This is a genomic window from Gymnodinialimonas sp. 57CJ19 (assembly GCF_038396845.1).
Classification (GTDB): Bacteria; Pseudomonadota; Alphaproteobacteria; order Rhodobacterales; family Rhodobacteraceae; genus Gymnodinialimonas.
Genome location: NZ_CP151587.1, coordinates 864,815 through 977,361, shown reverse-complemented (window position 1 = coordinate 977,361; position 112,547 = coordinate 864,815). Strand labels below are relative to the sequence as shown.

Sequence of the window (112,547 nt, the reverse complement as noted above, 5' to 3'; positions counted from 1 at the left end):
CCCCCGAACCCGGGGCCTCGAACGGCTGCACCATGCCGATCAAGCGATGGGGCGTTTTCATCGTGTCCTCGATCATCTGAAGATACCGAGGTTCAAAGATGTGCAGCGGCAAGCGCGAGCGAGGCAGCATCAAAGCGCCCGGCAAGGGAAAGATCGGGACCGTGCCCGGAAGGTCAGCGTGTGTCATCATGCGCATGAACGTAGGCTGATCCTTCCCTCAGGCAAATATCATCGAGCTCAGACGGCGGCGGCCGTTCAAGGCGATGGGATCTTGCGGCGGCAAGGCCTCAAAAATAGTGAATAGTTGCGTCTTTGCAGCCTCGTCATTCCAGGTGCGATCCCGGCGGAAAAGCTCCAGCAGATTGTCCACGGCCTGTTCCACGTCGCCCCCTGCATGAAGCGCCTGGGCCAGCTCAAAGCGCGCGGCGTGGTCATCGGGGTTGGCGTCGACAGCGGCTTGAAGCTCTGCCAAGGGACCGGCGCTTTCGGCCTGTCGGGCAAGCTCGATCTGGGCCCGGATGGCTTCCAGCTCGGGCGCGTTGAAGATCTTGTCGGGCGCCGTGCTGAGCAGTTGCTCGGCCTCATCGGTCTGCCCCATGGCCAGATGCGCCCGGGCAAGGCCCGCCATGGCGGGGGCATTCTCGGGCTCTTCCCCAAGGATCGCGGCGAAGGTTTGGGCGGCATCATCGTGATCGCCCGCGGCCAGCATTTCCTCAGCCGCCTCCAGCGCTTCACCAAGCCCACCGTCTTCCTTCGACATGGCGGCAAGCTTATTCACGAATTCCTTGATCTGGCTTTCCGGCACGGCCCCTTGGAACCCATCGACGGGCTGACCTTCGTGGAAGGCGTAAACCGTTGGGATGGATTGCACCCGAAGCTGCGCGGCGATCTGTTGGTTTTCGTCCACGTTGACCTTCACCATACGCACCTTGCCTTTGGCGGCGGTCACGGCGGCTTCAAGCTGGGGCCCAAGGGTCTTGCAGGGGCCACACCATGGGGCCCAGAAATCCACAATCACAGGGGTGGTTTGGCTCGCCTCTACCACGTCCGTCATGAAGGTCGCGTCAGTGACATCCTTGATAAGATCGGTGGGTGCTGTTGCGTCTGGTGTTGTGCCGAATTCGAGCATTTTGGGGCTCCGTCAATGAAGATGCTACGGGCTATATGCGGCGTCAGGTGGCGCACGCCAAGGGGCTAGAGGTCAAAAGTCGCAAAGACAGGCGCGTGATCCGAGGGCTTTTCCCACCCCCGCGCATGCCGCGCCACCCGAGAGGAATGCGCCGCCGTGGCAATATCCGATGTCGCCCAAACGTGATCGAGCCTACGCCCCTTGTCGGCATTGTCCCAATCGGGAGAGCGGTAGGACCACCAGCTATACAACTTGCCATCGGGGATATCGGCACGGGTCACGTCCACCCAACCGCCGGCCTCCTGCGCCTGGGCCATATGCTCGACCTCGATCGGCGTATGGGAAACAACTTTCAGCAGTTTCTTGTGATCCCAGACATCGTCTTCGCGGGGCGCGATGTTGAGATCCCCCACAAGGATGGATTTCTGTGGTTTGTCTGCATGGGCCCAGTCCCGCATATCTGTCATGTAGTCGAGCTTCTGCCCGAACTTGATGTTCTTTTCGCGGTTCGGCTCATCCCCGCCCGCGGGCACGTAAAAGTTGTGGATTGTCACCCCGTTTTCCAGCTGCCCGGCGATATGGCGGGCATGGTCGAGGCCGGCGAATTCATGCGATCCCGTTTCAACCATCGGAATTTTCGAGTAGATCGCGACGCCGTTGTAGCCCTTCTGCCCGCGCGCCACGACATGGGTGTAGCCAAGGGCGGCAAACACGTCCGAGGGCATTTTGTCGACGGGGCTTTTGCATTCCTGAAGGCAGAGCACATCGGGCGCCTCTTCCGTCATCAGCTGCGCCACAAGGGTCTGCCGGAGGCGGACCGAGTTGATGTTCCAGGTAGCGAGGGTGAAGGGCATGGGGCTGGCTCCGGTTGTGAGGTGCGGCGACGATAGGGATTGGGGCAGGCGTGTCTAGGGGGCGCTGCCCCCTGGGTGCATCGGAGATGCCCCCACCCCCGCGATACTTTTGAAAAGGTGAATGGGGGGGGGGGCGTTATCGGAGGGTGGCGAGCGCCGAGAGCAGGGCCGCGTCGAAGGCCTGCGGGTCCTCGATCATCGGGATGTGGCCGACATCGGGAATGACGGTGAGGGTGCTGTTTGGGATCAAGCGGTGCAGGTTTTCGCCTTGGGGAAGCGGGGTTGTGGTGTCTTCTGCGCCCCAGATGATCGCGGTGGGGAGGGTGATATTCCCGTAGGCGGCCGAAGCGCTTGAGGGGAGGTCGGTGGGGGCGATGAGAAGCGTGGGGAGCCAGGCGGCAAGCGCCTCGGTCGCGCCCTCTAGGCGGCTGGGGCGCGAGAGGACCGAGAGAACCTCATCGGTGGCGGTGTTTTTGCGATGCAGGAAGGCTTGCAGCAGGCGCCGCGACAGGAGTGGGTTGGTGACGGTGGCGGAGACCAGCGTCTCGCGCAGCCAGAGGGGGCGCAGGGGAGCGGGCAGTTGGGCGGCATCGGGGTCCAAGGGGAGCGCGCCGTTGATGATGGTGAGCGAGGCAAAGGCCTCGGGTCGTTGCATAAGTGCCTCGACGGCGGCCCCTGCCCCGAAGGAGTGCGCGACGATATGGGGAGTGATCCCTTCGGCCTCGGCAAATGCCAGGATCCGCGCCGCAGTGGCCGCGCGCCCGTAGTCTTCGCTTGGATCACGGTCCGAGAACCCCATCGGCGGCAGGTCTATGGCGATGGCACGGTAACCCTCTGCCCCCAAAACATTTAACGTGTGCCGCCAAGACCCGGACCAGCCGACAGATCCGTGGATCAACAGCACCGTAGGGCCATTTGCGGGGCCGCGTTCGATGGCGAAGATGCCTTGCAGCGCCGTCGGCACCAGGTGCCCATCGTCAGGGGCGACGTCAGCGGTGACCTCCCCCTCGCGCAGATGAGCGGCAAGACGGAACCCGCCCAGTGTCAGCGCGGCGAGGAGGCTTAGGCAGAGGAGCAGTCTGAAAAGAAATCTCATGGCGTGCATTGTGCCTGATCCTTTTCCCGGCGCAAGCTTGCCCGAAAGGAGATGCCGATGCCCGCCTTGATCCGAGAGAACCGCAATTTCCGCCTGCTGATGTCTGGCGCGGGGCTGTCGAACTTGTCCGATGGCATTGGCGTCCTTGCCTTTCCCTGGATGGCGACGCTTATCACCACGGACCCGCGCGCCCTTGCTATGGTGGCCTTCGCGACCCGGTTGCCGTGGTTCCTTTGGTCCCTGCCCGTGGGCGTTTGGACGGACAGGGCGGACCGCCAGAAAATGATGGTCCGGGCAGATTTGGCCCGCATGGCCTTGGCGTTGGCTGTTGTCGCCTTGATCGTCGCTGGCCCGAGAGAGGCCGCCGGGCCACGACAGATCATGTGGATGATTGGCGGGCTGTCGGCGCTCGCTTTTCTGATGGGTACGGCGGAAGTGTTTCGGGATAACGCCGCGCAAACGGCGCTTCCCAGCATCGTTCACAAGGATCGGCTAGAGGAAGCCAACGGCCAAATCTGGTCGGTGGAACAGGTCATGGGGCAATTCGTTGGGCCACCTCTTGCGGGGCTGTTGATCGCCCTCACCGTTCCCGCGCCATTCGCGTTCGAAGCCCTTGGTTTCGCCTTTGCCGCCTTTGCCGTTTGGGCCATCGCCTTCCCCGCGCGGGGCGCGTTGGCCCCGAGAGACGGCTTCTGGAGAGAGATGCGCGCAGGCTGGATCTGGATCAAAGAACATCGCGTGATCTTGCAACTGGCCCTGATATTGGGCGGGCTGAACGCCGCCCACATGGCGGGCTTCACGGTACTGGTTCTCTATAGCCAAGAGGTCTTGGGCCTTGGCGCGTTCGGGCACGGCATGTTGTTGACCGCAGGCGCGGCGGGGGGCGTTGCGGGCGGTTTGCTGTGCCCCTGGATCGCCGCGCGGCTTGGGTCGTCTCGTAGCCTTTGGATGGCTTTGGCGCTTATGCCGCTCCCGTTTCTGGGCCTTTATCTGACGTCGCAGGTCTGGGTTGCCGTGACCCTTTTGTTTCTGGAAACCTTCGTGGCGGTACTTTGGAACGTCGTTACCGTATCTTTCCGCCAACGGGTCATCCCCGATGCGCTTTTGGGCCGGGTCAACTCCATCTACCGGTTCTTTGGTTGGGGGATGATGCCCCTTGGCGCCTTGGCAGGCGGCTGGATCATGGCGATTGCAGAGCCTTCGATGGGCCGGGAAGGCGCCCTGCGCCTTGTGTTCCTGCTATGTGCGGGGCTGTTTGTGGGGCTATTTCTGTATGGCGTGGCGCGGTTGCGATTGCCCCGCGCCTGAGCCTGTCAGTATTGAACGACTTCAATCTCCAACCCGTTGGCGTCATGGAAATAGAACCGTCGCCCCGGCGCATAGTCCCCGTGGCTATGGGGCACCATTCCAAGGCCTTTCACCCGCGCCTCGACCGCGTCCAAATCGGCCACCACAACGCCCAAATGGTTCAGCCCATTTACTCGCCCGTATGAGCTTTCCGCCCGCTGCAACGGAGCCTTGGGCGCATAAAGGGCGACGTAGCTGTCATCGCCCCCCACATGCACCGAATGGCCGCCATCCTTGGCCGGGCCTTGCCAACGGATTTGCCAGCCAAAAAGGGTGCGTAGCATGTCAGCCGTCGCCTCTGGCTCGGGGACAGTGATGTTGAGGTGTTCAAGTTGCGATTGCATCGGTCGGCTCCTGTTTCATAAGACGACTCACCTGATACGACCTCAGGTAAACTTGAGGTAAAGCGATTTCTCAAAAAAAAGCCCGGACGCAAGGTCCGGGCCAGTCAACAGGGAGAGTGGTGCCATTCCCGAGGGAGGTCGGGACACCCGGCACCGGGGGATCTGTTGCTCTTTACGTACATATGAACGCTTAAAGAGTCGTTAAAGTCTACGCGACCAATCGATATCCGCCGGATTCGGTCACAAGAAGGCGAGCATTTGACGGATCAGGCTCAATTTTTTGGCGCAAACGGTAAATATGCGTCTCGAGCGTGTGGGTCGTGACGCCGGCGTTGTAGCCCCAAACCTCGTGCAGCAGCACTTCGCGGGCCACCACGCCATCTTGGGCACGGTACAGGAACTTGAGGATATTGGTCTCTTTCTCAGTCAGGCGGATCTTCCGCTCATCCTCGGCAATCAGCATCTTCATGGCCGGTTTGAACGTATACGGCCCAAGCTGGAATACCGCATCTTCCGACTGTTCATGTTGGCGCAACTGGGCGCGAATGCGGGCCAGAAGAACCGGGAAGCGGAAGGGTTTGGTGACGTAATCGTTGGCACCTGCATCAAGGCCAAGGATCGTGTCCGCATCGCTGTCATGGCCCGTCAACATCAGCACAGGGCATTTCACACCCTGCTTACGCATCAGGCGGCACAGCTCGCGGCCATCGGTGTCGGGCAGGCCCACGTCTAAGATCACCAGATCGTAGATACCTTCCTTGATCCGTTCCATCGCCTGCGCGCCGTCGGCGGCCTCAAACACGTCGAAGTCTTCGGTCATCACCAGCTGCTCAGACAGCGCTTCGCGCAGGTCGTCTTCGTCATCGACCAGAAGGATTTTCTTGAGGTTTGCCATTGGTTGGGCTCCCGTCTACGTGTTCCGTTACCCTGACATGACGCGCCGCCGCATCCGTTGTCTATGGATGTAACCATGTCTCACGCCTGTGTGTGCACCCGTGAGGAAATGTTTCAGTCCGTGACAGCGTTTCAATTTCCCCGCCGGGCGGGCTATGTCAGGGGCATGAGTCTTTTGCCCTCCATATCGGATCTCGTCGCCCGTGCCCGTAGTGACCTGCGCGTGGGCCTGCCCGTCGTCCTGCAAGACGGCGACGCTGCCCTGATCTTCATGGCGTGCGAGACCGCCACTGATGATCGTTTGGACGCCCTGCGTGCCCTTGGTCCCGTCGTGGCCGCCATTACCGGTTGGCGGGCCGAGACGTTGAAGGTCCGCGTCTACGACGGTGATATCGCCCGAATCGTCATGCCCGCCGATGCCAGCGCGCGCTGGTTGTCCGAGCTGGCGGACCCCGCAAGCGATATGAACACGCCCCTGAAAGGCCCCTTCAAAGAGGATCGCGACAGCACCCCCGTCTTCCACCGTGCCGCTGTGTTGCTGGCCAAATCGGCACAGCTTCTGCCCGCCGTTGTCGGCGTTACCGTCACCCAATGGCCCGAAGGCCTGACCGTGCTGCCTTTGACTGCCACGCTCAATGACCTTGCCACCGCCACCCCCCTTTCCCCCGTTGCCGCCGCCCGCCTGCCCATGGCGCTGGCTGGGGTCGGGCGGTTGCATATCTTCCGACCCGACAATGCCGAGATCGAGCACTACGCCATCGAAGTCGGTCGCCCGGATCGCGCCAAACCTGTCCTTGCGCGGCTCCATTCCGCTTGCTTCACCGGCGACGTCTTGGGCTCGCTCAAATGCGACTGTGGCCCGCAATTGCATGGCGCATTGGCGGCTATGGGGGCCGAGGGCGAAGGGGTACTGCTCTACCTCAACCAAGAGGGGCGCGGGATCGGGCTTGCCAACAAGATGCGTGCCTACGCTTTGCAGGATCAGGGGTTCGACACGGTCGAGGCCAATCACCGCCTTGGGTTCGAGGACGACGAACGCGATTTCCGCATCGGCGCCGATTTGCTGCGCCGCATGGGGTTTGACGTCGTGCGCCTGATGACCAACAATCCCCGCAAGGTCGAGATGTTGGAAGGGGAAGGCATCACCGTTGCCGACCGCGTTCCCCTTGTGATCGAATCAAATCTGCACAACGCCGCCTATCTGGACGTGAAGCGCGACAAATCCGGGCATTTGCTGTGAGCCCACATGACATCGTCCTGACCCCAACGGGCCTGCGGTTCTGGGGCGCTTCGATACCCTACACTGTGGGCCGGGGCGGCGTGGTGGCGGATAAACGCGAAGGCGATGGCGGGACGCCCGTTGGCATCCATCGCGTTGTGGGTTGCCTCTACCGTGCGGATCGCGGCCCCAAGCCCTGCCCCTGGGCCGAGCCGATTGGCCCTAATGACCTTTGGTCCGATGATGACACGCATGCGGGCTACAACCTGCCAACCCGCCGCCCCTTCTCCGGATCGTCCGAACGTTTGGCACGGGGTGATTCCCTCTATGACATCGTTCTGGTCACCGATTGGAATTGGCCCGATGCGCAACCCGGCAAAGGCTCTGCCATCTTCATACACCAGTGGCGCGGCCCCTTCCGCTCGACCGAGGGGTGCGTGGCCGTCAGCCGGGAAAATCTGCGCTGGATGATGCCGCGCATCGCCCTTGGCACAAGGTTGATCGTGCCCGAGGCGATGGCGTTGTAGGTCCGATGGCTTAGTACCCGGGCCGAGGCCCGGTCTACGAATGTGCCCGTTCACCAAAGATCGCTGATCCCACGCGGATATGTGTCGCGCCTTGGGCAATCGCTGTCTCAAAATCTGCTGACATGCCCATCGACAGGCCGTCCAACCCGTTACGTGCCGCGATTTTCGCCAGAAGCGCGAAGTGGAGAGAGGGTTCCTCCTCCACCGGGGGGATGCACATAAGGCCCCGCACAGGCAGGTCCATCGCCTTCGCCTCGGCAATGAAACCGTCTGCCTCGGACGGCAAGCATCCGGCCTTCTGAGGCTCCTCCCCCGTGTTCACCTGAATGAACAGGCCGGGGCAATCGCCGCGTTCCTGGGCGAGGCGGGCGAGGGTCTTGGCCAGCTTGGAGCGATCAACGGTGTGGATGGTGCCGAACATCTCCATCGCTTGGCGGGCCTTGTTGGTTTGCAACGGCCCGATCAGATGCAGGTCAATCCCATCGAACTGCGCTTGGAACGCGGGCCAACGGCCCTGCGCCTCTTGCACGCGGTTCTCTCCGAAAATGCGGTAGCCCTGGGTCAATACGGCTTCGACGCGCTCGGCGGGCTGAACTTTGGAGACGGCAATCAGGGTGATGTCGCTTGGATCGCGGCCATGGGCCTGCGCGCAAGCGGAAATGCGGGTGGTGATATCGACAAGGGACATACAGCCTATGTCACAAACGAAAAGAGCGGGCACAAGGCCCGCTCTTCCCAAATCACGCTAATCCGGTTGGATTAGAAGGACATTGCAACGCCCAGGGACCATGTGGAGGTGGTACCCAGAGCAGCAACAGGTGCACCTGCGCCCGTGTTGATCGCGTCAACGGTGCTGGAACCGTAGCCGAGCTGTGCGGACAGACCGCCACCCAGGTCGTATGCGGCAGAGATACCGTAACCCGATGTGTCATGTGCGGCTGCAGTCGCGTCCCAGTCGTATTGACCGTAGTTCACACCAACGGTGATTGCGTCGAACGCGTAGGATGCGCCGATCGCAGTGTGTGTACCGTCAGAGCCAGCTGTATCGGACGAAATTGTGGAGTAGTTCACGCCAAGTGCCAGACCGGAGTCCAGAGTAACCTGAGCGGAAACACCCATGACGTCGAAGCCTTGATCGCCAGCAGTTACAGTGTCGATGTCAGCAACAGTCTGGTAACCGGCACCGATTGTGTAGGAGCCGCCACCGAAGGAACCAGCGTACTGAGCACCGATACCGTAGATGTTGTCGCCTGTGATGCCGTCGCCAGCAGTCTCAAGCCCAACAATTTGGGTGCCCATAACTACACGGTTTGCTGCATAGCCGCGGTCATCTTCCATCTCAACCGAACCAGTGATGGTGAAGCCGGATACGGAGTAGCTGTAGGACAGGATCTGACCATCGTACAGGCCGTCGAGGCCGCCGTTGCCGTTCCAACCAGCGTGGCCGGTGTGCGCGTCGTTGATGGAGCCTGGGCCCGCAGGAACTTCAACCATACCAGCGTCGAAGCCGCCGTCGGTGTCGCCCATGGTCAGCGTACCGAATTCGCCGGAGATGAATACGGATGTGCCCCAGTCATCGTTGGCTGCGCCGCCGGCACCGCCAGCGATTTCGTCGAGGTCAACGCGTGCACCGAAAGTGATGCCGCCGTCTGTTTCGCCGGACATCGTGAAGGTGATGTCGAGGTCTTGGTGGAATTGGGTTACGGTCGCGCCGGAACCACCAACAACACCCATTTCGGCGGAGCCGGACAGAGCGATGTCTGCGGAAGCAATACCAGCAGTCGCTACGAGCGCTGTGGATGCGAAGAGAACCTTTTTCATGGTTTTTCCCTTGTGTTCACTTGAAAAACTTAACCCCAAAGCGGAACGCCCGAATTGGGTATGCATGGTGTTTCGCCTTTCACCCCCCCGATTGCAACAATGGCCCAAAGCTGCCCGAAAGGTTCGCCTTCGCATGGTGCAGACATGTCACAGTCGGTTTTCGCCAGTAAAACCACCTGAACCCAATAAATCATACGCCGTTGGGACTTAGGCCCCGTGCAGCGCGGTGGACCTTGCGCAGAATGCTGCCGACCGATTGCCCCTTTCCCGATGGGGCCGCCGCCATCCCTCCTGAGTCGCGGCAGGGGTTTGCCGCAGCATTCCCCCGAATCGAGGGGGGGGCTTTTCGGGCCGTTTGAGGCGCGAACAAGCGGAGCGCGAAAAAAGGTGCGTATAAAGGTGTGTGTATAGATAGTGCACCGCTCGGCCCGCCAAGGGTGGTTCCCGCGCCCAAACAAGACCGCCCCTTGCCGCAAGGAAGGTGGTTCTATAAAAGTTGCCTCAACAATTGGGCGGGACCAGTGAAGATGTTGAAACGACTTGCAAACTATCTGGGCGCAGCCTTGATCATCGGGGCGCTGACCGCCTGTGGCGACTATGCCAACGACACCGAGGCTGCCAATGAGCGGCTTTCGCAGCAAGGCTTCCTTGTGGATTCGGAACGCGAAACGATCTGGGATCTCTTCGGCAACAGCGATGATCCCTCGGTGACCGTAGAAGTGAACCGCTACCTTTGGCGCGCGTCACTGGAGATTCTCGACTTCATGCCGCTGGAAGCCGCTGACCCGTTCACTGGCATCCTTGTGTTTGACTACGCCACACCGCCCGGCGGCAACCGCGCTTACCGCGCGACGGTCTATGTCAGCGACCCTGCGCTAGAGGCCCGGTCGTTGCGGGTTGCGCTGCAAGGGCGCGGCGGCTCGGCGGTTAGCCGAGAGACTGCGCGTCAAGTTGAAGATGCGATTCTCACACGCGCCCGTCAGCTGCGCGTTGCCGACGGCAACCTCTAGACCCCAGCGCGTTAGCTTTCTAAACACAACGCCGGGCGCACTCCTGTTCATAGGGGGGCCCGGCGTTTTTATGTCTACATGCCGCAAGGAATACCCTGATGTCCCGTTACGACCCCTCCGAGATCGAGAAGAAGTGGCAAGAAGCCTGGGACAGCGCCGGAACGTTTACCGCCACGATGGAGGGCGACCGCCCCAAGTATTACGTGCTGGAGATGTTCCCCTACCCGTCGGGGCGTATCCACATTGGCCACGTCCGCAACTACACGATGGGCGACGTGATCGCGCGGTTCAAGAAGGCGATGGGTCATAACGTACTGCATCCCATGGGGTTTGACGCTTTCGGGATGCCGGCGGAAAATGCGGCGATGGCCAATGGCGGTCACCCCACGGATTGGACCTACGCCAATATTGAAACGATGGTCGAGCAGATGAAGCCCCTTGGCTTCGGCATCGACTGGTCGCGCATGTTCGCCACCTGCGACGCGGAATATTATGGCCAGCAGCAGGCGCTGTTTCTGGATTTCCTCGATGCCGGGTTGATTGAACGCAAGAACGCCATCGTGAACTGGGACCCGGTCGATATGACCGTTCTGGCGAATGAGCAGGTCGAAGACGGCAAGGGCTGGCGCTCCGGCGCAGAGGTAGAGCGTAAGGAACTGACCCAGTGGTTCTTCAAGATCAGCGATTACTCCGATGAATTGCTGGAGGCGCTGGACGGGTTGGATGATTGGCCCGCCAAGGTGAAGCTGATGCAGGCCAACTGGATTGGCAAATCACGCGGGCTTCAGTTTGCGTTTGGTCTGGTGGACCCTGTGGGCGGCCATGACCGGGTCGAGGTTTATACGACCCGCCCCGATACCCTGCTGGGGGCCAGCTTCGTGGGGATCTCGCCCGATCATCCCATCGCCAAGCAGCTAGAAGCCGATAATCCCGAGATCAAAGCCTTCTGCGAGGACTGTCGCAAAGGTGGCACCACCGCAGCCGAACTGGAAACCGCCGATAAGCGCGGCTTCGATACCGGCCTGAAAGTGCGCCACCCCTTCGATACGGCGGCGGAATTGCCCGTCTACATCGCCAACTTCATCCTGATGGATTACGGCACCGGCGCGATTTTCGGCTGCCCGGCCCATGATGAACGCGATTTGGAGTTTGCCCGGAAGTACAACCTGCCTGTCGTCTCGACCTTTGTGCCGGTAAACGATGAAGGCCACATTCGCCCCGAGGACGGCGGCGCGGCCTATGTGCCCCCCAAACCCGACCCGGTGCGCTACATCGCGGGCTTTGCGGGCGAGGATGTGCAGTCCGGTAACGACGCCATCGACGCTGCGGTGACATTCTGCGAGGAAAAAGGCGTGGGCCAGGGCGTCACCAAGTTCCGCCTGCGCGATTGGGGCCTGTCACGGCAACGCTATTGGGGCTGCCCGATTCCCGTGGTCCATTGCGAGGCCTGCGGTGTGGTCCCCGAGAAGAAAGAGAACCTACCGGTCGAACTGCCCTACGACGTGTCTTTCGACGTTCCCGGAAACCCGCTGGACCGTCACCCCACATGGCGCAACACGCCTTGCCCCTCCTGTGATGCGCCTGCCCTGCGCGAAACCGACACGATGGATACTTTCGTCGATTCCAGCTGGTACTTCGCCCGCTTCACCGCACCCCGTGCCGAGACGCCTACGTCGGCGGAAGAGGCCGCGTATTGGATGAACGTCGATCAATACATCGGCGGGATTGAGCACGCGATCCTGCACCTGCTGTACTCTCGTTTCTTCGCCCGCGCGATGCACGCCACGGGCCACCTGCCCGCCAAAGCGATCGAGCCGTTCGACGCGCTATTCACCCAAGGCATGGTGACCCACGCGATCTACAAGACCGAAGGCGCCGATGGGCGGCCCGTTTATCACTACCCCGAGGACGTGAACCTGCGCGACGGCAGCGGCTTCTTGGAAGACGGCACCAAGGTAGACATCATCCCCTCGGCGAAAATGTCGAAGTCGAAAAACAACGTCGTCGATCCGATCGAGATCATCAAACAATACGGCGCCGACACGGCCCGTTGGTTTGTTCTGTCCGACAGCCCCCCCGAACGGGACGTGGAATGGACAGCCTCGGGCGCCGAAGCGGCCTACAAGCATCTGGGCCGCGTTTATGCCCTGTCCACTCGTATCCAGGAAGCTGCGAAGACATCTGACCATATGGATGAGGCGGCCGACACAGAACTGCTGCGTGAAATGCACAAGGCGATTCGTGACGTGTCGAACGGGGTTGATAGCTTTGGCTTCAATGCGGCGATTGCGAAACTTTATGCGTTCACCAACACGCTTTCCAAGTCCAAGGCGTCCCATAGTGCGCAGCGCGAAGCCGTTATGGTGCTGGCGCAGCTGATGGCCCCCATGACCCCGCATCTGGCCGAGGATATCTGGGCGCAACAAGGCGGCGAAGGTCTGATCGCCAACGCGCCTTGGCCCAAGGCTGACGAGGCGATGTTAGTGGAATCCACCGTGACCTTGCCCATCCAGATCAACGGAAAACGCAAATCCGAGATCACTGTCGCCAAGGATGCCAGCAAGGAAGAGGTTGAAAAGATCGCGCTTGCAGACGACGCTGTGGTCAAGGCGCTTGATGGGGCCGCGCCGAAAAAGCTGATCGTTGTCCCCGGACGGATCGTGAATGTCGTTATTTAACCGCCGAACCCTTTTGCTATCTCTCGGTGCGCTGCCCTTGGCGGCGTGCAACTTCCAACCTGTCTACGGGCCGGGCGGCTCGGGCGAGGTGATCCGTAACCAGATCCGGGTAGCCGAACCCGATAGCCGCCTTGAATTCGGGCTGGTGGCCCGGTTGGAAGATCGTTTGGGCACCGGCACGCGCTACACGCTGGATTATACCATCGAACGTTCTTCGCGGGGTCTGGCGATTGACGAAGATGAAGTCATCAACCGCATCAATCTACGCGGCACCTTGTCGTTCACCCTGCGCGATGCCGCCAGCGGACGCGTTGTGCAGACCGGTGAAGTGGCAACCTTCACCTCCTACGCGACCACGGCATCACCGGTTGCTACGGAATCTGCGCGGCGCGATGCAGAAGACAGGCTGGCCGTCGCATTGGCGGATCAATTGATCACCCGCCTGATCGGCTCCGCGCAATCGTGGTCATGATCTCCCCATGAAACTGTCCACCCGTGACGCAAATACCTACTTCAAACGGCCCGATACCTCGGCGGCGGGGTGTTTGATCTTTGGTGATGACGCCATGCGGGTCGCCTTGAAACGGCAGGATCTAATGGCCGCCCTTCTGGGAGAGAACGCGGAGGAGGAAATGCGCCTGACGCGGATGACCGGGGCTGACCTGCGCTCGGACAGTGCGGGGCTGCTGGATGCCGTAAAGGCTGTGGGCTTCTTTCCCGGCCCCCGTGCCGTTCTGGTCGAGGGCGCGACGGATGGCTTGGCCAAAGTCTTTACCACCGCGTTTGAGGAATGGCAGCAAGGTGACGCGCAAATCATCGCCACCGCCGGGCGGCTGACCGCAAAATCTGCCCTGCGCAAAGTATTCGAGGGCAACAAACTCGCCTACGCCGCTGCGATCTACGATGATCCGCCGGGACGCGCCGAGATTGAAGATATGCTCAAGGCCGCAGAAATCACCGACGCGGACCGAGAGGCGATGACAGACCTGGAGGCGTTGGCGAGATCCATCGGGCCCGGCGATTTCCGCCAGATGATCGAAAAGCTGGGGCTGTATAAACGTGGCGATGCGACGCCCGTGGTGCCCGCCGATATCGAGGCCGTGGCCCCCCTGACCCAGGAGGCAGAGCTGGACGATATCCTCCACGCGACTGCCGAGGCAGAGACCGGCGCGATCGGCCCCATTCTGGTCCGCCTGAAACAGCAAGGCACAACGCCGGTGTCCCTGTGCATCGCGGCCCTACGCCACTTCCGGGCGTTGCACATGGCCGCCGCCCATCCCAACGGCCCCGCTGCGGGCCTGCAAGCGATGCGGCCCCCAGTCTTCGGCCCGCGCCGCGATCGGATGGCACGACAAGCGGGCCGCTGGGGCCGCGACGCGTTGGAAGCGGCCCTATCGATGTTGATTGAAACGGATCTGACCCTGCGCTCCGCAAGCACCGCGCCGCAGATGGCGGTGATGGAGCGCACGTTGATCCGGCTGGCGATGCTGCCAGGGCGCGGCAGGCGATAGAGGGCGACCCGAGCCGTAAAGGCGGCGGCGGTCTCAAGCCCGCCCTACATGTTCGCCCTTAGTACATCGCAGCGTGCAACCCGGCCCATCGGCCCGTGGCGAAGCAGCCATTAATCAAGTAGCCGCCTGTGGGCGCTTCCCAATCCAACATCTCTCCCGCGACGAACATGCCGGGGATCGCTTCAAGCATCAGTCCCTTGGTGAGCGCAGATTGCGGGACACCGCCAGCGGTCGAAATCGCCTCGTCCATCGGGCGCGGGCCGTCGTGCTTCACGGGCAGCGCCTTGATCAGCGCGGCAAGGGTGGCGGGATCGTCGGGCAAGGGGCGGGCGAATTCTTGCAGGAGCGCGCGTTTGAGAGGGTCGAGCCCCAACCCGGTGAGAGCTTTGGTCAGGGTCTGCTTCTTCGGACGTTTCTTTAGGCGAGAGATGAGCCCATCGACCGCGCGGTCGGGCAGCAGATCGAAGGTGAGCGCAGCCCCATCACGCACGGCGGAGGAGATCGCGTAGATGCCGCCACCTTCCAGGCCACGGTGGGAGATCACGGCCTCCCCTCGTTGGCGCATGTCGCCGGCATGCAGGGCAATGTTCTTCAGGGGCGTGCCCAGATGCGCTGTCATATGGTCAGACCAGGTAACGCAAAGGCCCATATTGGCAGGCTTGAATGGCGCAAGGCTGACGCCCTTCGCGGCCAAGATGTCGGCCCAGGCACCGTCAGACCCCAACCGCGACCAGCTGGCACCGCCAAGGGCAAGGACAGTGACCTTTGGCGAGAGGGTTTGCGGGCCATCCGGCGTGTCGAAGGCCAGCGCGTCGCCGTCAAACCCGGTCCAACGCCAGCGCAGGAACATTTGCGCGTCCAGCCGTTGCAGCCAAGCGCGCAGCAGGGGCGAGGCCTTCATGGCTTTGGGAAACACCCGCCCCGTGGTGCCCGTGAAGACAGGTTGGCCAAGATCCTCGGCGAAGGCCATGACCTCCACCGGGTCCAGTTGCGCCACCATGGGATAGAGCCAATCAGCAGCCCCCCCATAGGCGCGAATGAAGGTATCGAGCGGCTCATCCTTGGTGAGGTTGAGGCCAGATTTGCCCGCCATCAGAAATTTGCGTCCGGCAGAGGGTTTGGCCTCGATGATCGTGACCTTACGGCCCGCTTTCACGAGCGTTTCAGCCGCCATGAGGCCAGCGGGGCCGGAGCCGATAACAAGGGCATCAAGGGGCGTGTCGATCATGGGTTGGGTCCTAGTGGGGGGCCAGCCCCCCTGACGACTTTTCCGGGGAAAAGCCGTCTCCCCCCGGAGGTGTATGGCCAAGGTGAAGGGGGGAGCGGGGCGCTTAGGGTATCATCGTCTTGATGGCATGGAGGTTTGCGGGGGCGCCTGCAAGGGAAGTTGCACAAAGGGCGCGGGCAGAGGGGAGGAGGGTTTCGGGTGGGCAGATCCGGTCGACCAAGCCAAAGGAGAGGGCCTCTGGGGCGGAAAGTTTCTCCGAGGCGAGGAGGATGAGTTTTGCACGGGACGGTCCGATGAGCGCGGTGAGGCGGGCCGGATCGGAGGGTTGCGGCAGGAAGCCGAGTTTGGCGACGGGGTAAAAGAAGGAGGCGGCGGGCGTACTGAGGCGGATATCACAGGCCAGAGCCATGCCGAATGCGCCGCCCGCGAGCGTGCCGTTGAGTGCGGCAATGGAGAGGCAGGGCAAAGCGGCCAGAGCAGAAGACGCCTGTTCCCAGAGCGGAGACGTGGCGAGGCCTGCGTGGGCTTCTTCCAGATCAGCACCGGCGGAGAAGACTTTGTCGCCTGCGCCGGTCAGGATCAGGGCTCGGGCGCTTTGGCTTTCGGCGAAGACGCGGACCAGTTCGGTCAGCATGTCGGCGGTCAGGGAATTGGCCTTATGGGGGCGATTGAGGGTGACGATACGCAGGCCACCCTCGTCCGCGACGTCAATCACGAGAGGCCCACAGCCGCACGGATGCTCTCATCGCGCAGGGATATGTCGCCGCCGAGGTGCGGATCTGCGGCCTCGGTGCACATCCAGGCCAGCGTCTTGGCCGGCCATTCCGGCGGGATGTGATCGGACCATTCCAAAGCGGCAACGGGGTTCATGCCGGTGGCCTTGATCTCTACCTGCATTTGCGTGGCGACCGTGCCGGGCGACAGGCCCAGGACGCGGATGCCCTTATCCCCCATCTCCTTGTGCACTGACCGGGTCAGCATCAGCGCCGCCGCCTTGGAGGCGCAATAATGGGACCAGCCCTCAAGCGGATTTGTCGCCGCCCCGGAAGATATGTTCAGGATCGTGCCGCCCTTGCCCATATGAGGCAGAGCCGCGCGCACGCCGTTGAAAGTGCCCTTGAGGTTGATGTCGATCACTTGGCCCCAAGCGTCCGGGTCGGAATCCTCAATGCGGGCCACCGGCTCGATCACGCCCGCGTTGTTGATGACCACATCGAGGGAGCCGAAGGTCTGGACGGCGGCGTTGAAGGCGGCCTCCACCTCCCAATAGCGGGCCACGTCACAGGGCACGGCGAGAGCGTTTTCGCCGATTTCGCCCGCCAGTTCGGCAATCGCATCCCGCGAACGGGCCAGAAGCACCACCTTCGCGCCCAATGCCGCGAATTCGCGGGCCGCTGCTGCGCCGATGCCGCGACTTGCTCCGGTGATTGCCACCACTTTTCCACTTACCACATGCGCCATGAGCAATTCCCCTTTGGTCCTTATCAATCGTCGGGAACGTAGCGCCCACAATCGGCGGCGACCAGCCATATACGGTGATCCTTACTTGACGCCCCCGGCCTGGCCCGTGATCATCCGGGCTTTACATCCCTGTTTGCTGGAGCAACCCCTCCGATGAAACGACTTTCCTCTACGATTTCCCTGCTGGCACTGGCAATCGCCTCGCCCGCCTTGGCAGATACCTCTGCGGCGGATTTGTGGGCCGAATGGCAGGCCCAAGCCGAAGCCACCGGTCAAACCATGAGTGCCGAAGTCTCTGAAACGGGCACGGGCCTGACCCTGACCAATGTCACCACGCGTTATGCTGACGAGACCCTTTCGACCAATGGTGTGATTGAGCAGATTGACCTGATCGAGAATCCCGACGGCACCGTATCTGTCGCCCTGTCCGAGCTTTATACGCTGACACTCACCTTCGAGATTGACGAAGGCGCCCCCCCCGCCAATATCGAACTTCTGGTGCGTCACGAGAACCTTGATATCCAGATTTCCGGCGATGCCGGGGCGCGGGTCTATACCTATGCGGCCGATCAGATCAGCCTTCACGAAGGGCGCCTTTGGGGCGGCGATGGAGAGCCGCCAGAGGTCAACCTGGAGATGATAATCTCGGACCTTGCCTCTACCTACAACATCACCGGTACAGACCCGGAGACCATGCGGTTTTCCACATCCGCCACCGCGGGCGGCATGTCGATGGAATTGGATGTCGCCCCTGCGAACGCATCGGGTCGCTTCAAGACCGGCTTGCATATTGGCGCGATGACATCCAGCAGCGAAGGTACGCTGCTGTCGTTGACCAGCATGAACCAATTCGACAGCACCCTTCCTGAAGGGTTCGAGCTTTCCGGCACCACGACCTATGGCCCCCTCAACTTCGAGATCATGTTTGAGGAACGCACCGAGGCCTTCTCGGCCACATACTCCAACGATGGCGGCAGCATCGGAATGTCGATCTCGCCTTCTGCGATGGCCTACGATGTCGCGGCGTCGGGGGCGAACGCCCACATTGAAGGCACCGAACTTCCGGTTCCGGTGGAGCTTTCAGTCGGGTCCAGCGAATTGGCCCTGTCCTTCCCCCTCGCCGCCGGAGACACGCCGCAAGACATGGGGCTTCGCCTTGGCGTGCAGGATTTTGTAGTGGGCGAGAGCCTGCTCAGCATGGTTGATCCCGCCAGCGCGCTGCCCCGCGATCCGATGAGCCTTCTGCTGGACACCACAGGGCAGGTGCAATTGTTCATGGATCTCGTGAACATCAACCCAGAAGAGTTGACCGGCCCTCCCGGAGAATTGCGGGCGGTGACCGTGAACGAGTTGAGCCTTTCGGTTGGCGGCGCGGCCCTGACCGGTACGGCAGATTTCAGCTTTGCGCCGAACCAGATGATCCCCATGCCCGTCGGCGCGGCAGAGCTTGAGCTTTCGGGCGGCAACGCCCTGCTGGATGCGTTGATTGCCGGTGGATTGCTCCCGAACGAGCAGGGCGCGTTCATTCGGGGCGCGGCCAACGTCTTTGCCCGTCCCGGCGCGGCCCCTGACACCCTGGAGACAACAGTGGAATTCGGGGCCGACGGCTCCATCACGGCCAACGGTATTCCACTGCAATAAGCGTGTTCGTTAACGTTCCCTTGAGCGGCCCGGGGTAAATTCCTCGGGCCGTTTCGCTTGCAAGCCCGCCGTCCCGGCTCTACCTCCGTTGAAACCCTTCGCCTTGAGGATGCCCATGACCGATACCGCGCTTGCCCCCCTTGCCGCCGCCTTGCTAGAGGCCGCAACCCGTGCCGGGGCCGATGCCGCTGATGCGTTGGCCGTCGATGGCACCTCGGTCAGCATTGGTGTCCTGAACGGCGCTTTGGAACAGGCCGAACGGTCCGAAGGGATCGAAATCGGTCTGCGGGTGCTGGTGGGCAACCGCCAGGCCTGTGTGTCGGCGTCCGACACCTCTGCCGATACCCTGCGCGAAATGGCGGAACGCGCCGTTGCCATGGCGCGGCTTGCGCCGGAAGACCCCTACGCAGGCCTTGCCGAGGCAGCGCAACTGGCCACGGTGCGCGATGGCGCGGCGCTGGACATGAACGACACGGGCGCGGACCCGGACCCCGCTACGCTGGAGGCGATGGCGCTGGAAGCCGAGGCCGCAGCGCTGGCCGTGGACGGCGTGGCGCAAGTGTCCAACGCCGGCGCAGGCTTTTCCCGGCGGCAAGTGCATCTGGCCGCCACCAACGGGTTCGCGGGTGGCTATGCCCGCACCGATCACGGCGTTCACTGCGTGGCGATCACCGGCGAAGGCAACACGATGGAACGTGATTACTTCGGCGACGGGCGCAACCACGCCAGCGATCTGATGTCTCCTTCCGAAATCGGGCGCTTGGCGGGCGAACGCACGGTGGCCCGCGCCGGGGCGAAAAAGCCGCCCACGGGCGCGTTCCCGGTGATGTTTGATGAACGCATTTCCTCGGGCCTGATCGGGCACCTTCTGGCTGCCACCAACGGCACGGCGATCACCCGTGGCGCGTCCTGGGCGCGGGATTTGTTGGGGGAGCAGGTGCTGCCCAAAGGTCTTTCGATTATCGAGGAACCCCACCGCCCGCGCACCTCGGCCAGCCGTCCCTTTGATGCCGAAGGTCTGCCAACCGCCGATCGGCTGATCGTGGACGATGGCATGCTGACCGGCTGGACGCTCGACCTTTCCAGCGCCCGCAAACTGGGCCTGACCTCTACCGCGTCGGCCACCCGTGGCACCGGTGCGCCGCCCTCTCCTTCCGTGGGGAATGCGCGCCTGACGGCAGGCGATCTGTCGCGCGACGCGCTGTTGCAACAGATGGGGACGGGGCTGCTGATCACCTCGCTGATCGGGTCTTCGATCAACGCGACGACGGGCGATTATTCCCGTGGTGCCTCGGGCTTTTGGGTGGAAAACGGCGAAATCACCCATGCGGTGAACGAATGCACGGTGGCCGGCAACCTGCGTGATATGCTGCGCGGCATTATCCCCGCCAACGATGCCCGCCCCCACCTGAGCCGCGTCGTGCCCTCGCTTCTGGTGGAGGGGATGACGATTGCAGGGGCCTGAAGATGACCTGAAACTGCTTTGCGACGCCGCGTTACAGGCTGGTGCGATTGCGAAGCAATTCTTCGGCAATGACCCCGCCGTTTTCGACAAAGGCCCGGAGGGCCCGGTGACCGAAGCTGATTTGGCCATCGACGCCATGCTCCATGACGTGCTGCGCACAGCGCGGCCCGATTACGGCTGGCTGTCGGAAGAAACCGATGATGACCGCGCCCGCCTTTCGGCCGAGCACGTGTTCATCTGCGATCCCATTGATGGCACCCGCGCGTTCATTGAGGGCAGCACGAGTTTCTCCCACTCCCTCGCGGTGTCGCGGAACGGAAAGATCACCGCCGCTGCTGTCTTCCTGCCCATGCGCGACAAGCTCTACAGCGCAGCCCTCGGCGCGGGTGCAACACTGAACGACGCGCCTTTGCAGGTGACAACCACGGCGCACCTGGCCGAAGCCACGGTTCTGACAACGAAGGCCAACATGCAGGCGCATCACTGGAAAGAAGGCGTGCCGGAGGTAAACAAAGCCTACCGCCCCTCGCTGGCCTACCGCATGTCGCTGGTCGGCGAGGGCCGCTTTGACGCGATGATGACGTTCCGCCCCACGTGGGAATGGGACATCGCCGCAGGGGCGCTGATAATCGCAGAGGCAGGCGGCATCGTGACTGACAGCTTCGGGGTGCCGCTGCAGTTCAACGGTCCCCGCGCACAGGTGGACGGCGTGCTGACGGGCAGCGCATCGGTGCATCAGGCATTGCTGGACATGCGCCCTTTGAAGGCGGGTTGATCCCCGCCCAAGCGCGTTATCGGCCGCTGACGCGGTACACCACAATGTTCAATGGGCCCGTGGCCATGATCCGGCTGGCGGGAAACGCATCTTCCTCGGCCGGGTTGCCGGTGTGGGCTGTGGCAGTTTCGGGAAGGGCTGCAAGCACAGTGACGATCAAGAGCGGGGCCAGACGAGAAAGGGATTTTGAAAAGGGCATGGCAGCTATGAAGTCTCTGGATAATTGGGGTGGCGAAATCTCTTGATGGTCGTTGTGCTTGCCCGACGACCATAGCATTTTTGAGCTTTCTGCGCGAGTAAGGCTGTCCTTACCTCCGAAAACGAAACCCCGCCGCGGGGACACGCGACGGGGTTGTTTGGCAAGACGACCCTAAGGGAGAGAAACGGCAGAGAGCGGAAAGGGCAGCGTCTTGTCAGGTCAGGTCAGGGCTTACCGGCCAGAGCCGAGATCACCGTTTGCTATCCGGCCAGAGCCAAGATCGCCGCCAGAAATACGGCCCGATCCCAGATCACCATTCGAAATACGGGTGACATCTCCGGTTGCGGTGAAGGCCGAAACGGGGGTGGTCACAGCCGTAAGAGAGGCGGAAATTGCCAAGGCTGCGACAAACGAGGATAAAGATTTGGTCATTGAAAAACCCTCCGTTTCGATGGGATCAATATGCCCCTTCTGCCCCGCCCTCGCTATGGCGGGAAACCTGACCCCATGCCCGCGCCCCGCGACCCCTCGGCGCTTGACGCCCCCGCCCTGCCCCTTAAGGGTGCAGGCGCAATCTAACCTATCGGACTAACCTGTCGGAGATCCCCATGTCGCAACGTCTGCACCTTGTATTCGGCGGAGAGCTGAAAGACCCTCAGAAGACGGAATTCGAGAACCCCGAAGACATTCACGTCGTCGGCATGTTCCCCGATTATCAATCGGCCTACGACGCCTGGAAGTCCGAAGCGCAACGCACCGTGGACAATGCCCACATGCGGTATTTCATCGCCCATATCCACCGCCTGCGTGATGAGGGGGCAGAAGCCTCTCCCACCGAAGAACTGGGCAGCTGACCACCATGGCGCGGTCCCTTTTCCTTGGCCTGTATCTTGCGTGGTCCGCGCGAGGCGCGCGCGCTTTTGCAGAGCGTAAGCTGCGGGAGCGTCTCGCCGACGGGAAAGAGGACGCCGCTCGTCTGGATGAACGCCGTGGCATCGCCACGACGCCGCGCCCCGAAGGGCCGCTGATCTGGTTCCACGCGGCCTCGGTCGGGGAATCTCTGGCGGTGCTGGAACTGATCCGGCGCGCCTTGGATGAACGCGAAGACCTGACGGTGCTGGTGACCACGGGCACCGTCACATCCGCCGCCGTGATGGCCGAACGGTTACCGGACAGGGCGATCCACCAATTCGCGCCGCTGGATGCGAAGCCTTTCGTGGCGGCGTTTCTGGACCATTGGAAACCCGATGTGGCGATCTGGACCGAAAGTGAGCTTTGGCCCACCTTGGTCGTGGAAACCCATGCCCGCGGCGTTCCCATGCTTCTCCTCAACGCGCGCATGTCCAAGGCCAGCCACGACAAGTGGCGTTTCGCCCGTGGCATGATCCGCAGTCTTCTGGGGCGGTTTCAGGCGGCCTTGGTGCAGGATAATCTGACGATGGTGTATCTGCGCCGTTTGGGGATGCCTGTAGACCGAATGAAGGTGATGGGCACGTTGAAGGAAGGCTCTGCCGCACTGCCCTGCAATGAGGATGACCGCGCCGCGATGGCGGCCAATTTGGCCGGGCGTCCGGTTTGGCTGGCGGCCTCGACCCATGACGGGGAAGAGAAGATGGTTCTGCAAGCACACCGGATGGCGATGCGATCTTCGCCCCGGTTGCTGCTGATCCTCGTGCCCCGCCACCCCGAACGCGCCGAAGAGATTGCCGCACTGTTGCAAAGCGACGGCTGGCGTTTCACCCGGCGCAGCGCCGATCAAGAACCCGCAGATGAGGCGCAGGTCTATCTAGCCGACACGATGGGCGAAATGGGCCTTTGGTATCGGCTATCCCCGATCAGCTTTGTCGGCGGCAGCCTTGTGGCGATTGGCGGGCACAATCCGTTTGAGCCTGCCGCCCTTGGCTCTGCCATTCTGCACGGGCCTTATGTGACGAACTTTGTCGATATCTATGACCGCCTGCGCGACGGCGGCGCGGCGCGGTTGGTCTCTTCGCCCGAGAAGCTCGCCGGACAGGTGGCCGAATTGCTGAACCCCGATGAAGCCGCCACCATGGCCGCCGCCGCGTGGCAGGTGATCTCGGACGGGGCGGACGTGACAGACCGGGCACTGGCGCTGGTGATTGACACATTGGAAGAGGCGGAGACACCCTGATGCGCGCGCCGGGGTTCTGGCATGAGCCTGCGGGGATTATGGCCGCGGCCCTGTCGCCCCTGGGGGCACTCTACGCTGCTGGCACTGCGCGGCGCTTGCGGAAGGGACCGCGCGAAAGTGTTGGCGTGCCGGTGATTTGTATTGGCAACATCAATGCGGGTGGCACCGGCAAGACCCCCACCGCCATCGCCGTGGCGCAGCGTCTGGCGGCGCGGGGTGTGGCTGTTCACGCCGTGACACGGGGCTACGGCGGAGAAATCAACGGCCCTGTTCAGGTCGATGAGCGCTCCCACGATGCCAAACAGGTGGGGGATGAGGCGTTGCTCTTGGCCGCCTTCCTGCCAACCTGGGTTTCGGCAGACCGCGTCGCCGGGGCCAAGGCCGCCGTGGCCGCAGGGGCCGAGTGCCTGATCCTTGACGACGGCTTCCAGAACCCCGGCTTGGCCTATGACCTGTCGGTGGTGGTGGTGGACGCATGGCGCGGCTTCGGCAATGGAAAGGTGATCCCCGCCGGGCCGCTACGAGAGCCGGTGGACGTGGGGCTGACGCGTGCCGACATGGTGGTGAGCATCGGGCCGGAAGCCGCGCAGACACGATTCGCCGCGACCTGGGGCGCTTGGGTGAAGGTGCCCCAACTGACCGGTGCGTTAGAGCCGTTGGCCACGGGAATGTCCCTCGACGGCGTGCCGGTTTTGGCTTTCGCCGGGATCGGTCATCCTGAGAAATTCTTTCAGACGCTACGGGGGCTCGGCGCGGATTTGCACGCGACCCACGCCTTGGCGGATCATCAGCCGTTGAGCGACACCTTGATGACGCGGCTGTTGCGTGAGGCGTGGCAGCGCGGGGCGCAGGTGGTCACGACCGAAAAGGACGCGGTGCGCCTATCGCCCGAGTTCCGGTCTCGGGTGATGACGGTGCCGGTCAGGTTACAGATGGATGATTGGGCACCGCTGGATGCAGGGTTGGATCGAGTGTTGGCGCGAAAATAGCCGCCGCGTTTTTGGGCAGGCGTTGCCCCAGAAGAATCGATATTTATGAAAAGATGAAGGGGGGGCGGCGCGTTTGATCGCGAGCCAAAGGGGGTGACCCGCGCCGGGTTAGGGGCGCGGGTCTAAGGCGATCAGCCTGCCGCTTCGATGGCGGAATCGAGAAGGGCGCTCATGTCGGTGAAGTTCATGTTGCCATGGAGTTCGTCGTTGAGGATGAACGCGGGTGTGCCGGGGATTTCATGCACTTCCATGTTCGCCTCGTAGCTGGCGATCATGGCCTCGGCCATGGCGGCGTCGGTCATGCAGGCATCGAGTTCTTCGTTGGTGAGGCCAGCCGTGCGGCCAATGCGCTTGAGGTTTTCAGCGATTTCAGCAGGCGAGCCTTGGGTCCATTCGCTTTGCTGCGCATAGAGCAGGTCCACGATACCGAAGTAGCGCAGGGGGCCACCGCAGCGGGCGACCATTCCGGCCCAGAGGCCATAGCGATCGAAGTAGACTTCCCGGTAGACGAAGTTGATGAGTCCCGTGTCGATGTAATCACGGGTCAGTTGCGGCATGACGTTGGCGTGGAAGCTGCGGCAATGGGGGCAGGTGAAGCTGGCGTATTCGATCAGCGTGACGCCGCTGTCGGGGTTGCCTTTAGACATCTCGATCACTTCGGGGAGGTCGCTGACTTCCTGGGCGTTGGCCGCCGTGAAGGGTGTCAGGGGGGCCTCGGTCTGGAAGCGTTGGCCACCGCGGCCGTTCCACAAGAGGTAAGCGCCGGCGCCCAGGACGCCCGTGGCGCCGCCCAACATCATGGCTCTGCGATCCATATTAATCTCCTTAACGATTTGTCTGAGTAACTATGTTCCCGGCCAGCTTTCGCAAGGCGTCGCGCAGCACGGGATCGTTGATGTGATCGAGGCCTTGGGTGGCCTGTTTCAGCCGCGCCGGGTCGGGAGCGGGTTTTTTCTTTGGTTCAGGCGGGGCGAAAGCCACCTGCCCTTCGGCGAAACCGGTGGGGGCGGTTTGGGTGACTTGCAGGTCCTTGATCGCCGAATAGCCGTAGCAGGCGTTCACGCGGGTGATGATCGCTTCGCGGCTCATCTCCAGCATCGGAGCTTTGGCGCCCGTGGTCAGAAGGACCAGAGTACCGCCGAAGCCACGGCCAAATTTCACTTTTACCGGGACGGCCATGGCGGAAATCTCGGGTCCGACGATGTCCGCCCAATGGGTAAGCAGCTTGGTTTCCGCAAAGCCGCGCTTTTCGGCGGGGGTGCGCAGCTCGGCCCCGACCAGCGTCACGGCACGTTCAAAGCCCCGCCTGCGGCGCGGATTGGGCTGTGTCGTTTTGGTCGGTCGGGCGGCCATGGGTTGAACCTTTCGTTGCACGCACTCTATGCCTTCATGAGATGCTAACCAATATCAAGCGACACAGATTGGATAACGGGTGCGTGAAGATCAGATAGGGCGCGCGTTGTTGCAGTGGTATGACGCCCATGCGCGGGATTTGCCATGGCGGGTTCCCCCCAATTCAGGGGAAACCGCCGATCCTTACCGGGTGTGGCTGAGTGAGATCATGTTGCAGCAGACCACTGTTGTGACGGTGAAGGCCTATTTCGAGAGGTTCACCGAGCTTTGGCCAACGGTGGCCGATCTGGCAGCGGCGGAAGATGCCGACGTGATGGGCGAATGGGCGGGCCTTGGGTACTACGCCAGGGCGCGAAACTTGCTGAAATGCGCCCGCGCCGTGGTCAGCGATCATGGCGGGACGTTTCCAGGGACCGAGGCCGCCTTGCTGAGCCTGCCGGGGATTGGGCCCTATACGGCGGCGGCTGTCGCCTCGATCGCGTTCGATCAGCCCGCGCCGGTCATGGATGGGAACATCGAGAGGGTGATGGCGCGGCTTTTCGCGGTGGTGAAGGCTTTGCCGGGCAGTAAGCCCGTGTTGAAGGCCCACGCGGCGCGGCTGACCCCGGAACAGCGGCCCGGGGACCACGCGCAGGCGCTGATGGATCTGGGGGCGACGATCTGCACGCCAAGATCACCTGCCTGCGGGATATGTCCGTTGATGGCGGGATGCGCGGCCCGAAAGCAGGGCATCGCGGCGGAATTGCCGAAGAAGGCCCCGAAGAAGGTGAAGCCGATCCGGTATGGCTACGTCTATGTGGTGCGTCGGGAAGATGGCGCGGTATTGCTGGAGACCCGCCCCGAGACGGGTCTGTTGGGCGGCATGTTGGCCTTTCCCAGCAGCGACTGGTCCGACGCGCCGGTTGAGGCCCCACCCTGCGATCTGGATTGGCAGGACCCGGGCTTGGAGGTGCGCCACACGTTCACTCATTTCCACCTGCGCCTTGCCCTGAGGTTAGGGCAAGCCCCCCTAGACACGTCGCCGCAACGGGGTGACTTTGTGCCCAAGGGCCAATTCAAGCCATCCTCTTTGCCTACGCTGATGCGTAAAGCCTATGACCTGAGTGAGATAGACCATGATCGCACCTGAAACCGTCGCGAAGTTTCAACGCGCGCTACCCTTCTGGGCAAGCCTTTTGCTGATCCCGTTGATCGCCGTTCTGGCCACGCAGGGCGGTTGGTGGCTTTTGGGGATACCCTTGGCGACGTGGTGGTTGTTTGCGGTCTTGGACCAGATCACCGGATTGGAGTTGGAAAACGCCGACCCCGGCACGGCGGACGATCAGTTGTATTGGTATCGGGCGATCACTCTGATGTGGCCACCGTTGCAGTTCACGACGCTGTTTGCAGTCATTTACTATGCCACCCGCGCCGATCATTTGAGCGGGGTCGAACTGGCGGGGCTGGCCTTTGGGATGGGCGTGCTGAGTGGCACGATCGGGATCAACTACGCCCATGAGTTGATGCACCAATCCTCCAGACTGGAGCGTTGGTTGGCGGATTTTTTGCTGGCGAGCGTGCTATATTCCCATTTCCGGTCCGAGCATTTGCTGGTGCATCACCGCTATGTGGGCACCGGGCGCGATCCGGTCACGGCGCGGTTTAATGAGGGGTTCCACCGCTTCTTTCCGCGCGTCTTGCGGGAGTCTTACGGGTCATCGTGGCGGGCGGAAGCGGCGATGCTGGCCCGCAAAGGGCTGCCTGCACTGGATGGGAGAAACCCGTTTTGGCTCTATATTGCGTTGCAGGGGATATTCCTGGCCCTGGCGTTTCTGGTGGGGGGATGGGTCGGCTTGGCGATGTTTCTGGGGCAGGCTTTAACGGCCGTGTGGCAGTTGGAGCTGACCAATTACATCGAGCACTATGGTTTGACCCGGAAACATCTGGGCGAAGGGAAGTATGAACACGTGCGGCCAAGGCATTCGTGGAATGCGGCCCACAAGGCATCGAACTGGTTATTGATCAATTTGCAGCGCCATTCGGACCATCATTACAAGCCGGACCGGCGATTTCCCTTGTTGCAGAATTATACCGAGGCCGACGCGCCGCAGTTTCCCTATGGCTACCCGGTCATGACCACCTGCGCGATGATACCGCCGTTGTGGAAGCGGGTGATGAACCCAAGGGTGAGGCGGTGGCGGACGATGTATTACCCGGAGATCACCGACTGGAAGGCCTACAACAAGATGAAACATCCCTTGCCGCGCTAGGGGGCGGGCATTGCGCCCGACGGGGCCGGTCGCTGAAGCGGGGGATTTCATCCCCCGGCCCCCCTGAGAGTTGTATGGCCAAGATGAAGGAAGCGGAGGCGCTATCGTTGCAGTGCCGGGGTTTGGTGGATGTGGCTGGCCTGCTCGGCGGCGGTGACGAGGAAGTCGGCCACATCAGCGCGGTTGATGAGTCCGTTGCGCCACGTCTCTTTTTCGACCAGCACCTTGTAGGCATTTGATTTGCGGTTGTCGGTCAGGATGCCGGGGCGGACAATTGTCCAGTCGAGGGCGCTGTCTCGGATCAATTGCTCTTGCAGGTCCTTATCGGCGTAAGCACGGCCCAGAAGGGCTTTTTGGATGAGACGTTCGGGGGTGGAGAGTTTCTCGGCGCTATCGCCGGCACCGAAGCCGGTGACAGTCAGAAGGCGTTTCATGCCGTTTGTTTCCATTGCCGCGATCAGGGTTCGGGTGGCATCGGAAAACAGGGTTGTGGGTTTCAGCACGCTGGCATCTCTGGGCAGGCCGAGGGTGAGGATGACCGCATCGGCCCCATCAATTGCCGCCGCGACATCGGTGGCATTCGTGGCATCGCCCGAAAGCGTGGTGAGGTTTTCGTGGTGGGTCGTGGCCGTTTCCATGGAGCGGGCCATGGCGGTGACTTTGTGGCCGCGTTCAAGCGCCTCTGTCACGACCTTGCGGCCGATACCCCGGCTTGCGCCAATGATAGATAGTTTCATCGAAAGCACCTCCTGTCTTTCAAGATAGGGCTGATTTCCCTGCTTCCAAACAGGAAAACGGCGATATCTTTTGCCGGAGCGATTGCAGACGCGAAAAGACCCGCCGGTATGGAACCGACGGGCAGAGTTGGCCCACGCGCCAAAATGGTAACATGCGCGGGCGGCAAGGTTCTGTGCCAAACGCAGGGCGCGCATGGAGAGAGCGCCCTACGAGAGGTGTTCCTGAAAAGGGGATGTTACTCGGACATTTCCGCCCGAATTTGCTGACGCAGCACATCAATCGAGACGTTCTTGCCGTCGCGTTTGAAGTTCCAATACGTCCAGCCATTGCAAGAAGGGGCGCCTTCAAGCTCGGCGCCGACCTTGTGGATCGAGCCTTTCACGTCATCGGCGATCAGGGTGCCGTCGGCACGCACTTTCGCCAAGTGACCGCGGGGGCTGGTCAGCATTTCACCGGGGCGCAACATGCCACGCTCGACCAGCTGGCCGAAGGGCACCCGGGGCTCGGCGCGTTTGGGGGTGGTGACGGCGATCGAGGCCTTGTCGAACTTCCGCACCCGAGAGATGCGCTTTTCGGCAACCTTACGGTAGGCCTCTTCACGTTCGATCCCGATGAATTCGCGGCCAAGGGCCTTGGCCACGGCGCCGGTCGTGCCGGTCCCGAAGAACGGATCAAGGACCACATCGCCGGGGTTGGTGGAGCCGACCAAGACGCGGTGCAGCAACGATTCGGGTTTCTGGGTGGGGTGCGCCTTGTCACCCTTGTCGTCTTTCAGACGCTCGCCGCCGTTGCAGATTGGCAGAACCCAGTCCGAGCGCATTTGAATGCCCTCGTTCAGCTCTTTCAACGCCTCGTAGTTGAACGTGTATTTGGACCCTTCGTCCTTGGAGGCCCAGATCATCGTCTCATGGGCGTTGGTGAAGCGCTTGCCGCGGAAGTTCGGCATCGGGTTGGACTTGCGCCAGACGACGTCATTCAAGATCCAATAGCCTTGGGTCTGCAACTCAGCACCCACACGGAAGATGTTGTGGTAGCTGCCGATCACCCAGATCGCGCCGCCGGGCTTGAGAAGGCGCTTTGCAGCGGCCAGCCAGGCGCGGGTGAAGGTGTCGTAGGCTTTGAAGCTGTCGAACTGGTCCCAAGCGTTGTCGACCGCATCGACCTTGGAGTTGTTGGGGCGATGGAGGTCGCCTTTCAGCTGCAAGTTATAGGGGGGATCTGCAAAGATCAGATCAACCGATGCTTCGGGCAACGCGTTCATCACGTCGATGCAATCACCGGCAAGAATCTGGTTCAGGGGCAGTGTCGCCACTGCCTTCTCTTTCGTCTTGGTTGTCATGTTCAGCCTCGCAAAGGCGCCTCTTTTGGACGCTCATTTCTGCCCACGCCGGGTTAGGCGCAGATCTTTTTATTGAGGCTAGAATCCACGATCATCGATTCCCGGTCAATTTGCATCGAATCGAACTGGTACGATTTCATTCACACAATATCTTGCGGATTGGCGCAAAGCTGCGTCGGTGATGAGGGGTGACCCCTAGATGATGTAGGCCAGCGGTGTGTTTGGCGGTGCCGTAACCCATGTTTGTGTCCCAACCGTAACCCGGATGCATCACTGCAAGCTCTTTCATCAAAGTGTCCCGCCGTACTTTGGCCACAATTGAGGCCGCCGCGATGGAAACCGACCGCCCGTCGCCCTTCACAACGCAGGTGGCAGGACAAGGCAGGCCCGGCGGGATCGCGTTGCCGTCGATCAAGGCATGGGTGGGCGTGGCTTTGAGGCCCGCAATGGCACGGGTCATGGCAAGGAAGGTGGCTTGGCGGATGTTGAGGGCGTCGATCTCTTCCACGCTGGCCCATCCCAGTGAAACGTCCGCCACCTCTAGCACGGCCAACGCCAGCGCATCGCGGCGCGCTTCGGTTAACTTCTTGGAATCATTCAATCCTTCGGGGATATGGGCCGCGTCCAATATCACCGCGCAGGCCGTCACCGGCCCCGCCCAAGGGCCACGCCCGACTTCATCCACACCCGCAACGATTCCGCCCAGGTCTTGCTCTAACTGATAATCTGGTCCCATGGCCCCGAAGTGCGCCAAAGAAAAAGGCGGCGCAACCCTGTGGTCGCGCCGCTCCGTTCTGACTGCTCGGAAAACTCGCTGACTTAGCCTTGGGTCCAGCCATTATTGGTCAGGCAACGGGCGCGGTAGATGGTGCGCTGGCCGTTCGGCGTCCAGACCCGGCGCAGACAGTTCTGCGGCAACAGGTGGGTGTTCTGCGCGTGGCGCTGCATGCACTGCTGGCGATAGCCCCGGAACCGGCCATTGCCGTCATGGCCTTGGATCAAGCAGCGGGAGGGGGCCACACGCTGCACCGGTTGCGGGCGTGGCTGATGGATCACCGGCGGATTGCCCCGGTGGCCGTTGTTCCGGCCCACTTGGCTAATGCCATAAAGAAGCAGCAACCCGCCCAAAATAGCGGCCGCTTCGCCGCCATTGTTGCGGTGCCCGTTGGCCGCCGCCGGAGAGGTCGAGGCCGCTACACCCGTAAGAGCCAACGTCACAGCCAAAAGGCCTGCGGTCATGGTTCTGGAGAATTTGTTGAGCATAATCTTGTTCCCTTGTCTTGTTCACATGGTCAATCTTGGGGTGTTCAGAACAGGGCGGGCTTGGGTTCCTGCCTTGCCTGAACGGGGGAGCGCACTCATTCGGCGCCTGTAGGGGAACTTTCGGCGCTCTGATCTTGGCCATGCAATGACGGGCGCGCGATATCGAATATTGCTTCGGGTGCTATCGGATAACGCCCCGAATTCAGGGCGCATTTTCACAGCGGTCAATCCCATCCCATAGCGCGGGGATTGCCCGTCAACTCTCGCATTCCATAAACGAGGCAAAGGATTTCCAGGTGACCGACTGTGGGGGCATCACGCGCCATGCTGCGTCGGATGATGACCTACCCTTCCGGCATTAGAGCCGGAATTAGGCCCACGTAGCCTAGCCCCGGCAGGCTGCCGTGATAGGGCAAAACCTGCTACCCCCAGCACACCCAGACCCTACGCTATACCTATGGAACGCTCCATCGCCTCCGACGGAACGTCGCTGATGGGCGCGTCGCTTTCGATCAACGAGGCGCGTCTTGGCTGTTGTCTATTCGCGCGGACTGTTGGGGATCGATTGACTCGGCCAGCGGAACCAGACCCCACCTATTTTCTCGCGCTACATAGCTGACGTCACATGGCTGCCGCGAAAAGAACCCATCACTCGTGCATACAAAAGGCTCGTCCAGGACGATCGGGGTGATCGAATCCGGCGTCATCACCTCGAAGCAATGCGCGAACAACATATCCCCACCGATAATGACGTCTTCCACCCGAGAGCATACCGTGCCCAACGCCCATTCGCCAGCAACCGGGTACCGCGGGCTGGATCGGACCGGGGATCGCGACGGTAGCGCATCCGTGCTGCAGGGGGTCGACGACATCATGCCGAACAGTGCGCACGAAGGAAGCTCACCTGCGGCGGGTCGAGGAATTGCGGTGGCGTTCCAACCGACATATCCGGCCACTTCGCCCGTGGTGTTCGCAGCGGCACCGGTTTGGATGCTCACAATATTCTGTGCTGAAGCCGTTGAGGCGATGCAGCCGATAATGACGACACCGGCAAGGGCGGTAATAGATTTGGTCATGAAAATCACTCTGAAAAAATGGCGGTGCGTCGAAATCTGGTCTGATAGCAAAAATGGTCTTGGTCCGGCAGCAATTGCCGATGTGTAACGGTCCTGCAATCCAACCCCGCAAGGCAAAAACCGATGCCCGCTATCGGATAACAGCCCCCCCGGCGCCCCCCCGATATTGAATGACAGAGCCTCTCCGGCACATATCCGTTCGTGAAGCTGCCCCTTTCAGCACAATAGATGAGCACTCCATTATGACCCGAACGATAAAATCTCTTTTCAGACCACTCCTCGCGGCCCTTGCCCTCTCGGTTTTGGCCGCCCCCCTGCACGCCGCTTGTTACGCGGACTATCGCGCAAGGATGGATAACCCTTTGCGTCTGCACTACGGTGTGATCCAAGTACCTGATAGCGCCTGTTCGGTCGGTGCCGCCTCTGGCGTCATCGCAAGCCGTTTGGCCGCTCAGGGTTGGACGTTGGTGAATGTGAGCTCGGTCTTTGACGATTCCGGCCTCGCATCAAGGAGATCGGATGCCGGACAATACTACCTCCGTTTCTGACACACGGATCGCGTCTACGCGCGTCGTACAATTAGGCATTCTGGCGGTCGTCGCGGTTCTCGTGACCTCCGCCGTTTTATTGTTCATGAACCTCCCCGACGCAGACGCCTTTAACGAGGCGGTGGTCCAGGTGTTCGAGGTCAATGACGTGCGCAACCCCGATGCCATTGCGATGCTCGAAGTGCTGGCCCAATCAGGCACGACCTTCTCTAAGGTGCTGGCCAGCTACCGGGCAGTGATCTTCGTCCTGATGATCTTCGCGACGGCCCTTCTGGTGGCGTGCTTGGTGTTCCTGATTACCATCATCACCCTCAACCGCCGCATGGGCGAGATCGAGCGTCAGGGCATTCAGGTGTCCTCCCTGATCCTGTCGCGTGAAGAACGGGTGGTGCTGATCAACAACCTCGAATTCAAATTGACCGATGCGGCGATGGAAACGCTCTCGGTGCTGGCCGAGGCGCGGCTGGACGATGACGTGCTCTCCGGTGCCCAGATCGAGGCGATGGTCTCTGGCAAACTGGAATCCGACGTGGATGAAGCCGCCGGGGCCACGCGCATCAAACGCCTGCGTGATACGCTCGGCAACCAGATGGTAAGCGAGTTGCTGGTCAAGAACATCGCCCGGCGCGGCTACATTCTGGCGATCGACAAAGACGTCATCAAGATGATGTGACCATGGGCGACGCGGTTGCCCCCTACCCAGACCTGCATCCGGACCTCTGGCCCCTGGTGCGGGCCATGGAGGCTGACCCGGACCCAACTCCGGATCACCTGCGCTCGATCGCGACCCTGCGCGCCGCCGTCGCCGCGATGGAGACCACGCTGCCGCCCCTCCCCTCTGATGTCACCACCCACGACTGGTCCCTGCACTGCAACGGCCGCAACGTGCCCCTGCGCAGCTACGCCACCGCCAATCCCCGTGCCGAGGTGCTGCTCTATATACATGGCGGCGGGTGGAGCCTTGGTACCCTGCGCGGCCATGACCATGTCTGCGCAGACATCGCCCTTGATACCGGCATGCGCGTGGTCAGCATTGACTACGCCCTCGCCCCGGAACAGCCCTACCCCACGGCCCTGAACGAATGTGTAGCGGCGCTGAATCGTCTCACATCGGGCCAATCCCCCCTCGGCGCTGCGCCCCTGATCTGGCTCGGCGGCGATAGCGCGGGCGGCAACCTCGCCCTCGGCACCGCGCTCAAGACCAATCGCGCGGCGGGCCTCTTCCTGATCTATCCCGCCACGGACCCCATCTGTCGGGCCTCCAGCTACGCCACCCACGCCGATGCGCCCTACCTGTCACGTGCCATGATGCATCGCTGCTGGCGCGACTACCTCGGCACCGCGCCAGCCGATGCCTTCTCTGCCCCCGCAACAAGCAATCCCGCAAACCTCCCTCCCGCCATCCTCCTGACGGCGGCGCTCGACCCGCTCCTCGGCGACGGCGAGGCGCTCGCCGCCACTCTCCTCGCCGCGTCCAAACTCATCTGGCACGAAAAGGCGGAAGGCATGATCCACGGCTTCATCCGCTGGCGCTCTCAATCACCCGCCGCAGCCTCCGCCTTTAGCCGCGCAACCCAAGCCCTCGCCCGCGCCATGGACCGCACATAGAAAGAGCGGGATGACCTCTCCGCCATTCCCGCTCTTCATCTTTTCATAAATATCGAAAAAGCAGGCCTCTCAGCCCGCGCCGATATCAGCAGTAAGGCGCACCGCGACCGGCACCCGGCGCGTCTGTCCCGAGAGAGCCGTTGTCGGCATCGGTGATCCCGGTGGAATAGCCACCGCTACCGCGCCCGCAACCGGCGGAATCGGTCCAGGAACCGTTGTCGCTGTCGGTGCCCTGGGCTTGTGCGCCCGTCGGGATCAAAGCAGCGCCAACACCAGCGGCCCCCATGACGCCCAGAACCGTGCGGCGGCTGGTGGGGTGATCTGTTGTAATCTCTGCGTCTGTCAGAGTTTTCTTCTTATCATCGCTGGACATTGGTAAATTTCCTCAATGCTATTCTGGCTACATATGGGAAATTTTTGGCCGATCCGCCGGTTTCAGTCAATGGAGGTGATCCCTTACCCGCACAAGTGATTGATCCCCGCCCCCTTGCGTGCTCAGACTGACACAACAGATTTTCCATATGTCTAGCAAACACCACGATTTAACAAACGGACGCCAGATGACCGCTACCTTCAGCTTTGATTGGGCCATTGCCCCCGAAACACCTGAAACCTTCTTCAAGGATTACTTTGAAAAGAAGCCCATGCTGATCAAGCGTGGCCAACCGGGGTACTTTTCGGACCTTCTCAGCTACGCCGAGATTGATCGCGTCGTCTCGACCATGGGCCTGCATGTCCCCGAGATCAACGTGACCCGGGCCGATGGCGAGATCACACCCGCGGACTTCGCCTATGAAACCGGCCAAGTGGACCCGGTTCGGGTCAACCAACTCCATGCCGATGGCGCAACGGTGATCCTGTCGGGCCTGCACGAACGCCTCCCCACGCTGGCGCGTTACTGCCGCGCGATGGAATCCGCCATGTCGGCCCGTGTTCAGACGAACATCTACATGACTCCTCCCGGCAATCAGGGCTTCAACCCCCATTACGACGGCCACGACGTGCTGGTGCTGCAAGTCTCGGGCACCAAGGAATGGCGCATCTACGGCACGCCCGTGGAACTGCCCCTGCCCGATCAAGCCTTTGAACGCGGTATGGATGTGGGCGAAGAAGAACACCGCTTCGTTCTGGAACCGGGCGATGCCGTCTATATCCCCCGTGGCATGGCCCATGACGCCGTCGCCACCGACGAGACGTCGCTCCACATCACCACCGGCCTGATGTTCCGCACCTGGGCCGATGCTTTGGCCGAAGCAGTCATTGCCAAAGCGCACCGTGAACCCGCCATGCGCCGCGCTCTGCCGCCCGGCTACGCCAGCTATGGGGCCGATCTGGATGCCTACAACGATACCTTCGCCGAGCTTGTCGCGATGGTCGGAGACGCCCATGTGGGCAAACTGCTGTCGGGGTTCCGGGAAGAATTCCTGACCGCCCGTGTGCCCCGCGTCGAAGGACAGATGGCGCAACTGGCGAAGCTCGATGGCCTGACCATGGACAGCCGCGTCGGGGCCCATCCCCATATCGTCTTCGGCATCCATAACGTGCCGGATGAAGATCAGGTCTGCCTCGTTGCCCAAGGGGCCGAGATCATCCTGCCCGCCCACGCGAAAGAGGCGATGGCGTTCTGCGTCACCAATACCGATTTCCGATTGGGCGACATGGAAGGCGATCTCGATGACGACGGGAAAATGGTCCTCGCCAAGCGCTTCGTGCGGGAAGGGCTGATGCGGGTTTTGTAATCCGGTCCCCGGGCCAAGGCCCGGTCTACGCAACGTCCATGTGGACCGGGCCTTGGCCCGGGGCGGCGTCTCAAAATCAGGTAGACCGGGCTTTAGCCCGGATACGCCACCTTGCTACCAAGCCCCCGCACAGGCGCCTTGGTGGCAGGACATCACCTCGGCCAACATGCCGGGGTGGGCATCATGGAAGACATCCCACGGGCAGGCATTTTCGGTCAGCGTGTAGGTGCCATCCTCGACACTGAAGAATATCAGCCCATACGCCACGTCCGAGGCCTGCCCACACCATGCCGCAGCGCAGGTCACATCGACAGTGACAGGCACGTCACGGCTGGAGTCAAAACCACTCCCCGTGAAAAATTCGCCTACAAAGCGCGCGGGCTGTGTGTAGCCCACCATCTGGTTGATATCGCCGCCCTGCGCCACCGCCCCCTCGGGTGGTGTGCTTTGACCGGTCAGGGTCAGCTGCCCCACGCCAATCACATAGTCGATGGGGCTTTCCGCTGCCCGCTGATAGGTGCTTGCCACGGATGGATTCACGCAAGACAGGGCCGAGGCCGGAACCGCATTCAATGTGGCGGCAACAAGCGCTGCACCAAAGGCAAGCTGGCGGATCACAGGGCAAACTCCTTGAAGACTGCCTTGTAGATACCGCGTTTGAACGGGACGATCACAGTCAGGATATCCCGCTTCGTCATCCACCGCCAATCGCTGAACTCCACGTCCTTGTGGTTCAGGTTGATGACACTATCGGGCGCATCAAGGCGCACATGCACCCACATCTGCTTTTGTCCGCGATATTTGTCCTTCCACCGCCCCAAGGCCAGCTCAGGCGGGAAATCATAGGTCAGCCAGTCAGCGGTCTTGCCGATGAAAGTGACATGATCCCGGCCCACGCCGGTTTCTTCCTCAAGCTCTCGGTAGGCGGCATCGACGGGGTCTTCGCCCTCGTCCAGCCCCCCTTGCGGCATCTGCCAGGCGGGCGTGTCCATACCGGCCCTCTGGCCCGCAAAGATGCGCCCCTCCGCGTTGGTCAAAACGACCCCCGCGCAGGGGCGATAGGGTAGATCAGCGCTCACCTCAGTTTGGGCCCAAAGCGCCAAGACCGGTCAGGATATCAATGGCATAGGCCAGTTGATAATCCTCGTTGCGCAGGGCGGCGGTGGCTTCTGCGGCCTCGCGCTCTTCCTGCAACTGCTGCAACTGGTCTTCGGTCAGGGACGAATTCTCGATCGCGCCGCGCAGACCTGCTTCGGTCCGGGCGGGACGGCCCTCGTCGTCTTCCTCAACTTCTACGGGATCACGCTGTTCCACGATGATGTCCGGGGCCACGCCAAGGGCTTGGATCGAACGGCCCGAGGGTGTGTAGTACAGCGAGGTCGTCAGACGCATAGCCCCGTCACCGGCCAACGGCATCACCGACTGGACCGAGCCTTTGCCGAAGCTGTTGGTGCCCACGATTACCGCGCGGCGGTGGTCTTGCAACGCGCCGGCCACGATTTCCGATGCGGAAGCCGAGCCGCCGTTGATCAGCACCACCATCGGCAGGCCTTCAATCAGATCGCCGGGGGTTGCGTTGTAGCGCTCTCCATCCTGCGGCTCGCGGCCACGGGTCGAAACGATTTCGCCTTGCTCCAGGAATGCGTCAGACACGCGGATCGCCTGGTTCAGCAACCCGCCGGGGTTGTTGCGCAGGTCCAGCACGACACCATTCATATTGTCGAGCCCGCCCACTTCTTCGATCAGCTCAAGCAAGCCGTCACGCAAGTTGGGGAACGTCTGGTCGCTGAAGGTGGACACCCGCAGAACGGCGGTGTTGCCCTCAAGGCGCGCCCGCACAGCGGTCAGCTGGATACGGTCCCGTGTGATCGTCAGGTCGATCGGCTCCTCTGCGCCTTCGCGCACGATGGTGATGACGATATCGCTGCCCACCGGGCCGCGCATCAGGTCCACCGCTTGTTCCAGCGTCAGACCCAACAGCGCCTCTCCGTCGACGGCGGTGATGAAGTCACCCGCCTCAACACCCGCTTCCATCGCTGGCGTGTCATCCATTGGCGTGATGACCCGCACAAAGCCATCTTCCTGCGTCACTTCAATGCCAAGTCCGCCGAACTCGCCGCGGGTCTGCACCTGCATGTCTTCGAAGTCGCTGGCCGAGATGTACGAGGAATGCGGATCGAGTGAAATCAGCATGCCGTTGATCGCCGCTTCAATCAGCTCTGCCTCGTCCACTTCTTCCACGTAGTTCTGGCGGATACGCTCGAAAATATCGCCGAACAGGTCCAACTGCTCATAGACCGAGGCATTCCGCTCGGCTTCTTGCGCCAGCAACGGGCCCGCGACCTGAGTGCTCAACAACACCCCGCCTGCAATGCCGCCCACGGCGGCCATCATCAGTTTCTTCATAGATCGTCGTCCTCTGTTTGCCGTATCGGGCCAAGCCTTCCTTCACGCATCCGCCTGAAGGGGCCTATGGGGAAGCGAACCAATCCATCGGGTTCACTGGGCTCCCGCCCTGTCTCAGTTCCATATAAAGCGTTTCCGTAAGCCCGGCGCCACCGCCAAGAGCGTCAGAAACGATCAATTCCGCTTCAGTTTCGGTTTCTTCGTCCGGCATCAGGCCCAAAGGCGCCCCCGAAGGCACCAATTCGCCCGCAGTCACGAACAAGTCACCCGCGCCTGCCAAAACAAGTAAATAGTCTTCGTGGGGCTCAAGGATAATGACATTTCCGTAATCCAGCAGCGGCCCCGCATAGCGGACCGAGGCAGGCCAAGGGGCGGTCAGCAGGGCATTTTGCGGCACCGCCAGCAAAACACCGGGCCGGTTGATGCCCGCGGCGTCGGCCTCGTTGAAGCCGCGCACCAAGGTGCCAAGGGCCGGTAACGGCACGGTGCCCTGCACAGCGGTGAAGTCGGCGATCTCCCCTTCGGCAGAGGTCGGCGTTTCCGCCAGCATCGCGGCGAAACTGCCCAAGCTGTCCACACTATCGAGGATTTGCGCCATCCCCGCCGCATCGAGAGAGAACCGTTCAGGCAATTCCACCCGGTCCGCAATCGCTTGGCTAAGGGCCGATCTTGCATCCTGCACGCCGCTTACGGCAGCCTCCAGTTCGCCCACCGCGCCATCTTGCAGGGCGCGAAGCACGGCGAGTTCTTCCAGCTGCGCCCGCAAGGCGCGGGCCTCTCGGGCGACGGCAGGGGTGACATCGGCCACGATCATCCCCAATCGCGCGGTGCCCAAGGGGCCCTCGGGGTGCAATAATGTGGCTGGCGCAGGGGCTTCTTCGATCCGCTGCAAGACCCCCATCAACCGGGCCAAACGCTCTCGCTCGGCCTCGAACACCAACAGGATCGTGCGTTCGCGCAGGGCGGCGCTGCGGATACCGGCCCGCAGCGCGTCGAGCCCGTGTTCATAGGCGCGCACCGTTTCGGTCAGCGCCTCCACCTGATCCCTTGCGCCATCGGCATCACGCAACGCGCTGGCGGCATCCTCCAACATCCGGCTCGCTTCCCGTGCCGTCATCGCCGGATCGCTCTGCGCCCCCGCCCCTAAGGCTGCGAGGAGGCCTAGACCTAGGCCGAGGAGTGGCCGGAGGATATGCAAGCGCAGCGTCCTCACGAAATCAAACTCTCACCTGTCATCTCGGCGGGCTGCTCCAGCCCCATCAGTTGCAGCAACGATGGGGCCAAGTCGGCCAAACGTCCGTCGCGCAGGGCCGCGCCTTCGGGTCCGCCGACCAGCACCACCGGCACCAAATTCGTTGTATGGGCCGTGTGTGGCCCGCCGGTTTCGGGGTCCACCATGGTTTCGCAGTTGCCGTGATCCGCGCAGACGATCATCGCGCCGCCCACGTCCTCTAGCGCCGCCACCGCTTGCCCCAGGCCCTTGTCCACCGCCTCACACGCCGCCATCGCCGCCGCCAGATCGCCCGTGTGGCCGACCATGTCGGGGTTGGCGTAGTTCACCACGATCAGGTCGTATTGCTCTCGGATCGCGGCCACGAGCAGGTCTGTCACTTGGTCGGCGCTCATCTCGGGTTGCAGATCATATGTCGCCACATCGGGCGATTTCGGCATCTGCCGATCCTCTCCCGGTTCCGGCACTTCCACGCCGCCGTTCAGGAAGAAGGTCACATGGGGATATTTCTCGGTCTCGGCCACCCGAAACTGCCGCAGACCCGCTTTTGCAACCCATTCGCCAAGGGTGTTCACAATCTGCTGTTTCGGGAAAACCGTGGTCATATAGGCGTCGTGCGCCTTGGAGTAGTCGACCATCCCCAGCTTCCCGGCAAAGTCGGGCCGCCCGGTCACATCGAACCCGTCAAACTCTGGGTCGCCCAGGGCTGCAAGGATTTCCCGCGCCCGGTCGGCACGGTAGTTGAGCATGAAGATCCCGTCGCCATCTGCCATTCCGGCAAAATCTCCGACGATGGTGGGCGGAATGAATTCGTCCGTGTTATCCGCCCCATAGGCCGCAGCGACCGCGCCCAATGCGTCGTCGGCCCGGTCGCCTTTCCCGCGCACCATCGCGTCGTATGCGCGTTCTACCCGGTCCCATCGGTTATCCCGGTCCAAGGCGAAGTAGCGCCCGCTGACCGTTGCCACAAAGGCCCCTTTGGGCAGGGTCAAATCACGCAGGAACCCTTCGGCGGATTTCGGGGCCACATCGCGCCCGTCGGTGATCGCATGAACCGCCACCGGCACGCCCATCGTGACCAGCACTGCCACGGCGGCCTCCAGATGCGCCAGTTGCGAATGAACGCCGCCGTCGCTGACCAATCCCATCAGATGCGCCACCCCGCCCGAGGTCTTCAGCGCCTGCCCAAAGGCCACCAAAGCCTCGCGCTGCGCGAATTCTCCGGCGTCGATGGAATCGTTGATCTCCACTAGGTCCATCTTCACTACACGACCGGCGCCAATGTTGGTGTGTCCCACTTCCGAATTGCCCATCTGCCCGTCCGGCAAGCCCACGTCGCGCCCGTGGGTCAGCAACGTGGCGTGGGGGCAGCGGGCCATCAGATCATCCATCACAGGGGTCTTGGCCAACAGCGGCGCATTGTCCGCTTCAGTCTGCCCAATGCCCCAGCCATCCAGAATGCACAGAACAACGGGGCGGGGCTTATCGGTCATTGGTCAGAACTCCTTTACCAAATTGTTCTACGGAGGGTGCATCGGCGCTGCAACCTCCCGCGGTGTCGTTCGGTGAAGACACGCGAGGGAACGCGCAATGAACGGTCAAGAGGTGTCAGGCAATGCGCTGGATGCGGCGACGCCTGTGGCGCGACCCTCGGGGAATTTGCTGACCTCTCAAGCGGACCGAAACAATTGGCGCGGCTGGTTGGCGCAGGCCCGGGCCTGCCCCGACCCGGACGGGGACCGCATCGGCGATATCCTTGCCCACCACCCCCGCGCCTCTGCCCTTGGCCAAGGCTTCACCCTGCCCGCCTACCTTGCCCATAACACCGATGTCGCCAACGCCATCTCTGACCCGGCTGAAGCGGTGTTTCACTACCTTGAATTCGGAATACCCGAGGGCCGCTCTGCTACCCCCACGGCTTGGAACGCGGATTTCGTTGCCCGCACGACGGGCCACAGGCTGTCGCCCGATCTCTCTGCCGAACAAGCCGCTACCGCGCTGTCTGATCTTGGCATCCTGCCCGATGCACTGGCCCTGCGGGAAGCGGACCTCTGGTTGATCCTCGGCCTCCATGGCCCCGCGCTGGCCCCGATCTTTCACCACGAAACATATCTCGCCGCGCTCGATGCGGCGGGGCTGGACCTGCTCGCCCCGGACCGTGTGTCTTGCATCCGCCACTTCGCGCAAGTGGGGCTGGATGCGGGCGTTCCGGCCCACCCCGATCACGCCCTTGATGCCAGCTACTACGCCGCCACCCTGTCGGAGAGGGGAATAAGCGCGCCCCCTTCGCCGCGCCATTGGGCCAGCGTCGGGCTACGGGCCAACGTCCATGCCAACGCCAAGGCGCAGGCGCTTGCCTGCTATGGCCTCAACCTGCCCTCTGCGATCTCGCCCCCCTCAGACGGGCATTTGACGCGGTTCATCCTGCACCCGATGGAAGGCGTGACCGCCCTTGACCTGACCGACACCGCCCTGCGCAGCTTCGTGATCGACCTTGCGCGCCACAAACGTCGGCGTGGTGACATTGGCGGGGCCGAGGCGCTGTTGTCCCATGTCCTTCACATCTGCCCCGGCGACCCCCGTGCCAGCGTTGATCTTGCCGACCTGATCCACGGCACGCGGCAAACGCCTCGGGAAATCGCCCTGCGCCAAACCGCCCCGCCCGACTTTGATGAAGGCGAAAACCGGATGCGGCTGGCCCGGCTGTTCCTCGACCAAGGCGACCATGACGCCGCCCTGACCCATGCCAGCACCCTGCCCCCAGCGGCCCGGGGCCATGTGGGCCTCTGCGCCCGCGCCCAAACCCTTGGCCGCGATGTGTTTGAGACGCTTTTTCGCGACCTCAAATCTCACCTCGCCCGCTATTCCGTCCCAGACCTGCAAGATCTTCTGACCCGTGCCATCGCCCTTTATGCCCCGACGCCCGACAGGGTGGCGCGGGCCGGGGCGATCAAGCGTGTTGCGATCCTTGCCAATGACGACCTTTACCAATGCAAGCTCTACCGGGCCGATCAGAAGGCCGATCAACTGCGATCCCAGGGGGTGCAGGTCTCCACCTTTCTGCAAAGCAAGGACGTGGCGCAACTGCACGGCCAATTGGCGCAATTCGATGCCGTGATCTTCCAGCGAACGCCCGCGTTCCCGCCCATTGCGGCGCTGATGGTGGATGCCGCCAAGCAAGGCATCGCAACGTTTTATGACATCGACGACCTGATTTTCGACGCAGGCACTTTTCCTCCGCCCCTTGCCACTTACGCGGGCCAGATAACCGCCGAAGTTCACGCCGCCATGGCCTGTGGCGTGCCGCTGTTTGCCGCCGCCGCGCGGCTTTGCGGGGTTGGCATCGCTTCGACCGCGCCGATCCGGGCGGCCCTTGCGCCGCTCACCCAGTCGGGTACCGCTTTCACCCACCGTAACGCCCTTGGCCTTGCCCATCTCGCCGCAATGAAACGGCCAAAGCCCGCCGCCGGGGACCGGGTGGTTCTGTTCTATGGCACCGGCACCAAGGCCCATAAGGCCGAGTTCAGCACCCTTCTGGAGCCCGCCCTTGCCCGCGTTCTGGCCGCGCGTCCCGACCGGGTCGAGGTCCGCTTGATGGGAGATTTCCCTTCCCTCAGACACCTCTCTGCCAGCGATGTGACGCTCATCCCGCCCACGTGGGATTTTGAATGCTACGCAGAGGAATTGGCCAAGGCCGACGTCGCCCTCTCCGTCCTGTCCCCCTCCCCCGCGACAGATGCCAAGTCCGAGATCAAGTGGATGGAGCCCGCCGTCTTCGCCATCCCCGCCGTCGTCAGCCCGTCGCCGGTGATGAATGCCGCCATCGACAACGGCCTGACCGGACTCATCGCCCCGGATGAAGACGCATTCGTTCAAGCCCTGTTGCATCTGATCGACGATGACGCCGCGCGCATCAGCATCGGCCATGCCGCGAAGGCGCAGGTAATGCGGGACTATGCGCTGCCCGCCATGGGGGCCGATCTGCTGCGCCAGATGCAAGCCACACTGCCTGCGGCGAAGCCTAAATTACTGGTGGTGAACGTTTTCTACCCGCCGCAATCCATCGGCGGCGCGACCCGTGTCGTGGCCGATAACGTAAGCCATATTCTGGCCCACCACGGCGACCGGTTTGAGGTTGATATCCTTACCACCCTCGACGGTGAAAAAACCGCCCATCAGTTCTGTGCCACCAGCCATTCCGGCGCGCGCATCTGGTCAATCAGCAACGACAAGAAGCTGCCCGAACGCGCCCTGCGCGATCCGGTGATGGACACGCGGATCAACGCCCTGCTGGACCGCATCGCCCCCGATATCGTCCACATCCACTGCGTTCAGCGCCTTGGAGTAGGGATCATTGATGCCTGCCGTCAGCGGGGCATCCCCTATGTTTTGTCGCTCCATGACGGGTGGTGGATCTCCCCGCATCAGTTCATCATCGACGCCGGCGGCGCCCCCTCTCTTCACGATTTCACGATGGTTGACGCCCCCGCCCCGGTTCAAATCGCCCGGCGCTGCATCCAGGACGCCGCCGCCGCCCTCGCGGTGTCGGAGCCCTTTGCAAAACTGCATCGGGACGCCGGTTTGACCAACGTTCGCGCTCTGCCTAACGGGGTCTCGGCCCTGCCGTCGCGCGAGCCGACCGCCGCGCCCCCCGGGCGCGTGCGCCTTGGGTTGATCGGCGGCGCGTCTCGGCACAAAGGCTACGACATCCTGCGCGCGGCCCTGACGGCGCGGGCCTTCCAGAAGCTTGATCTTATCGTCTCAGATCACGCGCTTGCGCCGGGGGCCGAGGTGCACGAGACGTGGAACAATACCCCCGTCCTGCGCGTCCCGCGCCATCCGCAAACCCAAGTGGGGCACCTTTATGGACGCTTTGATGTGCTGCTGGCCCCCTCGATCTGGCCCGAGAGTTTTGGCCTCGTCACCCGAGAGGCTTTGGCACTGGGGCTATGGGTTGTCACCTCGGACCGGGGGGCGATCGGGGCGGACATCATCGAAGGGGTGAATGGCCACGTGGTCCCGGTCGAGGATCACCGTGCCTTGGCTGCCGTCTTGGCCCGCATTGACGCCGATCCCGCCCGCTACACAAGCCCGCCGGAAAGCAGCCAGCCCCAACGCACGGCCGCGCAACAGGGGGATGAACTGGTGGCGCTGTATCAGGATATTTTGTCAGGCCATGCCGCTAAAAGGTGAAATCCGCGGCGTGCAAATCAGCCAGCAAGACGTCCTCCAGCAGGATCGAATTGCCGCTGCCCGTATCAATGAACACATCCGCTCCCTGCTGCACCGCAGCCGTCATCACATCGGCATAGGTGTTCATGGTCGAAAGCTCGGTAAACACCAGCTTTTCGCCGTTGTTGGTGGCGTTGAAGTCCAGGATCACATCGGCCCCGTGGCCATCCTCAAATACGAACAGGTCGGCGTTCACGTTGCCTTCCATCGTGTCGTTTCCAGCGCCACCGATCAGCGTATCGTAACCGCCTCCACCGACAATATAATCGTCGCCCGCGCCGCCGTCGGCATAGTCCGACTGATACCCCGCGCGGATCAGATCGTTGCCGTTGCCGCCTAGAATCGTATCTTGGTGCTCGGCCCCGAACAGGCGGTCATTGCCCTCTCCACCGACCACAAGATCCGCCCCGTTGCCGCCGCGCAGCACGTCGTTTCCTTCCTCGCCGTAGATCGTATCGTCACTGTTATCGCCCAGGATCGTGTCGCGCCCGTCGCCGCCTTGGATCAGGTCCTTGCCCTGCTGACCCCGGATCGAGTCATTGCCCGCGCCGCCGTAAACCGTGTCGTTCTGGCTTCCGGCCCAGATCTCATCCCGGCCACTGCCGCCGTAAATCAGGTCTTCCTGACCTCCACCCTCGGCGTAATCATTGCCATCCCCCAGCATGATCGTGTCTTTCCCCAGATCGCCGTAGATCACATCGTTGCCGTGGCCCGCGTTCACGTAATCGTCGCCCGCATAGCCAGTGACCGTGTCCGCACCGTTGCCCGTATCCACCGCATCATTGATCGCGGTGCCGTCAATCGCGTCATCCCCGTCATTTCCCCCATATAGCGAGAAATCGGGCACCCGGTGCGCCGTCTTCAGGATCGCCGCGTGGACTTGGGTGAAGCTTAACGTCTGCCCATTGCGCGAGAACACCTCCAGCGTTTCGCCCCGCCAATCCAGCAGCGCCCCTTGGGTCGTGGCCGTGTAGCCGATCTGCGTCACATCATAGAGCATCGGCCACGCCGACAGGTCGATCCGGTCCACGCCGACTTGGAAATCGTGAATCTCGTCATGGGTGAAGTCGGACCGCAGAACGAACAAATCCGCGCCGTCGCCCCCGTGCAGCGTATCGACGCCCAATCCGTCTTCCAGCAGATCATCGCCCGCGCCGCCCACAAGGCTATCGCTGCCCGCGCCGCCGATCAGGATGTCATCTCCCGCGCCGCCGGCAATTGTCCCGCCGCCGTGATCGCCCTCGATGATATCGCCCTGCGCAGACACATCGACGGTTATTTCCGTCACGCCCCCCTCCATCTCGGAGGCGACAAAAAGGTGCAGGCTGCCCCCGTCAAAGGACGCCGCCATCGAGGCTATGTTTTGCAACCCGGCGTCGCCGCTGACCGTGCCCAAAAGCTGCAACCGCCCGTTAGGCATCATCACAAACAAGGTCACGCCATCATCGCCGCCCCCCGCCATCACATAGGTGCGCCCGTCGGCCTCCACGACTTCCAGGGTCTGGACGTTGCCAAAGTGCGTATCCGCCGTGTCGATGATGTGGTCGGTGTCCACCAGGCTGCCATCTTGCGCCAGTTCCATCACGGTGATTGCGCCCGACTGCCCCTGCCCGTCGCCGGGGGCCGAGGCGAGGATGATGAAGTTCCGCCCGCCAATCTCGACCACTTTCATGTCGGTGGGGGTCATGATGCCAAGCCCCTCATTCACCCCGGCGTTGCCCGTGTTCACCAGCGTGTTGCCGTCCAGGCGATAGGCGGACACGCCCTTTTCAGTCTGGCTGGCGCTGATGACATATTCGTTGCTCATCACCGAGGCCGCACCGATGGACATCACTTCCGAAGCATAGGTCGTGCCGGTGTCCGACACCTGCATCGCTTGGGAAAGGGCGCCGTTGCTGCCGATCTCGTAGGCGCGGATCAGACCGCTGCCGGTGTCGGCCATGAAGACGGTCTGCGGGTCCGCCTGGCTGACCTCCAGAAGCTGCGCCATGTTGGAGCTGATGCCAGACATCTGCTGCGCCGCGCCCAGGGTGCCGTTGGCGTTCACATCGTACAGGTGCAACTGCTCCGAGCCTGAGCCCGCAACCGCGATGCACATCGCGCCGTTAACCTCCATCAACGACATTTCCTGCAACGCTGCCCCGGCCCACGCGGCGTTGTACAGAGCCGAATCCAGAACGCTGACCGTCCCGTTCGCGTGCAATTCATAAGAGGAAAGACCGCCGGTCTGGCCCGAGGTGGCGTAGAGAATGGATTTGCCGTTGTGCTCGGTCACCATCAGATCGGTGATGCCAACGTCCAACGCCGCCATCCCGATTTGAAACTGCCCCTGAATGACCATCTGCGCCATGACGCACCCACTTTCCTTTGCACTCCTCGGAGATATGCCTTGGAAAGGGGGACGAAGATTATGCCGGTTTGTGGCGGCGTCGTGACGAATAGAACGAAATGTCGGGGCTTGGCTTAACCCTGGCGTTCGGGCGCGGGCCTAGGCGCCCATGTTTTCCTTATGGTGGGCAATCGCCTCATCCAGATCATTAAAGTAACGCAAGCGGCCCTTTTCCAGCACCAGCGCCGCGTCGCAATACTCGCGCAGTTCGGCCAGGTTGTGGTTTACCATGATGGCGCCAGACCGCTCCATTCTGGCGGCGAAGAGCGCCTTGGACTTGCTTCTAAACGCAGCGTCGCCCGCTGCCGTAACCTCATCCACAAGGTAGGTATCGAACTCGATTCCCATCGACAGGCCGAACGTCAGCCGCGACCGCATCCCCGATGAATAGGTCCGTACCGGCATGTTGAAATGCGCGCCCAGCTCCGCAAAGCTGCGTACGAAATCGGCCAACTCTCGGGTATCGACACCGTAAACCCGCGCGATGAAGCGGGTGTTCTGCGCCCCCGTCAGCTCTGGATGGAAAGAGCCCGCAAACCCCACCGGCCATGAGATCGTGCCATCGGTCACCACCCGCCCGCGATCGGCGTTCATATTGCCCGCGATGATCTGCATCAGCGTGGATTTCCCCGCCCCGTTGCGCCCCAACAGCGCCAGCGATCTGCCCGTGGGCAGGGTCAGATTAAGGTCGTCAATCACAACCCGCCGCTGCCCCGCGACCCGAAAACTTTTGGTGAGGTTCTCAAACCGGATCATCGCGAGCGCTACTGTCTGTCGCGGATCGAGTAATAGACCAGCGCCAAGATCGCCCAGCCCAGCAGCAGGAATAGCGAGCAAAGGCCCAGCACGACCTCTCGGCGCGGGAATTGGGCCAGTTCGGGGAACGTCGGCTGGATGAAGACCGCCAGATAGCGGCTTTGGCGGGTCGTGTTTGTTCGGGCAAGGTCCAAGGCCGTCAAGGCTGCGCGATAGCTTCCTTCCGCGAATTCCCGGTCCACCACCAGCCCTTCATATTCGGCGATCAGGGTCGGGTAATCTTCCCCCCCGACCTGAGCGTCGGCCTCGGTGAAGTTTTGCCGTTCCAGCGCGATACGTTCGCGGATCACCCCGATGCGCTGTGCTGATTGGCGCAGGCGGGGGTCGTTGGGATTGCCCGTGTTCTCACTCAACAGATCATTCTCAATCAACGCCTCGGCCAACTGCTGTTGCAGATTGTTCAGCACCCCCATCCGCCCCTGCAAATCGCTTTCCGGGTCCACGATCTGCGTGCGGGTGCGAAACGCTGTCAGGGCTTCGCGCGCGCCCCGAAGGCGCCGCAAGGCCGCCTCCAGATCCTGCTCGGCAAACTGCATCGCATCATTGCGGGCGGTGCTGTTGAGCGCATTCACAAGCTCTTGGCTTTCCTCGATAATCGCGCGGGCGATGGTACGGGCCATCTCTGGTTCAAACGCCAGAACGCGCAGTTCGATAAGCCCCGAGGACTGGCTGTAACTGATCCGCACTATGCGTTGCCAATGGTCCACCAACCCTTCGATCGTCGTGTCAGGCGGCAGGGCAAAAACCGGGTCCACATCGTAAGGGGCCGCGTAATGGCCCACTAGGTCCAGCCGTTCATCCAAACGCTGCACCAGTTCCTGGCTGACAATGTATTCAAACAGAATATCGGCATCGGCCTGCCCGCTGCCCCCGCCGCCCGCAAAGGCCGCCAACCCGCCCAAAACATCAGTCGCAGCGCCGGTTTCATTCTGCCGGACCGTAAACCCGGTGGTCGAGGCGTATTGATCCACCGCCACCCGGTACAGGTAGAACGCCGCCGCCCCCAAAGGGGCCAGCACCAACACGATGAACGAGATCACGATGCCCCAGTGCCGCCACCGCATCCGCGCCCGTTGCGCGGGCACCGTATTAATCCGAATGCGCCGCTGCACCGAGGCAGGGGGTTTTTGAATTATGGTGGCTTCAGTCAACGGTTTGGCAATCCTTGCGTGGTTAATCTCAGGGACACCGCGCAACCCGCTACCGGATCACCTGTCGTTTCCCTTCTGGAATCATCCCTACGCAAAGAGGTTTAATAAAACATGATGGACCCGGCATTTTGACCAGCCTCACAACCATCCACGCCCCCCTTGGTCGCGCCAAAGCCCGTACCACAAGCTTTGCCTCGGCCCGCGCGATCATCGCGCTGATGCTGCGCGAAATGTCCACGCGCTATGGCCGGTCTCCGGGGGGCTATATCTGGGCCGTGGTGGAACCGGTTGGCGCGCTGATCGTGATGTCGTTCGTCTTTTCCATGCTGATCCGCAGCCCCAGCTTGGGCAGCTCGTTCCTGCTGTTTTACACCACCGGATACCTGCCGTTCCTCCTCTATAGCCTCACCCTGTCCACGGTGATGAACGCGCTGACGTTCTCTCGGCCGTTGCTGATGTATCCCGCCGTCAGCTGGATCGACGCGGTTCTGGCGCGGTTCATCCTCAACACGCTGACAAGTGTCGCCATCGCCAGCCTTGTGCTGTTCGGTATTCTGGAGTTCACCGACACAACCGCCGTGCTGGAAATTCGCTACATGATCTCGGCCATGGCGCTGGCGGCGCTGCTGGGGCTTGGCCACGGCACCTTGAACTGCGCCATTTCCGGGCTTTTCCCGGTATATGCTCAAATCTGGACGATCGCCTCGCGGCCCCTGTTGATCGGCTCGGGCGTCTTCTTCTTGTATGAGGATTTGCCCCCCACCATCCAATCCATCCTTGATTGGACCCCGTGGATTCACTTCACCGCACTGTTTCGACAAGGGGTCTATCCCACCTATGGACCCGATTTCATCTCGGTCCCGCTGGTGCTGATCTGGGGGTTGGGGCCGCTGGCCCTTGGCTTGCTGATCTTGCGGCGCAACAGTCAGCGGATATTGATGCGGTAGGGCGCCGGTCACACCCGGTGGTAGGGGCTTCCCGCCAGAATGGACGCCGCGCGGTACAACTGCTCGGTCAGCATCACCCGCGCCAGCATGTGGGGCCACACCATCTTGCCGAAGGAAATCGCCATCCCGGCTTCAGCCCGCAGCGTCGGATCAATCCCATCCGCGCCACCGATCACCAGCGCCAAATCGCCCACGCCTTTGTCCCTTTGCGCCCCCAAACGGTCCGCAAAGGTAGGAGAAGTCATAACCTCCCCCCGTTCGTCCATGACCCAAAACGCGGCACCGGGCAGGCGGGCGCGAATCAATTCCGCCTCCGCCGCCATGCCGCCGCCCTTGCGATCCTCGACCTCGATCAACTGTCCAAGCGACAGCCCAAGGCCCCGGCCCGTCTTGTCGAAGCGTCTCAGATAATCGTCGATCAACGCCTTCTCGGGCCCGCCTTTCAGGCGGCCCACGACGCACAGATGAACCTTCAGCCGTCTGAACCCGGCGCAGGGGCCGATTCTGGCGCTTCGGGCTGCCACATTTTCTCTAGCTGATAGAACTCTCGTACTTCAGGGCGGAATATGTGGACAACGACATCGGCGGTATCAATCAATACCCAGTCGCCCGTATCCTTGCCTTCGATCTTGGAATACAGGCCGTATTCCTGCTTCAGCCTGTCCACCAGCTTCTCGGCGATGGCCGAAACCTGACGGGTAGAGCGACCAGAAGCCACGACCATATAATCGCCAATCGAAGATTTTCCGCGCAGATCAATCTGCACGACATCTTCGGCTTTGTCGTCATCAAGGGATGTCAGAATGCGCTCTAGCAGCTCTTCGCTGGTATAAGCGGTTTGAGTCCGGGCCCGTTTAGAAGTTGTGGGCGCTGCGGATGCAGAGGTCTTGGCCTCCGCCTGGTTAAGTCCGGTCAGGACTCTATCCTCCATTACAATGCACCTGTTGAACCCCGGCGCCGGGCATAAGGGATAATAACACTCCGCGCCCGTGTTCTCAACCACGCCTTACGCATGGTTCTTTGCCCTGTTGCAGTAACGATTTGTTAACCATGTCACGGAAATGCTGAACCATGCGTTTCTTACTCCCCCTCCCCGCCGTCCCCGCCCTGATCCTCTCGCTTGCCGCCTGCGATAGCCCCTCCCCCGCGATGATGGGCATTCCGCCCACTTACGTCGCCGTGGATGGGGCCGAGTTCTCTGTCCGCCGCAACGGCCACCGGGCCGAGGCGATCCGCACCAACCCCATGCCCTTCCCGTCCATCGGGGCAATTGTGCATCGCGCGGGCCAAGCGATGGAGCAAGCCACCGGTTGCGCCGTTGACACCGACAGCCTGCGCGGCGATCAGAACGTGATGCGGGCGAATTTGATTTGTCCCTGAGGCGGTCTGTAGGGCGAGCCTGGGCCCTCTGCCCGTCCGCAGGGGAAAAGCCAATTGATATACCATTGAGATACTTGTGCTGGCCCGCCTCCCCAAACATAGATTTCGCCCTAACGCGCATATCTTGGGGATAACCCGCCGAAACACACGATATACGCCCCACGTCCGTTGACTCGGCCCGCTGCCCTTCGCGTAGACTGCCCCTTAGCAGAATCGCCATCGAAAAGAGGCAGCACAGGTGCGTTTCACAAAGCTCAGATTGAACGGCTTCAAGTCCTTCGTCGATCCGACAGACCTCGTGATTGCCGATGGTTTGACCGGTGTTGTCGGGCCCAATGGCTGCGGAAAATCCAATCTTCTCGAAGCGTTGCGTTGGGTGATGGGCGAAAACCGCCCCACCGCGATGCGTGGCGCTGGCATGGAAGACGTCATCTTTGGCGGTGCCGCCACCCGCAACGCCCGCAACTTCGCGGAAGTCTCGCTTCAGATCGACAACACCGACCGCCTCGCGCCTGCTGGTTTCAACGATGAAGACCAGATCGACATAATCCGCCGCATCACGCGCGACGCCGGAAGTGCTTATAAACTAAACGGAAAAGACGTTCGCGCCCGCGATGTCTCGATGCTGTTTGCTGACGCTTCTACCGGCGCACACAGCCCCGCTTTGGTCCGCCAAGGCCAGATTTCCGAGCTGATTAACGCCCGCCCCAAAGCCCGCCGCCGCATCCTGGAAGAGGCCGCGGGCATCTCGGGCCTCTATCAACGCCGCCATGAGGCGGAGTTGAAATTGAAAGGGGCCGAAGCAAACCTGTCACGCACCGATGACGTTCTCGACCAACTCAGCGGGCAGCTTAACACCTTGGCAAGACAGGCAAAACAAGCCTCCCGCTACCGCGAGATCGGGACGGAACTACGCCTGACGGAAGGCCTGTTGCTGTTTGTGCGCTGGCGCGACGCGGACGCCGCTCGTCTCCGCGCTGAAGAGGCTTTGCGGGCGGGCCTCGCCACTGCCGCGCAGGCAGAATCAGCCGCGCAAGAGGCCGTGAAGGCCCGCGAAGCGGCCGAAGAAGCCCTGCCCCCCCTGCGCGAAGAAGACACGGTCGCCGCCGCGATTCTTCAACGTTTACTGGTAGAACGCGACAGTTTGCAGGCCGAAGCAGACCGCGCCGCCGCCGCCGTGGAAACCCTGACCAACCGGATCACCCAGATCGACAAGGACCGCGAGCGGGAGGAGGCATTGAACGCCGACGCCGGCGAAACTGTCTCTCGGTTGCAGGATGAACGGGCCGATTTGCAGCGGGCGCAAAAGGGCCAGGATGATCGCCTTGGCGACGCCCGCGACGCGGTCACCGACGCCCGCAGTGTTTTGGCCGGACAAGAAGCGGAACTCTCTGATCTTACAGAGCAATCTGCCGCTTTGGCTGCGCGCTACCAAGCCATTGAGCGGCGGATGGGAGAGGCGGAAAAAGCCGTCACCCGCAACATCGCAGATGCCCAGGCCGCCGAGAAAGCCGCCAACGATGCAGCGGATCGGTTGCAGACCCTCAAGCGCGAAGCGGAAGAGGCCACAGACGCCCTCACCCGCGCCACAGATCTTGCGGCCCGCGCCGAGGAAACCCTGCTGGAAACGGAATCTGCCCGCGCAGACGCCCAAACCCACGAGACCGAGGCCCGCTCTGCCCGGTCCGAGGCCGAGGGCCGCGCGGGGACACTGGATGCGGAGGTCACGGCGCTGGCACGCGTGCTGGAACGCGACCGGGGTGACGGTGACCAAGTCCTTGACGAAATTAAAGTTTCCCCCGGTTTTGAGGCCGCGATCGGAGCCGCCCTTTCCGATGATCTAAAGGCCGCCCGTGCGACATCGGCGGGCGCAACAGGCTGGACAGACCTGCCCGGATACGACGCCTCAGCCGCTTTGCCGAAGGGTGCGCAGCCCGCCGCCGAGGTCGCGCAAGCCCCCGCCGTTCTGGGCCGCCGCCTGTCGCAAGTCGGCATCATCGACGCCGCCGACGGTCCCCGCTTGCAGCCCGAATTGCAGCCCGGTCAACGTCTTGTCAGCCGCGAGGGCGATCTTTGGCGTTGGGACGGTTTTGCCGTCGCCGCCGCCGATGCCGTGTCCACCGCCGCGCGGCGGTTGGAGCAGGCAAACCGCCTGTCGGAACTGGAGGAAGAACGGCTCCGCGCACGGGGCAAAGCGGATGCTGCCAAGGCCGCCCATGAAGACTTGGCGCAGCGCCTTAACCAACTGACAGAGGCCGATAAATCCGCCCGCACCGCCCGGCGCGACGCGGAAACGCAGCTGAGCCAAGCCAGCCGCGCCGCCGCCCGCGCCGAGGCCGATCAAAGTGTGCTGGACGGCAAGCTGGAAACCCTGCGCCTGACCGCCTCGCGCCACGCGGAAGAGGCTGATACGGCACGGGCTGAGCTGACCCGTGCCCAAGATGCCTTGGCCGAATTGGATGATCTGGACGCCGTGCGAGGCCGTTTGGCGGACGTGAAGACCACCGTGGAAGCCGCACGGATGACCATGCTCGCCAAGCGCGCCGCCTTTGATGAGGTCAAGCGCGACGGTGAAGATCGCGTGTCGCGCATCGCCAAGATCGGCACAGAAATTACCAACTGGCAGAACCGCCTGACCAACGCCGCCTCGCGTCTGGCCGAGCTGGAGAAGCGCCGCGGGGAGGCCGAAGCCGCCCTGATAGACGCCCGCCAGAAGCCCGGCGAAATCGCCATGCGGCGCGAGCAGTTGGCCATCCAGATCTCTGAGTCCGAGACCCGCAAGACCACCTCCGCCGATGCCCTGTCAGTGGGTGAGATGAACCTGCGGGCCGCCAGCGGCGCCGAGCGCGACACCGAGCGCGCCGCCTCCGAGGCCCGTGAGGCCCGCGCCGCCGCTGAGGCCCGCCGCGATGCCGCGCAGGAGGCGGTCCAGGCCGCCGCCGACCGCATCACCGAAGAGATGGAACAGACGCCCGAGACCCTTCTGGAAACCCTCGGCGACCTGCCCGCACCGATGCCCACCGCGGACCAGATTGAGCAGAACGTCCTCCGCCTGCGCCGTCAGCGCGACGCCCTCGGTGCAGTGAACCTTCGGGCGGAGGAGGATAGCCGTGAGGTGCGGGAGGAGCATGACATGCTGGCTTCCGAGAAGATTGACCTCGAGGAGGCGATTGCGAAGCTTCGGACAGGGATCAACAGCCTCAACAAGGAAGGGCGCGAGCGGCTCTTGAAGGCGTTCGACGAGGTGAACGAGAACTTCGCGCGGCTCTTCACGCACCTCTTTGGGGGGGGTGAGGCGCGGTTGGTGCTGGTGGAATCCGACGATCCGCTGGAGGCCGGGTTGGAGATCCTGTGCCAGCCTCCAGGCAAGAAACTCTCGACCCTCTCGCTGCTATCGGGGGGGGAGCAGACGTTGACGGCGCTGGCGCTAATCTTCGGGGTGTTCCTTGCGAACCCGGCGCCGATCTGTGTGCTGGACGAGGTCGACGCGCCGCTGGATGATGCGAACGTGACGCGGTTCTGTGACATGCTCGATGAGATGACCCGCTCCACGAATACCCGCTTCCTGACGATCACCCACCATGCGGTCACGATGGCCCGGATGGACCGCCTTTTCGGGGTCACGATGGGGGAGCAGGGGGTATCTCAACTCGTCTCGGTGGACCTGAAAGCGGCGGAGACTCTGGTGGCCTGATTTGGGCTCTGTGTGGGCTGCTCAAGCTTGAGCAGAGGGTTAAGCTGTGGTTTTTATTGTGTTTTTTTATTTGTTAAGGTTTGAGCAGGTGAATTTCGGGCGAGTTACTGGGGTTTCACGGCACGGACAATTGCCTCTTGTACCATCACAGACTACCACGAATGCTATGAATGCGCTTTTCCACAAAGCAAGTGATTTTCATTTTGTGTAAGCAAAGCTTACCGCCACTGTTCCACCGGCACACAAGAAACGGAAAAGTAATTGTGGCCGCATTGGCCTCCGCTGATTGATATGACTTGATCAACTCCAACGGCCCGATATCCATTCGGGCATTGATTTCTTAATTCGTATTGATCTTCACAACCATAGCTTAAATCTGGTTGAGTAATACCAACGTTTATGGAACCAGTTGGACCGAACCCGTGTGCACTTCCATCACCATCATAGATAGATAACATCAACGATGAAATACTTTCATAGCGAGCCGCTGCACCATCAAGCCTAGTTTGTAGCCCAAGGGCGTTTACTCTACTATCTTCCAATTCCCGTTGGACAGCATCATATGCTGCCACGGCTTGGCTTGCGAGGTCAAAATTGTATCTTATTTCAGACGCAAGAGATATTGGATATGAGGAGGAAATTCTGTCTGTAGAGATTGTTAAGGTAACGCTAGGTAAGAAAGTATTACCACTCTCCAACGGAACAGGAATACGCTCACACGAAATAGCGAAAGAACCAGTTGGTGCGGTAACATTACTAAATTGATCTAGGTTTATGGTTTCGCCATCTTCCGAAAAGCTGCCGCTTTCACACGTTAGAAGATCTGTCGGATAGTTAAGTGCATTTACTTCAACTGGGGTTGCCACCCCTAGACTAGAGCCATTTATCACAACACCAAACGGATGATTGGTTGTATGTGTGATCCGGTAGCCGAATTGATTTTCAATCGCGACGCAAGCGTTGAAACTTTGCATTGCCTCATACACGGGGGAATACGTAGAGGAAAAACTTGCGCCTTCAATCTGTCTAGCCTCAAATGAAGTGGAACAGAAACGGCGAACTTCCTCACTACTTCCTGAAAAATTTAGATCTGCGCCCAAAACCTCGAATACTTCAATGCCACCAGAAAGTGCTCCTTCTCTAGTCGATCCAGTCGCATCGCAGTAATGATCGTAGAGAAAACTTGCCTGAGCTGAGCGACTATTTGCATTTGCAATTTCAGCCAAATTACCCTCGTATACAATAGCGCATGAGCTGGCAACTTGGGCGAAAGCGGGCATGGCACAAGAGACTGCGTTCAACATGAGAACCGCGCCGATACGTATCACCTTCGCTTCAACGCCCATTAAATCACCCCAAAAATTGGCTGTATTACGTCTAAACCACACATAAAGCAGCAGGGGCAGAAATAAAGCAAGCTTTTTAAGATTCAGCAAGATAACCGGCATTGTGTATTCTACTGGTTACTAGCATAAAGGGGAATTTTATTTATGCTTTTCAATACTATGACAGCCGCCTCATGAAGAATGTAGATCACAGCTTAGGAACGGCATTAACTTCTTGCAGATGATAGAAATCGTCTCCAGATAGCTTTGCGATTCGCAGCATGTTTGTAGCTTACGCTTACTCTAACGGGTGTAGTTTTGATACTTCGTGACGAAATCCCAAGGCATCACCCCTCTGAAAGACGCCTTAATGCCAAATAAAATTTTTTGGGATTTTACGTTCCGCGGGCGTAACGAGGTACCGGCTTAGAGTCCACGTTGCGCCACACCCGTTCGCCATCCCCCTCCCGGCATCTTTTCTTGCGGAAAAGAGCCTACCGGGGCGGCGACCCGATTTCATCTGGTCTGGCCAAAATCCCGCTCCACGGCGTCCATAATATCCTCCATCAGCGGCCCCGTTGCCTCGGGGCCTGTGAAGCGTAGAGACCAGCCGTCGGGGGTCATTTCTCGTCTTATGTGCAATTTCGACCGTACGTGGGCCATGCGGCGGGGGCGGTTTGGGCGGTAGAGGGGTTTGGTGGGCGTGCGGGCGGCCTCTTCGGCCTCCAGCAGGATCGGCAGGATCGTCTTCCATTGGGCGTCGGGGGATTTCTGTTTGGAGGTACGCAGGGCGGTGGTGATGAGGGGGCCGAGGTCGGCGCGCAGGGAGAAGGCAATGCGTGTGATCTGGTTCTGGCTGAGGGTCTCGGGCGAGGTCAGCAGGTGGTCGCCGATCTCAGCCACGACCTCGGCCATGGAACGGATGCGGGCGCGGCGGTGGCGGTCGAGCGTGCGGTAGAGGCTGTCGGTGGCGGCATCGAGGGTGGGAAAGAGGCCCTCGGCCACGGACTCGGTGACAAGGCGGCCCTTCTCCCACGGGGAAATGGCGGCGCGGATCTCATTCTCGGCGACCATACGGGTCATGGCCTCGGCGATGTCGGAGGGGTCACGGATGAAGGCGGGAATGGTGGTGTGGCCGAGCGCACGGGTGGCGGTGAGGCGGCGCAGGCCGGAGATCAGGCCATAGGGCGCGTCAGAGGCGGTGTGCTTGCGCCAGACCTCGATCGGGTGGGTGAGGCCGAGGGACGCGATGGAGGCTTGCAGCTCGGCCAGGGCTGCGGGCGCAAGGGAGATGCGGTCACGGGGGAGGGCATCGGCGTCGATATCGGAGAGGGGGATCTGGGTGGTCTGGGTCATGGGCGTATCCTGTGGCTTGGGGGCTGACAGGATACGCCGGGGTGGGGGGGTGTTGCGCGCGGCGCGGAGTCAGAGCGCGTTGAGGAGCGCTGTGGTGGGCCAGGCGTCGGCGGGCAGGCCGAGGCGGCGCTGTTCCTCACGCACGGCGGCACGAGTGCCTGCGCCGAGGATGCCGTCGATCTCGCCCACGTCGTGGCCACGGGCGGCAAGGGCCTGCTGCAAGCGCCGCATCTGGTCGCCGTTCAGGCCAGCGTCCGGGTTGCCGGCGTCAAACACCGGAGCGCCTTCGAGGCGGGTGGCGAAATAGGCGGCGGTCAGCACGTAGGTGAAGGACTGGTTCCACTCGAACAGGACGGAGAAGTTGGGGTAGGCGAGGAAGGCGGGACCGTTGCGGCCCTGGGGCAGCACGACGGAGGCCTGGGCGTTGCGCATGGGCAGGGTGCCGGTGCGGGCGGCGACGCCATCGGCCTCCCACTCGGCGACGGTGCGGGTGGTGTGGATGCCGGTCTGATACCAGTCCAGATCGGAGGGCACGGTGATTTCCACCAGCCAGGGCTCACCCGCGCGCCAACCGAGGGACGAGAGGATGTTGGCACCCGACATCAGCGCATCGGGGGCGGAGGTTTGCAGGGACACATGGCCATCGCCATCGCCGTCCATGCCGTGGGCCACGATATCTTCGGGCAACATCTGCACCATGCCGATCTCACCGGCCCAGGCGCCGACGGTGTTGACCGGGTCGAAATCGCCGTTCTCATACAGCTCCAATGCGCCGAACACTTCGGGGCGGAACAGCTCAGGCCGACGGCAATCGTGGGCCAGCGTCACAAGACTATCGAGCGTGTTGTAATCCCCTTGGAACGCGCCGTAGTCCGTCTCGAACGCCCAGAAGGCCAGCAGGATACCGCGCGACACGCCGAAGCGACGCTCGATCTCGTTGAAGGTGGCGGCCTGGCGTTCGGCGTTGCGGCGACCATTGTCCATGCGGCCCTGGCTGATCAGGCGGCGGGCGAAATCGGTGAAGGGCACGGTGAAAATACCCTGCCTGCGGTCGGCATCCAGCGCGCGCTGGTAATAGCTGGCGTGACGGAAGAAGCCGTCGATGGCTTCCTGGCTATGGCCGCGCTCTGCCGCCTCGGCGCGGAGGCCCTGGACGAACTGGCCAAAATCACCGCCGCATTGCTGCGCGGTGGCCGTGGTGCCGAGGGTGAGGGTGAGGGAAAGAAGAAGCGGGGCAAGAAAGCGGCGCATATGAAAAGACCCTGTGTTAAGCGTTTCGCGCGAAGATACAGGGCGGGAGGCACGGCGCAAGGGGGCTGGATGGCCCAGGCGAATGCAGGCGCGACTTTGCGGACGAAGCTGCCGTTCATTGATTAAATTCAAAGGGCCGCTATTGACGCTTCCATACCCTGTTTTCAGGCTGTTCCTAGGTCAGTTGAATAACCAAAGCTGCGTTCAATTTTCACAGTGGGAGGAGCGCGCAGAGTTTGCAGGATGACACAGCTTTGCTCTGCTGCATCGATCAGCGCGTGTAGATGCGGCTTTGCCCTGTCACACTCTGTCTTCAGATCAACCCCGATGTGCACAGTTTGAAATCCGACGGGCACATTGTCGCCTGTCATCAAGGTTCCGCGGACATCCGCGCCTAAGCTGACCTTCACATCAAGGTGGCTCAGTTCAATGCCCTTGAGGTTGGCAATCATGCGAATGGCGGTATCAAGGCAGCTGGCCAAGGCTGCGGCCAGAATTTCGCCGGGGCATGGAAAGTCACTTTCGCCGCCGACAGCTTTGTGGACGGATACAGGGATGTCCACCGGGATGCCTGTCCCGCAGACCACATGCCCGTGGAGCGGATGGTTTGCGGAAACCTGCGCATCAACGGTTCTTGCGTGATCATGCACCCATGCCGCGTCAGGCGTCTCTTGATAGCGCTTTCGCAAGGGGCGTTGCCGATCACGGATGCTTTGCGGTTCTACATCCGTGAATGACTGAATGTGGCGCAGGTGTTCAGGGGCCAGTGTCATTTTGAAGCCCGCCGTCCAATGCCAGGAACAAACGCCGGAACCTCGCGCTGATACGTGATGTAGTCATCACCGATCTGGGCAATCAGGTCCTTCTCCTCAAGACGTAGCACAGCGATGACGATGTATCCTGTGGTCACCAACGTGAACAAAAGATGCCCCACGGTCATGGTTGGCGCTGCCCAAAAGGCGATCAAAAAGCCGGTCATGATTGGATGGCGCACCAGTCGATACAGGCCAATCTTGATGAACCCGGGTTGTGATGCCTGGCGCTTTCTCAAGTTCGCGTAGATTTGCTTCACGCCAAACAGATCAAAGTGATCAATCATGAAGGTTGAGGCCAAAACGACCAGCCAGCCGACCCAAAACAGAACGGTCAATACTGTGCCGAGGACCGTGTTGCTGACGTCCCATATGACCGCCGGAAGCGGCTGCCAGAACACGAAAATCAGGATCAGGGCAACGCATGTCAAAAAGATATAAGTGCTGCGTTCGGCAGCTTGGGGAATAACTCTGGTCCAGACACGTTTGAATGCTGGACGCGCCATGATGCTGTGCTGAAGAGCAAAGACGGACAGCAACATCAGATTGATCACCAGCGAAGCGACGATCGGTCCTTGCACGCCGGAATCGATGGATTTTGGCACCAGCACATTCCCAACAAACCCGATGGCATAGAGGAACGTCACCAGAAAGATAACGTAGGTGGCGATGCCGTAGATAAATGTAATTGAGCGGCCCATGGAAAACCCCTTTTAATAGAAAATCACCCGAAAAACCGGACAGGGTCATAGGGTGCACGCGGCGTGCATCGGGGGATACTTCGCAATCCGTACCAAAGCGCTACGGAATCCGTAGTAGTCACACGGCCCGGGGCCGCTGTAGGCTTGAGCGATGGACAGCGAGACAAAAAACACATCGGGCAGCTTGTGCCCTGCCATGGCATCGGCCGACATACTCGGCGACAAGTGGACCCTTTTGTTATTGCGAGAGATGTTTCTGGGCACGACGCGCTTTGGCGGTTTTCAAAAAGCGATTCCGCGCATGTCTCCTTCGATCCTGAGCAAACGGCTCAAAACATTGGAAGCTGCAGAGATCATCACCCGCAAATCGGCACCGACCAGCCAAGCCGCAGACTACAAACTGACGCGGTCGGGACGAGAACTTGGGCCAATTGTCGAAAACATGGCCATCTGGGGAATGCGGTGGCGCAAACGCAGTATCGCGGCGCAGGATTGCGATGTTGGTGGGTTCATGTGGGATTTCCATCGCACATTGAATACCGAAGGCTTGCCGGATGGGGAAACCGTGATCCTTGTGCAAATTTCCGACCGTACCGATCTTAATGCTTGGTGGGTAATTGCGAGTGGTGAAACCGTTGATCTGTGCCCCAAAGACCCTGGTCATGATGTCGACGTGTACCTCACGGCTACGCTCGCGAATCTAGTAGCGCTTTGGCTGGGGGATGTGGGCGTGCGCGAGGCTGTTGATGCCAAGACTGTCTTTCTGGACGGGCCACGACATCTGACAAGCACAGCGCAGGACTGGATGGCGCAGTCCCCTTTGGTCGGGGTGAAATCGGGCTTAGCGAGTAAATGACCCCTTGAGGCAGCAACTTTTTTCGCCTTGTCGTTTTTTGTCGTTTTCAATGGTGCGCCGTCCGGTGGAAACAAAAAAACCAGCATAGCTTCCGTTCATGGGAGATGCAGCATCGGTGACTTTGCGCTCGAAGCGGACTTGCGGCGGTGCGAAACGGCGACTTTCGGATAGGTCGCGTCGGGAGAAGGCCGCTACACAACCGCCAAGACAACCACCGCCAGCAACATCGCCGCCCACACGCGCCACAAGACAGAAACCGCCGCCGAGATGTCGCCGGGCGCCGCCTGCCGCGTGCCGCCTTCGTTCAGGGCCGCGTCAGCGGTCATCTCGCCGCCGTAGGCGCGCGGTCCCGACAGGGACAGGCCGAGGGTTGAGGCCATCGCCGCCTCGGGCCACCCGGCATTGACCGAGCGATGCTTGCCGCCGTCGCGATAAGCGCAGCGCAGAGCGGCGATGCCGTGGGTCAGCGCAATCAAAAGCGCCGTCAGGCGCGCGGGGATGTAATTGAGCACGTCGTCCAGACGGGCGGCGGCCCACCCAAACGCCTCGTGCTCGGGCGTGCGGTGGCCGATCATCGAATCCGCCGTGTTCGTCACTTTATACAGCAACAGCCCCGGCAGCCCGCCCACCAGAAACCAGAACGCCGGCGCAACCACGCCGTCGGACATATTCTCGGCCGCGCTTTCAATCGCGGCGCGGGCCACGGCGGCGGCATCCAAGGGGCCGGTATCGCGCCCCACGATCATCGCCACTTCCCGCTTCCCCTCGCCAAGCGAGCGGCGCAGGCCATCGGCCACGGCCGCCACATGCTGCACCAGAGATTTCTGCGCCAGAAGGGCTGCGGCAATCAGGATTTGCCACAGCCATCCAAGGGGAAGTGCCGCGATCAGCCCACCAAGGGTCAAGGCCCCCAGACCCAGACCAGCCATCACCACCACGCCGTTGCGCCCCTGCGCACCCTTGTTGAAACGCCGGTCACACCAGCCTATCAAACGCCCGATCAGCACGATCGGATGGGTCACACGGGACCAGAGCCAACGGGGCTCTCCCACCAGCGCATCCAGCGCCATTGCGGCCACAAGCAGGGGGGCCGTCGCGATCACAGGGCGGCCTCTAGTCGGGTCCAATCGACCTCGGTTCCCGGCAGGCCGAGGCGAATCCAGTGGTCGGAATAGGGAAAGATGCGGGTCCAGATATGGTGTTTCGCCAAACGCGCCTGCATCGTCGCTGCATCAGGGAGGGCATAGGTGCGGAACAACGTGGTGCCGCCGACAAGCTCTGCCCCTGAGGTCAGCAGCATCCCATCAAGGCGCGCGGCGTCTTTTGCCAGTCGTTCGCGGGTGGCGTCGGCCCAATCGGCGTCCCGCAAGGCCCGAGCACCAATCTCCAACGCCGGGCCAGACACGCACCACGGCCCCATCAGGTCATGCAAGGGCGTGTTGTTTTGCGTGGTCCGAAACGTCTCGGGCAGTGCCATCGCGAACCCCAGCCGCACCCCGGCCAGCCCCCAGAATTTGCCAAAGCTCTTCAGCACCACGACACCCGGTTCCGCCGTGCGGGCGATGTGAGATTGTTCCGGCACGACGTCGCAGAAACTTTCGTCGATCACCGTCAACCGCCGAGGCCCACCCACATCGGGCCACATGCGGCCATCGGGGTTGTTGGGATGCACATAGACATGGACGGGGTTGGCGCTGTTTTGCGGGTCGTTCAGCTGCCCCCGAGCCGCGAAGGCGGCGGCGTGTTCATTGTAGGTCGGGGTTGGAATATAAGCCTCGGCCCCGCGCGCCAGCTCCGGCATATGGGCGATCAAAGGAGAGGCCCCCGCGGCGGCGATAATCTCCACCCCATCGGGCACACGCCAAAATTCCCGCGCGGCCTGCGTAAGCTGCGCCATCGCGCCGTCACCGGGCAAGCGCCCCCAGATCGACGCGGGCAAATCGCCAACGGGATAGGCCACGGGGTTGATCCCCGTGGACAGGTCCAGCCAATCGGCAGGGGCACCGCCGAACGCGGCGGCGGCGGCGTCCAGACCCCCGCCGTGGTCGCGTTTTTTCGACGATGCGCTCATGCGCTCCGTTGAAACGGAAAACTACGCCGCCCGCAATGCCTCTCGACCATGGGGGGCGTGCCAGTCGATCACCGGGTTGATCGGGATGATCCGGTGCGGGTTAATCGTGTCGTGGCTGTAGTGGTAATGGCGCACGATGTGGTCGAAATTCACCTGATCCGCCACGCCCGGCCATTGGTACAGCTCGCGCGTGTAGGCCCAGAGGTTGGGATAATCCACGATCCGCTTGCGGTTGCATTTGAAGTGCAGGTGATAGACCAGATCGAAACGGATCAGCGTGGTGAACAGACGCCAATCGGCCTCGGTAACCCTGTCGCCCGTCAGGTAGCGGTTTTCGGAGAGGATTCCTTCCAGCCAATCCAGCGCATCGAACAGCGTGTGGACGGCCTTGTCATAGGCCTCTTGAGAGGTGGCGAAACCGGATTTGTAGACGCCGTTGTTCACGTCGGAATAGACGCGGGCGTTGATCTCGTCGATCTGGTCGCGCAGGGGTTCAGGGTAGTAATCGTCGGTGTTGCCGGTGATGTCATTGAAGGCGCTGTTGAACATGCGAATGATCTCGGCGGACTCGTTGGACACGATGGTTTCGCGCTCCTTGTCCCAGAGGATCGGCACGGTCACACGGGTCGTCACATCGGGCTGCACCTTGGTGTAGAGGTCGCGGGCAAACGGCAGGCCGTAAAGCGTATCGCCCGTCGCGCCGTCGAAATCGGTGGCAAAGGTCCAGCCTTCCCCCAACATATCGGGATGCACGACCGAGAGGGAGATATGCTGCTCCAGCCCTTTCAACGCCCGAAAGATCAGCGCCCGGTTCGCCCAAGGGCAGGCATGGGAGACATAGAGGTGATAGCGCCCGCTTTCGGCCTTGAAGCCGCCCTCGCCGCTCGGGCCTGCGCTGCCATCGGCCGTGATCCAGTTGCGAAACTGCGCTTCGGATCGTTTGAATGCTCCGCCAGATTTCTTGGTATCGTACCAGGTATCTTGCCACTTTCCGTCTACCAACAGGCCCATCGTTTGCTCCTCCATTTGCTGAGTCGTATCTAGGTCCGCAGGGGCGGTGCGTATAGGTGAAGGCACGCACGGGCGCCTCCGCACCGGCGCACAGGTCAAAGAATCTTCAACTTCTTCTAGAAAATCTCTGCGCCGCAGCGTGCTCTGGCACCCCAAGTCAGTAAGGAGATATTAACGCTACCGCTGCAAAGTCTCCGAATTGCTGGGACAATGTCCGATATACGTCATTGACCTGTCACGAAAGTTTGCCACCTTGCATGGTAAGCACCCCCATTGGGTCAGAGGTTCCTATGTCTGAATACTTACCGAAAGAATTACGTGACCAGCTTGCCGCCGCCCAACGGCAAGGCAAACGCAAACGCGCCACACGGTCCGTTCATGTGGGGGATGAGGCTTTTGCCATCATCGAAATGTCCGACCGTGGCTTCGCCGTCCTGGCAGAGGAGGCACCGCGTTTGCGCGGGCTGATCGACATCTACGATGGCCCTCAGCATCTCTATCAGGCGTTGATCGTTGCCTCATCGGAAGACGGCGACTTGATGCGCTATGACTTCAAGCGCAACACCGCCACCGCCACGACCGCGCCGGTAGATTTCGTCTTGGCAGACACCCGCCCCGCAGGATTGCTGACGCAGACCTAAGCCTAACGCACGATTTTCGCGTGATTTTCTGATTCACGCGAAAATCACCCGCAATTAGCCTTCGCCACGCCCCATTTTTCGCAGAATGTGCGCCGGAACGCGGCTAATTTGCCGTGACACCTACTTTTTTTCCGCGCAAGGGGCCTCTTCGATGATCGAAACACCGTATCTTCTGTTTCTGGGTGACGCGCCCGATGCATTGGCCGCAAAGGTCGCCCAGGGCATCCGTGATTGGCGCCCCGAGAATGTGATCGGCCAGTTCCGCATGGAGGGCTGCAACGCCGATGTAAAAGTCGCCGATATGGACCTTGCCGCCGCCAAGGCATCCGGCGCGAAAACGCTGGTGGTGGGCGTGGCCAACCGGGGCGGCGTGATCTCCAGCTCTTGGAAGCGCGTGCTGATCGAGGCTCTGGCCGAGGGCTTCGATATCGCCTCTGGCCTGCACAACCTGCTTAACGACGAACCCGATCTGGTGGCTGTTGCCAAGGAATACGGGCGCACCCTGCACGATGTGCGCATCCCCTCGGTTGATTACCCGATCGCCAATGGCATCAAACGCACCGGTAAGCGCTGCTTGGCCGTGGGCACCGATTGCTCGGCGGGCAAGATGTATACGTCCCTGGCGATGGACAAGGAAATGAAGGCCCGTGGCCTGAAGTCCAGCTTCCGTGCCACCGGCCAGACCGGCATCCTCGTGACCGGCGATGGCGTCCCGCTGGACGCGGTGATTGCCGACTTCATGGCCGGCGCCGTCGAATGGCTGACCCCCGACAATGACGAGGATCACTGGGACATGATCGAAGGCCAGGGCAGCCTGTTCCACGTCTCTTATTCCGGCGTCACCATGGCGCTGATCCACGGCGGCCAACCCGATGCGCTGATCCTGTCGCACGAGCCGACCCGCACCCATATGCGCGGCCTGCCCGGCTATTCCCTGCCGACGCTGGAGCAGCTGCGCGACACCGCCCTGCCGCTGGCCCGTGTTGCGAACCCCAAGGCCGAGGTTGTGGGCATCTCCGTCAACACCGCCGCTCTGGGGGAAGACGAGGCGCTGCAATGCCTCGCCGATATCGAAAAACGCATGGGCCTGCCCACTGCCGATCCGTTCCGCCAAGGCGCGGGCCGCCTGTGTGACGCGCTGGAAGCCCTGTGATGCAGATCACCCGAGACAGCTTCCGCTTGGCCGAGGTCTTCACCATCTCTCGCGGATCAAGGACCGAGGCTCAGGTGCTGACCGTCACGATCACGCAAGATGGCCATATCGGGCGCGGCGAATGCGTGCCCTATGCCCGCTATGGCGAAACGCTCGACAGCGTCACGGCGCAGCTCGAGGCATCCCATGGCGATGTCTCGGCCCTGCCCGCCGGGGCCGCCCGCAACGCCCTCGATTGTGCCTTGATCGACCTGGCCGCGAAAACCCAAGGCCGCCGCGTCTGGGATCTGCTCAACATCGCGGCCCCCAAACCGGTCACCAGCGCGTTCACCCTGTCGCTCGACACGCCCGACAACATGCGCGCAGCCGCCGCCAAACACGGCCACCGCCCGCTTCTGAAAATCAAACTCGGCACGCCTGATGATATGGCCCGCCTCGAAGCGGTCCGCGCCGGTGCGCCCAAGGCCGCCATCATCGTCGACGCCAACGAAGGCTGGACCGCCGATGTCTACGCCGACCTCGCCCCGCACCTGATCCGGCTTGGGGTGCAGATGGTGGAACAACCCCTGCCCGTGGGCGAAGACGACATGCTGGCCGAAATCGCCCGCCCCCTGCCCGTCTGCGCCGACGAATCCTGCCATGACCGCGCCTCCCTGCCCGGCCTCAAAGGCAAATACGACATGGTCAACATCAAGCTCGACAAGACCGGAGGCCTGACCGAGGCGCTGGCGCTGCGCGATGCCGCCCGCGCCGAGGGCTACACCGTCATGGTCGGTTGCATGGTCGGCTCCAGCCTCGCCATGGCCCCCGCCATGCTGGTCGCCCAGGGCGCCGAGATCGTGGACCTCGACGGCCCCCTCCTCCTGGCCGAAGATCGCACCCCACCGCTGACCTTCGACGGCTCCACCGTCCATCCCCCAGAACCGGCCCTCTGGGGCTGAGCGCTCCTTCATCTTGGCAAATACACCTCCGGGGAGCGCGAGGGGCTGGCCCCTCGCTCCCGTCCCCTCCTCCACCTCACACGAAGTTAAGGTGCGCCGCCGCCCGAAACAGGTCACTCTCCGACACACCAAACCCGGAGCTTCCCAATGCGCCCAATCCTCTTCGTTGCCCTCGCCCTGTTCACAACACCCGCCATGGCCTGTGGCCCTGACACCGATTGCACCGTTCCGGGTGACCGCACCTATCGCTATTACATGCCCGACGGCCCAACCGAGCCAACCGGCGCGTTCTTCCATGCCCATGGCTACCGAGGCTCTGCCAATGGCGCGATGCGCAACGCCTCCCTGCGGGCCGTGGCCGACCGGCTTGGCATGGCCTTCATCGCGCTCAACGCCGATGCCGATGACTGGAACCTTGCCCATCGCCCGCGCAATCCGGACCAGACGCAAGAGGCCGAGACAGACTACGTCCGCGCCGTCATTGCCGATGTCTCCACCCGGATCGACCTCGACGCCACCCGCCTGATCGCCACCGGGTTCAGCGCCGGCGGCATGATGACCTGGACGCTGGCCTGCGAGATGTCCGAAACCTTCGCGGGTTTTGTCCCCTACGCGGGCACATTCTGGTCACCAACGCCGGCCAGTTGCCCCTCTCCCGCGACCACGATCGTCCACATTCACGGCGACGCGGACACCACCGTGCCCCAGGAAGGCCGCACCATTGGCGGCACCTCGCAGGGCAACATCTGGGAGGTGCTGGAGATGTACGGCACCGCGGGCGGTTACGGGCGCCCCGCCGCCATGCAGGCCCCCGAGGGGATGCGGTGCCTTGGCGGTGAAAATGCCAGCAACGACGCCTTGGTCTTTTGCGAATTCGACGGAGGCCATTCCTATTCCACAGCCCGCGTCGAATGGGCCATTGAATGGATTCTCTCTCGGCTCTAGAGGTGAATTGACCATGAAAGGACCCTGCCCATGACCCGAACCGTCTACGTAAACGGCCAGTATCTGCCTGAAGCTGAAGCCTCCATCTCGATCTTTGACCGTGGGTTCCTGTTTGCGGACGGCGTCTATGAGGTCACCAGCGTTCTGGACGGCAAGCTGATCGACTTCGACGGCCACGCCAAACGTCTTCAGCGGTCGCTGGATGAGCTGGAAATGGGCAATCCTACCACGGAAGACGAGCTGCTGGAGATCCACCGTGAACTGGTCCGCCTCAACGATATCGACGAGGGGCTGATCTACCTTCAGGTCACCCGTGGCGCTGCCGACCGTGATTTTGCCTATCCCGAAGACACGGCCCCCACCATCGTGCTGTTCACCCAGAACAAGCCCGGCCTTGCCGATAACCCGATGGCGAAGACCGGCATGAAGATCATCTCGATCGAGGACCAGCGCTGGGGCCGCCGGGACATCAAGACGGTGCAGCTCCTCTACCCCTCCATGGGCAAAATGGCCGCCAAGGCTGCCGGTGCCCATGACGCCTGGATGGTCGAAGACGGCGTCGTGACCGAGGGCACCTCGAACAACGCCTATATCGTGAAAGGCAACACGATCATCACCCGTAACCTTGGCCATGAGATCCTGTCCGGCATCACCCGGACCGCGGTTCTGCGCATGGCGAAAGAAGCCCAGATGAAGGTGGAAGAACGCCCCTTCACGATGGATGAGGCCAAGCAGGCGGACGAGGCATTTGTGACCTCTGCCACCACCTTCGTCATGCCCGTCATCGAGATTGACGGAGAGAGTGTCGGCACCGGCACCCCCGGCAGTATCACGGCCCGGCTGCGCGAAATCTACATCGACGAGATGCGCAAAGCGGCGGTCTGATTTCCCCACGGGCGCCTGACGAATCACGTGCCCGTGCCCCATTCCCACCCCAAGAACCTGTCCTTTTCGACAGTGGTGCTCGGTTCGTTAACCTTTTATTAACCTTTTACGGTCGCGGCGCCCTGAGTACTGGCAGCCGCCACCCTGGGCAGGGCGTTGTGTACGTTGGCGACCTGCCTGTTTTCGCTCGTTCAGCGACGTTCCCAAAGCCTTACCGCCCCGCCTTAGGAGTGGACCCACCTTAGTCGTTTAACGAGTATCCTTTGGGGGGGGTGTGGTACCGTATGTGGCTTACCTTCTGCACGCCGGTGGGGGCGTGCAGAAGTTCCGGGGGCTGTTTCTGGCGATTGCCGTTCCGACCCTGTGGCAGCCTTAGCTTTGTCTTTGTTATGTCGCCTTCAAACTGTCGTCGTAGGCGACCAGTTCTACCGTGTTCCCTTCCGGGTCTTCGGTGAAGATACCGCGCCATCCAACCCAGCCGAAATGCTCGACCCTATAGGGTTGCCCCAAGGTGCTGTACCATTCCATCACCGCGTCTTGCTCGGCGTAGGGCACGGTCAGTGCGATGTGATGCAGGGATGACTTGGCCCCGGTCCGCGGCGCTTGGCTTTGGTCTTTGTCGTTATCAAACAGAGCCAATATCTGTGTATGGCCGCCAAACCCTTCGGCGATCTTGAAGAAAACGATGTTCGGCGCGGCGTTGCCCGTCATGCGCTCCAGCCCCAAGACATCGCCATAAAACGCGGTCATCCGCGCAAGGTCGTCGCAGCGAATGGCGATCTCCCCTAGGGCGCGGATGCGGAAGGGCGGTGTCATGGGGTCACGGTAGGCAGGACGGCGGGCGCTGGCAAGAACGCGCCCGTCGCTAGCCGAAGTCCCCATGGGCAAACCACCCGCCCGATTGGCCGCCCCCATGGGCGAAATACAGCCACAGCCTTGCGCCATCTTGGGTTGTGACGCGCCAGTAATCCCGCACCCCGGTGCGCCACTGCCGTTCATCCAGCCACCACTCCGGGGCGATTCTTTCTGGGCCTTGGGCGCTGTGGGTCGTGAAATCACGCCCCCGCCAGCGAAACCCCGAGGGCACGTCGGGCGATGCCGGGGCGGTGACAGGTTCGGGCGGGAACAGGGTAAGCGGGCGGGGCCGTGTGGGGGCGGGCCAGGTGCCGGGGGCCTCGGCCTCGGACCATGCGGCGGCGAGGGGAACCGAGGTCTTCTCGGGGATATGGCTATCGGCGGGACGGGCACGGCGGATCGCCTCCAACCCCACCCGTGCCCCAAGCCGAGCGAGCTGGTCGGCCATGTCCTGGTCCAGCGTCCGGGGGGCCGCGCTTTCCTGGGCCACGGCCCATCCGCCCTTATGTTCGGTCGCGTGCAGCGGTTCGGTCACATGGGCGATCACCCGCAAGCGGTCGATGCCAAAGCCTGCGTCCACGTCCCCCAGCTTCATCTCGAACAGGGGTTTCAGCTTGTCCGGCTGGTCCGCCGCCCGCGCAAGGCCGATGTCGATGGTTTGGGTGTCCCCCTCTACCCGGCTGAGTTCCAGCCGGACCCGCCGGGCGCCCCGGCCCTTGGCGCGGAGCTTCTCGCACAGGGGCGGCAGAAGCCTGTCCAGGCCAGCGGCGATATCCGCCTCCAGGCCAATCGGGTCCGGCAAGCTGAGGCGCACCGCAAAATGCAACGGCGCCCCGGCAGGCGAGATCGGCTCTGGCATCGTCCCAAGCGCCTGATCCATCCGCCGGATCAAGCCCTGCCCAAAACGGCGCGTCAGGCTGGCACGGGGCAACGCCAGCACATCGCCGATCTGCCGCAGGCCCAACCGCGCCAGCCCCGCCGTGGTGGCGGCATCCACCCGCAACGCGGCAATCGGCAGAGGCGCCAAGGCCTGCCGCGTGGCCCCCGGCTTGGCGATCCGTTGCACCGGGCCACCCGCCAGTTGCGTGGCAGGCGCAGGGCCGCCCTTCACCCAATGCCGCTTGCTGGCGCGTGACCGCGTGGCGCGGGCTTCTTGATCAATCGCGTCGCCGTTGCGCCCCTGCACAAGGCCCTGTCCGCCGCCCTGTCCGCCGCCCTGCCCGCCGCCGTATCGCGCCAAGGCCCAAGCCGCCCCGGCCGTATCGGCGATCCCGGCGCAGACGGTAAGGCCAAGGTCCCCGCAATCTTCCTGCACTTGGCGAAACAACGGCTCTTCCCCGCCAAACAGATGTGCGCAACCGGTAAGGTCCACCAAAAGGCTTTCGCGGCCCTCTTCTGACACCCAGGGGCTGAACTTTCCCGCCCACCGTCGCAGCGCCATCAAAAGCGCCGCCTCACGTCCCAGATCTTCGGGGCGGGTTACCAGATCGGGGCACAGCACCATGGCCTCGCTCAGGGATTGCCCCCTTGCCAACCCTTCCCGCTCCGCCGCCACGCTGGTCGCGGCCAATTGCCTGAGATTGCCCGTCTCGCTCACCGTGACCAGGGGCATTTCGGCCAGGCCCGGCTCTCCCCTCAGCACCCGCTCCACCCCCAAACGCGGGAACCATAGCGAGAGGATGCGCCGCCGGTTGGCAACGTTATGGCGAGGGGGTGTGGACATGAGCGGCAGCAATTGTTCCTGATTTGTTCTCAAATTAGACTGCCGCCGTTTCGGAGTCGAGTCCCCCATTACAGCCCCGAGGACGCACTTTGTGCGGAGGAGGAAGCGCGGGCGACGGGCGAAGCCCGGCGCAATCCCTAGCCGCGCCGCAAACGCTCCAACAACCGCAGGGAGGCATAGCCATCGGGTGTCACGCCCACAGCTTCCTGGTAGCTGCGCACCGCTGCAATGGTGATCGGCCCAACGATTCCGTCGATATCCTCGTGATAATGCCCCGCCGCCAAGAGCAGGCGCTGCAACTCTTCCCTCTCGGCAAAGGTCAACGCCCGGTCGCCACGGGGCCATCCGGCCTGAAACCCGCGCCCGCCCTCAATCCGATCGCTGAGGTGGCCGATGGCGATCACATAGGCATCGGCGGGGTTATAGCGTTCAATCACCCGGAAGTTGCTGAACACCACCAGGGCCACGCCCTCTGCCCCGCCGGGCAACAGGATCGACGCAGGCCCGTGGTCGGGGATCGGGTCACCGTTGATCTGGCGCACCCCAAGATTGTTCCAGAATGCGGCGCTGATACGCTCCTGCTCTCCGGCAAGGCGGTAGTCGAATCCATCGGGCAGGCGCACTTCCATGCCCCAAGGCTGGCCATAGACCCACCCGTGTTCCGCCAGATAATGCGCCGTAGAGGCCAGCGCATCGACGGGATTATCGCTCCAGATATTGCGGCGACCATCACCGTCGAAATCCTGGGCAAACTCCAGGTAGCTGGTCGGCATGAACTGCGTGTGGCCCATCGCTCCGGCCCATGATCCGGTCATGTTGCGGGCCTGCGTGTCGCCCGCCTCGATGATCTGCAAAGCCGCGATCAGCTGCGCCTCAAAGAAGTCCTGCCGCCGTCCGTCATAGGCAAGCGAGGCCATCGCCTCTACGATCCCTACGCTGCCGCGGGACGCCCCATAGGCGCTTTCCAAGCCCCAGACGGCGACCACAACTTCGGCCTCCACCTGAAACTGTTCCTCGATCCGTGACAACGTCGTGCGCCATTCAGCGCGCGCCTCTTGCCCGTTGCGAATGCGGGTCGCGGAAACAGCCGAGTCGAGATATTCCCAAAGGGTCCGAGAGAATTCGGCCTGATTGCGATCCCGTTCCAACACCCGCGTGTTCAGCTGCAATCCATCGAAGGCTTGCTCGAACGTCGCCGCGCTGATGCCCGCCGCCAGCGCCCTTTCCCTGAACGCTGCAATCCAAGCTCGGAACGCCGGATCATTGGCCCGGATCGGGCGTTGCGCCGCTTCTTCCGCCTCGGCCGAGGCCCGCAGAACGGCGGCACGGGCGGCGAATTCAACCGGCACATCACCCCGCGCCACGGGCAAGGGCGACGCCAATATCGCCAGTGCACTTTCGCCTTCGGGCGAGCGGGTGCCTAGGGTTTGGGCGGTCTCTGTTTCGCCAAGGGCGGGCAGAACTTCGACAGTTACCGCGTCGGGCGCACCCTGGGACGCCTCTTCAATCGCCTCTTCGGCGATGACCTCGATCAACACGCCTCGACGCTCCGGCACCGCAACCTCCGGCGCGGCGACCTCCACCGCCGAAGCCAGCCCCTGCACAGGACCCAAAACGGGCCCCAAAACAGGCCGAGGCATGGGCAACGGCGAAATCGCCGGCGGCGCCGCCATTGCGGGCAGCGTTGAGGCCAGGAAGGCAACAAGGGATGCATATTTAAGAGCAAACATAGGCAGGGCTCGACTATCCACGACAGCGCAACAATATAGGGGCTTCACGGCAAACTTACAGGAAAACCGCGAACAATGCAGGGGTGATGGGCGGCGTTTTGCCGGTCACCCTTGCCCCAATCTGGTTAACATACCGTTAGCGTCAGTCCTTTGTGCGGGTCCGAGCGGTCTTTTTGCGCAGTTTCGCCTTCCGCCCCTTGGACGCGCCCACCTTGCGCCGCGCGGGGGGCTTGCCCCGCCCCCGTCCGCCGCCCCGACCTGCGCCTTTGGCGGGCGCTTTGCCGTCATGTTCAAGCAATTCGAGGATCAGCCCCCCCGTGACTGGCACGGCTTCGGCCAGCTTCACCAAGACCCGGTCACCGATGGAAATCATCGTGCCCGTATCCGCGCCCATCAGGGTTTGCGCCTCGGCATCGTAGTGGAAATACTCACGCCCCAGCGACCGCATTGGCAACAGGCCATCGGCCCCGGTCTCATCCAGTTTCACGAACACACCGAACTTGGCGATGCCGGAAATGCGCCCACCAAACTCGGCCCCGACACGGTCCGAGAGGAAGGCCGCAAGGTAGCGGTCCGAGGTGTCACGCTCTGCCACCATCGACCGCCGCTCGGTGCCCGAAATCAGCTTTGCCGTGTCTTCCAGACGCTCAATCTCCTCCGCGGACAGCCCGTCCTTGCCCCAGCCATGGGCGCTGACCAAAGCGCGATGCACGATCAAATCCGCATAGCGCCGGATCGGAGAGGTGAAATGCGCATAGCTTTTCAGGGCGAGGCCGAAGTGCCCGAAGTTCTCGGGGTTGTAGTAGGCCTGTTGCATCGACCGCAGGGTCGAGATCGAGATCAGCTCGGACGTATCCTCGCCCGCTGCGCGCAACAGGTCATTGAGGTGCCGCGTTTGCAGAACCTGCCCCTTGGCGAGCGTCAGCCCGGCGCTGTCGGCCACTTCGCGCAGGGCTTCCAGTTTCTCGGGCGAGGGTTCTTCATGGACCCGGAAAAGCAACGGCGTGCGCTTGGCGATCAGGGTTTCTGCAGCGGCGACATTGGCCAGAACCATGAATTCTTCGATCAGCTTGTGGGCGTCGAGGCGGTCCTTGAAGGCCACGGAGGAGACCTTGCCATTGTCGTCCAGTTCAATCCGCCGCTCCGGCAGATCCAGTTCCAGCGGCTGCCGCTTGGCACGGGCGATTTTCAGCGCGTCATAGGCTGCGAAGAGAGGGCGGATCACGCCTTTAACGAGGGGCTCGGCCCGCGCCGACGGCGTGCCATCCTGGGCGGCCTGAGCCTCCTCATAGCTGAGCGACGCATGGGATTTCATCAGGCCCCGGTGGAACGTATGGCCGATCTTTTGCCCCTTGGCGTCGATCACCATCCGCACGGCAATCACCGCCCGTGGCACCCCTTCATGGAGAGAGCAAAGATCCCCCGAGAGCCGATCGGGCAGCATCGGCACCACGCGGTCCGGGAAATAGGTGGAGTTGCCACGCTTGCGCGCCTCGCGGTCCAGGGCTGAGTCCGGCGTGACGTAATGGGCCACATCGGCGATCGCGACCCAGATGATATGGCCACCCTTGTTCTTGGGGTCATCATCGGCCTGGGCATAGCAGGCATCATCGTGGTCCCGCGCATCGGCGGGGTCGATGGTCACCAATGGCACGTCACGCAGGTCTTCGCGGCCTTTCAGCCCGGCGGGTTTCGCGGCATCGGCCTGCGCCATCACGGCGTCGGGGAAGCTGTCGGGGATGCCGTGTTCATGGATCGCGATCAGCGACACCGCGCGGGCTTCGCCGGGATCGCCGACGCGCAAGGTGATCCGCGCCCGGGGCGCCCCCATCCGCGCCTTTGGCCCGGCAAGCTCGCCTTCGACCAACTCTCCATCCTTGGCACCGTGGGTATCGCCGGCGCGCACCTGCCATTCCTTGTCGGACCCCTTGGAGATCGGAGAGATCACGCCCCCCTCGTCGCGTTTGCGGAAGATACCAAGGATCTTGCGGGGGTTGGTGCCGATCTTGCGGATCAGCCGGGCGGTGTAGTGATGGTCGTCGCCTTCAGCCTCGAACAATTTCGCCAGAATGCGGTCGCCCTGCCCCACGGCAGGGTCGGCGGTACGGGGTTTATAGAGCACACGCGGCTCGGCCCCTTCACCGTGCCATTCCAGAGGCCGCGCAAAGAGGTCACCGTTATCGTCGGGCGCTTGCACGGAAAGGATCGTGACAGGAGGCAGTTTTTCCGGGTCACGGTAGGTGCGCCCGGTTTTTTCCAGATGCCCTTCGGCCTGGAGTTCCTTGAGGATCCGTTTCAGGTCAATCCGAGCCGCCCCCTTGATGCCAAAGGCTTTGGCAATGTCACGCTTGGAGCGTTTGCCGGGGTTGTCGGTGATCCATTTCAGGATTTGGTCTTTGGAGGGGATGTTGCTCATGCGGTCTCAGGTAGCACGAGCGCGGGGGGGCGTCATGGGCCTAAATCGAGCGGCGGTGGGGAGTGGAGCGTTGGATTGAGTTGTATGGGCCAAGATGAAGGGGGAGCGGCGGGGATGAAGAGCGGCCGGTCGATGACTTGGCGGGCGGGGGTTGTGGGGAGCCTTTGGTGGGGCCTGACCGGGGGGTATCGGCGAGGAGCGCGCGCACCGGGACGGGGGGGCGATGGGGGGAGCGGGCGCCCTGCGCGGGTGCACAGGGCGGCGGCACTAGTCGGCGAAGTAGTCGGTAAGGACACGGGTGTAGACCCGTTTGAGGGCCTCTATATCGCTGATGCGGACGCGTTCATCCACCTGGTGCATCCGGTGGCCGACGAGGCCGAATTCGACCACGGGGCAGTGGTTTTTCACGAAGCGAGCGTCCGAGGTGCCACCGGTGGTGGAGAGGGTCGGGGTGCGGCCGGTTTCGGCCTCGACCGCCTTGCCCACGAGGGTGGAGAGGTCACCGGGAGGGGTGAGGAAGGATTCGCCGCTGAGCTTGGTGGTCATGGTGATCTGGGTGCCGGTTTCCTCGGCGACGCGGTCGGCCTCAGAGCGGAGCCATTCGGTGAGGCTGGCGCCGGTATGGGTATCGTTGAAGCGCAGGTTCACGGTCATTTTGGTGCGGGCGGGGATCACGTTGTTGGCGGGGTTGCCGGTGTCGATGGTGGTGATCGCGCAGGTGGAGGCATCGAAGTGGTCGGTGCCCTCGTCCAGCACATGGGTCGAGAGGCGGTGGCCCAGGAGCGCCACGGCGGGCAGAGGGTTGATGACCTTGTGCAGGTAGGCGGAGTGGCCTTGCTTGCCGATGACCTCGAAGAAGGCGGTCAGGGCACCCCGGCGGCCGATTTTCATCATGTCGCCCATTTCCTCGGGGCAGGTCGGCTCGCCCACGATGCAGACGTCGATGCGCTCGCCGACCTCCTCCATCCAATCCAGAAGGGCGATGGTGCCGTCGGTAGATTCGCCCTCCTCATCGCCGGTGATCGCCAGAACGATCGCCCCGTCGGGAGGCGTTTCACGCACGAAATCAATCGCGGCGGCGGCGAAAGCGGCCACACCGGATTTCATATCGGTGGCGCCGCGCCCATACATCCATTCTCCGTCCACTTCCGCGCCGAACGGGGGGAAGCGCCATGCTGCCTCATCGCCGACGGGAACCACATCGGTATGGCCGTTGAAGCCAAACGCCTTGCCGTTGCCGCGCGTGCCCCAGCGGGCATAGAGGTTGGCGATGCCGTTGCGATCGACCCGGGTGCAGGTGAAGCCTGCCTCGGACAACAGCCGTTCCAGCAGGACCAGAGCGCCGCCTTCCAAGGGCGTCACAGAGTTGCAGCGGATCAGATCAGCCGTCAGTGCGACAGGATCAACGGGGGCCAATGCGGCGGCTTGTGACATGGAAACCTCGGGATACAGGATGTTGTGTTACCATCCTATCGGCGTGGCCAATGGACCACAATGCGGCGGGATGATGGCCTAAGTACGTAGTTTTCTGGAGCAATTCGCCGATCGCGTGTTAACCTTTTTGTAATAATAAATACGCCGAGGCAGGCAGCGGACGCCAAAAATGAGCGCCGCATTGAGCAGTGTAACGAGTAATCAGCATATGAATCGCGGGGGGTTTCCCCCGGTTGCAAGCGTGTGCGTGTGATGTGTAATGCCCGACCTCGGCCCGAAAGGGTGACGGCAGACCATGGCGACGGGCGACGAACTACCAATTTATGAAAACGCCACTGCGATGCAGATGGCCACAACGATCTTTGGCCCCGGCACGACGGTAAACAGCGCGAGCTATTCCGGGTGGAGCCAATCTTCTGGCATCTACTATGACGGCGACGACGTAGCGCCGGAACTGACGCCGTCCGATACGGGCGTTATCCTGTCCACCGGCCGCGCCAGCCATGTCACAAGGTCCAGTGGCGACCCGAACCGATCCTCTAGCACGTCTACCAACACCTCTGGCGCGAACAATGACGCGGATTTCAACGCGGCAGCGGGCACCAACACCTATGACGCCAGCTTTCTGGAGGTGAACTTCACCCCAACGACCGATTTCGTGACCATGCAGTTCACCTTCGCGTCGGAAGAATACCCGGAATATACCGGCTCGATCTACAACGACATCGTGGGCGTCTGGGTCAACGGCAACCTCGTCACATCCCCCATTGTGAACGTGACGCAGATTAACTCGGTCAACAGCCAAGCCAACGCCACGTTGTTCAACGACAACACCAACGACGACTACAACACCGAGATGGACGGCTTCACGGTGACCCTGACGCTGGTGATGCCTGTCAACAATGGCGAAGCTAACGACATCAAGATCGGCATCGCCGATGTCGGAGACAGCTCATACGATTCCAACGTGCTGATCGCGGCCAACTCGATCCAAGGGGAATTCATTGCCGGCGCAGACTCGGTGACCCATTACGAAGGGGTCACAACCGTATTGGACGTGTTGGCCAATGACCCCACCTCCGGCGGCGTGGCCTTTATCACCCACGTCAACGGGATCGAGGTTGATCCCGGCGATAGCGTGACCCTTGCCGATGGCACCGTTGTAACGCTGACCCTTTCCGGTGAGCTGGAGATCGACCCGCCCGCCAGCCAAACCGGCCTGACGGCGAACGAGACAATCAACTTCACCTATACAGCCGATGATGGCACGGGCATTACGGATACCGCCTTTGTCACAGTCACGGCGATCCCCTGCTTTGTGCGCGGCACCATGATCCTGACCCAAGACGGCGAGAAGGCTGTAGAGGATCTTGAGGCAGGGGACTTAATCGAGACCCGCGACAATGGCCTGCAACCGATCCGCTGGATCGGGTCACGGACCATCGCGGCAGAGGGGCGCTTTGCCCCGGTGGCGATTGAAGCGGGCACCTTTGGGATGCATCGCCGCCTTGTCGTTTCGCCTCAGCATCGGATCATGCTGACCCATTGGATGGCCGAACTGATGTTTGGCGAGGATGAGGTTCTGGTCGCTGCGAAGGATCTGGTCAACGATTGCTCGGTCCGGGTGCTGACCGGTGGTGAGGTGGAATACTTCCACCTGCTGTTTGACCAGCACCAGATTGTCTTTTCGGAAGGGTTGGCGACGGAAAGCTTCCTGCCCGGGCCCACGGTGATGCACGATCTGGATGCCGACGTTCAGGATGAGGTGTTGTCCCTGTTCCCCGAGATAGACCCAGAAACGATGGACGGCTATGGGCCCGCTGCCCGCCTGCCCCTGCGCGGTTTTGAAGCCCGCGCGATGCTGGCATAGGGCGGAATTTCGGATGACGTGGCAAGCCATATGGAGCCATGGACGGGCGCATCGGGCCCCGCCCAGGGCGTGCCACACGCCCCTGCGGGCGATGACCCTGTGGCTGGAGTTGATTGGCCCACGCAAACCCGCCCCGCGCCGGGGCCGCGGTGTGGCGCGCGATATTCCCTTGCGGCTTTGGCAGGGTGCATCGGAAGGCCAGGATGCGATTTCCATCTACCTGATGCCCGATGGGGCGGTGCGTTTGCTGCACGGCGAGATTGACCTTTGCTCGGCCCCTGCCACCCTGCGGGCCGGAGAGACCCTGGGCCTGCGCTACATCGCCTGCTCTGAGGGCCGGGCCGATGTCTTCGAGGTCAAGAATTACGACCAGGATACCGTACAATCGCTGCGCTCGGGCTTGCAGAAGCAAGCAACCTTGGCCGATGCGCTGCCCAGGGCCGAGGGGTTTCTTTCCGTCGCCCATGTGGCCGCCGTCGCCTCTAGCGCTGTGACGGCCGCAGACTTGCCGGGCGTGGAGAGCGGCGCCTTGGTGTCCACGATCGAAGGCCCCCGCCCAATTGACGCCCTGCGCCCCGGCGACTTGCTGCTGGACGCTGAAGGCACCTCCCACCCTTTGCGCTGGATCGAGGCGCGTCCGCGCCTATGCCTTGGGCGCACCGCCCCCATTTGCCTGCGCGCGCCCTACTTCGGCTTGATCCGGGATCTGTTGGTGACGCCGCAAACCCGCCTGCTTCAGACCGGACCGGTTGTGGATTATCTGTGCGGGACAGAAGCCGTTCTGGCCAATGCCGCCGATATGGCGACGGGTCGCGCCGTGGTACGGGACCGGTCCAAGCCGATGCGGATTTTCTATCATATGATGCTGGATGACCCGGCTTGTATTCGGGTCGAGAACTCTCCGATTGAAACGGTGCATCTAGGCGATGTCATGGCATCGGGCGATCAGCAGATCAGCCAATCGGCTTGCCCCAACGCCGCAGATACGACGCCGTCGCTGCCGCTTCTGGATCGCGCCGCGGCCCGCGCCCTGGTATCAGCCCACGCCCGGGCGGCCTAAGGACTACGCCGCATAGGGCTCAGGCGTTTGCCGGGTCGGGACCGTCGCCAAAAAACGGTGTCATCTGAACCACGACGACAGAGTTTTCTGCCCGCGCCCGTTCCATCAATTCCCGCTCTTCATCGTTGATTTCATCGCCTTGCGCTTCGCGCTCGGCCAAGGAGCCATAGCCCGTCACGTCCAGTGGCGCGAGGTCGGCTTGCTTGAGCACGGCTACTGTTTCACGGACGGCTTCCGCCTCATCCACGCCGGAGGCAAAGCACAACAGGCCCGCACCGGTCGCTTTCTTCGGCAAGCCATCGTTTTCCTTACGGCCAACTTCCACAAGCAAGGTGAACACCTGGTGGATGGCTTTTGGCTTTTTCGGTTTCTTTTGATCGTTCTCTGACATGGGGGCGAAGTGCGGAGAAAACCGGCCCCTGTCAAGTCTGCCGATGGGGCGGATGCGGCGTTTTAAACTAACGTCCGCGCAATAACCGCAGGGCGGCAATCAGGATGCAGGCGCCGACAAAGCCGACAAACCCCTGCATGATCCATCCGCCCGAAGGGGCAAGGCCGATCAGGCGGAACAGGAAATTGGCGACGATTGCCCCGACGATGCCGAGGATTATGTTCACGAAGATTCCCGTGCGCGCGCCCATGAAGCGGCTGGCGATCCACCCGGCGAGGCCGCCCACGAGGATGGCTGCAAAAAATCCGAGGCCCTGCATGTGGTGTGCTCCCATCAATGACGGGGGCATTGTGCCGGGGGAAGGGCCCGCCTGTCCAGCGTGTTGAGCGGGTCTAGGCAGTGGGAGGGGCTGCCCCCCAAACCGGGTCCGTGATACTTGGGGGGCCAGCCTCTGAAACCAAGCCTATTCTACTTGGGGGGCCAGCCCCCCAAACCCCCGGGAGTTGTAAGGCCAAGATGAAGGGAGGGCCGCGCGCCGTGTCGAGGGGGTGGGGTTAGTCGCGCAGAAGTTCGTTGATCGATGTTTTGGAGCGGGTTCGTTCGTCCACCCGTTTTACGATCACGGCGCAGTAGAGGTTCACGCCGTTTTTCGAGGGCATGGAGCCTGCAACAACAACTGAGCCGGAAGGGACTTCGCCGTACATCACTTCGCCGCTTTCACGGTCCACGATCTTGGTGGATTGGCCGATGAACACGCCCATGCCAAGCACCGAGCCTTCACGCACGATGCAGCCTTCGACGACCTCGGAGCGCGCGCCGATGAAGCAATTGTCCTCGATGATTGTGGGGCCGGCCTGCATAGGCTCGAGCACGCCGCCGATGCCGACGCCGCCCGATAGGTGGACGTTCTTGCCGATTTGGGCGCAGGAGCCGACGGTGGCCCAGGTATCGACCATTGTGCCGGTGTCCACATAGGCACCCAGGTTGACGAAGGATGGCATCAGCACCACGCCGGGCGCGATATAGGCGGATTTACGGACGACGCAGTTAGGGACGGCACGGAAGCCGGCCTGGGTCCAGTCGCCTTCGTCCCAATTGGCCCATTTGCTATCGACTTTATCCCACCAGCTGCCGCCTTGGGCGGAGCCGGACTGCATCTCCATATCCTTCAGGCGGAAGCCCAGAAGCACGGCCTTCTTCGCCCATTGGTTCACGTGCCAGTCGCCGCTGTCTTGTTTCTCGGCCACACGCAGGGTGCCGCCGTCCAGCGCGGCGAGCGTGCTTTCGATGGCGTCACGGGTTTCGCCTGTGGTGGCGGGGGTGATCGTGTCACGGGCCTCCCAAGCGGCTTCGATGGCGGTTTCGAGTTGGGCGTTTGACGCGGTGCCGGACATTGGGACACTCCTTATGGGCAGGTTTGCAGCGCTATAGCGGCGTCGGCTGTGTCTGTCCATGTGCGCTGGACGGACGAGGCTTGACGAAGGGTCATCTAGATTTGCAAGCTGGCCCGATCACAAAAAGAAATGAGTTCCCTTGATGACCTTAAAACTTGCCGCACTTGGCACCGCTTTCGCTGCCCTGTCCCTTTCAGCCTGTGTGATCGTTGATCCGCTGCCGGTCACCGGGCCAAGCGTCAATGGCGTTCCATCCGTCGCCCCTTCCGTCACCCTAGCGAGCCAACTGGGGGGGAGCGCGTTTGTGAACATTCGTACAGGAGAGACTCTGAACCTGTGGAGCGATGGCTCCTACACAGTCGGGCTTCGGAACGGTGGGCAGGCCTATGGCACGTGGCGCGCGCCGATCGACACGGCGACCATGTGCTTTACCGGCCCGGTCGCGGCCTATGCCCGAGGCGCCTGCGTTCCGATCCGTTATGACGGTGATTACCTGTCCCTGTTCGACGCGTCGCAACGGCAGGAAATGGAAGCCTACGCCGCTTAATGAGTTGAGGTGGTTCGTGACTGTAACTTCAAGGATGATTGCCCGATGAAACATGCCAAACTCTGGATTGCGGCCTTTGTAGCCCTTTCCCTGCCTGCCTGTGTCGTCCTCGACACTGTCCCGCCCGAAGCCGTTGGCCCGGGACCATTCCTTACCGGAGGCGGCTCAGGCGCGTCTGCGCGGGCAACATCGCCGGGGCCGGGGCCGGGGGCTGCGTCCTTGCAGCAATTCCTTTCCGGTCAGCAAATCACCCGCCATCAGGAATCCCATAGGCTGCTGCCAGGTAGTCGGGTCGCGGGGCGCTTCTATAGCGGACCGGGCGATTACTACGACGTGAACGGGACATGGTCCGCACGCGGCAATGTCTTTTGCATCGGTGTCGAAGTGTCGGAACCCTTCTGCGGCAACGCTGTGATCAACGGCAACCAGCTGCTGCACTACATCAACGGGCCGACAAGCCCTGACGTCTGGGTCATCGAATAAAAGCGACCCTGCCACCGGGCCGATGCCATGGCCCGGTGGCAGACCCTGTGCGCCCGGTCAGGTCGCAGGCCAATGGGGGGGCGCGTTGAAGCGTTCTTCCAGATCGGCATTGAACTCCTCCAGCGAAACGCTGGTATCCAGCCCACCGTCCAGCCGCTCGATCGTGATGGTGACGTGGCGCCGCCCTTTCTTGATTCCCAGAAAGCTCCAGAACCGATCATGGATGGGGGTGTCGTATTTGCTGAGGCCCTTGATGCGCAGGATCGCAACCGGGCAATCGGGCACGGCGCGGAGGGTATCATAGGCACCACTAAAGTGCGGTTGGATGATCTCACGGGGCTGGCGCTTGGCCTGACCGCCGGGAAACAGCAGCACGAACTTGCCGCGGTTGATTGTGTCGATCAGCTTGTCACGTGCCCAGACCTTCCGTGCGGCGCGGCGTTGCGCGGGCCAGCTTTTCGGAGAGGACAGCGGAATGCACCCCGATGGCATCAAGACGAAGAACTGTGCCGGGTGGTAGTATTCGTTGTAGTGCACCGCCGGAAGAACCCGCCGTGTCGGGTACAGGACCGAGGCCACCATCGGCCCATCCAGCCGGGTGACGTGTGTCGCAAGGATCAACCCGTGGGGCATCGTCTGCAACAGGTGCTTGTTCGAGCAGGAGACGTTGTAGAACAAGCCAAAATATGTCCGCAAACATATGAAGAAGAAGTGCCGGATCACCCGTCCGAAGGTCGCATCCAATAGCCGTAGTACTGCTGTCATCAAACCTTCCAGATGCCAGATCGCGTCGCCCAAGGGTAAAGGCTCGCCCCTGCCCCTCAACTACGGGAAACCATAGTTGGCGCAAAGCCATGGTTTCTGCGGGCGACTTCTTTTCAGGTCCGCGATTGTGATTCAGCTTGGGCGATTTCTGCCATAGAGTACCGCAAACAGGACTTTTCGGGACCACCCAACATGACAAACGAACGCCACCCCCTTCGCGATGCCCATCAAGATCGCGTGGATACCCAAAGACTGCCGGATACGCCGCAGGCGCAATCGCCCTCTTATCGGTTGGCCTTCACCGATGAGGATTTTCTGTGCCGGGATGAACTGCGCCCCGTGCGTCTGCAATTGGAATTGCTGAAGCCGGAACTTGGCCTCGATGCCCACAAGATCAAATCCACGATCGTTCTGTTCGGCGGTGCCCGCATTCCCCGCCCCGCAGACCGCGATGGCGCCCGCAGTGACACCCTGCGCGACATGTCGAAATACTATGAGGAAGCGCAGGAGTTTGCCCGTGTAATCACCGAACGCTCGCTGACCAGCGATTGCACCGAGAACGTCGTGGTGACCGGTGGCGGCCCCGGTGTGATGGAGGCTGGCAACCGTGGCGCGATGGAGGCGGGTGGCAAATCCATCGGGCTCAACATCGTGCTGCCCCATGAACAAGAGCCGAACCACTACGTCACGCCGGAGCTGTGCTTCAACTTCCACTACTTCGCGATCCGCAAGATGCACTTCCTGATGCGGGCCAAGGCGATTGCCGTCTTCCCCGGCGGTTTTGGCACCATGGACGAGACTTTCGAGGCGCTGACCCTGATCCAGACCGGCCGGATGGAGCAGGTGCCGGTTCTGCTGTTCGGAGAGGAATTCTGGCGCGAGATCATCAACTGGGACGCGCTGGTCCGGGCGGGCACGATTTCGGCCGATGACCTGAACCTGTTCCGCTTCGTGGAAACCGCCCAAGACGCGCTGGACGTGATCGACGGCTGGACGTTGTCGGGCAAACGCGGAGAGATCCCGGGCCGTTAATCCGGCAGGGAGTATTCCACCAAGGTTGTGTTCAGCATGGCCAAGAAATTGTCGTCACTGACCATGGTGGCGACAAGCTGCCCCTGCCCGTCGCGCCAGATGCTCAGCCCCTCCAGGTTGCCATGGCGACCGGTGCGGCTGTGTAACAGAACCTCGGCCCCTGACAGCCCGGCTGGTGCAACGTCAAAACGCGTCAGCCGAGACGAAAGACCGAACGGCACCACGACGCGGCGCTCCAGCAGGTAAAGACGCCCGCGGTCGTCGAAATCGAGGGCCACGGGGGACCAACCCGACGATCGGGGCAATTGTGCAAAAAGGCTCCACCGGCCCCGGTCGAGCCGCAGCAGGGGAATGGGGCCTTGGCCCGGCATCGCCTCAGGCAGGGTATAAAGCCGCCCCCGCGCATCGGCGGCAACGCCTTCAAACGCGCCGTTGGGGGGCAAGACGGCAACGCCGGGCACTTCGGGGAAGGTGCGGGTTTGCACCCCGTCGCGGCGATGCACGGCAAGGCGGGCGAAGCCTTGGCCTTCAAAGGAAATGACAATCTCGCCACTTGGCAAGATCGCCAAGCCTTCGCTGTCGCGTTGCGCCGTGCTGAGGTGAACACCTCCGTCCCAGGTGATCCTTGCGCCACAGCACACGGTGACATCCGTGATCGCCCCGGCGGCGCGGGTCAGGGACAGGTCGAACAGCATTCCCCTGTCCGAAAGCACCAGCGCAGTGGTGCCTTCCTCGGACATCTCGATGGCGGAAAGCCCCCCGAACCGGGATGCCTCTGCCGTCGCTTCAAGATGCACTTCGCCCCGAAACACCGCCTGCGCGGCGACCGGAGAGAATTGCAAAAGCGCGGCAAAGGCGGCGATCAGAACCCGCTGAGGATTGCGGCGCATTGGTTTGGCATGTTCCCAAGGGCCACGCGCATGCCCGAAGGGGGGCTGGCGGGGGGCGGATCATTGTTGGGCGGGCCGGGAGGCGGCGGGTTCCTGATACGCTCGGCCCGGTCATAGGCCTCTTGGCAGCCATCGCCCTGGGGCAAGGCCTGATTCTGGCAATTGCGGTCCCCATCGGGGCACTGAAGACGCACGTGGAAATGGTAGTGATGCCCTGTGGCAGGGCGGATGTGCGACAGCCAGCTGCGATCCCCGGTGACATTCTGGCACAGCCAGACTTTCACGCCCGTCGTCACGAAAATGCGCGCAACGCGGGGGTCGGTGGCGGCAAGGCGCAACACTTCGGCATGATCGGCGGTCCAGTTGCCATTCACCGATGCGCCCCGTTCCGCCCGGACCGAGATAGAGGACAGGTTTTCCCGTTCCTCCCTTGTCAGGGTCAGATCCGTGGCGGGCAGCATCCAGATATCCGCATCCAGGCCGCTTTGGTGGCTGGCGTGACCTGTCAGCATCGGCCCGCCGCGCGGTTGCGACATATCGCCAACATAGAGCCCGTCCCACGCCGTATTGCGCGCCACATTCGCGGACAGGGTCTCGACATAATCAATCAGCTCCGAATGGCCCCAGCTGCGGTTCCGCGACAGGCGCATGGACTGCCACGTCGGCCCCGTTTCGGGCAATTGTTGCGCGCCGGCTACGCACCCGTTGGAGTAAAATCCAATCACCTCGCTCTCGCCGCCGGAACCGGTGGTCTCCGCGCCGAAGTATTGCCGGCCTTCGCTGCGCGACTGGGTCGCGGTCAATTCCACCGTAGGCCCGCCCGCCCCACAGGCAGCCAAGAACATCAATGCAAAGGGGAACCATCGTTTCATATCGATATCTCCTGAAATTAGTTTCGGCCTTCGGGATCCACAAAATACAGCAGGATCAGACCAATCGTGAACAAAACCACCAGCGGCACAACCCCCACCTGCTGGCTGCCCGACATTTGCGTGACAAATCCGATCGACAAAGGCGCGATGAAAGAGGTCGCCTTTCCCGCCAGCGCATAAAGGCCAAAGGCCTCGGTCATGCGATCGGGGTAGGCTTGGCGCACCAACATCGTCCGCGACGATGACTGCAACGCGCCGCCGCAAGCGCCGATGAAAGCGCCAAGGATGTAGAAGGCGATATCGGGCAGAGAGGAGCCCTCGGCCACGGGGATACCCAAGACGCTGTCGCGGCTGATGAACACCACCGCCAATGCCACGAACGTCAGCATGACCACGTTCACGACAATCACCGGTTTAGGCCCAAAGCGCCCGTCTGCCCGCCCGCCGAGCCACGAAAAGAACGCCCCCGTCAAAATGGCGAGGATGCCGAAGATGCCAACGTCCACCACGCTCCACCCCAGCACGCCCGAGGCATAGATACCGCCAAACACATACATCCCGTTCAGCGCGTCGCGGTAGAACATGGACGAGGCCAGATAGGCCATTAGCGGCTTCTCCGACGGCAGCCGGCGCAGGGTCTTCATCAGCGCAGGCATCGCCCCGCGCAGGGCGTGCCCCATCGGCACCGCCCCGGGAAGCGGCGTGTCACGCACCCATAAAAAGAAGGGGATCATGCCAATGGCAAACCAGATCGCGGTCAGGGGACCAACGGCCCGCGTGCCTTCGCGTGCCTCGGCATCAAGGCCGAGGATCGGCTCGATCCCCAAAAGGGTTGTGCCCGTCTCGGCGCTTTCGGCGAAGAAAAACAGCATCAAGACAAGGGCCACCAAGCCGCCCACATAGCCCCAGGCAAAGCCCGAACCTGAGATCCGCCCGATGTCTTCTTTCGGGCCAAGGCTGGGTAGCATCGCATTGGTGAAGATTGTCGCGAACTCCATCCCGATCAGGCCGATCGCGAAGAAAATCAGCGTTAGCAGCAGGTTGAAATCCCCCGGCGCGGCCCACCACAAGCCGTAGGCGCCGACGAAATACATCACGGAAAACAGCCTGATAAATGGCATCCGCCGCCCCGAAAGGTCGGCCATCGCGCCAAGAAACGGTGCGGAAATGGCGATCAGGAATCCCGCAATGCCAACGCCGTATCCCCAAGCCGTCTGCGCCTGGGTGCCGTCGCCCAGAAGCTCGTTCACATAGGGGCCGAAGATGAAGGTCAGCAGCAACGTGTTATACGGCTGGCTTGCCCAGTCGAACGCCCACCATCCCACGATACGTTTGCGAAGGCCGGAGGCAGTTTCAGAGGCGGGAGCGGTCATAATCATGCCTCGCACTGTCCTGCGCCGGGCGGCGTTTGTCCATCGCCAAGCGTGTGCCTAGAACTCGGGCGGCCAGATCCGTGTCTTGTCCGCCTCAGCCCAGGCGGTGGCCCATGCCGGAAGCGGGCGACTTTCGCCCTCGACCCCCAGCGCCTTTGCCACATCATCGACCGGCGCCAACCGCCCGTTGGCCGTCACGCCCGTGCGCAACAACGCGTGGTTGCAGCAGGTATCGCCGCGCCACATCGCTTGTTCCAGGTAGAAAAACCTCTCATCCCACCCCAGAAACCGCGTCCGCATCTCGAATTTCTGAAGCGGCGTGATCCGCGACCGATAGCGCACGGTAGAGCCCGCAACGACCAGCCCCCACTTCTGTTGCTTCAGGACATCCATCAGCCCGATACGGATCGACAAAGCAAAGCGCCCCAGATCAAACAGGGTCAGGATGCGGCCGTTGTTCATCTCCATAAACCCGTCAATATCAACGGGTAAGCAGGTCATCGACATCTTATGGGTGTCGTAAATCCCCATCGAGGGAAGACGGCTTTCGCGCAGCATGACGCTGCCAAGTCTGAGGAATGGATACATGGCCGCTGCATCGCGCCAACCGCTGCCAAGTGCAAGGGCATCGCTACGTCAAAACCCGTGCCGCGCCGCATCGCCGCTTGCAGCCAAAGACCCGCGCCCCTATTTGGCAAGCAACTCACACGAACGCGGAACCTTTGCCCATGACCTCTTTGTTTCAGATCCTGCTGCTTTTGATCGGCGTCGTGAAATTCATCGTGATCGCCCATATCATCATGTCCTGGCTGATCAACTTCGGCGTCTTGAACATGCACCAGCCCATCGTGGCGCAGATTTGGGACGGGCTGAACCGCCTCCTGCAACCGATCTACGACCCGATCCGGCGCTTCCTGCCGAACATGGGCGGGCTTGATCTTGCGCCCCTGGTGGTGATCCTCGGCCTCTATGCCCTAGAGATCATCCTACGCAACAACGTGGCCGTCTTCCTGTAGACCGGGCCTCGGCCCGGGGCGCGCGCGTGTGCCCCTCGGCGGGCATATCAACGGTAAATCAATTCAGATGCGCCGCCGCAAAGGCCGCTTCTGATCCCCAGACATCCAACACCCGCTGATCGCGCCCGCAGGCGGCGCGATACAGCTCATACGCCACCGACTTCCGGCGCGGGCCAAAACGCGTCAGAACCAAGGCGTCCGAGCGGTAGTAATCCTGATGGTAGTCCTCCGCTGCGTAGAACGGCGCGGCATCAAGGATCGGGGTCACGATGCTTTGGCCAAGACTGCCCTCGGCCTCCATGATTGCGCCGCGGGCGATATCCCGCTCCCGCGCGTCATCCACGAAAATCGCGGTCGTATAACTGTGGCCCCGATCGCAAAACTGCCCGTCCGCGTCCAGCGGATCAATGGAGCGCAGGAACAACCGCAACAGCCCCGCATAGGGCAACACATCGGCATCATAGGTGATCTGCGCGACCTCCAGATGGCCGGTGCCACCGCTCACGACATCGCGGTACGACGGGTTCGCCACGCTGCCGCCCGCGAAGCCGGACACAACTTCGATCACGCCGTTAACGCCCTCAAAATCGCTCTCGACACACCAAAAGCACCCCCCCGCCACAACCGTGGTCCGGATGTCTTCGGCATGGGCGCGACCGCCGTGCAATACCGCCCCCGCAAGGATCGCAAGGGCCAGGGCGATGGGCTTGATGCTCTCGTTGATCGGGCTTCTGGGCATGGGCACCTCCGTTTCTTTCACAAGGCTCCTCAAAGTGCTCTTGCATTGCAAGCCCGAGGGGTGTGATCTCACGCGGAAATGAACGGAGGTGTCTATGCGTATCGCCATGTGGTCCGGCCCGCGAAATCTGTCAACGGCCATGCTCTATGCCTTCGGCAACCGCGCCGATTGCGTTGCTGTGGATGAACCTTTCTACGCCGCCTATCTGGCGCAATCGGGCGTGGAACATCCGATGCAGGACGCCATCCTTTCCAGCCAACCGACCGACCCCGCCCGCGTGGTGGCGGCCCTCTCAACCCCGGCCAAGCCGGTGCAATACCTCAAGGTCATGGCCCACCACATGCTGCCCTCGTTCCCTCTGGATTGGGCCAGGGACTGCGCAAACGTCCACCTTCTGCGCCACCCGGCCCGTGTGATCGCCAGCTACGCCGTCAAGAACGACGTCGCCATCACGCTGGACGATATCGGCTTTGCCCAGGCGGAACGCATCCACGCGGCCCTTCCCGGCCCGATCATCGACAGTGCCGATATCCGCGCCAACCCCGAGGCCATGCTGCGCGCGCTGTGCGCCGCCATCGACCTGCCCTTCGACCCCGCCATGCTCTCCTGGTCCAAAGGCCCCAAACCCTACGACGGCGCCTGGGCCCCCCATTGGTACGACGCCGTCCATAAATCCACCGGCTTCGCAGCAGCTGAAGGCCCCCTCCCCACGCTTCCCGACCACCTGCAACCCCTCCTGCAAGAGGCGCTGCCGATCTACACCGCCCTCCACAAAAACCGCCTCCGCGCCTAAGCACACCCCCCATTCACCTTTTTATAAATATCGAATCCCAACGCCTGAACCAGACGTTGGGGCCTGCCACATAAACGTCACTTGCAGCGCCCCTTCGGCTCTGCAAAATTGGGACATGGAACATACCCCCTTTCCCTCTTGGCAAGACGTCGCAAGCGACCTTGTTGCCGTCGCCGCTGGCCGTGCTGCCGCTGATCTGGTTCTGCGCGATACCCGTGTCGTTCTCGTCCAGACCCGTGAGGTCATGGACGGCTGGCAAGTCGCCGTTAAGCACGGGCGTTTCGCCTATGTCGGCCCCGACGCCAGCCATTGCATCGGCGAGGACACGACAGTGGAGGAGCTGTCTGGCCGCTACCTGATTCCCGGCCTCTGTGACGGGCACATGCATATCGAATCAGGGATGCTAACCCCGGCGGAGTTTTCCCGTGCTGTCATTCCCCACGGCACCACGTCGATGTTCACCGACCCCCATGAAATCGCCAATGTTTTCGGCCTGCGCGGTGTTCGCCTGATGCATGACGAGGCGCTGATGCAGCCGATAAACGTGTTCACCCAGATGCCGTCCTGTGCGCCCTCGGCGCCGGGGTTGGAGACCACCGGGTTTGAAATCGGCCCCGATGATGTCACCGCTGCCATGCAATGGCCCGGCATCGTGGGGCTGGGGGAAATGATGAACTTCCCCGGCGTCATCAACGGCTCGCAACAGATGCTGGCCGAGATCGCCGCGACCCAGGCCGCGGGCAAGACCGTGGGCGGGCATTATGCCTCTCCGGATCTGGGGCCGAACTTCCACGCCTATGTGGCCGGCGGCCCCGCCGATGAACATGAGGGCACCTGCGAAAAAGACGCCGTGGCCCGGATGCGTCAGGGGATGCGGTCGATGATCCGCCTCGGCTCCGCATGGTACGATATCGAGTCGCAGATCACCGCGATCACCGAGCGCGGCCTTGATCCGCGCAACATGATCATCTGCACCGATGATTGTTTCGCCAAGACGCTGGTGGAAGACGGCCACATGAACCGCGCCGTGCGCCACGCCATCGACTGCGGCTGTGATCCGCTGATTGCGCTACAAATGGCGACGATCAACACCGCCACCCACTTCGGGCTGGAGCGCGAGATTGGCCAGATCGCGCCGGGCCGTCGGGCCGATATGATCGTGACCAGCGATCTGAACACCCTGCCGGTCGAGGTCGTCTATGGGCGCGGCGTGAAAGTGGCCGAGGGCGGCAAATGCCTTGCCGATTGCCCCCACCTCGACTGGCCCGAAGATACGCGCCAATCGGTCAACCTTGGCAAAACCCTGACGGCGGCGGACTTTGAAATCCGCTCTGATGCCGACCAAGTCACCGCCAACGTCATTGGCGTGGTCGAAAACCAGGCCCCCACCAAGGCGCTGCAACTGGACCTTCCCGTGCACAATGGCATCGTCGAGCCTGCCCAATCTGAGAAAGGTGGCATCGCCCAGATCGCGCTGGTGGAACGCCACCGGGCCACGGGACAGGTCACCAACGCCGTTGTCAGCGGTTTCGGCTACGGGCCCGGAATGGCCATGGCCTCTACCGTGGCGCACGATAGTCACCATATGATAGTTGTCGGCACCGACCGCGAGATGATGGCGAAAGCCGCCATGCGCTTGGGCGAGGTCGGCGGCGGCGTTACCCTTTGGCAGGACGGCGAAGAAAAGGCGCTGGTGGAATTGCCCATCGCAGGCCTGATGTCCGACCGTCCCGCCGCCGAGGTGGCCGCCAATGTAACCGAGCTTGTCGATGCCATGACGGCCGCAGGCTGCACTTTGAACAACGCCTATATGCAGCACTCGCTTCTGGCCCTTGTAGTGATCCCTGAATTGCGGATTTCCGACCTTGGCCTTGTGGACGTGCGCACCTTCCAACTTACCGATGTCATCGTAGAATGACGCCGGCCTGACCTATGATCGAGACCTTATGACCACCCATCCTCCGCTCCACATCAAGACCCCTGACCACGGCGAGCCTCAGGCCTACGCCGAAGCCGCCGCCGCCGTGGCGCAGGTGCAGGCGCTGTATAAGGAGGCCACGCGCTTTCTATGTGACCACTTTACCGAGACACTCGCCAATGGCGCGACCGAGGGCACGCGGTTTCGGGCCTATTACCCCGAGATCCGCCTGCGCACGACGTCCTTTGCCGCCGTCGATAGCCGCTTGTCCTTCGGCCATGTGTCCGAGCCCGGCACCTATGCCACGACAATCACCCGTCCCGATCTGTTCGAGAATTACCTGACGCAGCAGATTGACCTGCTGCTGAAGAACCATGGCGTCAGCATCTATGTCGGCCCGTCCATGACACCGATGCCTGTCCACTTTGCCGTGGCGCAAGATACCTCGATCACCGTGCCACAAGAGGGCGCGGGCGACTTCGTTCTGCGCGACGTTTTCGACGTGCCCGATCTGGCCACGACCAACGATGATATCGTCAACGGATTCGGCTTCATGTTTGAGGACGGCGCTTGGCCGCTGGCGCCCTTCACGGCGCAGCGCATCGACTATTCCCTTGCGCGGCTGGCCCATTACACCGCCACCGACCCCAGCCATTTCCAGAACCACGTTCTGTTCACGAACTATCAGTTCTATGTGGATGAGTTCGAGGCCTACGCCCGTGCGCAGCTGGATGACCCCGACAGCGGCTACACCAGCTTTGTCGCCACCGGGAACACGATCATCACCGACGCAAAAACCCCCATCGCGCAGCCTGCGAAGATGCCGCAGATGCCGACGTATCATCTGGTGCGCGAAGATGGCTCGGGGATCACCTTGGTCAACATCGGCGTCGGCCCGTCGAACGCGAAGACGGCGACGGACCATATCGCGGTTCTGCGCCCCCATGCATGGCTGATGGTGGGCCATTGCGCGGGCCTTCGCAATTCCCAGCGCTTGGGGGATTTCGTGCTCGCCCATGCGTATCTGCGCGAAGATAAAGTGCTGGATGACGATCTGCCGATCTGGGTGCCTGTCCCGGCCCTTGCCGAAATTCAGGTGGCACTGGAAACCGCTGTGGCGGACGTGACCGCGCTGGAAGGGTTTGAGCTGAAGCGCATCATGCGCACCGGCACTGTCGCCAGCTTTGACAACCGCAACTGGGAACTGCGCGATCAATCCGGTCCGGTGCAGCGTCTGTCGCAATCGCGCGCTGTCGCCCTGGATATGGAAAGCGCCACGATTGCCGCCAATGGATTCCGCTTCCGCGTTCCCTACGGCACGCTTTTGTGCGTGTCCGACAAGCCCCTGCACGGAGAGCTGAAGCTGCCCGGCATGGCCTCGGACTTCTACAAGGACCAGGTCGCCCGACATTTGCAGATCGGTATTCGCGCCATGGAACACCTGCGCGACATGCCTTTGGCGCGTCTTCACAGCCGGAAATTACGCTCTTTTCAGGAGACCGCGTTCCTCTGACCAAAGAAAAACTCACTTTAACCCATGTTTTTCAACAAAACATGGGTTTGCTCCGTTGTATGGCCCCGCAAAATACGGTTAGTTTCGCGCCAACCGGCCCTAGGGCTCGGGGGATAGACAGCAGGAGAATAAGCACATGGCAACTAAACCCATGACTAAGACACAACTCGTTGCCGCACTGGCCGAGGAAATGGGCGGCGACAAGAAAGCCGCTGGTGCAGCACTCGACGCAGTAACGTCCGTGGTCACCAAAGAAGTGGCAAACGGCGGCGCCGTGACCCTTCCTGGCATCGGCAAAGTATACTGCCGCGAGCGTCCAGAGCGTATGGTTCGCAACCCCGCCACGGGCGAGCAGATCAAAAAAGAGGCCGACAAGCAGGTGAAAGTCACCATCGCCAAGGCACTCAAGGATTCCGTGAACGGCTAATATTGCTGTCCACGAAAAGACATGAAAGGGTCGCGCCGAAGGGTGCGGCCCTTTTTCGTTGAAGGGACACTCGATGGACGTGCGCGCGGTAATCATGGGGCTGACATTCGCCCTGATCTGGTCGTCGGCTTTCACCTCGGCCCGCATCATCGTAGAGGCCGCGCCGCCGCTTTATTCGCTTTCCGCGCGGTTCCTGATTTCCGGCATCATCGGCGTCGGCATTGCGTTTGCCTTGGGACAACGCTTCAACCTGACCCGCAACCAATGGCGGGCGGTCATCATCTTTGGCCTGTGCCAGAATGCGATCTATCTGGGGCTGAACTTCGTCGCCATGCAGACGATTGAGGCGTCCCTTGCGGCGATCATCGCCTCCACCATGCCGTTGTTGGTGGCGCTCGCAAACTGGACGATCTTCAAGGAACGGCTGCCCGCCATGGGTATCCTTGGGATGGTGGCAGGCTTTGCCGGGGTTGCCATTATCATGGCGCAACGCTTTGGCGGCGGCGCGGACCCCTTTGGCATTGCCCTGTGCCTGATCGGCGCTGTGGCGCTGGCGGCGGCAACGCTGACGGTCAAAAGCGCCTCGTCCGATGGGGGCAATCTGCTGATGATCGTGGGGTTGCAGATGATTGTGGGCTCAGCAGCGTTGCTTTTGCCCGCCATGGCGTTCGAGACGTTGGCGGTGGAATGGACCCAACCCTTCATCCTTGCCTTCGTCTATACCACGCTGATGCCCGGCCTTGCGGCGACACTGATCTGGTTCCTTCTGGTAGGGCGGATCGGCGCGACGCGGGCGGCGACGTATCACTTTTTAAACCCCGTCTTCGGCGTTGCCATTGCCTTCGTGTTCCTGTCCGAGCGCCTGAGCTGGACCGACGCCCTTGGCGTGGCCATCATCGCGGGGGGCATCTTGGCGGTGCAACGATCCCGGATCAAAAGCTGAGCCGCCCCAGCCGCGCCCCGGTCAGGGCTGCGTCGCCCCATCCCCGCTGGTGGCCACCACCGTCAGGTTATCCAACGACCACAGTGCCCCGTCGCCGTCGACATCCGCGTTCAGGCGCAGGACCAGGGTTTCCGCCGGATCGGCCAAGGTCATCCGTACCCGCAAGCTGGCGAAAGCCTCTGCTGTTTCGGGAAGGGCCGGTTCAGACGGACGGGGCTGGATCAGATCGCTTCGCACAGCGATGTTGACCGAGTCCGTTTCGGCGGTTTGGAAGGTAACATCCCCAAGGCTCGCACCCTCGGGGACATTGATCGTCAACACCTGCTCTTCGCCAAGCGAGATATGGACGCCGCCCTGCCCCGCCCAGCCACCGATCAGATGGATGTCAAAGGTGATCTGCGCCGTGGTCGCATCCGTGTGCATCACGAAAGAGCGTTGCACAGCCGTGTCAGAGAAAGGGCCAAGAACCGGGCCAAGGCCCGGCAGACGATCGCTGGTTTCAGCAGGGCTCCACCCCGGAGCGCCGAAGTTGAAATCCTGATACGCCAGAAGCGTATCTTGCCCCGCAAGTTGGTTGAAACTGCCCGAGTTGATGTCGTCGGCATCGACGGTGGTGCGCAGTAATGTCCCCAACAAAAACAACAGCGCGACACAGGCCACCGTCAGAACAAACCAATCAATCGTTACATAGCCGCGATGCGACTTACTGCTGTGAGCATTCTGCCCCATCAGACATCCAATTCTTAAGTCCCCAGAACCGCCTTATTTTTCGCCAAATGTGGCAAAAACATGGCCCATTCGGGACGGTTTTGCCACATTGTTCCGGTGTTGGCACCAAAGCCCTAAACAGCCAAGGATTGGATCAATAACACTATATAACTTAACGAAATCTTACCCGATTTTGCCCCGGGTCTCGCCCACGTTGCCACCAATTTGCCCTCGTTGAAGCATAATGTGGTCCAGTAGGACGCAGGCCATCATCGCCTCTCCGACCGGCACGGCGCGGATACCCACGCAGGGGTCGTGACGGCCTTTGGTGATGATCTCGGCAGGCTCTCCTGCCTTGGTGATCGTCGCACGGGGCGTGAGGATCGAGGACGTGGGCTTTACCGCAAACCGCACGATCACGTCCTGGCCCGTGGAAATACCACCAAGGATGCCGCCCGCGTGGTTGCTGGAATATTCGGGGCCATCGGCGCCCATGTGAATCTCATCGGCATTGGCGGACCCGGTCAGGGCAGCGGCGGCCATGCCATCGCCGATCTCCACGCCCTTCACGGCGTTGATCGACATCATCGCGGCGGCAAGATCGGTGTCCAACTTGGCATAGATCGGCGCGCCAAGCCCGGCAGGAAGACCGCTGGCCCGAACCTCGATCACCGCGCCGACGCTGTCGCCGGATTTGCGCAGGCCATCCAGATAGTCGGCCCACTCTTCGGCGGCTTTGGCGTCGGGCACCCAGAACGGGTTCTGCTCGACCTGAGCAAGATCGAGGGCGGCGCGGTCAATGGCGTGGGGGCCCATCTGGACCATATAGCCGGTCATCCGCAGGTCAGGCGCCAGCGCCTCTAGCGCCAGACGGGCGATGCCGCCCGCTGCCACCCGCGCCGCGGTTTCCCGCGCGCTGGAGCGGCCGCCGCCACGGGGATCGCGGATGCCGTACTTCTGCCAATAGGTAATGTCGGCGTGACCGGGGCGGAACTTTTCAGCGATGTCGCCATAATCCTTCGACCGTTGGTCGGTGTTGCGGATCATCAACTGGATCGGCGTGCCGGTGGTGTGGCCCTCATACACGCCGGACAGGATCTCTACCTCATCGGCTTCGCGCCGTTGGGTGGTGTATTTGTTCTGGCCCGGTTTGCGGCGGTCCAGCCAGTGCTGAATGGCGGCAGCATCGACAGCAATCCCCGGAGGGCAGCCATCGACTGTCGCCCCCAAGGCTGGACCGTGGCTTTCGCCCCAAGTGGTGACGCGGAAAAGGTGACCGAAAGAATTCATGCTCATAGGCCCCGATTAGCCCCGCGAGGCGCTTTTGCCAAGTCGCTTGCCGACCCGCGCGCTTTAACCTAGGTCTGTAGGCACCTCGGGGGGGCCCGTGTATCGGATGATATTGAGTATCTGACGAAATGCTGGCCTGAGATTGCGAAAGCTGACCCGTTGAACCTGAACCGGTTAACACCGGCGGAGGGAAGGTTATCGCGGCTTGAGCGCCCGGACTTCACTTCGCCCCTAGCTTTGGAGGCGTGAGCCATGACTCTCACCAACACCACCATCATCGCTGCGGGTCTGACCCTTGTGACGGGGGCTGCCTTTGCGCAAGAGCCCGTCTTGACGGTCTACACCTATGACAGCTTCGCGTCCGATTGGGGCCCCGGCCCCGGTGTGGAGGTCGCGTTTGAGGAAATCTGCAACTGCGATTTGCAGTTCACCGCCACTGGCGACGGCGCGGCCCTGCTGGCGCGTCTGCGCCTTGAGGGCGAACGATCCGATGCGGACGTGGTCCTTGGACTGGACACCAACCTGACGGCCGCCGCGGTTGAAGCGGGCCTGATGGCAGAGCACGGTATCACCGCCGAAGGGCTGACCCTGCCCGTGGCTTGGGATGACCCGCACTTCCTGCCGTTTGATTGGGGCTATTTCGCCTTCGTCCACCGCGCGAGCATGGAAAACGTGCCCGGCAGCTTCGAAGCGCTTGCTGCCTCCGAGACCTCTGTCGTGATTCAGGATCCTCGGTCCTCGACCCCCGGTCTTGGCCTGTTGATGTGGGTCCAGAACGCCTATGGCGACGACGCCCCCGCGATCTGGGAAGCGCTGGCTGACAATGTCGTCACCGTAACCCCCGGCTGGTCTGAGGCCTACGGCCTGTTCCTTGATGGCGAAGCGGACATGGTGCTGTCTTACACGACATCTCCTGCCTACCATCTGATCGCGGAAGAGGACGACAGCTACGCCTCTGCCACCTTCAGCGAAGGCCACTACATGCAGATCGAAGTGGGTGGCGTGTTGCAGACCGCCGACAACCCAGAGCTGGCGCAACAGTTCCTTGATTTCATGGTGTCGCCCGCGTTTCAGGCGATCATCCCGGAAACCAACTGGATGTATCCCGCCGCCATGCCCGCCGAGAGCCTTCCAGACGGCTTCGAGACATTGGCGCAGCCCGAAACGGCGCTGATCTACCCTGCGGCAGAGGCGGCAGCCGTGCGGGATGAGGCATTGGCCACATGGCAAAACGCGCTCAGCCAGTAACGCTGATCCAGACCATCGGCGGGGTTTTTACCCTGCTGGTGGCCCTGGCAATTCTTGCCCCCCTCGGCGCGGTGATCTTCCGGGCCGAGGGATTTACGGACCTGCGTGCAGCCGATTGGGCAGCCGTGCGGTTCACGTTGCTGCAAGCGGCCCTGTCGGCGTTCGTGTCCTGCATCGCGGCAATCCCCGTGGCGCGGGCCTTGGCGCGGCGAAAATTCTACGGGCGCGGCGTGTATATCTCGCTGATGGGGGCGCCTTTCATCCTGCCGGTGATTGTCGCCGTCATGGGGCTTCTGGCGATCTTCGGGCGGGCCGGTTGGCTGAATGCCGCGCTGGAGGGCATCGGCGCGGGCACGATTGAAATTTACGGGATGGTGGGCGTGGTGATGGCCCATGTGTTCCTGAACCTGCCTTTGGCAACCCGGCTGTTGCTGCAAGCGTGGCTTGCGGTCCCGGCAGAGCGGATCAGGCTGGCCCATTCGCTGAACTTCACCGCCCAGGACATGCGCCGCCATTTCGGCTGGCCGCTGTTACGGGCCACGCTACCCGGTGCGGCCTTGGTGATTTTTCTGATCTGCACCACCAGTTTCGCCGTCGCCCTGATCCTTGGCGGTGGCCCCGCCGCCACCACGATCGAGTTGGCGATTTACCAAGCCTTTCAGTTCGACTTCGATCTTGGCCGCGCGGCCCTTCTGGGGATGGTCCAGGTGGCCATCTGCGTTGGCGCGGGGTTGATTGTGTGGCGCTTCGCCAATGCCACCGAATTCGGCGGCGGGCTGGATCGTCCGGCGTTGTCATGGCCCGGCGACAGGCCGTTATCGCGCGGCATCGACGGCGCCGCGCTGATCCTTGCGGGCGCGTTCCTTCTGTTGCCGCTGGCCGCTGTCGCCGGGCAAGGCATCGGCGCGGTCACGGGCCTGCCAATCTCGACGTGGGAGGCGGCATTACGCTCGGTCCTGCTGGCACTGGCCTCTACCACGCTGGCGGTGACGCTGGCCCTGCCCATCGCGCTGTTGATCGCCGGCAAGGCCGCCCGTGCGGGGTTGGAGGGCGTGGGCCTTCTGTCCATCGCCGTGTCGCCCCTGGTGATCGGAACGGGCCTGTTTCTGATCGTCTTTCCCATCGCCAACCCGGTGACGCTATCGCTGCCCATCACGGGCCTTGTGAACGCGCTGGTGGCGCTGCCTTTCCTTTTGCGGGCCCTGATCCCCGCCGCCAGACAGGCCGAGGCCACACAGGGCCGCCTTGCCGACGCTTTGGGGATGCGCGGCATGGCCCGCTTGCGCCACGCGATCCTGCCCCGCCTGGGCCGCCCCTTGGGCTTTGGCGCGGGGTTAGCGGCGGCGTTCTCCATGGGGGACCTGGGCGTGATCGCCCTGTTCTCGGCCCAAGGGCAGGAGACGCTTCCGCTGGAGATGTATCGCCTGTTCGGGTCCTACCGCACAAATGACGCGCAGGGAGCGGCGGTGCTGTTGATGGCCCTGTCCCTGGGCATGTTCTGGCTATTTGACCAAGGGGGTCGCGCCAATGCTGCATCTTGAGAACATCCGCGTGCGGCAGGGCAGCTTCACGCTATCGGCGCATCTTACGGTGCCCGAGGGGGCGCGGGTCGCCTTGATGGGCGCGTCGGGCAGCGGCAAGTCCACGCTGCTGTTCACATTGTCGGGGTTCCTTTGGCCCGATGAGGGGCGCGTCACGATGAGGGGCAAAGACGTGACCAGGTTGCCGGTGGCGGATCGGCCCGTGTCGATCCTGTTCCAGGACGGCAATCTGTTCCCGCATCTGAACGCCTTCGACAACATCGCCCTTGGGATTGCCCCAAACCTGAACCTGAGCGTGGCGGACAAGGCGCGGGTGGAGGGGGCCTTGAAGAAGGTCGATCTGGACGGGATGGCGGGGCGGATGCCTGCGGAATTGTCCGGAGGTCAACAAAGCCGCGTGGCCCTTGCGAGGATGCTTCTGCGCGACAAGCCAGTGGCGCTTCTGGATGAGCCGTTTTCGGCCCTCGACCCCGGCTTGCGGCGCGAGATGTTGGGGCTGGTGCGGACCCTGTGCGACGAGACCGGGCAAACGCTGGTGATGGCGACACACGATTTGCGCGATGCGGAGCGCCTGTGCGACCGGGTGCTGCTGCTGGAAGAGGGCGAAGTGGCGTTGAACGCTGATCTGGTCGAGGCGATCGCGGATAAGGCCCCGGCCCTGCATCCTTGGATGTAGGGCGCGTAGCGCGGCAAGCGGGTGGCGGGCACATGGCCGCCCGACAGGTTCCCCAAAACCCAAAACGCGCCCCGAAGGGCGCGCTGCAATCTTTCATCGACGCGAGGCGTCTTAGCTGGCTTTCGCCCGCGCCTTGACCGGTGCCCAGAGGCGCTTGTTGGTCAGGTACAGCAGGACCGAGAACAGGCCGAGAATGATGAACGCCACCAAGCCCAATTGTTTACGGGCCATCAGGTGAGGTTCCGCCGTCCACATCAGGAACGCCGCCACATCTTCTGCCATCTGCTCGACCGTTGCAGGGGTGCCATCGGCATATTCCACTGCATCCTCATAAAGCGGGGGCGCCATGGAGATGTAGCCGCCCTCGAACGTCTCATTCTCATAAAGAATGCTGCCGAACTGCTCCTGCTCTTCGCCGGTGTAGTGGGTCAGAAGCGACGCGATGTATTCAGGACCGCCGATGCCGTAGATGAACTGGTTGATGCCAAGGCCGTAGGGGCCATGGAAACCAGCCCGTGCCTTCGCCATCAGGCTCAGGTCAGGGGCGCCAACGCCGTCATTTGCCGGGAAGTTGTCGTTCGGGGTTGCCGCACGCCAGTCCTGCAAATCGTCGTCGAAGACCTCGATGAAGTTTTCATCAATGTAGGCACGCACTTCGTCTTCGGTCCAACCGATGCCGCCGTGATCTGCCAGCGTCCGCAGAGGGATATACTGGAGACCGTGGCAGCCCGCGCAAACCTGCGTGTAGACCTGAAGGCCGCGCTGAAGCTGGTCCTGATCGAAGGTGCCGAAGGGCCCTTCAAACGAGAACGCATAGTTTTCAACGTGACCACCGCCACCTGCCGCCATTGCGCCGCCGGTGGAGAGGGACAGAGCCGCGATGGCGCTGATTGTAAGTTTCCTGAGCATTGTCAGATCCTCTCTCATTCAGCCGGGGTCGACGCGGAGGTCGAACCGGATGCGCCATGGCCTTTGCCATAGTGCTCGTTGAAGTCATCCTCGATCGTCTCGGGCTGTGGCAGCGGCTTCTCGATCACGCCAAGCAGGGGCAGGATGACGAGGAAGTATGCGAACCAATAGGCCGACGCGATCAGGGCGATGTAGGGATAGATCCCCTCGGCCGGGCGTGCGCCCACCCACATCAGAACCATGAAGTTGAAGGCAAAGACCCAGAACCACCACTTGAACATCGGGCGATAGCGGCCCGACCGAACAGAGGACGTATCCAGCCAAGGTGCCAGAGCCATCACAAGGATCGCCCCGAACATGGCGATCACGCCGAAGAACTTCGCATCGACGATACCGCCGGTCAGGAAGTTCGCCGCGATCACGACCCAGACTTCGCCGTCAAACGCCCGCAGGATCGCGTAGAACGGCAGGAAGTACCATTCAGGAACGATGTGTGCAGGGGTCACCAGCGGGTTCGCCTCGATGTAGTTATCGGGGTGGCCCAGATAGTTTGGCATGAAACCCACGACCGCAAAGAAGATTACCAGGATCACGGCAAGCGCGAACAGATCCTTGATGACGAAGTAGGGCCAGAACGGCAGCGTGTCCGCTTCGGCCTCTTTCTTCGAGGTGCGACGCACTTCAACACCGGTGGGGTTGTTGTTGCCCGTGGTGTGGAAGGCCCAGACGTGGACGATCACAAGGCCCAGGATCAGGAACGGCAGCAGATAGTGCAGCGACAAGAAGCGGTTCAGCGTGGCGTTGTCCACGGCGGGCCCGCCCAGAAGCCAGGTCTGAATGCCTTCACCGATGAACGGGATAGCGCCGAAGAGGCCGGTAATCACGGTCGCGCCCCAGAAGGACATCTGCCCCCAAGGAAGAACGTAGCCCATGAACGCGGTGCCCATCATCAGCACGTAGATCAGCATGCCGATGATCCATGTAACCTCACGCGGGGCCTTGTAAGAACCGTAGTAGAGGCCGCGGAAGATGTGCAGGTAAACCGCCACGAAGAACAGCGATGCACCGTTCATGTGGATGTAGCGAATGGCCCACCCGCCGTTCACGTTGCGCATGATGTGTTCAACCGACGCGAACGCCAGATCAACGTGGGGCGTGTAGTGCATGACCAGCAGCACACCAGTCAGGATCTGCATCACCAGACAGAACACCAGCACGATGCCGAAAATCCACATCCAGTTGAGGTTTTTCGGCGTCGGGATCATCAATGTGTCGTACATCAAAGCAACGACGGGCAAGCGGCGGTGAAGCCACTTCTCTGGCCGAGACTTTGGTTCGTAATGGTCGTGGGGAATACCACCCATGGTTCAATCCTCCCTTAACCGAGCAAAATTGTGGAATCGTCGAGGAACTCTGCTGGCGGAACCGGCAGGTTTTCAGGCGCAGGCCCACGACGGATACGGCCGGCGGTGTCGTAGTGCGACCCGTGGCAGGGGCAGAACCACCCGCCGAAGTCGCCAGCGCCGTCACCGATTGGCACGCAGCCAAGGTGCGTACACACGCCCTGCATCACCAGCCATTCACCGGTGTTCTCGCCATCGGGCGTGACCAGCGTACGGTTGATATCTGCGGCGTCTTCACCGGCGGCGTTGGCGTTGCGGGCGTCGGTATCGACAAGCTCGCTCATCTCTACGGCGCGGCCAGCTTCAATTTCTTCTTCCGTGCGGCGACGGATGAAAATCGGCTTACCAAGAAACAGCACGGTCAGCTGAGTGCCCGGCTCTACCCCCGACACGTCAACGCGCAGCTGGCTGGCAGCCTGCACATCGGCGGAGGGGTTCATGGAGTTTACCAGCGGCCAAGCGGCCGCACCTGTAACAACAACACCAGTACCAGCGGTGGCGTAGTACAGAAAATCCCGGCGGTCGCCGGACGGATCCTGTGTATCTGACACGAGCTCTGCGTCCTTTCTCTCTGGGTCCAAACGTCTTCAGACCTGGAAACGTCTAGTTGCGGCGACGGAATCCCTCCGCCCCCAAGCTGCTGTTGCTGTTACTGTTTGACGGTTTACGCGTCCAGCGGACAAACGCGCACACGGGGGCCGAAATGTGCAAATTTTCGCCCTGATCGCCCCCCTGACGGCGATTCCTCTGGAATTGTCTGGAAATGACACCGGTGCGAGGGCCTGATCCTCGAGCAACGCAATGTGGTGGCTGTCGATGGCTTCCAAAGTCTTGCGCCGCCAGAAACCCCCAGTGCCGCCTTCCCCCAAATCTCCGAAAAAACGGGATCATTTCAACGGCGCAACGGTCGGTTTGCTACGTCTTGAGGGGCGCGACGGGCTCTCGAAAAAGATCCTCGTTTCGAGAATCCGCCGTGTCTCCGCGATCTTGGGGAGGGGTCGCGCGGCCTCTTGCCGTGGGTCATCGCCCAAATGGGGTGCCTTGGCTGTGCCATAGAGCCGCAGAACAAGCGCGGCGCCCGCAATCGCGCAGAACATCGGGGGCATGCGGTCCGATTGTTGCAGATGGCCCGCCCGCCCGTTGCCGATGCCCGGAATGTTGAGCCGCGCCCCCGCCCTGCTACAGCTTTGCACGCATCAAGCGGTGCAGGATGCCAGAGCCGTCGTCATAATCTGGCCCCTCGGCGACGAAGCCCAACCGCTCATAAAACGCAATCGCGTAGACTTGCGATTCGAGTTCGGCGGCGGTGAAGCCCCGCGCCTTTGCGTCTTCCATCAACGTCTGCATGATCCGCGCCCCAAGGCCCGTGCCGCGATGGGCTTTCATCACCGCAACGCGACCGATCTTGGCAGTGTCGCCCCGCGGGATCACCCGCGCCGTGCCTGCGCCATCCCCGGCCAGATAATGCAGACAGGTGGCATCATCGGCGTCCCATTCCTCGGCCTCGGGGATTTGCTGTTCTTCGATGAACACCGCGCGGCGAATGTCGAAACATGCCTGCCGCGCAGCGTCCGTGTCCGCGAGAGCGATCTTCATTCCGGCGCGGTGCCCACCATCGAGGGACGCTCGGCAAACTTGGCGTACCACGTCGCCAAAGCATCGCGCCCGGCCCGCCAATCGCGGTCCTTGTGGCGCAGGTCCAGATAACCAAGCGCACAGGCGACGCTGATCTGGCCCATATCAACAGGACCATACAGATGGCTCATCCATTGCCGTTCCAACGCATCAAGGGACCGGGTGACCTTCACCCATTGAGCGTCGAACCAATCGTTCCACCACAGCTCTTCCGGGCGCAGGCGCTTTTCATAGACGATGCCGACGGCGGCCTCCATGATGCCATCACCCGTCGCCTCCAGCGTCAGACATTCCCAAAGGCGACCCGCCGGGTAGAAGCCCGCTTGCGCACGATCATCCAGAAAACGGCACACGACGTTGCTGTCATAGATCGTGGGGCCATCTTCACGCGCCAACGCCGGAATTTTGCCCAGAGGATTGGCCGAGTTCAGGCGGTCTTCGCCGCCCATGGGCGTGGCCGTCACCTGCACGTAAGGCACATCGATAATGCCCGCCTCTGCCACCAAAACCCGCGCCTTGCGCACGAACGGAGAGGCATCAGAGCCCAGAAGTTCAATCATATCAGTCGCCTTATTCTCAGGCGCGCAAGCGCCGCTCCTTCAACACGGAAGCGCGGACCGAACCGCCCTGCCCGCAATGATCTTGTGATTTTCGCGGCCCCCGCCAATTGCCCCGGCGCCTTGCACAGCTGCACGCCTTCCGGGGCGGCGTTCATTTCAGCCTCCACCGCGGGCGACAAACGCCCACGGGGCGCGAAACGCGCGGCAGCAAAGCCCGCAACGGCAAAAGCCCCATACCGTAGCGCGATGAACGCCATTGGTGGAATGTTCAAAGCCATCCAGGTCATCTCCTTCAAAGAGTGATGTCCTAGATGTAGGTTAGCGGCGCGTCCTTATCAATCGACGGAACACCACCGGTCATCAGCGCACTGAGCGTTTCAACCTCATGCCCGATCGGAGAGTGCTTGATCGCGCCTGCTGCATCTTGCCGGGCCATGTCGGGTTTGTTCTGGTTGAGCTTCCAGGTCCCCTCCACCTCTTGAACCTCAAACCGGAAAGAGATGATTTGCCGCTGCAACTTCTCCAACAGGTCTGCCTGCATCTTCGCCGTGGTCCACGGCTTTTTCGGGGCCAAGCGGTCCTCAAAATGGCCGGAAATCCTGTCAATGTGGGCACGGGTTTCTTCAGGAGCCATCGGGTGCAACAAGCCGCGCATGTGGACAGCTACGTAGTTCCACGTCGGCACCTGATTGGGGATGCTGTACCAATCAGGTGAGACATAGCTATCGGGGCCATTCACGGCGATCACCGCAGGGGTCGCGTCCTTCACCGCCCGCGCAATCGGGTTGGAACGCACCAGGTGAAGCTCGGCCGTGTCGCCGATGTCGTTCAGAAAAAACGGCACATGGGCAATCATTGGGGCGGGGTCGCCATTGAGGCAAAGCGTCCCAAAACCCCGCTTCCGGCACAGGCCGACGTTAGTGAAAGTAGGTTCTTGGCGAAAAGCCGGATTCGGATGCATGGATAGATCCCAGTTAAAGAGCGCGCGTTACCAGAAGCGGGCACGCCGTCAGCTTAACGTTACAAAAGTTAACGAATACGCCAAGCGGTTGATCTCTGACAAAAAAGACCGCGGCGCACCTGCTCCGTTGCCGCGTCGTCGGGCTTTTGGGCAGACTGTTGTTCATTTGACCTACCCGTTTCGACAGGTGCCAACAGTGTCGTAAGCCTCGCGTAAACAAAGAGCGCTTTGCCGCCCGTCTGTTTACCTCAAATTTGAATGATCACGTCTCGCTGAAACCGCCCCTTGGCGCAAGGAATCACCCTTGGGCCCGCAGGCTGTTCCCGTCGATACCCGCAATTTTCGCGGTCACGATCTGGCCCTCCGGCTGATCGCTGGCAAAACGTACTTCGGTAAATTGCTCGGTCCGGCCCATGCGGGGATTCTCCATCAAGATCCGATGAACCTGCCCGACCTGTTTGTTGAGATGCGCCGTGACGGCGGCTTCACCGGCGTCGCGCAACCGCTTGGCCCGCGCCTTGATCGTGGGCCCATCGACAGCGGGCATTCGGGCGGCGGGCGTGCCTTCGCGGGGCGAATAGGGGAAAACGTGGAGCCACGTCAGGTCACATTCTTCCACCAGCTTCAGGGAATTGGCGAAATGGGCGTCGGTCTCGGTCGGGAAGCCCGCGATAATATCGGCGCCAAAGGTGATGTCGGGGCGCAGGCGGCGGGCCTCCTGGCAGAAGGCAATTGCATCGTCGCGCAGGTGGCGGCGCTTCATGCGCTTCAAGATCAGATCATCACCGTGCTGCAACGACAAATGTAGATGCGGCATCAAGCGCGGCTCTGTCGCGATGGCCTGCATCAGGTTTTCGTCCACCTCGATACTATCAATCGAGCTGATCCGCAGGCGCGGCAGGTCCGGCACCAGCTTCAGGATACGCATCACCAGATCGCCCAGCTTCGGCTCCCCCGGCAGGTCCGCCCCCCAAGAGGTCATATCAACCCCGGTCAGCACCACCTCGTTAAAGCCACGATCCACGAGACGTTTGATCTGATCCACCACGACGCCCGCCGGAACCGAACGAGAGTTCCCGCGACCGTAAGGAATAATGCAGAAGGTGCAGCGGTGGTCACAGCCGTTTTGCACCTGCACATAGGCGCGGGAGCGGGTGCCGAACCCGTCGATCAAATGCTCGGCCGTCTCGGTCACCGACATGATGTCGTTGACGCGCACCTTTTCGGTGTCGCCAATGAAATCAGCGGCCATGCCGGTCCAGGTTTCGGGGTTCATCTTCTCGGTATTGCCCAGGACAAGGTCCACCTCTCCCATCGCCTCAAACGTGGCGGGTTCGGTCTGGGCGGCGCAGCCGGTGACGATCAGCTTGGCATCGGGGTTGTCGCGCTTCAGCTTCCGGATCTCTTGGCGGGCCTTGCGCACAGCCTCGGCCGTGACGGCGCAGGTGTTGACCACCACGGCGTTCTGCAAACCAGCGGCATCGGTCATTTCGCGCATCGCCTCGGTCTCGTAGGCGTTCAGGCGACAGCCCAGCGTGTGAAACACGGGCGGCTTATGGTTGGGCAAGCTCATGTCAGCGCATCAAGGAAGGCGGGCGTCAGCGTCGCAGTGAAGACATGGGCCGTGGGGCCTGTCATCCAGACGCCATCCTCGCGCCAATCAATTGCAATCTCTCCGCCGTCCAGCGTCAGGCGCACGCGGCGCCCGGTCAGCCCCCGGCGCACGGCGGCCACGGCCACGGCACAAGACGAAGAACCCGAGGCTAGGGTAACCCCAACGCCCCGTTCCCACACCCGCATCCGCAGATGATCCGGCCCGATCACATGGGCAAACTGGACGTTGGTGCGCTGGGGGAAAAGCGGATCATGTTCAAAGCGCGCGCCAAGGGCTTCCAGGTCGACGGCGTCGGCATCTTCCACGAAGAAGGTGCAATGGGGATTGCCCATGCCCGTCGCCACCGGCGTGCCGTCAATCGGCAAGCTCAACGTATCGCATTCGTGGGCCAGCGGCACGTCCTGCCATTCCAGAAGCGGCGCGCCCATGTTGACCGAGGTCAGCCCGTCGCCCGCGTCAACCGCCTCCAGCAGCCCCCGCTCGGTCCGTAGGGTGATGTGGTCGCGGCCCGTCAACTCCATCTCGCGCCGGGCAACACAGCGGGTTGCGTTGCCGCAAGCACCGGCAACAGAGCCATCGGCGTTCCAGAACGTCAGCCGCAGGTCACTGTCATCGCCCGCTTCAACCACCGCCAATTGATCGAACCCGACACCGCGGTGTCGATCCCCCAAGCCCCGCGCCAGCGCAGGCGTCACCACGCGGCCACCGTCGCGGGCATCAATGACCACGAAGTCATTGCCAAGGCCGTGCATCTTTAAAAACGTCAGACCGGAAGGGGAAACAGGATCAGGCATTCGCCGCATATACGAGAACCCGGCGACAGTTCAAAGACCCCACGGGGATTTTCGCTTGACGCGCCCTAGAGACGACCCTAGTAAGCGCGACTTGAGCGGGCCCTTAGCTCAGTTGGTAGAGCAGTTGACTTTTAATCAATTTGTCGCAGGTTCGAATCCTGCAGGGCTCACCATTTTCCCTTACTTATCAGCCAGTTAAGCACGAGGCGTGCTGCGAGTTGGGCGAGCTCCCAATTCTGGAAGCATGGCGGAAGCAGCAGCACGCGTATTTAGAGCGTGGTGAGGCCGCAACAGACAAGCGTTTCTCGTGATTCGATGGCAGCAGGTGGGCAGGCCGCACCTACCCTCACTCCACTCGGCGCGTCGTTCGCGCGGGATGTCGGCCCACCATCATCCGGGGCACCATGAGGCAACCCTGGGGGGGACCATTCCGCCGATCTCCCGCAAGGCATCGAATGTCTGCACCGAGTTTTGAGGTTAACGCCACTGCCTCTGATTGGTCTCGCGGGCAAATACCTGTTCTTGGGCGCGGGTCGCGTCACGTCTGGTTCAGCATCTTTCGATACTTGGACACAAACAGGTCCTTGCCCTTCATGAGGCGTGTAATCGTGTCTCCGGCGGTGAACATTACGAGATAGGAATTCCCTTTTTGCGGCCCCAGGGGGACCAGGAAAGGCGCTTTGCTCCACGGCTTGTACTTGGCCACTTCCTCGACCTTCTTACCTTTGATCAGCGATGTCAGCATCTTCTCCAACCAAGGTGCTTGGCGGCTGACGGCAACGATTGTCATCGCATCTCCTGCCTCAACAACATCACCAGCGGCAAAGACATTGGGCAGGTCGGAAGGACGTAACCACGGGTCAGTCTTGACCCTATTCGCGGCACCTTTTGTGCTGCCAGGCAGAGTCTCAAAAACGGCTGACGAGGCGCGAGACCCAATCGCAGGGAAGATCAAATCGGCAACAATACTGTCACCGTTGCTAAGTTGAAGTGCCCCAGCATAAGGCTCTGTCATACTCTCAAGGTTTTCGGCCCGCGCACCGAAAATCGTCGTCACGCCAGCTTCCTTGAGTTTACCATTCGGGGCAGCCCCAAGTTTTGATGGCATGGTCGGAAATAGCGACGGTTCTGAGGAAATCAGCGTGACCTTCTTATCTGGCATGAAATGCGCGATTTCGCCGGCCAATTCTGTCCCGACAGCACCCGCGCCAACGATGGCTACACTTTGCGCGGTTTCCAGCATCCCATGGATACGCGCGTTTTCCGCGCGAAAAGCGTCAATGTCATCACCTACAGGCTTGAACGGCATCGCATTGCTAGATCCTGTCGCGACGACGATGTAATCCCCGGGCACGTCGGTCCCGTCTTCAAGCGTGACACCTGCGGCATGGATGCTTTTGGCACGTGCCCGAAGCATTTCACCGTTCTTGAGCAATTTATCATAGGGGACCAATCCCTGCTCCAGAACCTGTGGATCAACAACTGCCCGGATCATTGCAGGGGCGTGGACAAAGTGGCTGCGAGGCTCAATCAGCGTCACATCTGCCTTGCCATCTAGCGCCTTGGCCAGTTGCACGCCAACATAGCCCCCACCGACGATAATGATGCGTTTTGTCATGAACGTTGTCCTCAGTCCTCAAGAGATTGCAATTTCACACCTTTGATCGCACATAGAGGGTGTAGGAATAAAAACAATAGACCTTTGTCCATAGTTTGAGGTTTGGCGATGCGCATAGGCGAACTTGCACAGAAATCAGGCGTTAGCCGGGACACCATCCGGTTTTATGAACGCAACGGTCTTCTCACGTCGACCGTCGAAGACAGTGAGACAAACAGCTACCGCAACTACAGGGATGATTGCCTCGTCTGGTTGCAGTTTTTCACAGGCGCACGAGATGCGGGCGTGTCAGTTGCTGATCTGCGCTCCATTGTGGAGGCCACCGCAGAAAGTTGCGATCGTGAGGTCGCGCGCGGCGTCATCCAACACAAGATCGAAGAGTTGAAAGAGCGGGCAGACCAGATCGGGCAGGTAATCGGGTTTCTTGAGAACACTTTGTCTGGCTCGGAATGAAGAACCTATTGCCTCAAGGGGTAGCTACAGCAACGTCTGCTGCCCCTTAGGTTCCTTTCCAGCGTCGTTATTAACGTATAGCAAGTCGGTGCTATCGCGTTGAAATCGAGCGGATCACGTTAGTTGGGGCCCATGTTTCTGAGTATCTTCGATATCTTCAAGGTCGGCATCGGCCCATCTTCTTCGCACACGATGGGGCCTATGACGGCGGCGGCGCGGTTTTTGGATGACCTGCGCTCGGGCCGCGAGAAAGAACCCGGCGCGGGGGAGCTTGGCGGTTTGGGATGCTCCTTGCATGGATCGCTCGCCTTTACCGGCAAGGGTCACGCGACGGATCGGGCGGTGATTCTCGGGTTTGCCGGGTTTGAGCCTGCCACCCTTGATCCTGACCGAGCCGAACCGCTGGAGGCTGAGATTCGTGCCTCGGGCACGGTGGCCCCCGATGGGTTGCCGCCGCTGAAATTCGCACCCGACACCGACCTGATCTTTGACTACGACACCAACTTGCCCGGCCACGCCAACGGGATGGTGCTGCGCGCGTTCGACACCAATGGGCACCTCTATCTGGAGGAGACCTACTATTCTGTCGGCGGCGGATTTGTGGTCACGGCCAAAGAGTTGAACGCCCAGAACGATGGCCCCGACGCGCTTCACGCCGAAAAAGCCGACGCAGGCTTTCCGCATCCCTTCGGGTCAGCCGCCGAGATGCTGGAGATGGGCAAAAAATCTGGCAAGACCATCGCCCAGATGAAGTGGGAGAATGAATCCGCCCTCTCCCCCCGAGCCGACGTCCGCCAGCGGCTCGACACGATTTGGGCCGCGATGAACGATTGCATCGACCGAGGCCTGCGGATGGAGGGGGAGCTGCCCGGCGGGCTGGCCGTTAAGCGCCGCGCGAAACACATCCACACGCAGTTGCAGGCCGAAGCGGGCACCAATCAGGCGCAACCTCACGTGGCGAACGATTGGCTGTCCGTCTACGCCATGGCCGTGAACGAGGAAAACGCCGCGGGGGGGCGTGTAGTCACCTCGCCCACCAATGGGGCGGCGGGCGTTGTTCCGGCGGTGCTGCGCTATTATCGCGACCATTGCATCGGCGCGACGGAAGACGGCCTGCGCGACTTCATGATGACTGCCGCCGCGATCGGCGGGCTGATCAAGCACAACGCCAGTATTTCCGGTGCAGAGGTCGGCTGCCAAGGCGAAGTGGGCAGTGCCTCGGCCATGGCGGCGGCGGGGCTGTGTGCCGCCCTTGGCGGCAGCAACGCACAGATCGAGAACGCCGCAGAGATTGCCTTGGAACATCACATGGGCATGACCTGTGACCCCGTGGCGGGCCTTGTGCAAGTGCCCTGCATCGAGCGCAACGGCCTAGGCGCGATCAAGGCGGTATCGGCGGCGTCCCTTGCCCTGCGCGGCGACGGCACCCATTACATGCCGCTGGATAATTGCATCGAGGCGATGCGCCAAACCGGCCTTGATATGAACACCAAGTATAAAGAAAC

General features: G+C 62.0%; 110 protein-coding genes, 1 tRNA gene and 1 riboswitch (2 of these 112 running past the window's edge). Of the genes, 46 read left to right on the top strand and 65 right to left on the bottom strand.

Translation table 11 applies throughout. The features are described from left to right. The 4 genes from AADW23_RS04775 to AADW23_RS04760 all read right to left on the bottom strand — a co-directional run. A protein-coding gene (locus tag AADW23_RS04775) for an LON peptidase substrate-binding domain-containing protein (protein WP_341864274.1) crosses the window boundary here: on the bottom strand, positions 1–190 show its 5' end (the start). The gene continues 455 nt to the left of window position 1, outside the view; the window shows 190 of its 645 coding nt (coding positions 1–190); it begins with the start codon at positions 188–190; its stop codon lies beyond the left edge, outside the window. 27 nt (positions 191–217) lie between these two features. Then, positions 218–1,129: a thioredoxin gene (trxA, locus tag AADW23_RS04770; RefSeq protein ID WP_341863387.1), complete on the bottom strand. Its 912-nt coding sequence runs from the start codon at positions 1,127–1,129 to the stop codon at positions 218–220. Between the two features lie 65 nt (positions 1,130–1,194). Continuing rightward, the gene (locus AADW23_RS04765) at positions 1,195–1,983 is read right to left on the bottom strand and encodes an exodeoxyribonuclease III (protein ID WP_341863386.1); all 789 of its coding nucleotides are present in this window, start codon (positions 1,981–1,983) and stop codon (positions 1,195–1,197) included. 136 nt (positions 1,984–2,119) lie between these two features. Continuing rightward, positions 2,120–3,079, bottom strand: coding sequence for an alpha/beta hydrolase (locus AADW23_RS04760; RefSeq protein ID WP_341863385.1), 960 nt, complete (start codon positions 3,077–3,079; stop codon positions 2,120–2,122). A 57-nt stretch (positions 3,080–3,136) separates the two neighbouring features. Between AADW23_RS04760 and AADW23_RS04755 the strand changes: the two genes are divergently transcribed. Then, entirely contained in the window at positions 3,137–4,387 is a 1,251-nt protein-coding gene (locus AADW23_RS04755; RefSeq protein WP_341863384.1) for an MFS transporter, read from the top strand. A 5-nt stretch (positions 4,388–4,392) separates the two neighbouring features. Here the strand turns inward: AADW23_RS04755 and AADW23_RS04750 are convergent, their stop codons facing one another. Beyond that, on the bottom strand, positions 4,393–4,770 hold the full coding sequence (locus tag AADW23_RS04750) for a VOC family protein (protein ID WP_341863383.1): 378 nt from the start codon (positions 4,768–4,770) through the stop codon (positions 4,393–4,395). A gap of 208 nt (positions 4,771–4,978) precedes the next feature. Next, entirely contained in the window at positions 4,979–5,665 is a 687-nt protein-coding gene (locus AADW23_RS04745) for a response regulator transcription factor (protein WP_341863382.1), read from the bottom strand. Positions 5,666–5,830: 165 nt separating this feature from the next. On the opposite strand from AADW23_RS04745, the gene ribA reads away from it, so the two are divergent. Together ribA and AADW23_RS04735 are read left to right on the top strand one after the other, a co-directional pair. Further along, positions 5,831–6,904 carry a GTP cyclohydrolase II gene (gene ribA / locus AADW23_RS04740; protein ID WP_341863381.1) on the top strand — a complete coding sequence of 358 codons (1,074 nt, stop codon included), beginning with the start codon at positions 5,831–5,833 and terminating at the stop codon, positions 6,902–6,904. Then, complete coding sequence (locus AADW23_RS04735) at positions 6,901–7,410, top strand: L,D-transpeptidase family protein (RefSeq protein ID WP_341863380.1); 510 nt, start codon at positions 6,901–6,903, stop codon at positions 7,408–7,410. The genes ribA and AADW23_RS04735 overlap by 4 nt, the downstream gene beginning before the upstream one ends. Before the next feature lie 34 nt (positions 7,411–7,444). On the opposite strand, the gene AADW23_RS04730 is transcribed toward AADW23_RS04735, so the two are convergent. After that, on the bottom strand, positions 7,445–8,098 hold the full coding sequence (locus AADW23_RS04730) for a YggS family pyridoxal phosphate-dependent enzyme (protein ID WP_341863379.1): 654 nt from the start codon (positions 8,096–8,098) through the stop codon (positions 7,445–7,447). A gap of 71 nt (positions 8,099–8,169) precedes the next feature. Next, complete coding sequence (locus AADW23_RS04725; RefSeq protein ID WP_341863378.1) at positions 8,170–9,297, bottom strand: porin; 1,128 nt, start codon at positions 9,295–9,297, stop codon at positions 8,170–8,172. Positions 9,298–9,758: 461 nt separating this feature from the next. On the opposite strand from AADW23_RS04725, the gene AADW23_RS04720 reads away from it, so the two are divergent. From AADW23_RS04720 to holA, 4 genes are all read left to right on the top strand, one after another. Next, positions 9,759–10,241: a DUF3576 domain-containing protein gene (locus AADW23_RS04720; protein WP_341863377.1), complete on the top strand. Its 483-nt coding sequence runs from the start codon at positions 9,759–9,761 to the stop codon at positions 10,239–10,241. 98 nt (positions 10,242–10,339) lie between these two features. Further along, entirely contained in the window at positions 10,340–12,919 is a 2,580-nt protein-coding gene (gene leuS, locus AADW23_RS04715; RefSeq protein ID WP_341863376.1) for a leucine--tRNA ligase, read from the top strand. Next, positions 12,906–13,391, top strand: coding sequence for an LPS assembly lipoprotein LptE (gene lptE, locus AADW23_RS04710; protein WP_341863375.1), 486 nt, complete (start codon positions 12,906–12,908; stop codon positions 13,389–13,391). Before leuS ends, lptE begins: the two co-directional genes overlap by 14 nt. A 7-nt stretch (positions 13,392–13,398) precedes the next feature. Then, positions 13,399–14,430 carry a DNA polymerase III subunit delta gene (gene holA / locus AADW23_RS04705; RefSeq protein WP_341863374.1) on the top strand — a complete coding sequence of 344 codons (1,032 nt, stop codon included), beginning with the start codon at positions 13,399–13,401 and terminating at the stop codon, positions 14,428–14,430. A gap of 58 nt (positions 14,431–14,488) precedes the next feature. On the opposite strand, the gene AADW23_RS04700 is transcribed toward holA, so the two are convergent. The 3 genes from AADW23_RS04700 to AADW23_RS04690 form a co-directional block, all read right to left on the bottom strand. Next, positions 14,489–15,658 carry a TIGR03862 family flavoprotein gene (locus AADW23_RS04700; protein ID WP_341863373.1) on the bottom strand — a complete coding sequence of 390 codons (1,170 nt, stop codon included), beginning with the start codon at positions 15,656–15,658 and terminating at the stop codon, positions 14,489–14,491. Positions 15,659–15,761: 103 nt separating this feature from the next. Beyond that, positions 15,762–16,373, bottom strand: a complete 612-nt coding sequence (locus tag AADW23_RS04695; protein ID WP_341863372.1) for an enoyl-CoA hydratase/isomerase family protein — start codon at positions 16,371–16,373, stop codon at positions 15,762–15,764. After that, the gene (locus AADW23_RS04690; protein WP_341863371.1) at positions 16,370–17,119 is read right to left on the bottom strand and encodes an SDR family oxidoreductase; all 750 of its coding nucleotides are present in this window, start codon (positions 17,117–17,119) and stop codon (positions 16,370–16,372) included. The genes AADW23_RS04695 and AADW23_RS04690 overlap by 4 nt, the downstream gene beginning before the upstream one ends. 153 nt (positions 17,120–17,272) lie before the next feature. Between AADW23_RS04690 and AADW23_RS04685 the strand changes: the two genes are divergently transcribed. The 3 genes from AADW23_RS04685 (at position 17,273) to AADW23_RS04675 (ending at position 21,000) form a co-directional block, all read left to right on the top strand. After that, complete coding sequence (locus tag AADW23_RS04685; RefSeq protein ID WP_341863370.1) at positions 17,273–18,760, top strand: DUF2125 domain-containing protein; 1,488 nt, start codon at positions 17,273–17,275, stop codon at positions 18,758–18,760. 115 nt (positions 18,761–18,875) lie between these two features. Then, positions 18,876–20,225 carry a metallopeptidase TldD-related protein gene (locus tag AADW23_RS04680; RefSeq protein WP_341863369.1) on the top strand — a complete coding sequence of 450 codons (1,350 nt, stop codon included), beginning with the start codon at positions 18,876–18,878 and terminating at the stop codon, positions 20,223–20,225. Then, positions 20,212–21,000, top strand: coding sequence for a 3'(2'),5'-bisphosphate nucleotidase CysQ (locus AADW23_RS04675; protein WP_341863368.1), 789 nt, complete (start codon positions 20,212–20,214; stop codon positions 20,998–21,000). Before AADW23_RS04680 ends, AADW23_RS04675 begins: the two co-directional genes overlap by 14 nt. Before the next feature lie 16 nt (positions 21,001–21,016). Here the strand turns inward: AADW23_RS04675 and AADW23_RS04670 are convergent, their stop codons facing one another. Then, the gene (locus AADW23_RS04670) at positions 21,017–21,199 is read right to left on the bottom strand and encodes a hypothetical protein (protein WP_341863367.1); all 183 of its coding nucleotides are present in this window, start codon (positions 21,197–21,199) and stop codon (positions 21,017–21,019) included. A 231-nt stretch (positions 21,200–21,430) separates the two neighbouring features. Next, a complete protein-coding gene (locus AADW23_RS04665) occupies positions 21,431–21,631 on the bottom strand; it encodes a hypothetical protein (RefSeq protein ID WP_341863366.1) in 201 nt (66 codons plus the stop codon). A gap of 176 nt (positions 21,632–21,807) precedes the next feature. On the opposite strand from AADW23_RS04665, the gene AADW23_RS04660 reads away from it, so the two are divergent. Genes AADW23_RS04660 through lpxK form a run of 3 tightly spaced genes read left to right on the top strand, consistent with a single transcriptional unit; the run spans position 21,808 to position 24,340 of the window. Next, on the top strand, positions 21,808–22,053 hold the full coding sequence (locus AADW23_RS04660) for a DUF4170 domain-containing protein (protein WP_341863365.1): 246 nt from the start codon (positions 21,808–21,810) through the stop codon (positions 22,051–22,053). A gap of 5 nt (positions 22,054–22,058) precedes the next feature. Beyond that, a complete protein-coding gene (locus AADW23_RS04655) occupies positions 22,059–23,351 on the top strand; it encodes a 3-deoxy-D-manno-octulosonic acid transferase (protein ID WP_341863364.1) in 1,293 nt (430 codons plus the stop codon). Then, positions 23,351–24,340 carry a tetraacyldisaccharide 4'-kinase gene (gene lpxK / locus AADW23_RS04650; protein WP_341863363.1) on the top strand — a complete coding sequence of 330 codons (990 nt, stop codon included), beginning with the start codon at positions 23,351–23,353 and terminating at the stop codon, positions 24,338–24,340. Before AADW23_RS04655 ends, lpxK begins: the two co-directional genes overlap by 1 nt. 131 nt (positions 24,341–24,471) lie before the next feature. Here the strand turns inward: lpxK and AADW23_RS04645 are convergent, their stop codons facing one another. Then, entirely contained in the window at positions 24,472–25,155 is a 684-nt protein-coding gene (locus AADW23_RS04645) for a DsbA family protein (protein WP_341863362.1), read from the bottom strand. Between the two features lie 10 nt (positions 25,156–25,165). Continuing rightward, entirely contained in the window at positions 25,166–25,693 is a 528-nt protein-coding gene (locus tag AADW23_RS04640; protein WP_341863361.1) for a DUF721 domain-containing protein, read from the bottom strand. Between the two features lie 79 nt (positions 25,694–25,772). Between AADW23_RS04640 and mutY the strand changes: the two genes are divergently transcribed. Then, positions 25,773–26,822 (top strand): A/G-specific adenine glycosylase, encoded by a 1,050-nt coding sequence (gene mutY, locus AADW23_RS04635; protein WP_341863360.1) that lies wholly within the window; start codon positions 25,773–25,775, stop codon positions 26,820–26,822. Then, positions 26,809–27,942 (top strand): alkane 1-monooxygenase, encoded by a 1,134-nt coding sequence (locus AADW23_RS04630; protein WP_341863359.1) that lies wholly within the window; start codon positions 26,809–26,811, stop codon positions 27,940–27,942. The genes mutY and AADW23_RS04630 overlap by 14 nt, the downstream gene beginning before the upstream one ends. A 101-nt stretch (positions 27,943–28,043) precedes the next feature. Here the strand turns inward: AADW23_RS04630 and AADW23_RS04625 are convergent, their stop codons facing one another. The 5 genes from AADW23_RS04625 to AADW23_RS04605 form a co-directional block, all read right to left on the bottom strand. Beyond that, the gene (locus AADW23_RS04625; protein WP_341863358.1) at positions 28,044–28,679 is read right to left on the bottom strand and encodes an SDR family oxidoreductase; all 636 of its coding nucleotides are present in this window, start codon (positions 28,677–28,679) and stop codon (positions 28,044–28,046) included. A gap of 236 nt (positions 28,680–28,915) precedes the next feature. Beyond that, entirely contained in the window at positions 28,916–30,019 is a 1,104-nt protein-coding gene (locus AADW23_RS04620; protein WP_341863357.1) for a site-specific DNA-methyltransferase, read from the bottom strand. Positions 30,020–30,155: 136 nt separating this feature from the next. After that, positions 30,156–30,755: a ribonuclease HII gene (locus AADW23_RS04615; RefSeq protein ID WP_341863356.1), complete on the bottom strand. Its 600-nt coding sequence runs from the start codon at positions 30,753–30,755 to the stop codon at positions 30,156–30,158. Between the two features lie 83 nt (positions 30,756–30,838). After that, positions 30,839–31,282 (bottom strand): hypothetical protein, encoded by a 444-nt coding sequence (locus AADW23_RS04610; protein WP_341863355.1) that lies wholly within the window; start codon positions 31,280–31,282, stop codon positions 30,839–30,841. Positions 31,283–31,794: 512 nt separating this feature from the next. Further along, the gene (locus tag AADW23_RS04605) at positions 31,795–32,358 is read right to left on the bottom strand and encodes a hypothetical protein (RefSeq protein ID WP_341863354.1); all 564 of its coding nucleotides are present in this window, start codon (positions 32,356–32,358) and stop codon (positions 31,795–31,797) included. Positions 32,359–32,600: 242 nt separating this feature from the next. On the opposite strand from AADW23_RS04605, the gene AADW23_RS04600 reads away from it, so the two are divergent. Genes AADW23_RS04600 through AADW23_RS04590 form a run of 3 tightly spaced genes read left to right on the top strand, consistent with a single transcriptional unit; the run spans position 32,601 to position 34,514 of the window. Next, on the top strand, positions 32,601–32,906 hold the full coding sequence (locus AADW23_RS04600; RefSeq protein WP_341863353.1) for a hypothetical protein: 306 nt from the start codon (positions 32,601–32,603) through the stop codon (positions 32,904–32,906). Further along, positions 32,878–33,579 carry a hypothetical protein gene (locus AADW23_RS04595; protein ID WP_341863352.1) on the top strand — a complete coding sequence of 234 codons (702 nt, stop codon included), beginning with the start codon at positions 32,878–32,880 and terminating at the stop codon, positions 33,577–33,579. Before AADW23_RS04600 ends, AADW23_RS04595 begins: the two co-directional genes overlap by 29 nt. 2 nt (positions 33,580–33,581) lie before the next feature. Continuing rightward, positions 33,582–34,514 (top strand): alpha/beta hydrolase, encoded by a 933-nt coding sequence (locus AADW23_RS04590; RefSeq protein WP_341863351.1) that lies wholly within the window; start codon positions 33,582–33,584, stop codon positions 34,512–34,514. Between the two features lie 85 nt (positions 34,515–34,599). Here AADW23_RS04590 and AADW23_RS04585 read toward each other — a convergent pair whose 3' ends face one another. Next, a complete protein-coding gene (locus AADW23_RS04585) occupies positions 34,600–34,887 on the bottom strand; it encodes a hypothetical protein (RefSeq protein WP_341863350.1) in 288 nt (95 codons plus the stop codon). A 187-nt stretch (positions 34,888–35,074) separates the two neighbouring features. Here AADW23_RS04585 and AADW23_RS04580 point away from each other — a divergent pair, with 187 nt between their 5' ends. Continuing rightward, positions 35,075–36,253, top strand: coding sequence for a cupin domain-containing protein (locus AADW23_RS04580; protein WP_341863349.1), 1,179 nt, complete (start codon positions 35,075–35,077; stop codon positions 36,251–36,253). A 114-nt stretch (positions 36,254–36,367) separates the two neighbouring features. Here the strand turns inward: AADW23_RS04580 and AADW23_RS04575 are convergent, their stop codons facing one another. The 5 genes from AADW23_RS04575 to gpmI all read right to left on the bottom strand — a co-directional run bounded on the left by AADW23_RS04575 (position 36,368) and on the right by gpmI (position 41,383). Next, positions 36,368–36,871, bottom strand: coding sequence for a hypothetical protein (locus tag AADW23_RS04575; protein ID WP_341863348.1), 504 nt, complete (start codon positions 36,869–36,871; stop codon positions 36,368–36,370). After that, on the bottom strand, positions 36,868–37,332 hold the full coding sequence (locus tag AADW23_RS04570) for an RNA pyrophosphohydrolase (RefSeq protein WP_341863347.1): 465 nt from the start codon (positions 37,330–37,332) through the stop codon (positions 36,868–36,870). Before AADW23_RS04570 ends, AADW23_RS04575 begins: the two co-directional genes overlap by 4 nt. A 1-nt stretch (position 37,333) precedes the next feature. Next, entirely contained in the window at positions 37,334–38,659 is a 1,326-nt protein-coding gene (locus tag AADW23_RS04565; protein ID WP_341863346.1) for a S41 family peptidase, read from the bottom strand. 64 nt (positions 38,660–38,723) lie between these two features. Further along, positions 38,724–39,776, bottom strand: a complete 1,053-nt coding sequence (locus AADW23_RS04560) for a peptidoglycan DD-metalloendopeptidase family protein (protein ID WP_341863345.1) — start codon at positions 39,774–39,776, stop codon at positions 38,724–38,726. Positions 39,777–39,868: 92 nt separating this feature from the next. Further along, positions 39,869–41,383 carry a 2,3-bisphosphoglycerate-independent phosphoglycerate mutase gene (gpmI, locus tag AADW23_RS04555; RefSeq protein ID WP_341863344.1) on the bottom strand — a complete coding sequence of 505 codons (1,515 nt, stop codon included), beginning with the start codon at positions 41,381–41,383 and terminating at the stop codon, positions 39,869–39,871. Positions 41,384–41,480: 97 nt separating this feature from the next. Here gpmI and AADW23_RS04550 point away from each other — a divergent pair, with 97 nt between their 5' ends. Next, positions 41,481–45,083: a glycosyltransferase gene (locus tag AADW23_RS04550; protein ID WP_341863343.1), complete on the top strand. Its 3,603-nt coding sequence runs from the start codon at positions 41,481–41,483 to the stop codon at positions 45,081–45,083. On the opposite strand, the gene AADW23_RS04545 is transcribed toward AADW23_RS04550, so the two are convergent. The 3 genes from AADW23_RS04545 to AADW23_RS04535 all read right to left on the bottom strand — a co-directional run bounded on the left by AADW23_RS04545 (position 45,073) and on the right by AADW23_RS04535 (position 49,478). Beyond that, entirely contained in the window at positions 45,073–47,472 is a 2,400-nt protein-coding gene (locus tag AADW23_RS04545; protein WP_341863342.1) for a calcium-binding protein, read from the bottom strand. The two genes, AADW23_RS04550 and AADW23_RS04545, sit on opposite strands and share 11 nt — an antisense overlap. A 138-nt stretch (positions 47,473–47,610) precedes the next feature. After that, positions 47,611–48,267 (bottom strand): ABC transporter ATP-binding protein, encoded by a 657-nt coding sequence (locus AADW23_RS04540; RefSeq protein ID WP_341863341.1) that lies wholly within the window; start codon positions 48,265–48,267, stop codon positions 47,611–47,613. Positions 48,268–48,275: 8 nt separating this feature from the next. Continuing rightward, positions 48,276–49,478, bottom strand: a complete 1,203-nt coding sequence (locus AADW23_RS04535) for a sugar transporter (RefSeq protein WP_341863340.1) — start codon at positions 49,476–49,478, stop codon at positions 48,276–48,278. 128 nt (positions 49,479–49,606) lie between these two features. Between AADW23_RS04535 and AADW23_RS04530 the strand changes: the two genes are divergently transcribed. Continuing rightward, on the top strand, positions 49,607–50,425 hold the full coding sequence (locus AADW23_RS04530; RefSeq protein WP_341863339.1) for an ABC transporter permease: 819 nt from the start codon (positions 49,607–49,609) through the stop codon (positions 50,423–50,425). Positions 50,426–50,433: 8 nt separating this feature from the next. On the opposite strand, the gene rlmH is transcribed toward AADW23_RS04530, so the two are convergent. After that, on the bottom strand, positions 50,434–50,901 hold the full coding sequence (rlmH, locus tag AADW23_RS04525) for a 23S rRNA (pseudouridine(1915)-N(3))-methyltransferase RlmH (RefSeq protein WP_341864273.1): 468 nt from the start codon (positions 50,899–50,901) through the stop codon (positions 50,434–50,436). Next, on the bottom strand, positions 50,898–51,356 hold the full coding sequence (gene rsfS, locus AADW23_RS04520; protein ID WP_341863338.1) for a ribosome silencing factor: 459 nt from the start codon (positions 51,354–51,356) through the stop codon (positions 50,898–50,900). The genes rlmH and rsfS overlap by 4 nt, the downstream gene beginning before the upstream one ends. 140 nt (positions 51,357–51,496) lie before the next feature. Between rsfS and AADW23_RS04515 the strand changes: the two genes are divergently transcribed. Both AADW23_RS04515 and smc read left to right on the top strand, forming a co-directional pair. Then, a complete protein-coding gene (locus AADW23_RS04515) occupies positions 51,497–51,805 on the top strand; it encodes a hypothetical protein (protein ID WP_341863337.1) in 309 nt (102 codons plus the stop codon). Positions 51,806–52,043: 238 nt separating this feature from the next. Then, complete coding sequence (gene smc / locus AADW23_RS04510; RefSeq protein ID WP_341863336.1) at positions 52,044–55,499, top strand: chromosome segregation protein SMC; 3,456 nt, start codon at positions 52,044–52,046, stop codon at positions 55,497–55,499. 218 nt (positions 55,500–55,717) lie between these two features. Here the strand turns inward: smc and AADW23_RS04505 are convergent, their stop codons facing one another. From AADW23_RS04505 to mddA, 5 genes are all read right to left on the bottom strand, one after another. Next, positions 55,718–56,947, bottom strand: a complete 1,230-nt coding sequence (locus AADW23_RS04505; protein ID WP_341863335.1) for a hypothetical protein — start codon at positions 56,945–56,947, stop codon at positions 55,718–55,720. Between the two features lie 393 nt (positions 56,948–57,340). Then, positions 57,341–58,180 carry a ParB N-terminal domain-containing protein gene (locus tag AADW23_RS04500; protein WP_341863334.1) on the bottom strand — a complete coding sequence of 280 codons (840 nt, stop codon included), beginning with the start codon at positions 58,178–58,180 and terminating at the stop codon, positions 57,341–57,343. A gap of 69 nt (positions 58,181–58,249) precedes the next feature. After that, positions 58,250–59,431 carry a lytic murein transglycosylase gene (locus tag AADW23_RS04495; RefSeq protein ID WP_341863333.1) on the bottom strand — a complete coding sequence of 394 codons (1,182 nt, stop codon included), beginning with the start codon at positions 59,429–59,431 and terminating at the stop codon, positions 58,250–58,252. Between the two features lie 164 nt (positions 59,432–59,595). Further along, positions 59,596–60,120: an OsmC family protein gene (locus AADW23_RS04490; protein ID WP_341863332.1), complete on the bottom strand. Its 525-nt coding sequence runs from the start codon at positions 60,118–60,120 to the stop codon at positions 59,596–59,598. 80 nt (positions 60,121–60,200) lie between these two features. Beyond that, a complete protein-coding gene (gene mddA, locus AADW23_RS04485; protein ID WP_341863331.1) occupies positions 60,201–60,944 on the bottom strand; it encodes a methanethiol S-methyltransferase in 744 nt (247 codons plus the stop codon). A 151-nt stretch (positions 60,945–61,095) separates the two neighbouring features. Between mddA and AADW23_RS04480 the strand changes: the two genes are divergently transcribed. Continuing rightward, positions 61,096–61,800 (top strand): helix-turn-helix domain-containing protein, encoded by a 705-nt coding sequence (locus tag AADW23_RS04480; RefSeq protein ID WP_341863330.1) that lies wholly within the window; start codon positions 61,096–61,098, stop codon positions 61,798–61,800. A 191-nt stretch (positions 61,801–61,991) separates the two neighbouring features. On the opposite strand, the gene cbiB is transcribed toward AADW23_RS04480, so the two are convergent. From cbiB to AADW23_RS04465, 3 genes are read right to left on the bottom strand one after another with little or no spacing between them, the layout of a single operon-like run. Further along, positions 61,992–62,903, bottom strand: coding sequence for an adenosylcobinamide-phosphate synthase CbiB (cbiB, locus tag AADW23_RS04475; RefSeq protein ID WP_341863329.1), 912 nt, complete (start codon positions 62,901–62,903; stop codon positions 61,992–61,994). Then, entirely contained in the window at positions 62,900–63,871 is a 972-nt protein-coding gene (locus AADW23_RS04470; RefSeq protein WP_341863328.1) for a threonine-phosphate decarboxylase, read from the bottom strand. The genes cbiB and AADW23_RS04470 overlap by 4 nt, the downstream gene beginning before the upstream one ends. Before the next feature lie 21 nt (positions 63,872–63,892). After that, the gene (locus AADW23_RS04465) at positions 63,893–64,882 is read right to left on the bottom strand and encodes a glutathione S-transferase family protein (RefSeq protein ID WP_341863327.1); all 990 of its coding nucleotides are present in this window, start codon (positions 64,880–64,882) and stop codon (positions 63,893–63,895) included. A gap of 290 nt (positions 64,883–65,172) precedes the next feature. Here AADW23_RS04465 and AADW23_RS04460 point away from each other — a divergent pair, with 290 nt between their 5' ends. From AADW23_RS04460 to AADW23_RS04440, 5 genes are all read left to right on the top strand, one after another. Next, on the top strand, positions 65,173–65,523 hold the full coding sequence (locus AADW23_RS04460; protein ID WP_341863326.1) for a hypothetical protein: 351 nt from the start codon (positions 65,173–65,175) through the stop codon (positions 65,521–65,523). A gap of 151 nt (positions 65,524–65,674) precedes the next feature. Beyond that, positions 65,675–66,676 (top strand): N-acetyltransferase DgcN, encoded by a 1,002-nt coding sequence (gene dgcN / locus AADW23_RS04455; protein ID WP_341863325.1) that lies wholly within the window; start codon positions 65,675–65,677, stop codon positions 66,674–66,676. Next, positions 66,673–67,617: an N-acetyl-D-Glu racemase DgcA gene (gene dgcA / locus AADW23_RS04450; protein ID WP_341863324.1), complete on the top strand. Its 945-nt coding sequence runs from the start codon at positions 66,673–66,675 to the stop codon at positions 67,615–67,617. Before dgcN ends, dgcA begins: the two co-directional genes overlap by 4 nt. Before the next feature lie 147 nt (positions 67,618–67,764). Continuing rightward, positions 67,765–68,562 carry a dienelactone hydrolase family protein gene (locus tag AADW23_RS04445; RefSeq protein WP_341863323.1) on the top strand — a complete coding sequence of 266 codons (798 nt, stop codon included), beginning with the start codon at positions 67,765–67,767 and terminating at the stop codon, positions 68,560–68,562. 30 nt (positions 68,563–68,592) lie between these two features. Next, complete coding sequence (locus AADW23_RS04440; RefSeq protein ID WP_341863322.1) at positions 68,593–69,447, top strand: D-amino-acid transaminase; 855 nt, start codon at positions 68,593–68,595, stop codon at positions 69,445–69,447. 387 nt (positions 69,448–69,834) lie between these two features. Here the strand turns inward: AADW23_RS04440 and AADW23_RS04435 are convergent, their stop codons facing one another. The 5 genes from AADW23_RS04435 to dapE form a co-directional block, all read right to left on the bottom strand. Next, complete coding sequence (locus tag AADW23_RS04435; protein WP_341863321.1) at positions 69,835–70,329, bottom strand: VOC family protein; 495 nt, start codon at positions 70,327–70,329, stop codon at positions 69,835–69,837. Further along, positions 70,313–72,025 carry a DUF6504 family protein gene (locus tag AADW23_RS04430; RefSeq protein ID WP_341863320.1) on the bottom strand — a complete coding sequence of 571 codons (1,713 nt, stop codon included), beginning with the start codon at positions 72,023–72,025 and terminating at the stop codon, positions 70,313–70,315. Before AADW23_RS04430 ends, AADW23_RS04435 begins: the two co-directional genes overlap by 17 nt. Positions 72,026–72,162: 137 nt before the next feature. Next, positions 72,163–73,755 carry a lytic murein transglycosylase gene (locus tag AADW23_RS04425; protein WP_341863319.1) on the bottom strand — a complete coding sequence of 531 codons (1,593 nt, stop codon included), beginning with the start codon at positions 73,753–73,755 and terminating at the stop codon, positions 72,163–72,165. Positions 73,756–73,897: 142 nt separating this feature from the next. After that, positions 73,898–76,171 (bottom strand): ribonuclease R, encoded by a 2,274-nt coding sequence (gene rnr / locus AADW23_RS04420; protein WP_341863318.1) that lies wholly within the window; start codon positions 76,169–76,171, stop codon positions 73,898–73,900. Between the two features lie 267 nt (positions 76,172–76,438). Continuing rightward, positions 76,439–77,605: a succinyl-diaminopimelate desuccinylase gene (dapE, locus tag AADW23_RS04415; RefSeq protein WP_341863317.1), complete on the bottom strand. Its 1,167-nt coding sequence runs from the start codon at positions 77,603–77,605 to the stop codon at positions 76,439–76,441. Positions 77,606–77,900: 295 nt separating this feature from the next. Between dapE and AADW23_RS04410 the strand changes: the two genes are divergently transcribed. Beyond that, positions 77,901–79,475 (top strand): Hint domain-containing protein, encoded by a 1,575-nt coding sequence (locus AADW23_RS04410; RefSeq protein ID WP_341863316.1) that lies wholly within the window; start codon positions 77,901–77,903, stop codon positions 79,473–79,475. Positions 79,476–79,488: 13 nt separating this feature from the next. After that, complete coding sequence (locus AADW23_RS04405) at positions 79,489–80,535, top strand: Hint domain-containing protein (protein WP_341863315.1); 1,047 nt, start codon at positions 79,489–79,491, stop codon at positions 80,533–80,535. A 19-nt stretch (positions 80,536–80,554) separates the two neighbouring features. Here the strand turns inward: AADW23_RS04405 and AADW23_RS04400 are convergent, their stop codons facing one another. The 3 genes from AADW23_RS04400 to dapD form a co-directional block, all read right to left on the bottom strand. Beyond that, on the bottom strand, positions 80,555–80,926 hold the full coding sequence (locus tag AADW23_RS04400) for a hypothetical protein (protein WP_341863314.1): 372 nt from the start codon (positions 80,924–80,926) through the stop codon (positions 80,555–80,557). Positions 80,927–80,993: 67 nt separating this feature from the next. Further along, positions 80,994–81,245 (bottom strand): GlsB/YeaQ/YmgE family stress response membrane protein, encoded by a 252-nt coding sequence (locus AADW23_RS04395; protein ID WP_341863313.1) that lies wholly within the window; start codon positions 81,243–81,245, stop codon positions 80,994–80,996. A gap of 235 nt (positions 81,246–81,480) precedes the next feature. Further along, positions 81,481–82,320 carry a 2,3,4,5-tetrahydropyridine-2,6-dicarboxylate N-succinyltransferase gene (gene dapD / locus AADW23_RS04390; protein ID WP_341863312.1) on the bottom strand — a complete coding sequence of 280 codons (840 nt, stop codon included), beginning with the start codon at positions 82,318–82,320 and terminating at the stop codon, positions 81,481–81,483. Between the two features lie 142 nt (positions 82,321–82,462). Here dapD and AADW23_RS04385 point away from each other — a divergent pair, with 142 nt between their 5' ends. Together AADW23_RS04385 and AADW23_RS04380 are read left to right on the top strand one after the other, a co-directional pair. Next, positions 82,463–82,867 (top strand): hypothetical protein, encoded by a 405-nt coding sequence (locus AADW23_RS04385; protein WP_341863311.1) that lies wholly within the window; start codon positions 82,463–82,465, stop codon positions 82,865–82,867. Positions 82,868–82,912: 45 nt separating this feature from the next. Next, the gene (locus AADW23_RS04380) at positions 82,913–83,350 is read left to right on the top strand and encodes a hypothetical protein (RefSeq protein WP_341863310.1); all 438 of its coding nucleotides are present in this window, start codon (positions 82,913–82,915) and stop codon (positions 83,348–83,350) included. A gap of 57 nt (positions 83,351–83,407) precedes the next feature. Here the strand turns inward: AADW23_RS04380 and AADW23_RS04375 are convergent, their stop codons facing one another. Next, entirely contained in the window at positions 83,408–84,115 is a 708-nt protein-coding gene (locus AADW23_RS04375) for a 1-acyl-sn-glycerol-3-phosphate acyltransferase (RefSeq protein ID WP_341863309.1), read from the bottom strand. 192 nt (positions 84,116–84,307) lie between these two features. Here AADW23_RS04375 and AADW23_RS04370 point away from each other — a divergent pair, with 192 nt between their 5' ends. Continuing rightward, on the top strand, positions 84,308–85,147 hold the full coding sequence (locus AADW23_RS04370; protein ID WP_341863308.1) for a TIGR00730 family Rossman fold protein: 840 nt from the start codon (positions 84,308–84,310) through the stop codon (positions 85,145–85,147). Here the strand turns inward: AADW23_RS04370 and AADW23_RS04365 are convergent. From AADW23_RS04365 to AADW23_RS04350, 4 genes are read right to left on the bottom strand one after another with little or no spacing between them, the layout of a single operon-like run. After that, entirely contained in the window at positions 85,144–86,037 is an 894-nt protein-coding gene (locus AADW23_RS04365) for an esterase-like activity of phytase family protein (protein WP_341863307.1), read from the bottom strand. The genes AADW23_RS04370 and AADW23_RS04365 overlap by 4 nt on opposite strands. After that, complete coding sequence (mepA, locus tag AADW23_RS04360) at positions 86,010–86,909, bottom strand: penicillin-insensitive murein endopeptidase (RefSeq protein ID WP_341863306.1); 900 nt, start codon at positions 86,907–86,909, stop codon at positions 86,010–86,012. Before mepA ends, AADW23_RS04365 begins: the two co-directional genes overlap by 28 nt. 17 nt (positions 86,910–86,926) lie before the next feature. Beyond that, positions 86,927–88,282 (bottom strand): MFS transporter, encoded by a 1,356-nt coding sequence (locus AADW23_RS04355; RefSeq protein WP_341864272.1) that lies wholly within the window; start codon positions 88,280–88,282, stop codon positions 86,927–86,929. Positions 88,283–88,339: 57 nt separating this feature from the next. Then, the gene (locus AADW23_RS04350) at positions 88,340–88,870 is read right to left on the bottom strand and encodes an acyl-CoA thioesterase (RefSeq protein WP_341863305.1); all 531 of its coding nucleotides are present in this window, start codon (positions 88,868–88,870) and stop codon (positions 88,340–88,342) included. Between the two features lie 140 nt (positions 88,871–89,010). On the opposite strand from AADW23_RS04350, the gene AADW23_RS04345 reads away from it, so the two are divergent. Next, positions 89,011–89,298 (top strand): YggT family protein, encoded by a 288-nt coding sequence (locus tag AADW23_RS04345; protein WP_341863304.1) that lies wholly within the window; start codon positions 89,011–89,013, stop codon positions 89,296–89,298. Positions 89,299–89,356: 58 nt separating this feature from the next. Here AADW23_RS04345 and msrA read toward each other — a convergent pair whose 3' ends face one another. Continuing rightward, the gene (gene msrA / locus AADW23_RS04340; RefSeq protein WP_341863303.1) at positions 89,357–90,037 is read right to left on the bottom strand and encodes a peptide-methionine (S)-S-oxide reductase MsrA; all 681 of its coding nucleotides are present in this window, start codon (positions 90,035–90,037) and stop codon (positions 89,357–89,359) included. Between the two features lie 94 nt (positions 90,038–90,131). On the opposite strand from msrA, the gene AADW23_RS04335 reads away from it, so the two are divergent. The 5 genes from AADW23_RS04335 to AADW23_RS04315 all read left to right on the top strand — a co-directional run bounded on the left by AADW23_RS04335 (position 90,132) and on the right by AADW23_RS04315 (position 95,631). After that, positions 90,132–90,830: an HAD family hydrolase gene (locus AADW23_RS04335; RefSeq protein WP_341863302.1), complete on the top strand. Its 699-nt coding sequence runs from the start codon at positions 90,132–90,134 to the stop codon at positions 90,828–90,830. A 115-nt stretch (positions 90,831–90,945) separates the two neighbouring features. Next, the gene (locus AADW23_RS04330; RefSeq protein ID WP_341863301.1) at positions 90,946–92,748 is read left to right on the top strand and encodes an adenine deaminase C-terminal domain-containing protein; all 1,803 of its coding nucleotides are present in this window, start codon (positions 90,946–90,948) and stop codon (positions 92,746–92,748) included. Between the two features lie 28 nt (positions 92,749–92,776). After that, positions 92,777–94,261 carry an AMP nucleosidase gene (locus tag AADW23_RS04325; RefSeq protein ID WP_341863300.1) on the top strand — a complete coding sequence of 495 codons (1,485 nt, stop codon included), beginning with the start codon at positions 92,777–92,779 and terminating at the stop codon, positions 94,259–94,261. A 136-nt stretch (positions 94,262–94,397) separates the two neighbouring features. Then, a complete protein-coding gene (locus tag AADW23_RS04320; RefSeq protein WP_341863299.1) occupies positions 94,398–94,688 on the top strand; it encodes an HU family DNA-binding protein in 291 nt (96 codons plus the stop codon). A 73-nt stretch (positions 94,689–94,761) separates the two neighbouring features. Continuing rightward, the gene (locus AADW23_RS04315; protein ID WP_341863298.1) at positions 94,762–95,631 is read left to right on the top strand and encodes a DMT family transporter; all 870 of its coding nucleotides are present in this window, start codon (positions 94,762–94,764) and stop codon (positions 95,629–95,631) included. 21 nt (positions 95,632–95,652) lie between these two features. Here AADW23_RS04315 and AADW23_RS04310 read toward each other — a convergent pair whose 3' ends face one another. Further along, the gene (locus AADW23_RS04310; protein ID WP_341863297.1) at positions 95,653–96,360 is read right to left on the bottom strand and encodes a hypothetical protein; all 708 of its coding nucleotides are present in this window, start codon (positions 96,358–96,360) and stop codon (positions 95,653–95,655) included. A gap of 162 nt (positions 96,361–96,522) precedes the next feature. After that, entirely contained in the window at positions 96,523–97,635 is a 1,113-nt protein-coding gene (gene aroC / locus AADW23_RS04305) for a chorismate synthase (protein ID WP_341863296.1), read from the bottom strand. Between the two features lie 70 nt (positions 97,636–97,705). Continuing rightward, positions 97,706–97,838, top strand: a riboswitch (TPP riboswitch). Positions 97,839–97,881: 43 nt separating this feature from the next. On the opposite strand from aroC, the gene thiB reads away from it, so the two are divergent. The 3 genes from thiB to AADW23_RS04290 are packed head-to-tail and all read left to right on the top strand — an operon-like array spanning position 97,882 to position 101,094. Beyond that, complete coding sequence (gene thiB / locus AADW23_RS04300) at positions 97,882–98,877, top strand: thiamine ABC transporter substrate binding subunit (protein WP_341863295.1); 996 nt, start codon at positions 97,882–97,884, stop codon at positions 98,875–98,877. Further along, positions 98,853–100,418, top strand: a complete 1,566-nt coding sequence (locus AADW23_RS04295; protein ID WP_341863294.1) for a thiamine/thiamine pyrophosphate ABC transporter permease ThiP — start codon at positions 98,853–98,855, stop codon at positions 100,416–100,418. The genes thiB and AADW23_RS04295 overlap by 25 nt, the downstream gene beginning before the upstream one ends. Then, the gene (locus AADW23_RS04290; RefSeq protein WP_341863293.1) at positions 100,405–101,094 is read left to right on the top strand and encodes an ATP-binding cassette domain-containing protein; all 690 of its coding nucleotides are present in this window, start codon (positions 100,405–100,407) and stop codon (positions 101,092–101,094) included. Before AADW23_RS04295 ends, AADW23_RS04290 begins: the two co-directional genes overlap by 14 nt. A 111-nt stretch (positions 101,095–101,205) precedes the next feature. Here AADW23_RS04290 and AADW23_RS04285 read toward each other — a convergent pair whose 3' ends face one another. From AADW23_RS04285 to dapF, 9 genes are all read right to left on the bottom strand, one after another. Continuing rightward, positions 101,206–102,003 (bottom strand): cytochrome c1, encoded by a 798-nt coding sequence (locus AADW23_RS04285; protein WP_341863292.1) that lies wholly within the window; start codon positions 102,001–102,003, stop codon positions 101,206–101,208. Between the two features lie 14 nt (positions 102,004–102,017). Continuing rightward, positions 102,018–103,367: a cytochrome b N-terminal domain-containing protein gene (locus AADW23_RS04280; protein ID WP_341863291.1), complete on the bottom strand. Its 1,350-nt coding sequence runs from the start codon at positions 103,365–103,367 to the stop codon at positions 102,018–102,020. 14 nt (positions 103,368–103,381) lie between these two features. Continuing rightward, positions 103,382–103,957 (bottom strand): ubiquinol-cytochrome c reductase iron-sulfur subunit, encoded by a 576-nt coding sequence (petA, locus tag AADW23_RS04275; protein WP_341863290.1) that lies wholly within the window; start codon positions 103,955–103,957, stop codon positions 103,382–103,384. 628 nt (positions 103,958–104,585) lie between these two features. Beyond that, positions 104,586–105,002, bottom strand: coding sequence for a GNAT family N-acetyltransferase (locus AADW23_RS04270; protein WP_341863289.1), 417 nt, complete (start codon positions 105,000–105,002; stop codon positions 104,586–104,588). Then, complete coding sequence (locus AADW23_RS04265; RefSeq protein WP_341864271.1) at positions 104,999–105,598, bottom strand: glutathione S-transferase; 600 nt, start codon at positions 105,596–105,598, stop codon at positions 104,999–105,001. Before AADW23_RS04265 ends, AADW23_RS04270 begins: the two co-directional genes overlap by 4 nt. Next, on the bottom strand, positions 105,598–105,879 hold the full coding sequence (locus AADW23_RS04260; protein ID WP_341863288.1) for a hypothetical protein: 282 nt from the start codon (positions 105,877–105,879) through the stop codon (positions 105,598–105,600). The genes AADW23_RS04265 and AADW23_RS04260 overlap by 1 nt, the downstream gene beginning before the upstream one ends. A gap of 29 nt (positions 105,880–105,908) precedes the next feature. Then, complete coding sequence (locus AADW23_RS04255; protein ID WP_341863287.1) at positions 105,909–106,562, bottom strand: FMN-binding negative transcriptional regulator; 654 nt, start codon at positions 106,560–106,562, stop codon at positions 105,909–105,911. 298 nt (positions 106,563–106,860) lie between these two features. Further along, entirely contained in the window at positions 106,861–108,135 is a 1,275-nt protein-coding gene (mtaB, locus tag AADW23_RS04250) for a tRNA (N(6)-L-threonylcarbamoyladenosine(37)-C(2))-methylthiotransferase MtaB (RefSeq protein WP_341863286.1), read from the bottom strand. Continuing rightward, positions 108,132–108,971, bottom strand: coding sequence for a diaminopimelate epimerase (dapF, locus tag AADW23_RS04245; RefSeq protein WP_341863285.1), 840 nt, complete (start codon positions 108,969–108,971; stop codon positions 108,132–108,134). Before dapF ends, mtaB begins: the two co-directional genes overlap by 4 nt. Before the next feature lie 97 nt (positions 108,972–109,068). On the opposite strand from dapF, the gene AADW23_RS04240 reads away from it, so the two are divergent. Then, a tRNA-Lys gene (locus AADW23_RS04240) sits at positions 109,069–109,144 on the top strand. A 365-nt stretch (positions 109,145–109,509) separates the two neighbouring features. Here the strand turns inward: AADW23_RS04240 and AADW23_RS04235 are convergent. After that, the gene (locus AADW23_RS04235; protein ID WP_341863284.1) at positions 109,510–110,589 is read right to left on the bottom strand and encodes an FAD-dependent oxidoreductase; all 1,080 of its coding nucleotides are present in this window, start codon (positions 110,587–110,589) and stop codon (positions 109,510–109,512) included. A gap of 108 nt (positions 110,590–110,697) precedes the next feature. Between AADW23_RS04235 and AADW23_RS04230 the strand changes: the two genes are divergently transcribed. Beyond that, entirely contained in the window at positions 110,698–111,042 is a 345-nt protein-coding gene (locus tag AADW23_RS04230; protein WP_341863283.1) for a MerR family transcriptional regulator, read from the top strand. 132 nt (positions 111,043–111,174) lie between these two features. Beyond that, positions 111,175–112,547: the 5' portion of an L-serine ammonia-lyase gene (locus AADW23_RS04225; RefSeq protein ID WP_341863282.1), read on the top strand. Its footprint extends 40 nt past the window's final position; the window shows 1,373 of its 1,413 coding nt (coding positions 1–1,373); its start codon is at positions 111,175–111,177; its stop codon lies off the right edge, out of view.

Bases quoted from the DNA above. Each gene is read 5' to 3' on its own strand.
- AADW23_RS04255 (WP_341863287.1), bottom strand. From the start codon at position 106,562: ATGCATCCGAATCCGGCTTTTCGCCAAGAACCTACTTTCACTAACGTC.
- AADW23_RS04280 (WP_341863291.1), bottom strand. From the start codon at position 103,367: ATGGGTGGTATTCCCCACGACCATTACGAACCAAAGTCTCGGCCAGAG.
- AADW23_RS04260 (WP_341863288.1), bottom strand. From the start codon at position 105,879: ATGGCTTTGAACATTCCACCAATGGCGTTCATCGCGCTACGGTATGGG.
- AADW23_RS04435 (WP_341863321.1), bottom strand. From the start codon at position 70,329: ATGGGGACTTCGGCTAGCGACGGGCGCGTTCTTGCCAGCGCCCGCCGT.
- AADW23_RS04540 (WP_341863341.1), bottom strand. From the start codon at position 48,267: ATGATCCGGTTTGAGAACCTCACCAAAAGTTTTCGGGTCGCGGGGCAG.
- AADW23_RS04500 (WP_341863334.1), bottom strand. From the start codon at position 58,180: ATGACCCAGACCACCCAGATCCCCCTCTCCGATATCGACGCCGATGCC.
- AADW23_RS04595 (WP_341863352.1), top strand. From the start codon at position 32,878: ATGCCGGACAATACTACCTCCGTTTCTGACACACGGATCGCGTCTACG.
- AADW23_RS04430 (WP_341863320.1), bottom strand. From the start codon at position 72,025: ATGTCCACACCCCCTCGCCATAACGTTGCCAACCGGCGGCGCATCCTC.
- AADW23_RS04515 (WP_341863337.1), top strand. From the start codon at position 51,497: ATGCGTTTCTTACTCCCCCTCCCCGCCGTCCCCGCCCTGATCCTCTCG.
- dapF (WP_341863285.1), bottom strand. From the start codon at position 108,971: ATGCCTGATCCTGTTTCCCCTTCCGGTCTGACGTTTTTAAAGATGCAC.
- AADW23_RS04400 (WP_341863314.1), bottom strand. From the start codon at position 80,926: ATGTCAGAGAACGATCAAAAGAAACCGAAAAAGCCAAAAGCCATCCAC.
- AADW23_RS04640 (WP_341863361.1), bottom strand. From the start codon at position 25,693: ATGGCCGCCCGACCGACCAAAACGACACAGCCCAATCCGCGCCGCAGG.
- AADW23_RS04335 (WP_341863302.1), top strand. From the start codon at position 90,132: ATGCGTATCGCCATGTGGTCCGGCCCGCGAAATCTGTCAACGGCCATG.
- AADW23_RS04295 (WP_341863294.1), top strand. From the start codon at position 98,853: ATGGCAAAACGCGCTCAGCCAGTAACGCTGATCCAGACCATCGGCGGG.
- AADW23_RS04690 (WP_341863371.1), bottom strand. From the start codon at position 17,119: ATGGCGCATGTGGTAAGTGGAAAAGTGGTGGCAATCACCGGAGCAAGT.
- AADW23_RS04405 (WP_341863315.1), top strand. From the start codon at position 79,489: ATGACGTGGCAAGCCATATGGAGCCATGGACGGGCGCATCGGGCCCCG.
- AADW23_RS04605 (WP_341863354.1), bottom strand. From the start codon at position 32,358: ATGACCAAATCTATTACCGCCCTTGCCGGTGTCGTCATTATCGGCTGC.
- AADW23_RS04730 (WP_341863379.1), bottom strand. From the start codon at position 8,098: ATGTCCCTTGTCGATATCACCACCCGCATTTCCGCTTGCGCGCAGGCC.
- mddA (WP_341863331.1), bottom strand. From the start codon at position 60,944: ATGGGCCGCTCAATTACATTTATCTACGGCATCGCCACCTACGTTATC.
- AADW23_RS04645 (WP_341863362.1), bottom strand. From the start codon at position 25,155: ATGGATCGCAGAGCCATGATGTTGGGCGGCGCCACGGGCGTCCTGGGC.
- AADW23_RS04630 (WP_341863359.1), top strand. From the start codon at position 26,809: ATGATCGCACCTGAAACCGTCGCGAAGTTTCAACGCGCGCTACCCTTC.
- holA (WP_341863374.1), top strand. From the start codon at position 13,399: ATGAAACTGTCCACCCGTGACGCAAATACCTACTTCAAACGGCCCGAT.
- AADW23_RS04550 (WP_341863343.1), top strand. From the start codon at position 41,481: ATGAACGGTCAAGAGGTGTCAGGCAATGCGCTGGATGCGGCGACGCCT.
- AADW23_RS04315 (WP_341863298.1), top strand. From the start codon at position 94,762: ATGGACGTGCGCGCGGTAATCATGGGGCTGACATTCGCCCTGATCTGG.
- AADW23_RS04465 (WP_341863327.1), bottom strand. From the start codon at position 64,882: ATGGGCCTGTTGGTAGACGGAAAGTGGCAAGATACCTGGTACGATACC.
- AADW23_RS04680 (WP_341863369.1), top strand. From the start codon at position 18,876: ATGACCGATACCGCGCTTGCCCCCCTTGCCGCCGCCTTGCTAGAGGCC.
- AADW23_RS04580 (WP_341863349.1), top strand. From the start codon at position 35,075: ATGACCGCTACCTTCAGCTTTGATTGGGCCATTGCCCCCGAAACACCT.
- AADW23_RS04235 (WP_341863284.1), bottom strand. From the start codon at position 110,589: ATGACAAAACGCATCATTATCGTCGGTGGGGGCTATGTTGGCGTGCAA.
- AADW23_RS04330 (WP_341863301.1), top strand. From the start codon at position 90,946: ATGGAACATACCCCCTTTCCCTCTTGGCAAGACGTCGCAAGCGACCTT.
- AADW23_RS04655 (WP_341863364.1), top strand. From the start codon at position 22,059: ATGGCGCGGTCCCTTTTCCTTGGCCTGTATCTTGCGTGGTCCGCGCGA.
- thiB (WP_341863295.1), top strand. From the start codon at position 97,882: ATGACTCTCACCAACACCACCATCATCGCTGCGGGTCTGACCCTTGTG.
- leuS (WP_341863376.1), top strand. From the start codon at position 10,340: ATGTCCCGTTACGACCCCTCCGAGATCGAGAAGAAGTGGCAAGAAGCC.
- AADW23_RS04310 (WP_341863297.1), bottom strand. From the start codon at position 96,360: ATGGGGCAGAATGCTCACAGCAGTAAGTCGCATCGCGGCTATGTAACG.
- AADW23_RS04505 (WP_341863335.1), bottom strand. From the start codon at position 56,947: ATGCCGGTTATCTTGCTGAATCTTAAAAAGCTTGCTTTATTTCTGCCC.
- lpxK (WP_341863363.1), top strand. From the start codon at position 23,351: ATGCGCGCGCCGGGGTTCTGGCATGAGCCTGCGGGGATTATGGCCGCG.
- mepA (WP_341863306.1), bottom strand. From the start codon at position 86,909: ATGAAACGATGGTTCCCCTTTGCATTGATGTTCTTGGCTGCCTGTGGG.
- AADW23_RS04665 (WP_341863366.1), bottom strand. From the start codon at position 21,631: ATGACCAAATCTTTATCCTCGTTTGTCGCAGCCTTGGCAATTTCCGCC.
- AADW23_RS04440 (WP_341863322.1), top strand. From the start codon at position 68,593: ATGACCCGAACCGTCTACGTAAACGGCCAGTATCTGCCTGAAGCTGAA.
- AADW23_RS04670 (WP_341863367.1), bottom strand. From the start codon at position 21,199: ATGCCCTTTTCAAAATCCCTTTCTCGTCTGGCCCCGCTCTTGATCGTC.
- AADW23_RS04375 (WP_341863309.1), bottom strand. From the start codon at position 84,115: ATGACAGCAGTACTACGGCTATTGGATGCGACCTTCGGACGGGTGATC.
- AADW23_RS04350 (WP_341863305.1), bottom strand. From the start codon at position 88,870: ATGTATCCATTCCTCAGACTTGGCAGCGTCATGCTGCGCGAAAGCCGT.
- AADW23_RS04565 (WP_341863346.1), bottom strand. From the start codon at position 38,659: ATGAAGAAACTGATGATGGCCGCCGTGGGCGGCATTGCAGGCGGGGTG.
- AADW23_RS04560 (WP_341863345.1), bottom strand. From the start codon at position 39,776: ATGACGGCACGGGAAGCGAGCCGGATGTTGGAGGATGCCGCCAGCGCG.
- AADW23_RS04230 (WP_341863283.1), top strand. From the start codon at position 110,698: ATGCGCATAGGCGAACTTGCACAGAAATCAGGCGTTAGCCGGGACACC.
- gpmI (WP_341863344.1), bottom strand. From the start codon at position 41,383: ATGACCGATAAGCCCCGCCCCGTTGTTCTGTGCATTCTGGATGGCTGG.
- mtaB (WP_341863286.1), bottom strand. From the start codon at position 108,135: ATGAGCTTGCCCAACCATAAGCCGCCCGTGTTTCACACGCTGGGCTGT.
- AADW23_RS04370 (WP_341863308.1), top strand. From the start codon at position 84,308: ATGACAAACGAACGCCACCCCCTTCGCGATGCCCATCAAGATCGCGTG.
- dgcN (WP_341863325.1), top strand. From the start codon at position 65,675: ATGATCGAAACACCGTATCTTCTGTTTCTGGGTGACGCGCCCGATGCA.
- aroC (WP_341863296.1), bottom strand. From the start codon at position 97,635: ATGAGCATGAATTCTTTCGGTCACCTTTTCCGCGTCACCACTTGGGGC.
- AADW23_RS04365 (WP_341863307.1), bottom strand. From the start codon at position 86,037: ATGCGCCGCAATCCTCAGCGGGTTCTGATCGCCGCCTTTGCCGCGCTT.
- AADW23_RS04345 (WP_341863304.1), top strand. From the start codon at position 89,011: ATGACCTCTTTGTTTCAGATCCTGCTGCTTTTGATCGGCGTCGTGAAA.
- AADW23_RS04410 (WP_341863316.1), top strand. From the start codon at position 77,901: ATGGCGACGGGCGACGAACTACCAATTTATGAAAACGCCACTGCGATG.
- dapD (WP_341863312.1), bottom strand. From the start codon at position 82,320: ATGTCCGGCACCGCGTCAAACGCCCAACTCGAAACCGCCATCGAAGCC.
- AADW23_RS04470 (WP_341863328.1), bottom strand. From the start codon at position 63,871: ATGAGCGCATCGTCGAAAAAACGCGACCACGGCGGGGGTCTGGACGCC.
- AADW23_RS04460 (WP_341863326.1), top strand. From the start codon at position 65,173: ATGTCTGAATACTTACCGAAAGAATTACGTGACCAGCTTGCCGCCGCC.
- msrA (WP_341863303.1), bottom strand. From the start codon at position 90,037: ATGCCCAGAAGCCCGATCAACGAGAGCATCAAGCCCATCGCCCTGGCC.
- AADW23_RS04720 (WP_341863377.1), top strand. From the start codon at position 9,759: ATGTTGAAACGACTTGCAAACTATCTGGGCGCAGCCTTGATCATCGGG.
- AADW23_RS04495 (WP_341863333.1), bottom strand. From the start codon at position 59,431: ATGCGCCGCTTTCTTGCCCCGCTTCTTCTTTCCCTCACCCTCACCCTC.
- AADW23_RS04610 (WP_341863355.1), bottom strand. From the start codon at position 31,282: ATGCTCAACAAATTCTCCAGAACCATGACCGCAGGCCTTTTGGCTGTG.
- AADW23_RS04395 (WP_341863313.1), bottom strand. From the start codon at position 81,245: ATGCAGGGCCTCGGATTTTTTGCAGCCATCCTCGTGGGCGGCCTCGCC.
- AADW23_RS04745 (WP_341863382.1), bottom strand. From the start codon at position 5,665: ATGGCAAACCTCAAGAAAATCCTTCTGGTCGATGACGAAGACGACCTG.
- AADW23_RS04270 (WP_341863289.1), bottom strand. From the start codon at position 105,002: ATGAAGATCGCTCTCGCGGACACGGACGCTGCGCGGCAGGCATGTTTC.
- AADW23_RS04445 (WP_341863323.1), top strand. From the start codon at position 67,765: ATGCGCCCAATCCTCTTCGTTGCCCTCGCCCTGTTCACAACACCCGCC.
- AADW23_RS04590 (WP_341863351.1), top strand. From the start codon at position 33,582: ATGGGCGACGCGGTTGCCCCCTACCCAGACCTGCATCCGGACCTCTGG.
- AADW23_RS04615 (WP_341863356.1), bottom strand. From the start codon at position 30,755: ATGGGACCAGATTATCAGTTAGAGCAAGACCTGGGCGGAATCGTTGCG.
- rsfS (WP_341863338.1), bottom strand. From the start codon at position 51,356: ATGGAGGATAGAGTCCTGACCGGACTTAACCAGGCGGAGGCCAAGACC.
- ribA (WP_341863381.1), top strand. From the start codon at position 5,831: ATGAGTCTTTTGCCCTCCATATCGGATCTCGTCGCCCGTGCCCGTAGT.
- AADW23_RS04760 (WP_341863385.1), bottom strand. From the start codon at position 3,079: ATGAGATTTCTTTTCAGACTGCTCCTCTGCCTAAGCCTCCTCGCCGCG.
- rnr (WP_341863318.1), bottom strand. From the start codon at position 76,171: ATGAGCAACATCCCCTCCAAAGACCAAATCCTGAAATGGATCACCGAC.
- AADW23_RS04285 (WP_341863292.1), bottom strand. From the start codon at position 102,003: ATGCTCAGGAAACTTACAATCAGCGCCATCGCGGCTCTGTCCCTCTCC.
- AADW23_RS04600 (WP_341863353.1), top strand. From the start codon at position 32,601: ATGACCCGAACGATAAAATCTCTTTTCAGACCACTCCTCGCGGCCCTT.
- AADW23_RS04290 (WP_341863293.1), top strand. From the start codon at position 100,405: ATGCTGCATCTTGAGAACATCCGCGTGCGGCAGGGCAGCTTCACGCTA.
- AADW23_RS04755 (WP_341863384.1), top strand. From the start codon at position 3,137: ATGCCCGCCTTGATCCGAGAGAACCGCAATTTCCGCCTGCTGATGTCT.
- AADW23_RS04620 (WP_341863357.1), bottom strand. From the start codon at position 30,019: ATGACAACCAAGACGAAAGAGAAGGCAGTGGCGACACTGCCCCTGAAC.
- trxA (WP_341863387.1), bottom strand. From the start codon at position 1,129: ATGCTCGAATTCGGCACAACACCAGACGCAACAGCACCCACCGATCTT.
- AADW23_RS04625 (WP_341863358.1), bottom strand. From the start codon at position 28,679: ATGAAACTATCTATCATTGGCGCAAGCCGGGGTATCGGCCGCAAGGTC.
- AADW23_RS04325 (WP_341863300.1), top strand. From the start codon at position 92,777: ATGACCACCCATCCTCCGCTCCACATCAAGACCCCTGACCACGGCGAG.
- AADW23_RS04425 (WP_341863319.1), bottom strand. From the start codon at position 73,755: ATGTTTGCTCTTAAATATGCATCCCTTGTTGCCTTCCTGGCCTCAACG.
- AADW23_RS04320 (WP_341863299.1), top strand. From the start codon at position 94,398: ATGGCAACTAAACCCATGACTAAGACACAACTCGTTGCCGCACTGGCC.
- dapE (WP_341863317.1), bottom strand. From the start codon at position 77,605: ATGTCACAAGCCGCCGCATTGGCCCCCGTTGATCCTGTCGCACTGACG.
- AADW23_RS04700 (WP_341863373.1), bottom strand. From the start codon at position 15,658: ATGATCGACACGCCCCTTGATGCCCTTGTTATCGGCTCCGGCCCCGCT.
- AADW23_RS04385 (WP_341863311.1), top strand. From the start codon at position 82,463: ATGACCTTAAAACTTGCCGCACTTGGCACCGCTTTCGCTGCCCTGTCC.
- AADW23_RS04480 (WP_341863330.1), top strand. From the start codon at position 61,096: ATGGACAGCGAGACAAAAAACACATCGGGCAGCTTGTGCCCTGCCATG.
- AADW23_RS04585 (WP_341863350.1), bottom strand. From the start codon at position 34,887: ATGTCCAGCGATGATAAGAAGAAAACTCTGACAGACGCAGAGATTACA.
- AADW23_RS04660 (WP_341863365.1), top strand. From the start codon at position 21,808: ATGTCGCAACGTCTGCACCTTGTATTCGGCGGAGAGCTGAAAGACCCT.
- lptE (WP_341863375.1), top strand. From the start codon at position 12,906: ATGTCGTTATTTAACCGCCGAACCCTTTTGCTATCTCTCGGTGCGCTG.
- AADW23_RS04355 (WP_341864272.1), bottom strand. From the start codon at position 88,282: ATGACCGCTCCCGCCTCTGAAACTGCCTCCGGCCTTCGCAAACGTATC.
- AADW23_RS04380 (WP_341863310.1), top strand. From the start codon at position 82,913: ATGAAACATGCCAAACTCTGGATTGCGGCCTTTGTAGCCCTTTCCCTG.
- AADW23_RS04685 (WP_341863370.1), top strand. From the start codon at position 17,273: ATGAAACGACTTTCCTCTACGATTTCCCTGCTGGCACTGGCAATCGCC.
- AADW23_RS04750 (WP_341863383.1), bottom strand. From the start codon at position 4,770: ATGCAATCGCAACTTGAACACCTCAACATCACTGTCCCCGAGCCAGAG.
- AADW23_RS04765 (WP_341863386.1), bottom strand. From the start codon at position 1,983: ATGCCCTTCACCCTCGCTACCTGGAACATCAACTCGGTCCGCCTCCGG.
- AADW23_RS04725 (WP_341863378.1), bottom strand. From the start codon at position 9,297: ATGCATACCCAATTCGGGCGTTCCGCTTTGGGGTTAAGTTTTTCAAGT.
- AADW23_RS04545 (WP_341863342.1), bottom strand. From the start codon at position 47,472: ATGGCGCAGATGGTCATTCAGGGGCAGTTTCAAATCGGGATGGCGGCG.